This window comes from Alterotamlana spongicola, assembly GCF_035818475.1.
In the GTDB taxonomy this organism is placed as follows: Bacteria; Bacteroidota; Bacteroidia; order Flavobacteriales; family Flavobacteriaceae; genus Cognatitamlana.
In genome coordinates this window covers 115,344-216,930 of record NZ_JAYMGV010000004.1, presented here as the reverse complement: position 1 = coordinate 216,930, position 101,587 = coordinate 115,344, and the positions used below count along the sequence as shown (strand labels likewise).

Annotated in this window: 66 protein-coding genes, 2 tRNA genes and 1 pseudogene (1 of these 69 running past the window's edge); 19 read left to right on the top strand and 50 right to left on the bottom strand. The window is 33.8% G+C overall.

Annotated elements, in window-relative coordinates; all coding sequences use genetic code 11:
* Both VOI54_RS16700 and VOI54_RS16695 read right to left on the bottom strand, forming a co-directional pair.
* Nucleotides 1-215: pseudogene (locus VOI54_RS16700) on the bottom strand (transposase); the annotation flags it as partial.
* 447 nt (nt 216-662) lie between these two features.
* Nucleotides 663-2,687, bottom strand: a complete 2,025-nt coding sequence (locus VOI54_RS16695; protein WP_326284297.1) for a glycoside hydrolase family 97 protein — start codon at nt 2,685-2,687, stop codon at nt 663-665.
* Nucleotides 2,688-3,035: 348 nt separating this feature from the next.
* On the opposite strand from VOI54_RS16695, the gene VOI54_RS16690 reads away from it, so the two are divergent.
* From VOI54_RS16690 to VOI54_RS16665, 6 genes are all read left to right on the top strand, one after another.
* Nucleotides 3,036-3,638 carry an RNA polymerase sigma factor gene (locus VOI54_RS16690; protein ID WP_326284296.1) on the top strand — a complete coding sequence of 201 codons (603 nt, stop codon included), beginning with the start codon at nt 3,036-3,038 and terminating at the stop codon, nt 3,636-3,638.
* Nucleotides 3,639-3,762: 124 nt separating this feature from the next.
* Nucleotides 3,763-4,884: a FecR family protein gene (locus VOI54_RS16685; RefSeq protein WP_326284294.1), complete on the top strand. Its 1,122-nt coding sequence runs from the start codon at nt 3,763-3,765 to the stop codon at nt 4,882-4,884.
* 172 nt (nt 4,885-5,056) lie between these two features.
* Nucleotides 5,057-8,413 (top strand): SusC/RagA family TonB-linked outer membrane protein, encoded by a 3,357-nt coding sequence (locus tag VOI54_RS16680; protein ID WP_326284293.1) that lies wholly within the window; start codon nt 5,057-5,059, stop codon nt 8,411-8,413.
* Nucleotides 8,414-8,431: 18 nt separating this feature from the next.
* Nucleotides 8,432-9,910: a RagB/SusD family nutrient uptake outer membrane protein gene (locus tag VOI54_RS16675; RefSeq protein WP_326284292.1), complete on the top strand. Its 1,479-nt coding sequence runs from the start codon at nt 8,432-8,434 to the stop codon at nt 9,908-9,910.
* Nucleotides 9,911-10,163: 253 nt separating this feature from the next.
* Complete coding sequence (locus VOI54_RS16670) at nt 10,164-14,321, top strand: ATP-binding protein (RefSeq protein WP_326284290.1); 4,158 nt, start codon at nt 10,164-10,166, stop codon at nt 14,319-14,321.
* A gap of 208 nt (nt 14,322-14,529) precedes the next feature.
* Nucleotides 14,530-16,182 carry a sulfatase family protein gene (locus VOI54_RS16665; RefSeq protein ID WP_326284289.1) on the top strand — a complete coding sequence of 551 codons (1,653 nt, stop codon included), beginning with the start codon at nt 14,530-14,532 and terminating at the stop codon, nt 16,180-16,182.
* A gap of 305 nt (nt 16,183-16,487) precedes the next feature.
* On the opposite strand, the gene VOI54_RS16660 is transcribed toward VOI54_RS16665, so the two are convergent.
* From VOI54_RS16660 to VOI54_RS16575, 20 genes are all read right to left on the bottom strand, one after another.
* A complete protein-coding gene (locus tag VOI54_RS16660) occupies nt 16,488-17,933 on the bottom strand; it encodes a sulfatase-like hydrolase/transferase (protein ID WP_326284288.1) in 1,446 nt (481 codons plus the stop codon).
* 13 nt (nt 17,934-17,946) lie between these two features.
* The gene (locus tag VOI54_RS16655; protein WP_326284286.1) at nt 17,947-19,047 is read right to left on the bottom strand and encodes a Gfo/Idh/MocA family protein; all 1,101 of its coding nucleotides are present in this window, start codon (nt 19,045-19,047) and stop codon (nt 17,947-17,949) included.
* A 49-nt stretch (nt 19,048-19,096) separates the two neighbouring features.
* On the bottom strand, nt 19,097-20,518 hold the full coding sequence (locus VOI54_RS16650) for an alpha-L-fucosidase (protein WP_326284285.1): 1,422 nt from the start codon (nt 20,516-20,518) through the stop codon (nt 19,097-19,099).
* A gap of 23 nt (nt 20,519-20,541) precedes the next feature.
* Nucleotides 20,542-22,254, bottom strand: coding sequence for an arylsulfatase (locus VOI54_RS16645; RefSeq protein WP_326284283.1), 1,713 nt, complete (start codon nt 22,252-22,254; stop codon nt 20,542-20,544).
* 180 nt (nt 22,255-22,434) lie between these two features.
* The gene (locus VOI54_RS16640) at nt 22,435-24,753 is read right to left on the bottom strand and encodes a T9SS type A sorting domain-containing protein (RefSeq protein ID WP_326284281.1); all 2,319 of its coding nucleotides are present in this window, start codon (nt 24,751-24,753) and stop codon (nt 22,435-22,437) included.
* Nucleotides 24,754-24,771: 18 nt separating this feature from the next.
* Nucleotides 24,772-27,426: a sulfatase-like hydrolase/transferase gene (locus VOI54_RS16635; RefSeq protein WP_326284280.1), complete on the bottom strand. Its 2,655-nt coding sequence runs from the start codon at nt 27,424-27,426 to the stop codon at nt 24,772-24,774.
* A gap of 58 nt (nt 27,427-27,484) precedes the next feature.
* A complete protein-coding gene (locus VOI54_RS18035) occupies nt 27,485-27,598 on the bottom strand; it encodes a T9SS type A sorting domain-containing protein (RefSeq protein WP_503619840.1) in 114 nt (37 codons plus the stop codon).
* A 126-nt stretch (nt 27,599-27,724) separates the two neighbouring features.
* On the bottom strand, nt 27,725-28,774 hold the full coding sequence (locus VOI54_RS16630; RefSeq protein WP_326284278.1) for a T9SS type A sorting domain-containing protein: 1,050 nt from the start codon (nt 28,772-28,774) through the stop codon (nt 27,725-27,727).
* A 37-nt stretch (nt 28,775-28,811) separates the two neighbouring features.
* On the bottom strand, nt 28,812-29,180 hold the full coding sequence (locus VOI54_RS16625) for a hypothetical protein (protein ID WP_326284277.1): 369 nt from the start codon (nt 29,178-29,180) through the stop codon (nt 28,812-28,814).
* A gap of 27 nt (nt 29,181-29,207) precedes the next feature.
* On the bottom strand, nt 29,208-30,707 hold the full coding sequence (locus VOI54_RS16620; protein ID WP_326284275.1) for a sulfatase family protein: 1,500 nt from the start codon (nt 30,705-30,707) through the stop codon (nt 29,208-29,210).
* A 15-nt stretch (nt 30,708-30,722) separates the two neighbouring features.
* A complete protein-coding gene (locus VOI54_RS16615; RefSeq protein WP_326284274.1) occupies nt 30,723-32,777 on the bottom strand; it encodes a glycoside hydrolase family 97 protein in 2,055 nt (684 codons plus the stop codon).
* 435 nt (nt 32,778-33,212) lie between these two features.
* On the bottom strand, nt 33,213-34,910 hold the full coding sequence (locus tag VOI54_RS16610) for a sulfatase family protein (protein WP_326284272.1): 1,698 nt from the start codon (nt 34,908-34,910) through the stop codon (nt 33,213-33,215).
* 102 nt (nt 34,911-35,012) lie between these two features.
* Nucleotides 35,013-36,560 (bottom strand): sulfatase, encoded by a 1,548-nt coding sequence (locus VOI54_RS16605; RefSeq protein ID WP_326284271.1) that lies wholly within the window; start codon nt 36,558-36,560, stop codon nt 35,013-35,015.
* Between the two features lie 185 nt (nt 36,561-36,745).
* Nucleotides 36,746-38,344: a sulfatase family protein gene (locus VOI54_RS16600; protein ID WP_326284269.1), complete on the bottom strand. Its 1,599-nt coding sequence runs from the start codon at nt 38,342-38,344 to the stop codon at nt 36,746-36,748.
* Nucleotides 38,341-38,565, bottom strand: coding sequence for a T9SS type A sorting domain-containing protein (locus VOI54_RS18015; RefSeq protein WP_503619841.1), 225 nt, complete (start codon nt 38,563-38,565; stop codon nt 38,341-38,343). The genes VOI54_RS16600 and VOI54_RS18015 overlap by 4 nt, the downstream gene beginning before the upstream one ends.
* The gene (locus VOI54_RS16595; protein WP_326284268.1) at nt 38,562-40,346 is read right to left on the bottom strand and encodes a hypothetical protein; all 1,785 of its coding nucleotides are present in this window, start codon (nt 40,344-40,346) and stop codon (nt 38,562-38,564) included. The genes VOI54_RS18015 and VOI54_RS16595 overlap by 4 nt, the downstream gene beginning before the upstream one ends.
* Before the next feature lie 272 nt (nt 40,347-40,618).
* Complete coding sequence (locus VOI54_RS16590; protein ID WP_326284266.1) at nt 40,619-44,752, bottom strand: ATP-binding protein; 4,134 nt, start codon at nt 44,750-44,752, stop codon at nt 40,619-40,621.
* A 107-nt stretch (nt 44,753-44,859) separates the two neighbouring features.
* A complete protein-coding gene (locus tag VOI54_RS16585) occupies nt 44,860-46,491 on the bottom strand; it encodes a RagB/SusD family nutrient uptake outer membrane protein (RefSeq protein ID WP_326284264.1) in 1,632 nt (543 codons plus the stop codon).
* Nucleotides 46,492-46,508: 17 nt separating this feature from the next.
* A complete protein-coding gene (locus tag VOI54_RS16580) occupies nt 46,509-49,700 on the bottom strand; it encodes a SusC/RagA family TonB-linked outer membrane protein (protein WP_326284263.1) in 3,192 nt (1,063 codons plus the stop codon).
* A 964-nt stretch (nt 49,701-50,664) separates the two neighbouring features.
* Complete coding sequence (locus tag VOI54_RS16575; RefSeq protein WP_326284262.1) at nt 50,665-50,868, bottom strand: hypothetical protein; 204 nt, start codon at nt 50,866-50,868, stop codon at nt 50,665-50,667.
* A gap of 272 nt (nt 50,869-51,140) precedes the next feature.
* Between VOI54_RS16575 and VOI54_RS16570 the strand changes: the two genes are divergently transcribed.
* The 5 genes from VOI54_RS16570 to VOI54_RS16550 all read left to right on the top strand — a co-directional run bounded on the left by VOI54_RS16570 (nt 51,141) and on the right by VOI54_RS16550 (nt 54,962).
* Complete coding sequence (locus tag VOI54_RS16570; RefSeq protein ID WP_326284260.1) at nt 51,141-51,815, top strand: hypothetical protein; 675 nt, start codon at nt 51,141-51,143, stop codon at nt 51,813-51,815.
* An 18-nt stretch (nt 51,816-51,833) separates the two neighbouring features.
* Complete coding sequence (locus VOI54_RS16565) at nt 51,834-52,559, top strand: DUF3575 domain-containing protein (RefSeq protein WP_326284258.1); 726 nt, start codon at nt 51,834-51,836, stop codon at nt 52,557-52,559.
* 134 nt (nt 52,560-52,693) lie between these two features.
* Nucleotides 52,694-53,335, top strand: a complete 642-nt coding sequence (locus VOI54_RS16560; protein ID WP_326284256.1) for a hypothetical protein — start codon at nt 52,694-52,696, stop codon at nt 53,333-53,335.
* Nucleotides 53,336-53,450: 115 nt separating this feature from the next.
* Nucleotides 53,451-53,927 carry a hypothetical protein gene (locus VOI54_RS16555; protein ID WP_326284254.1) on the top strand — a complete coding sequence of 159 codons (477 nt, stop codon included), beginning with the start codon at nt 53,451-53,453 and terminating at the stop codon, nt 53,925-53,927.
* A 69-nt stretch (nt 53,928-53,996) separates the two neighbouring features.
* Nucleotides 53,997-54,962: a D-2-hydroxyacid dehydrogenase gene (locus VOI54_RS16550; RefSeq protein WP_326284253.1), complete on the top strand. Its 966-nt coding sequence runs from the start codon at nt 53,997-53,999 to the stop codon at nt 54,960-54,962.
* A 577-nt stretch (nt 54,963-55,539) separates the two neighbouring features.
* Here VOI54_RS16550 and VOI54_RS16545 read toward each other — a convergent pair.
* The 5 genes from VOI54_RS16545 to VOI54_RS16525 all read right to left on the bottom strand — a co-directional run bounded on the left by VOI54_RS16545 (nt 55,540) and on the right by VOI54_RS16525 (nt 64,914).
* Complete coding sequence (locus tag VOI54_RS16545; RefSeq protein ID WP_326284251.1) at nt 55,540-56,085, bottom strand: hypothetical protein; 546 nt, start codon at nt 56,083-56,085, stop codon at nt 55,540-55,542.
* 208 nt (nt 56,086-56,293) lie between these two features.
* Nucleotides 56,294-58,003 carry a helix-turn-helix transcriptional regulator gene (locus tag VOI54_RS16540; protein ID WP_326284250.1) on the bottom strand — a complete coding sequence of 570 codons (1,710 nt, stop codon included), beginning with the start codon at nt 58,001-58,003 and terminating at the stop codon, nt 56,294-56,296.
* Nucleotides 58,004-58,200: 197 nt separating this feature from the next.
* Nucleotides 58,201-59,679: an alpha-L-fucosidase gene (locus VOI54_RS16535; RefSeq protein WP_326284248.1), complete on the bottom strand. Its 1,479-nt coding sequence runs from the start codon at nt 59,677-59,679 to the stop codon at nt 58,201-58,203.
* A 115-nt stretch (nt 59,680-59,794) separates the two neighbouring features.
* Nucleotides 59,795-62,101, bottom strand: coding sequence for a beta-N-acetylhexosaminidase (locus tag VOI54_RS16530; protein ID WP_326284247.1), 2,307 nt, complete (start codon nt 62,099-62,101; stop codon nt 59,795-59,797).
* A gap of 41 nt (nt 62,102-62,142) precedes the next feature.
* The gene (locus VOI54_RS16525) at nt 62,143-64,914 is read right to left on the bottom strand and encodes an NPCBM/NEW2 domain-containing protein (protein ID WP_326284245.1); all 2,772 of its coding nucleotides are present in this window, start codon (nt 64,912-64,914) and stop codon (nt 62,143-62,145) included.
* A 227-nt stretch (nt 64,915-65,141) separates the two neighbouring features.
* On the opposite strand from VOI54_RS16525, the gene VOI54_RS16520 reads away from it, so the two are divergent.
* Nucleotides 65,142-67,538, top strand: coding sequence for a glycoside hydrolase family 95 protein (locus VOI54_RS16520; RefSeq protein ID WP_326284244.1), 2,397 nt, complete (start codon nt 65,142-65,144; stop codon nt 67,536-67,538).
* 470 nt (nt 67,539-68,008) lie between these two features.
* Here VOI54_RS16520 and allE read toward each other — a convergent pair whose 3' ends face one another.
* The 21 genes from allE to VOI54_RS16415 form a co-directional block, all read right to left on the bottom strand.
* Nucleotides 68,009-68,770, bottom strand: coding sequence for a (S)-ureidoglycine aminohydrolase (gene allE, locus VOI54_RS16515; RefSeq protein WP_326284242.1), 762 nt, complete (start codon nt 68,768-68,770; stop codon nt 68,009-68,011).
* Between the two features lie 2 nt (nt 68,771-68,772).
* The gene (locus tag VOI54_RS16510; protein WP_326284240.1) at nt 68,773-70,023 is read right to left on the bottom strand and encodes a M20 family metallo-hydrolase; all 1,251 of its coding nucleotides are present in this window, start codon (nt 70,021-70,023) and stop codon (nt 68,773-68,775) included.
* 22 nt (nt 70,024-70,045) lie between these two features.
* Nucleotides 70,046-71,158 (bottom strand): pyridoxal-phosphate-dependent aminotransferase family protein, encoded by a 1,113-nt coding sequence (locus VOI54_RS16505; protein ID WP_326284239.1) that lies wholly within the window; start codon nt 71,156-71,158, stop codon nt 70,046-70,048.
* 25 nt (nt 71,159-71,183) lie between these two features.
* Nucleotides 71,184-71,906, bottom strand: coding sequence for a xanthine dehydrogenase accessory protein XdhC (gene xdhC / locus VOI54_RS16500; protein WP_326284237.1), 723 nt, complete (start codon nt 71,904-71,906; stop codon nt 71,184-71,186).
* Nucleotides 71,907-71,982: 76 nt separating this feature from the next.
* A complete protein-coding gene (locus VOI54_RS16495) occupies nt 71,983-73,416 on the bottom strand; it encodes a DUF6986 family protein (protein WP_326284236.1) in 1,434 nt (477 codons plus the stop codon).
* Between the two features lie 23 nt (nt 73,417-73,439).
* The gene (gene uraD, locus VOI54_RS16490) at nt 73,440-74,309 is read right to left on the bottom strand and encodes a 2-oxo-4-hydroxy-4-carboxy-5-ureidoimidazoline decarboxylase (RefSeq protein ID WP_326284234.1); all 870 of its coding nucleotides are present in this window, start codon (nt 74,307-74,309) and stop codon (nt 73,440-73,442) included.
* 5 nt (nt 74,310-74,314) lie between these two features.
* Nucleotides 74,315-75,727, bottom strand: a complete 1,413-nt coding sequence (locus VOI54_RS16485) for a urate hydroxylase PuuD (RefSeq protein WP_326284232.1) — start codon at nt 75,725-75,727, stop codon at nt 74,315-74,317.
* 29 nt (nt 75,728-75,756) lie between these two features.
* Nucleotides 75,757-77,094 (bottom strand): allantoinase AllB, encoded by a 1,338-nt coding sequence (allB, locus tag VOI54_RS16480; protein WP_326284231.1) that lies wholly within the window; start codon nt 77,092-77,094, stop codon nt 75,757-75,759.
* 4 nt (nt 77,095-77,098) lie between these two features.
* Nucleotides 77,099-79,423 carry a xanthine dehydrogenase molybdopterin binding subunit gene (locus tag VOI54_RS16475; RefSeq protein WP_326284229.1) on the bottom strand — a complete coding sequence of 775 codons (2,325 nt, stop codon included), beginning with the start codon at nt 79,421-79,423 and terminating at the stop codon, nt 77,099-77,101.
* Complete coding sequence (locus VOI54_RS16470) at nt 79,416-80,831, bottom strand: FAD binding domain-containing protein (protein ID WP_326284227.1); 1,416 nt, start codon at nt 80,829-80,831, stop codon at nt 79,416-79,418. The genes VOI54_RS16475 and VOI54_RS16470 overlap by 8 nt, the downstream gene beginning before the upstream one ends.
* Nucleotides 80,832-81,026: 195 nt before the next feature.
* A complete protein-coding gene (locus tag VOI54_RS16465) occupies nt 81,027-81,893 on the bottom strand; it encodes a 5'-nucleotidase, lipoprotein e(P4) family (RefSeq protein ID WP_326284226.1) in 867 nt (288 codons plus the stop codon).
* 28 nt (nt 81,894-81,921) lie between these two features.
* Nucleotides 81,922-82,227 carry a hypothetical protein gene (locus VOI54_RS16460; RefSeq protein WP_326284225.1) on the bottom strand — a complete coding sequence of 102 codons (306 nt, stop codon included), beginning with the start codon at nt 82,225-82,227 and terminating at the stop codon, nt 81,922-81,924.
* 10 nt (nt 82,228-82,237) lie between these two features.
* On the bottom strand, nt 82,238-82,894 hold the full coding sequence (gene fsa / locus VOI54_RS16455; protein WP_326284224.1) for a fructose-6-phosphate aldolase: 657 nt from the start codon (nt 82,892-82,894) through the stop codon (nt 82,238-82,240).
* Nucleotides 82,895-82,902: 8 nt separating this feature from the next.
* On the bottom strand, nt 82,903-83,148 hold the full coding sequence (locus VOI54_RS16450) for a uroporphyrinogen decarboxylase (RefSeq protein ID WP_326284222.1): 246 nt from the start codon (nt 83,146-83,148) through the stop codon (nt 82,903-82,905).
* A gap of 226 nt (nt 83,149-83,374) precedes the next feature.
* Nucleotides 83,375-83,980, bottom strand: coding sequence for a purine-nucleoside phosphorylase (gene deoD / locus VOI54_RS16445; RefSeq protein ID WP_442809397.1), 606 nt, complete (start codon nt 83,978-83,980; stop codon nt 83,375-83,377).
* A 62-nt stretch (nt 83,981-84,042) separates the two neighbouring features.
* The gene (locus VOI54_RS16440) at nt 84,043-84,663 is read right to left on the bottom strand and encodes a hypothetical protein (protein WP_326284221.1); all 621 of its coding nucleotides are present in this window, start codon (nt 84,661-84,663) and stop codon (nt 84,043-84,045) included.
* A 31-nt stretch (nt 84,664-84,694) separates the two neighbouring features.
* On the bottom strand, nt 84,695-86,743 hold the full coding sequence (locus VOI54_RS16435) for a transketolase family protein (RefSeq protein WP_326284220.1): 2,049 nt from the start codon (nt 86,741-86,743) through the stop codon (nt 84,695-84,697).
* Nucleotides 86,744-86,813: 70 nt separating this feature from the next.
* The gene (locus VOI54_RS16430; protein WP_442809399.1) at nt 86,814-87,326 is read right to left on the bottom strand and encodes an MFS transporter; all 513 of its coding nucleotides are present in this window, start codon (nt 87,324-87,326) and stop codon (nt 86,814-86,816) included.
* Nucleotides 87,327-87,753: 427 nt separating this feature from the next.
* Nucleotides 87,754-87,828: transfer RNA gene (locus VOI54_RS16425), tRNA-Pro, on the bottom strand.
* Between the two features lie 19 nt (nt 87,829-87,847).
* Nucleotides 87,848-87,931 (bottom strand) — tRNA-Ser (locus VOI54_RS16420).
* Nucleotides 87,932-88,027: 96 nt separating this feature from the next.
* Nucleotides 88,028-90,082, bottom strand: a complete 2,055-nt coding sequence (locus VOI54_RS16415; protein ID WP_326284304.1) for an HD family phosphohydrolase — start codon at nt 90,080-90,082, stop codon at nt 88,028-88,030.
* A gap of 118 nt (nt 90,083-90,200) precedes the next feature.
* Between VOI54_RS16415 and VOI54_RS16410 the strand changes: the two genes are divergently transcribed.
* Together VOI54_RS16410 and VOI54_RS16405 are read left to right on the top strand one after the other, a co-directional pair.
* Nucleotides 90,201-91,379, top strand: coding sequence for an acetyl-CoA C-acyltransferase (locus VOI54_RS16410; protein WP_326284219.1), 1,179 nt, complete (start codon nt 90,201-90,203; stop codon nt 91,377-91,379).
* Between the two features lie 9 nt (nt 91,380-91,388).
* Nucleotides 91,389-92,138 (top strand): C40 family peptidase, encoded by a 750-nt coding sequence (locus VOI54_RS16405; RefSeq protein ID WP_326284218.1) that lies wholly within the window; start codon nt 91,389-91,391, stop codon nt 92,136-92,138.
* A gap of 50 nt (nt 92,139-92,188) precedes the next feature.
* Here VOI54_RS16405 and VOI54_RS16400 read toward each other — a convergent pair whose 3' ends face one another.
* Together VOI54_RS16400 and gyrA are read right to left on the bottom strand one after the other, a co-directional pair.
* Nucleotides 92,189-93,442 carry a tetratricopeptide repeat protein gene (locus VOI54_RS16400; protein ID WP_326284217.1) on the bottom strand — a complete coding sequence of 418 codons (1,254 nt, stop codon included), beginning with the start codon at nt 93,440-93,442 and terminating at the stop codon, nt 92,189-92,191.
* A gap of 16 nt (nt 93,443-93,458) precedes the next feature.
* On the bottom strand, nt 93,459-96,011 hold the full coding sequence (gene gyrA / locus VOI54_RS16395; RefSeq protein WP_326284216.1) for a DNA gyrase subunit A: 2,553 nt from the start codon (nt 96,009-96,011) through the stop codon (nt 93,459-93,461).
* A gap of 260 nt (nt 96,012-96,271) precedes the next feature.
* Between gyrA and VOI54_RS16390 the strand changes: the two genes are divergently transcribed.
* The 5 genes from VOI54_RS16390 to VOI54_RS16370 form a co-directional block, all read left to right on the top strand.
* Complete coding sequence (locus VOI54_RS16390) at nt 96,272-98,818, top strand: ATP-dependent Clp protease ATP-binding subunit (protein ID WP_326284215.1); 2,547 nt, start codon at nt 96,272-96,274, stop codon at nt 98,816-98,818.
* A gap of 118 nt (nt 98,819-98,936) precedes the next feature.
* Complete coding sequence (locus VOI54_RS16385) at nt 98,937-99,497, top strand: RNA polymerase sigma factor (RefSeq protein ID WP_326284213.1); 561 nt, start codon at nt 98,937-98,939, stop codon at nt 99,495-99,497.
* An 11-nt stretch (nt 99,498-99,508) separates the two neighbouring features.
* On the top strand, nt 99,509-100,075 hold the full coding sequence (locus tag VOI54_RS16380) for a hypothetical protein (RefSeq protein WP_326284211.1): 567 nt from the start codon (nt 99,509-99,511) through the stop codon (nt 100,073-100,075).
* A 58-nt stretch (nt 100,076-100,133) separates the two neighbouring features.
* Complete coding sequence (locus VOI54_RS16375; protein WP_326284210.1) at nt 100,134-101,222, top strand: DUF4097 family beta strand repeat-containing protein; 1,089 nt, start codon at nt 100,134-100,136, stop codon at nt 101,220-101,222.
* A gap of 23 nt (nt 101,223-101,245) precedes the next feature.
* Nucleotides 101,246-101,587, top strand: the beginning of a protein-coding gene (locus tag VOI54_RS16370) for a head GIN domain-containing protein (RefSeq protein WP_326284208.1). The gene runs 384 nt beyond the window's last position; the window shows 342 of its 726 coding nt (coding positions 1-342); the start codon lies at nt 101,246-101,248; its stop codon lies beyond the right edge, outside the window.

Below are 101,587 nucleotides of genomic sequence, written 5' to 3'. Positions count from 1 at the left end.
AAGGCTATTTCTTTTTGTTCATCTGTCCATTTCGGCTTTCCTCGACCTGGAAAACTATTCTTACCATAATCTTGTGATTCTTTTCGCCAACGATGTAATACCGAATACGGAATGTCTAATTCCTCACACACTTATTTTGTGTTCCCTCGGGCATAACTTAATTCTACAGCCTTTTTCTTAAATGAAGGACTGTAATTTCTGTACTGTTCTTTCATGATTCAAAGTTAATTTATGCAACTCTAAATCTCGCATCTTTATGTCCAGTCTAATATAGTAAGTCCACAAAGAATACTAGCAGAAATAGAAATGACAAATATGATTACATATAGACTCAAATTGCGTTAAACAGCATGAAAATGTTAAACTTTTCATAAAAAGGGGCAAATTCGGGGTCACTAAATTTTGAGGCCTCTTTTAGGTCTTATAAAACCTGGAAAAAATAAATTATGGATAGTTCCTCTTTCTCTGCTGAAAATTTATCAAATTCTACTAAAAGCCGATAAACATAATGTTTATCGGCTTTTTAATTCTCTTAAATATCAAATAATGGCATATAATGCCAAATAAAAAGGGGTTCATTCGGGAGCACTTACATTTTGCTTCAATTGACTCCTATCAGACTGTAATTTATTATAAATAAATCACAGTCTCACACCCTATTATCATATCGCTTTAAAACTAACGGCCAACCCTCCTCCTGAGATTAGGTGAATTGGTAGTTTGTCTGTACTTTTAACCTTTATCTTTTCTATTATAAATGCTGTTGGGTTGGTTTTTAGATCAGTATCTTCAGCATCTTTATATAGAGTGGCTTCATACATTTTTTCTGGTGTTAAAAAGTCTAATGCAATAGTTTTTTTATATATCGATTCTGATGTAGCCGCCCCCAAAAACCAATTATCAGTATCTCTGTCCTTTCTTACTATAACTAAATTTTCGGCTATAGAACCATCTAATACTTTAGTCGTTTCCCAATCTGTTGGTACATCTTTTATAAATTGGAAAGCCGGATTATTTTCATAATTCTCAGGTAAATCTGCCGCCATGTGTAATGGACTATATATTAAAACATAGGCTGATAATTGCTTTGCTAAAGTCATGTTTGATCTATTATTGGGTTTGCCTGCTATCATAACATCAAATATACCCGGAGTAAAATCAAAAGGACCTGCCAACCCTCTTGTAAATGGAATCGTTAAAATGTGTGAAACCGGGTTACCTCCATTTTTATCCCATGCATCAAATTCCATACCTCTTGCGCCTTCTCGAGACATCATATTAGGATATGTTCTGCGAATTCCTGTTGGCTTAATAGGTTCATGCACATCCATCATAATACCGTACTTAGCCGCTGTCTCTACTACTTTTCTATAATGATTTACACCATACTGACCATGATGCCATTCTACTTTATTTAAAGTAGCTCCTACATAACCTGACTTTACATATTTAATGCCGTATTTCTTATAATATGCAAATGCATCTTCTAGCTGGTTTTCATAACTTTCAGAATTCCCTGCTGTTTCATGATGTCCAATAATTCCAACTTTTTTTCGCTTTGCATATTTACTAAGCTTTTTCATATCAAAGTCCGGATAGGTTTTTGTATAATTAAAATCATTATAACTTTTTGGCCAATTATCCCAACCTATATTCCAACCTTCTACCAAGACACCGTCAAATCCATGTTTAGAAGCAAAATCAATGTATCTTTTTGTGTTCTCTGTAGTAGCCCCATGCTTTAAACCTGAGCCCCAGGAGTATTTTTTTACATGCATTGCCCACCAAATCCCTATGTATTTTGCTGGTTTCACCCATGAAACATCTCCCAATTTATTGGGCTCATTCAGGTTTAATATTAAATATGATGTAATTAAATCTGTGGCTTTATCTGCCAATTGAATGGTTCTCCATGGTGTTTTAAATGCATCTTTAAGCTTTACTTTAATACCATCAGACCAGGGTACCAAATTAGCCTTTAACCGGCCTTTGCCTCTGGACTCTAATGTCATACTTGCAAAATTGGTCAAAGCAGCTTCATGTATACTAATGGCAAGGCCTTTTTTGCTTTCCATTGTAAATGGCGTATGTATGGTATCTAGCTCACTTATCTTTGTTTTTCTATGTAAATTTTCATACCTCACTTTACTATCATAAGCAGGGATCCACCATCCTTCATAATCTTCAACAAAATTAAACTCTGTCATTTCATTTGTAATATCTATTGCTGAGACATTTGCTTGTTTGGGTAAGGCATACCTAAATGCAACTCCATCATCATACGCTCTGAAAATAATATCTATTTGAATATTAGAAAATGCTTCTTTAGCTGATATTACCAGCTCGGTATAGTTGTTTTTTATAAACCGCTCTTCTCCCCATGGTTGCTCCCATGTTGTATTACTCTCACTTTTTTTATTCTCTATTACTTTTAAATTGCTGCCCAATGAAGGGTATTGTTTAAATTCTATGCCCAAACGGCTCCATTTGATAATAGAATTTCCTTTATGGTTAACCGCATAATATGGAATTCCGTGCTCTAACTTAAAATGGATTGAATTCTTCTTCTTTGGTGATTGGATGCTTATTATATTGTTTATATTATTAATATTTTCAGCTAGTGAAACCGTAGAAATAAGTACTACTGAAATTAATAAATAAGCACGTAGGCTTTTAAGAGTTTTCAAAATGCGGTTATTTTTATGATTAATAAATAAATTCTAAAACCTTTTACAGTCTTTTTAATTATGTTCCCATAACTTTTACAAATCTATTTAGGTCTTAAAAAAAATCCGTGTCATAGTGTAACAACTTATTGCTCAAAATAACTTATTCATGTGTTCTTTAATCTAAATATGGAGTAACTATAAAATCTTCATATAAATAGGCTAAAGATTATTTCCATTCTTAATCAATATTATATAACAATTAGGCCCCTATAGCTTCCAATAATAAATTTTCTATATAACTAGCCTCTTTCTATAAATTAATACTTTTCATTACATTTATGAACTGGAATATTGATTAATCCCTATATGATATCCGAAAAAACCAACTCAGATAAACTACTCCTTCTTGAATTTAAAAAGGGGAATGAAAAAGTATTTCGAAAATTATTTGATTTATTTTGGGAGCCTATGTTTATCAATGCAAAGTCCATTGTAATGGACGAGAATGTTGCTAAGGATATTGTACAAAATGTATGGATAAACTTATGGAATCATAGGGAGTCTAAAGACATTAAAAATTTTAAAGGCTATGTTTTTAAAGCTGTAAATAATGGTTGTTATAAATATCTGAGAGATAATAAATTTAATAAGATTCAATTAGATAGCATAGAATCTTTAGCATTACCTTCAAAACCTCTAGTAGAAAAACATTATGACTTGGAAGACACTCAAATTGCTATTGAAAACTCTCTAAGTAATTTACCACCTCGCTGTCAACAAATCTTCAGGCTAAGCAGAATGGAAGAACTTAGCAACGAAGAGATTGCTTTACACCTGGGTATTTCAAAAAGGTCTGTAGAAAATCAGTTATCCAAAGCTTTAAAGTTGATTAGGCAACACCTAAGCGTCATTCAATCTTTTCTTATATCTGTTATGTTAATTTTAGTTTTAAATATCTTACCTGTTTAAACTTAATTTCATATTAATATTCTCACATATGAACGTTCTTAAATGTTAAATTAATGTTAAATTAATGTTTAGCAAGTGAGTTATTCTCCTTTCATGGTTCTTATTTAAAAGTAGCCATAGCTTTATGAAGGAAAAAAAATTCAGAAAATTATTAAAAAAGTCCATTGAAGGGTCTTTAAATGATGAGGAAAGTAAAATTCTGGAAAAATTTAATGCAGATTTAAAATCCAGAAATAAAGAGCCTTATTTTATAAATGAAGCTCATAAGCATCAATTAAAAGAATCTATTTGGAAGGGTGTAACAGCCAATAAAGTTTCTTCAAGAAAAACTCAGCTTTTTAAGCAAATTGCTTCTGTAGCTGCAGTATGTGTTGGTTTAATAGCCATTGGCTTTTTATTACTGAAAGACTTAGCCTTTTCAAATCAAAATACACTCCCGGCCAATGCCATTACATTACAATTGGAAGATGGCAGTATAAAAGTTATTGAAGAAAACAAAACAACCACAATTTTAGATAATGACGGAAATATTATAGGTAACCAAAATAACAATGAATTAGTTTATAGCCCTACAGGAGCTGTAAAAAAACTAAAATATAACACACTCACCATACCCCACGGAAAAACATTTGAGCTTCATTTATCTGACGGGACTATAGCACATCTTAATGCTGGATCATCCCTTAAATATCCTATCCAATTTTTAAAAGGACAGGACAGGAAAATCTTTGTTACCGGTGAAGTTTTTTTAGATGTTGCCAAAGACCAAAAACATCCTTTTATTGTAAATGCTGACAATTTAAACATACGAGTTTTAGGAACAAAATTTAATGTTAATGCTTATCCTGAAGACAATATTTCAGAAGTGGTACTTGTAGAAGGCTCGGTCAGTCTATATACTGATAAAGTAACATATAACCCGGATGACGCTTCTCTGTTAGAGCCTGGTTTTAAAGCCCGATTCAACAAGAAAAATGAAAGTCTGGTCAAAGAAGAGGTTATTACCGATATATATACCTCATGGATTAATGGTGAATTGGTTTTTAGAGATATGCCCTTTGAGAATATTCTAAAGAAATTAGAAAGACATTATGATGTAACCATCATAAATAAGAATGAAAAATTATCCAAGGAAAAGTTTAATGCCAATTTTGGCAAAATTACCGTAGAGCGAGTTTTTGAAAACTTACGTAAATATCATGGTATAAACTATAAGATAAAAGGTAATATAATAACCGTAGAATAAAAAACAATTTTAAACTTCCTATGCCTATGTAAAAACTAATTAAACTAACTAAAGATTACAATTTTTATCTCCTAAAAAACGGGATAAAAAAATCGGAAAATGCTGCAACACTTCCCGATTGAAAAAAGTGATCAAAATGAAAAAATTAATCACCAATTAACACTATAAAAGTATGAAAAAAATACTGAAAGGGCTTGACTTGCCTTATCAACTACCGAAATTTGATTTAAAGATGAAATTATTCACCCTGTGCATGTTTGCTGCTTTACTTACTGTACAAGCAAATAATTCGTATGCGCAACGCACAAAGATTTCTCTGGACCTAGAAAATGTCCCTGTTAAACAACTTATAGATGAAATAGAAAACAGCACTGATTTCCGATTTGTATATAGGGTAAAAGATGTAAATTTAAAACGACTGGTTTCAATAAAAGCTAAAAAGGAGTCTATTGTAAGCATATTAGACCATGTGTTTAAAAATACTAAAACAACCTATGCAATATCTTCCACCGATAATCAAATACACCTGACAGAACGTAAAAATAAACTTCCCGTCATAACCCCTGTTAAAGAACAAAAACCACAGGGCATTAAAATAAACGGGACGGTTTTTGATACCAATGGCACACCTTTGCCCGGAGCTAATATATTAGAAAAAGGGACTTCCAATGGTACTCAAACGGATTTTGATGGTTTATTTTCTCTTGAAGTAGCAGATGATAATGCTGTATTAGTGGTTTCCTACATAGGTTTTATTACCCAGGAAGTTTCTATAAAAAATCAAACATCTCTTTCTATTACTCTTATTGAAGATATAGCAAGTTTAGAGCAAGTGGTGGTGGTTGGATATGGAACACAATCCAAACGAGATTTAACAGGATCTATTGCTTCAGTAAAAACAGATGAGTTTGAAAATCAGCCGGTAACTAGGGTTGATCAAATTTTACAGGGAAGAGCCCCGGGAGTAAATGTTATTAATAATTCCGGAGCGCCCGGTGGGACCGTTTCTATTAGAATCAGGGGTGCAAATTCCATAAACGGAAGCAATGAGCCTTTATATGTGATAGATGGTTTTGTTGGGTCAAATTTTCAAGATATAAACCCAACAGATATTGAATCTATCCAGGTACTCAAGGATGCTTCGGCTACTGCCATCTACGGTAGTAGAGGCTCAAATGGTGTTGTACTTATCACTACCAAATCTGGAAAGACCGGAAAATCGCAAATATCACTTACAACCCGGTTTTCCGTATCAAGTGTACTTAACGAATGGGATGTTATGGATGCCGCAACATTTGCTGAAGTAGTAAACCAAAGAGCTTCAGATTTAGGGACACCGGACAGGTTTACACCTGAAGAGATTGCTGGTTTTAGAGCAAATGGAGGCACCGATTGGCAAGACGAACTATTTGATACCGCATATGGGGAAGAAGTGCAATTAGATTACTCTGGAGGTAGTGAAAACATCAATTATTTTATTTCCGGAAATTATTTATCACAAGAAGGGGTATTATTAAATTCAGAATTTGAAAAAATAGCACTGAGAGCTAATTTAGGCGCTAAAATATCCGATAAGTTAAAAACGACTCTAAAGCTAAACTTTAATAGTAGAGAATCTAACAATATAGCCGGATCCGGTAATATTAACTCTAGTGCTTCCGGACCATTATCCTGGGCACCAACCACACCGGCAAGGGATGAAAATGGTATTCTAACAACAAGAGACCCTATTTCATCTATTCAAAGTAACCCTATTGAGTTAGCTCAAAATGATAATATTGCTAAAGCTAACGTTTTTACGGCCAATGGATCTTTCAATTACGAAATTATAGAAGGGCTTACTTTAGATATAGGCTATGGCTTAAATTATATAAATACAAAAACTAAAGGCTATACCGCAAACACTCTTAACGGTTCTCCCAGTGCCTCACAAGGCGCCGTAGAAAATGTTTTTATGCAAAACAGTAATAACTTAACGTATAGAAAAACATTTAATGAAATACATGAAATTACGGCAACAGCAGTAGTTGAGCATCAATTCAGGAACGTAAATGGCTTTAACACGACTGCCAACGGACTCTTATTTCCTGAATTAAAATTTGACAACCTAACACTTGCTGATAATTTTTCTGTAGGCTCTTTTAAAAGAGAAGAAACACTACGCTCTTATATTGGAAGAATCAATTACGAATTATTAGACAGGTATCTTTTAACAGCCTCCGTTAGAACAGATGGTTCATCTAAATTCAGAAAAGAAAATCGTTACAGCACCTTCCCTTCTGTTGCATTTGGATGGCGAATTTCTGAGGAAGCATTTATGAAAGATAGCTTTTTTAATGATTTAAAATTTAGAGGGAGCTGGGGAAAAACAGGAAGTCAGGCTATTGATGTTTTTGGAACGGTTACAACCTTTAATACTTCTGAATTTAATGCAGGAGGTGCATTTACCAATGGATCGTTAGTTTCTGGAATTGCCGTTGGAAATCCTGGCAACGAAAATTTAAAATGGGAAACTACTGCTCAATGGAATGTTGGTTTAGATGCAACTGTGATTAATAACAGACTTGGTTTTTCACTTGATTATTATAAAAAAAACACAACCGATTTGTTGCTTAACGAACCTTTACCGGATTACTTAGGTGGAGGTAGAATAACAAAAAACTTAGGAGAAGTAGAAAATTACGGTTATGAATTTAGCATTAATGCTACTTTATTTGATAATGATAGCTTTAAATGGTATAGTACGCTTAACGCCTCTTACACAAAAAATGAAATTGTTGATATAGGAGATCAAGACATGATTTTCCTAGACGGTGGTGTTGGCGGTGGTATTACTAACATCTCTGAAAGTGTATTAAAACCGGGATATTCACTATCCAGCTATTGGGGTCTTAACTATTTAGGAACCTGGAAAAGTGATGAAGCTGCTGAAGCTGCCACATTTGGAAATGTTCCCGGAGATTCCAGATATGAAGATATAAGCGGAGACGGCACAATTGGCCCTGACGATTTTCAAATAATAGGTTCAGGATTACCTACCACAGTTTACGGTTGGAACAATACTTTAGAGATCAAAGATTTCACACTTAATTTTTTCTTCTTAGCCATGACTGGTTTTGATAAGTGGAACTTAGGATACGGAACTGGCATTATGTCAAATGGTGCAAGTAGAGAGCCCGTATTAGCTGATATACAAAACCGTTGGGATGCTGTAACTAATCCTAACAGTAATATCCCCCATTTTAGCGCAACAAATGTTAATGAATTACAATCTTCAAGGTTTATTGAAAAAGGAGATTTTTTAAGACTTAAGAATGTAAGTATAGCGTATAACTTACCAAAAGAAGTTCTTAAAGGTGTACAGGCTCAGTTTATGTTAAGCGGAACTAACCTATGGACTATAACAAACTATAAAGGTTTAGATCCGGAAGCTTATAACACTGTAGATAATAGTGATACTGGGGGTGCTGACGCCGGGTCATACCCAAACTCAAGAACTTTTACTGTAGGAGCTAATTTTAAATTTTAATCTTAAACATAGAAGAAAATGAAATCATATATATATAAAATAGTATTATTTACTACAATTTTGGCTTCTGTTGTTTCATGCAGCGATTTTTTAGAAGAAGACCTAAGTGGACAATTAACCTCTGATGGAGGTGCATTAAATACTGAAACAGGCTTAACAGCAGCCTTAGTGGGAACCTATGCTCAAATGACCAGAAACTGGATTCGGGGATATGGTAATGCATCGGTAAGAGCTGTTACAATGGGTAGCGATGATATAACAACCCATAAGGCAAGTAACAAAGCTGATTTTAGAGCATTTGATCAATTTGTTGTTGTATCGCAAAACGGACGTTTACCACAAATATGGAGAGGCGCATATAAATCTATTCAAGGTTCTAATAATATTATTGCTAATTACGAAACCGCAGAAGGGAGCCAAACTGTTATTAATCAAATAGCGGGAGAGGCATTTTTTCTAAGGGCCTATAATTACTTTTGGCTTACCAGAGTATGGGGGAAAGTTCCTTTAGTTTTACAAACTCACGTTTTTAATGAAGAAGATTTAGACATAGAAACAAGTCCAATAGCAGATATCTATGATCAAATTATATCAGATTTGAATCAAGCAATAACACTACTGGGAAATTCTAAACCGGAACCCGGGCGTGCCAATAAAGGAACGGCCAAAGCTGTACTGGCTAAAGTTTATATGCAAATGGCAGGTTGGCCGCTAAAAGATCAATCCAAATATGCTATGGCAGCTTCTCTTGCAAAAGAAGTAATTGATAACCAAAGCACCTATGGTTTTGGGTTAATGGATAATTTTATTGATCTATGGCCTAGCGCAACTATAAATAACGATGGGAACAAAGAAGAGGTCTTTGCGCTTAATTTTGTTGGAACACAAGGGTATAACTCAAATTCTTTATATGGTAACGCTGCACGCCCGTCGGATGAAGGTGGATGGGATGATTATTTTTCTGAGCTTACATTTTTTAACAACTTCCCTGATCAGGTAAGAAAAGATAATACGTTTTATACAGAATTAGCGGATGGAACACCTTGGCCGGATTTTAGTGTGGGCCGCCCTTACTACAAAAAATTTCAAGGAAATGCATTAACCTGGAGAAATGCTATATCTCATCCTCTGGAAAGATTTGCAGAACTATATTTTATTTTTGCTGAAGCTCAGATTGTCACTACAGGGAATGAAACTGATGCTGATGCTTTAGAAGCTGTCAATAAAATTGTTAGAAGAGCTAATGGGTTGCCTTTAAATACTCCTGATCCAACAGTTGATTACACCTCTTTAAGTGTAGCACAATTAATCCAGGAAAAGGCCTGGGAGTTTGCCGGCGAACCGGTACGATGGTTTGATTTAACCCGACTTGAATTGGTAGAAGAAGCCAATGCTGATAAACATCCTGACGACTTACAGCCTTTGGGCCCTGTTACAGAATACTTCATGCCTATTCCTGCGAATGAGATCTTAGCAAATCCAAATCTGGGGAATTAATAAAAAAAGGAATGCACAGAAAACGTATATAGGGCCTATAAACAATTATAGATTCTATATACGTTTTTCATTTACCAAATAACCATCCATTTTTATAAAGTCATTATAATTCAAGAAATGACTAGCCGCTACTTTGTAAAATAGTTTTAGCCAGTAGTTACTATAGTTAACATAAAAAACATAACTAAGGCTTTATTTACAACCAGCTTAATTATAAAAACCAGTCTATACCTTTAAACAAAAACATTGTATTTTGAAAGCGCTTTTTTTTAACCAACTACATAAATTAAAATACTGTTTTTTTTGCCTTTTTCTTTTTTTATTATGCAAAGATGTATGGGCTACTTCCAATGACCCAAACATTAAAAATATTGGTGTTGATGAAGGCTTATCTTATTACCATGTTACAGATATATTACAAGATTCCAGGGGGTATATTTGGATCGCCACGCTTAACGGTATCAATCGATTAAACGGAACTTCTATTACTAATTATTACGAACAATCAAATATTGAAGGAGGACTTAAAAATGATCGAATTACCTCTATATGCGAAGGCCCTTATGGAAATATCTGGGCAGGTAGTGAATTTGGGGGAATACAAATATTAAATATAGAAACCAATACATTTTTAAATGTTATTCTTGATAAGAATAATATTTTAAATAATGTTATACATTCTATTACTAAACTATCTAACGGAGATATTCTTTGTGGAACCAGAGCAGGCACATTATATCGTTTCTCCTTACATTCTATTAAAGCTATTTTAGAAGGAAAAACTCCAGAATTCCATAAATTAAATTTATTGTCTTCAGCAAAAGACTTTAATATAGACAGGATTACTCAAATTTTTGAAGGAAAAAATGAAATATGGTTGATAGATTGGAAGAGAAAACTTTTTAGGATAGATTATACTAATACTGCTTCTAAAGATTATTATGTTAATCAGGTTGTTTCAAACAATATACTATTTTCGAGTATTACTAAAAATGATAAAAATGATATATTAGTAAGTAGTACAAACGGTGTTTTTGTACTTAATCCAAACGACGATAACAGGCAGGCTATTGAAAACTGGCATCAATATCCACTTACAAATGGCTTAGATGTTACAGGTATGGCTATAAGCCGTTCTGGTGATATATGGATATCTGATTATAAGAAAGGGCTCTTTAAAATTAGTGATATTCATTCAGAAAATCAAAAAATCACACCTTTCACCACAAAAATTGGTACTTCTGGAAGAGTTAGAACAATTGATAACTCAAACGTATTATGGCTTTCATCATCTAACCTTGGTGTCTTTAATTTTGAATTATCATTTAAGAATTTCAACAAATTTGACAACCTTAATTCCATGTTCAGTACTGTAGTAGCTCCTAATGTGGTTACCTCATTACTTGACTCAAATAACAATTTATGGACAGGAGTTAATGAGACTGGACTTATCATTTATGATATAGAAAAAGAAACTATCGTATATGAAAATCATAATATAGGGCTTGTCAATTTATTTGAAGATCAGTACGGTTTTATCTGGATTTTAACACGAAATGGAGTATATGTTCACAATCCAAAAAAAAGTAATACCCCTTCTTTAAAACCAACTGATAAAATAGACTTTAAGGAATGGGGGTATGAACATATCACAAACATTCGTTTTAATACGGCAGATGAAGACCTTTATGGCAATATTTGGTTAGCTACAGATAGAGTGCTTATATATATAAAAAGAGAAAATAACGGGCATATAAAAACTATAAAAAGAATAGAGCGGGAAAGCTCTTATCAAATCTCAGGGTGTGATATTCAAATTATTAAAGCTTATCCAAAAAAAGCACAATTATGGATGCTTCAGAGATCATGTGGTTTAACTATAATGAATTATGACGAATCATTAAAAAACGTCACTTTTGATGTATTTAATATGGATACAAAAGGAGATGTTCTTTTATCATCTAATACCATAAACAATATTTATATTAATTCAGAAATTATATGGTTGTGTACAGACAATGGGTTAAATAAACTAATCCCTTCCAAAGATGAAAAAGCTTATACTTTAAGTGCTTCTTTTAATGAGGGAGATGGATTAGCCAGCAATTTAGTTAAATCTATAGAAAAAGATAATAATGGAAATGTTTGGATAGGAACTAATAACGGGCTCTCTTTTTTAGATATTGAGACAAACCAATTCAGAACATATACTACAGATGACGGACTAATAAGTAATGCTTTTACAAAGACATCTTTTAAAAAGGATTATAAAAATTTGATTTTTGGAACCATAAAAGGCTATGTATCTTTTTGCCCGGAAGAGATTGAATTAAACACTACATTTCCCAAAGCAGCTATTACATCGCTTTCTGTTTTTAATAAAAAAATAATGCCTGGAGAAGTGGTAAATGGCAATATTATATTAACTAAATCTATTTCAGAAACAGATGAAATTGTTATTAATTATAAGCAAAACGACTTTACTATAGGAGTCTCCTCTTTGCATTTTGCTGTTCCCGAAAAAAATCAGTTTATGTACAAATTGGAAGGATATCATGAAGAGTGGATTATTAAAAACTTAAATGACCCATTTGTTTCGTTTACAAACCTATCATCCGGAAATTACATATTAAATATAAAAGTATCTAATAATGATGGTATATGGTCTCCGGTTTCTAAATCTCTAAAAATACAGGTGCTTCCGCCACCATGGAAAACGACCTGGGCTTATATGCTGTATGTTTTATTAATTACAATATCTATTTATATCATAATGCAGGTTTGGAAATCTCGTATAAACCTTAAGAACGAAATACTTTTACAAACCTCTAAAAGAGAAAAGCAAACAGAACTAAATGAAATGAAGTTGCGTTATTTCACTAATATTTCACATGAATTCAGAACACCACTTACACTTATACACGGCCCTGTATTAGAGCTAATGGAAACATTCAAAAATGATGCTAAAACCCACTCCATATTACTTCCTCTTAACCTAAACATTAATAGAATGATTCGGTTGGTAAACCAATTACTCGATTTTAGAAAGGCCGAATCTAACAACTCAAAATTACATCTAACCAAAGGAAATATTTTAGGCTTATTGGAAAGCATAAAGAACTCCTATACAGAAATTGCAAACTCTAAACAGATTGCAATGCAGTTAAAAACCAAACGCCAAGAATTTATAACATGGTATGATGAGGATAAACTCGAAAAAATCATCCATAACCTTCTGTCAAACGCTTTAAAATACACCAATTTAAACGGCAATATTGTTATCTCATTTGTAGCTGAAAAAAGCAATGAAATCATAATTTCTGTATCTGATACCGGTAAAGGCATATCAGAAAAGAACAAGCAAAACATATTTAAACGGTTCTTTCAGGAAGGTGATATAGCAACAGAAGGTACAGGAATAGGCCTGGCTCTGGTAAAAAAGCTTGTTGAAATACACAAAGGCTCTATTAGCGTAGAAAGTACTTTAGGTAAAGGCAGTACTTTTATAGTTACTCTAGCCGTAGGAGAAGACTATTTCTTTGATCAAATTCAACATCAGATAGCCAAAGAAGGTACAGAAGGGACACCTGTCTGGATTAGTGGAGAACACGAGAAAGAAACATTTGAAGATATGCCTTCTACGAACGAAGAACTACCACTTATTTTAATTGTAGAAGACAATAAAGAGATACAACATTATTTAAAAAGACTACTTTCAGATTTTAGAACCATTATTGCTGAAAATGGAAAAAAAGGTGAAGAAAACGCTAAGAGGTTTTTACCTGAAATGATTATTTCAGATGTTTCAATGCCGGAAATGGATGGTATAGAAATGTGTCAAAACATAAAAAAAGATAATGATACTGCACATATACCCATTATTTTTTTAACGGCCAAAACCTCAGAAAATGAAAAAATTACGGGCCTTAACATTGGTGCTACAGATTATATCACAAAGCCTTTTGATCCAAAAGAATTGAAAATAAAAGTTGAAAACCTGTTAAACGACTTAAAGAAAAACAAGGACAGGTTAAAACGTAATTTTATACTAAACCCATCTCATGTAAAAGTGGAATCACCAGAAGAGATCTTTTTACAAAAAGCGGTTAAAATTGTTGAAGATAATATGAATGATGGTAATTTTAATTTATTATTCTTTTGTGAACAATTGGGAACCGGCAGAATGCAATTACATAGAAAATTAAAAATGTTCACCGGGCAAACAGCAACAGAATTCATACGCTCCATACGCTTAAAACGTGCTGCGCAACTATTAGAAACCGGACATTTAACAGCCATGGAAGTTATGTATGAAATAGGCTTGGAAAGCAGGTCTTATTTTTCTAAAGCCTTTAAAAAACAATATGGCCTGACACCTCATGAATACTCAAAAAAGAAAAAGAACAACTAATCCGTTTGAGTATCTACACGCCTATAAATTGCCATTTTGATACATTATGACATGTCGTTTTTAGCCTGGTATGGTAAATTTGGTTACATAAAATTTACATATGAAGGGCAAAATATATATATTGTTAAAATCTCTAAAAAAATTAAACCGCTATAAAGAGTGACTTTACAAAAGTAAATACAAGTAATCTAATCGTTCCTATAATAATATGTTTAAAAAAGTATTCAATTTCACCAAGCTGACAGCAGTAATTTTTGCCACAATATTTGTTTCATGCAAAAGCTCTACAGAAAACAAAAAAGAGCTAACAAAAAGGCCTAATATTCTTTTTATAATGTCTGATGACCATGCTTATCAAGCTATTAGTGCCTATTCTGACAAACTTATAAAAACCCCGAATATTGACAGGATTGCTAATGAAGGTATGCTTTTCACTAATGCTTGTGTTACTAATTCAATTTGTGCGCCTTCAAGAGCTACCATACTCACAGGGAAACACACACATATAAATGGTAAAATTGATAATCAAATGCCTTTTGATACAACCCAGACCACTTTTCCACAATTATTTCAAAAAGCAGGTTATCAAACAGCTATGTTTGGTAAATTACATTTTGGTAATAACCCGAAAGGTGTTGATGATTTTATGATTTTACCTGGTCAAGGGGACTACATAAACCCTACATTCATTACTAAAGAAGGAGATACTACCATAACGGGGTACGTTACAGATATTATAACTGACTTAACCATTAATTGGCTTGACAAAAAAAGAAATAAAGAAAAGCCTTTTTTAATGATGTATCTGCATAAAGCTCCCCATAGAGCCTGGTGGCCAAGTCCGGAAAAATTTAAAGAATTTACATCAAAAACGTTTCCTGAACCCGCTTCTCTTTTTGATGATTATTCAAACAGAGGTACCGCTGCTAAAACTGCCGAAATGAATTTATTAAACCACATGAAGTACGGACATGACTCTAAAATAAGACCAAAAACCATTGCAGAAATGGGAACTGTATTACCCGCTGTACCGGTAATGACTTTTAAAAACGGATTAGATGGTTTTACCAAACCTTATTCAAGAGCTAATAGTGAGCAAAAAGCAAAATATGACCCTGTTTTAGACTCTATTAACGCATCATTTAAAGCCCTTTGGCCTCAATTTAATGATAAGCAAAAAATGCAATGGAAATACCAGCGTTATATGCAAGACTATTTGGCTTGTATTTCTTCGGTAGATGACAACGTAGGGCGGGTATTAGATTATTTAGATGAGAACGAATTAAGTGATAACACTATTGTTGTCTACACTTCAGACCAAGGATTTTATTTAGGTGAGCATGGTTGGTTTGATAAACGGTTTATTTATGACGAATCCTTTAAGACGCCTCTACTTATTAGATGGCCAAATAAAATAACCCCCAATACCACCAATGAAGAAATGGTACAAAACCTGGATTTTGCTCAAACCTTTTTAGAAGCAGCACAAATTGAAGCGCCCAATGACATGCAGGGTGAAAGTTTAATCCCGCTTCTGGAAGGAAGAACAGAAACATGGGATAGAGAAGCTGTGTACTATCATTATTATGAATACCCTTCAGTACATATGGTTAAGCGCCATTATGGAATTGTTACCAAAGCCTATAAGCTAGCTCACTTCTACTATGATGTAGATGAATGGGAGTTATATGACCGCAAAAAGGATCCCCAGGAAATGAACAATGTTTATAATGATCCGGATTATGCTGAGGTAGTAGCAAAACTAAAGCAAGAGTTAAAAGTTCTGAGAGTTAAGTACAAAGATTCTCCGGAGCTGGATCAGAAATACATAAATATAAGCATGGGCTACAATAATAATTAAAGCATATGCTCCAGTTTTAAATATAATAAGCACATTAAAAAATAAAACGAGGCCGTCTAAAAAGTGATTCATTTTGTCACTCAGAGCATTGCCCTCTTGAAAGTATACTTTCAAGAGGGCACCCTGCGAAGCAGACAAGAATCTTATTGTTTTGAAAATTAGTGTGTATAATTTCCAGGAGATTCTTCATTTTCATTCAGAATGACACTTTTTAGACAGTCTCATTTTTATATGTGGCAATTGATAATTTTAATCAATAAAAATTTTAAAAACGCATACTATATATGTATTGTCTTTCTAAAAAATCATTCTAAATTATAAGAAGGAATCGCTTTTATATTTTTATTATACTCTTCCAGGTTTCTTCCGCATGGCCAGGGAATTTTTAAATCTTTCCCTAAAACTCTTTCTAATGGAAACCCAATAGCTGTCTCCTTATGCCAGTTTTTACTTTTTATAAGCATCTCATCAAGATCCTTTTTATAAGCTATGTTCTCTGATAAATCAACTAACTCTTTAGGGTCTTTAGATAAATCATAAAGCTCTACATCGCTGTTTTGAATAATCAGTTTTAAGTTTTTGGAACGCATTACCACACGCTCTTTATGCATCCAAAACAAATCTCTTTTCTTGATGTTCTTGCCTTTTTTTAAGCTACGCCACAAATTAACCCCGTCTGGCTTTAATGTTTTATCTTCTTTAATCCCTGCCAAATGCAATATGGTTGGAAAAATATCCATAGACAGCATAACGTCTTTATTTACTAAACCAGGCTTTAATGTCTCTTTCCAATAAAATAAAGCAGGTACTTTTATTCCGCCTTCGTACATGGTTCCTTTATAGCCTCTTAAACCTCCATTAACATTACCAGCCGTAACACCTCTTTCCTCTCCCCCATTATCTGAAATAAAGATTATCAACGTATTTTCTTCAATATTATATTTTTTAAGCGTTGCCATTATACGCCCTACACCTTTATCTACTGATGTCATCATATCTGAGTATCGCCTCATATAAACCTCATCGGTCATCTTCTTATCTACCCGATATTGCCAATATTCATTAGTTCTTAAAGCCGGATCATCAGGGCCTTGCATAGGCACGTGTACTGCAGCATGTGGTAAGTATAAAAAAAATGGTGCTTTATGATTATTTTCTATAAAGTTTACAGCGGCATTATTTAATAATGTAGTTACGTATCCTTCTTCATTTTTTAACTTATGATCAATCCACCAATCTTCTTTACTTCTGGTATTATGGTGTGAAATAAAATCTATATTACCGTCTAAAAATCCTGTAAACTCATCAAATCCATGGCTCTTAGGCCTGTACTTTTCTTCATCCCCTAAATGCCACTTTCCAAAAACTCCGGTATAATATCCGGCCTTTTTTAATTGAGACGCTAAAACTATATGCTTTTTTGGGTCTAATCCATCACCATCTATACAAGGGTAATAAAGATGATCTAAACCGACTCTTTGTTGATATCGTCCTGTTAATAAGGCTACCCGTGTTGGAGTGCATACGGGAGCATTACTATAAAAACTTGTACATTTTATACCATTTTCAACTAAATGGTCTAATTCCGGTGTTTTTATTCCAATACCTCCAAAACTACTAAGCCCTGCATAGCCTAAATCATCAGCCATGATTAAAATAATATTAGGCTTTTCTTGCTTAGGCCTTATTTGTGCAAAAAGATTAGCTCCTAAAATCCATAGTCCTAATACCATTACATGTTTTATCTTCATTGTATAGGCTCTTTTAAAAATTAATTTTTTCTCCTTTTTTAGCACTTTCTCGTGCAGCATCTAATATCTTCATTACTATAAGGTTGTTTTCTATGGAAACCGGTGAAAATGGTTCAATCTTTTTTGTGCCCTTGATAATATCGGCAAAAAAATTAAATGGTTCATTTATAGGATATCCAATTGAGGTATATGCTTCTTTTACTATCGCTCTTTTTGGTAAATAACATTGACTAAGGCTTTCAGAATTTTCAACCTTTATAAAACCTTTATTTCCATAAATCTCCACATCCTTCCTTGGTATGACCCAATTCCATGAGGCCATTAGTATACTTTGGTAGTTAGGATATTCTAATAGAATCAGGGCATCATCATCCACCTTTGGATATAATTCCGGTTTATATTGATTAGTTACTGCATAAACAGAAGAAGGCATAGTTCCCTTATTAAACCATGTTATAATATTAGCGCCATAACACCCAAAATCCATGATGGCTCCGCCTCCATTTTTAACAGGATCGGTTAGCCAATCTATAAACTCGTCATTTCCTTTTCCCCTAATGGTTCCATTATTTCCATGATGAAAAACTACTTTTTTTAAATCTCCAATCTTATGATCTTCAAAAGCTTTTTCCTGGGCTTCAATAAGCGCCGGATGCCATGTGGTTTCATAGTTTGTAATGACGTGTATTCCATATTGTTTTGACAGGTCATGCATGGTTAAAGCTTCTTTGTAATTTACTGCTAAAGGCTTTTCCACCATAACATGAATACCTTTTGGCGCACACATTTTCACCACTTCCAGATGCTGTTTGGTATTAGTAAAAACAGCAACACCCTCTGGCTTAGATTCTTTTAGCATATCCTCAATACTTGTAAAAAAAAGTGCATCTGCTAAATTGAATTGCTTTTTGTAACGCTCCTTCAATACTGTATTAGGTTCTGCTATGCCAACTATTTCTATTTCTTTGGTTTTCAAAAATTTAAAAACCAATTTGGCATGCCCGTGTGTTAATCCTGCTATTCCTATTTTAACCGGCTTGTTATTATCTTGGGCTTTACTAATAGTAACTATTAGCATTATTACTATGATTATTATGTTTTTATAAGGAGACATAACAGTAAAATGTTTTTTATTTATCTCTATCTTTTTGATACCTTATTTTTTATTTAGCTTTAAATTTTACTGCCTCTATTTTTTTCAACCGTTCTGCCCTTTCATGTATATTGTGGTTTAATACTATTTCTATTACACTAACATTTTTATCCACTACAAAGTGTGGCATCACAATATTCATCTTTTTATGTTGGGGATACCAGTATAGTGATTCTCCGGTTTCTAACATTTTTGGAGAGATTGATGTTGAAGGTGCATACGGTAATTTTAAATCTATCTCCATACCTGGTTTTGAATTTAGAACATGTAAAAACAATTTAGTATTACCATTTTTCAATGTTTTAGAGGTTATATAACCCCAATCAGGATCTTCAACTGGGCTTGGTTCAGCTCCGTAAATAGCCTCTCCGTTAACAGCAACCCATGCACTAAGTTCTTTTAACCTTTTTACATTTGGTTTTGGAAATGTGCCATCTCCTTTAGGGCCAATATTTAGTTGAAGGTTCCCGCCATGAGCCGCATTTTGGACCAATACTTTTATGATCTCACCTGAATCTTTCCATTTAAAATCCAGTTTGTGATACCCCCAGGAATTTTGTGACGTAAAGGAAGTTTCCCATACTTTTTTCTCCCCTTTATTTGGAACCTGATTATCTCCCATAGAGATATAGTCTACTTTATCTTTAATACCAGGAATGTGAGCTCCTATCCGACTATTCACCAAACAGGTTTCATCTATTTCTTTTACTGTTTTGATCAATTCATCAACCCGATGTTCTGTGATATGTGGAGAACGCATCCAAGTATCAAACCAAAAGAATTTCGGTTTGTAGTTTAACATAAGTTCTTTAACCTGTGGTAAACATTTTTCCTGCCAATAACTTTCAAAGTCCGCATCACTTACTATGGGGTGTAGTGTTTCAGACTTTACTGTTATATGGGGTGGCATAGCTCCTCCTTTATGTTCCCAATCCTGCCAATGTGAGTAGTAAAACCCTAATGCCAATCCATATTTTTCGCAAGCTTTTGCAAGCTCTCCCAAGATATCCCTTTTAAAAGGTGTAGCATCAACAACATTATATTTACATACTTTACTTGGCCATAATGCAAAGCCGTCATGATGTTTTGCTGTTATTAAAAAATATTTCATTCCAGCCTCTTTGGCTGATTTTATCCAGGCATCAGCGTTAAAATTTTTAGGATTGAATGTTTTTGCCAACTTCTGATACTCTTTTTTCTCAATACCATAGGGCCAGTTTCCCTGCATATGGAGCCATTCTGCATAATCTCCTCGGCCTGTGCGCTGCCCGTTCCATTCTCCTGCAGGCTCTGAATATAATCCGAAATGAATAAACATTCCCAACTTTGCATCTGAAAACCATTTTGTTATCGGTTCATTTTGAACTTGTCCAAACGCTTGTAAATAAACTAACGTGATAAATATGACTGTTTTGATGTTCTTTGTGATCATAAGTCTATTATTTAAAAAAGTAATCAGTCTTGCTTTTGAACTCTAACCATTCTATGTCCATAATCCCCTTTTGTAATATTTGCATACCTCATCCTTACCGGGTCATAGGCTTCTTTTTGTTTTTTATACCCTTCAAAAATTACTTTTAAATAATATTCTCCTTTTGGTAATTTCACATTATCTATTACCAGGTCTTTATCTTTTTTATTGGTATACCCATAAAACTCTTTCCCTTTTACAGATATTATGGCTTTAGTATGATTGGGTAAAACTTTATGTTGTATATCTTCTAAGGTTATCTTGTAATTCCCGGATTCCTCTACTTTCACAGGCCAGCCCTCTTCATTGGAAACTTTTTCAAAATAGAATAAGTTTGTAATAGGTTGTATGTCATTACCTATATGGTTTGGATAAGAGGGTAAATTATCTTGATCAATAACCTCATCTAACCAGTTTAGATAGTCTTTTTGTAGTTGCTTTACTTTTTCGGGCTTTTGTTTTGCCAAATCTACTTTCTCATAGGGGTCATTAGATAAATCAAAAAGTTCTTTGCCTTCAACCAGTTTATATGCGCCGTCATAAACCACTGATTTCTTCCAAAGTGTTTTCTGGAACGCATCATTTCCTTCTTTTGACCATGGCACTAAAAAATGATGGTAATACGTTCTCTCCCATTTAACTTTTTTATTTTCAATTAGTGGCAAAAGGCTTTTCCCATCTAATACTTTATTTCTCTTTAATGGAACATCACATATATCCATTATGGTTGGCAATAAATCAATATGGGCAGTAAATTCATCTACTTCTTGTTCATTGTTATATTTGCCTATCCAACGCATTAATAAGGGTACTCTTATACCGCCTTCATAACCTTCTCCTTTTACACCTCGATAATTATTATTATACCTTTTTTGCCCCCCTCGCCTTGGCCCATGTGAAGCCGGGCCGTTATCTGAAGTAAATATGATCAGCGTATTTTCATCTAATCCTAATTCTGTTACACGCTTCATTAAACGCCCTATGTTTTCATCTACTTTAGACACCATACCATAAACCTCTTTAGTATGCTGTATTAAATCTTTCTCGTCCTCAAACGGTTTTACATATTTATCAGGAACTTGTTTGCCGTCCGGATGTGTATGAGGTAAAAAAGTAGGAATAAATGCAAAAAACGGTTTGTTTGCTGTAGATTTTCGCTCTACAAAATCTATAGCTTTATCAAAAATCAAATCTGTAAGAAAGTGCCCGTAAAAATGTTGGCTTTCACCATTCACATCCATTATTGGATTAAATCGCCCATATTGCATTTCTTCCCATGTGACCACTTCATCAAATCCTTGATCGTTTGCCCGCATAGGGTAGTTATAGCCTAAGTGCCATTTTCCAAAAAGCCCTGTGTTATAACCAGCGTCTTTTAAATATTCTGCAATGGTATGCTCTTCAGGATGCATGTTTACCCGACTTTGATTAACACTTGTTACTCCTGTTCTGTAATTATACCTTCCTGTTAAAATAGCTGCTCGTGTAGGCGCACATACAGCAGACACATGAAAATTACTCATAAACAAACTTTCTGATTTTAGTTTGTCCATATTTGGCGTGTCTAAATAAGGATTTCCAAAACAGCTAAAGTCACCATATCCTTGATCGTCTGTTAATATAAAAATGATGTTTGGCTGTTTTTGCCCCTGGCTAATTGCACTAAAAAATAAGAGTATTACTACTATAAGACGCATAGCGATTACTGGTTTGGTTTGTTAAAAAATATTTCAAATTGTTTCTGAGTGCTAATGTCTTTAAATACCAGGTAAATCCCGTGCCCATATGTAACAAATTGTTGTTTAAAAAACATTGCTATCCTTTACTATTATTGAAACGCTCATCATTAGCAGGAAATGAAATGTTAGGTTAAGTTTTTAAACTTTAACAACTCGTTTCAACACTGATCCATTATAAGTACTAAATCTAAAGATATAGATTCCGCTTTGTAAATTAGAGATATTAATAGTTTTGGCATTAGAATTTATTGATTCCCGCTTTATTAACTTACCAAGCATAGAATACACTTTGTAGTCCAGAATATTATGCTCACTCTGTATGAGTACTTTTTCTTTAGCAGGGTTAGGTACTAAACGTATTATATCTTCTTTATTAAAATTATCAGTCCCTAATGTACCTGTCTTGTAAATAAACAAAGCATCTTTTGCTGGAACATCTACTGTATTCCCTAAAGCTTCTCCTGAGTTATGACCTGAATCTGTTATTCCATTTAGTTTTTTATAAGTAACTCCAGGAAACAAATCTGTAAGGGAGAATGTTTTTGAACTTAAAGAAGGATTTACTAAAACAGCACCATTCTCATATTGTCTAGCCAAAAGTTGAGCACTGGCATGTACTGTTATACTCTTCACCACAAAGTCTCCGTTGTTTTCTGCATTTAATATAAAGTCTAAATTTAACCCGCCTGCTTTTCTGTAATAAAAGGACAATAACCTCGTTTCTGAGGTATCCATATAGCCCCATAAATCATTATGCAAATTATTATCTGAATTCTTAATTTCTAAAGTAGGTAATCCAGTAGTATTAGCCCTTAATACCCGGGGTATAATATCCGGGAAATCAACTAAGCTTTCCAGAGCTTGCACTTCTACATAAATTACAATGTCATCATTAAGGTTTCCAACATTTAAATTATTATATGTAATTTGAATATCTTCTCTACTATTGCTACTATTACCGCTTACAACTAAATTCCCGTTAGAACTTGAAATGGTGGCATTTGATGCTGACCAATTAGAAAGATTTAATCCGGTACCATTTAAAAGGTCTGGTGTTTGTCTTGCCAAACGAATTAAATCGCCTGTTGGATTTCCTAACCATTGTTCTGTATTTAAATCTCCTCCCAAATCTTCATCTACTGCTACTTCTATATGAGGCCTTGTGTAAGCCGCATTTAAACAAGTGGCTGTTCCTTTGATCAACCGTTCTAAATTCACTTTCCCTGTTATACCCAATTCTGTACCATTGTCAACCTCATTAGGATCTGCAGCATCAAGTGGGTTATTAAATTTAGAAACTATAAAACTAAAGTTATAGGGTCTGGAAGTATTGGCTTCATTCCAATAACTAAATACATTGATTGTCTTAGAAAAACCTCTATAAGCATCTTTTACTGCTACCAATCCTTCTGATTCTATACCATCAAAAATTCCAATAGCTCTTTGATCATCATCTACATACCCATCACCTATCATTAACCTAGAGTCTGTAAGCATCGTTCTTATATCCTGCATAAGTGCATAGGCTCCCTGAGCATATCTATTTTCTAAACCATTATAACCATTATCAGAAATGCCATCATTATTAACATCTGCTTTAGGATCTCTAGGGCTCCATGGCAATAAATCAAAAGAAATCCCCTGTGCAAACTCTAAATCTCCACCATTTTGATGAAAAGTTGTTAATTCTTCTAAAATAATATCGGCTGCCGTTTTTCCATTTGCATCTGTTGGGCAATCCAAAGATAAATTATAATCAAATCCTGTCTTTTTTCCTAAACGTGCAGTCATTGGTACTATAGTTGCTCCATTAGGATGAGACTTTGCCGTAGACAAAGCACTCCCTCTGGTAACAGTAATTGTAGAATTAGAAGTATTCACATCAGAAATATCCTCAATAGTAACATATTCTGCTGTACCCCATAGTTTATTCCCAAAACCGTCCAACTGTACAATCATCAGTGTAGGATACCTGGTGACGCCTGTTGATATAGTCCCTGAAAATTTCGAAATATCTTGTACACCAATCACCGTATCTGCCGGTCCTATAGCTGTAGTAAGTGTAGATCCCGGAACAGAGAGCCAATGTCCTGGAAAAAACAAATCACTCGAACCTGGTTTATGATTTAAATGTGCACGCCCCAAATAATGATTTAAAACCAGCTCTTTGGGATTAGAATTAAGATAATTTGTAGCCCAATCTTGTGTGAATAACCTAACATTTTCAAGTTCATCTACATCAACAAATTTTTTAAAAATTCCTGCTGTAGGCGTTGCGGCATCTATCCATGTTGCTTCATCAACGTGTACAGAATTAATATATTCTCCTCTAAAGGATATAAGTTGAGGGTACCCTTTAGTAAAAACATCTTTTTGAGATAAGTCTTTATATACTTGAGCTTTTATCTGTAAAACACAACATAATATAGATATGATAGATACAATTGAGGTTTTCATAATTTTTAAACAATTTTTCTAATTCTTAATTATTCTTTTAATAAAACTACCCGAGGCCGCATTCAGCTTGATAAAATAAATACCATTGCTTAAAGCAGAAATATCAATACTGCTCTTTGATTTATTAAGAGCTCCTTCTTTAAAGACCTTTCCTTGAATTGAATATATTGAATAAGTGTCCAATATAATTTCACTGGTAATATTAATAATGGCTGTACTTGGGTTCGGGTATATGGAAATTTTGTTTTCTGTCTTAGGGGCTTTAATACTTAATGTAGCCGATGTAAAATTCCATTTAAAATCATCATTATCAACAAAAGTTGCTAAATTTAATTGATTAGCATTTGTACTATTTCTATAAGCATACAGACCAGTTTCTATATTTTTTAAATAAAATTGATCGGTCTCTCCTGTGGCAATTACTTCCCATTTAAAACGATCTTCAATGGTTAGTTTATTAGCAGTTACTATTTCACCTACTTTATCTGACAGAAATTGATGGGATGCTTTATTTTCTATGGTATAAATATTTTCTTCAACTTCTGTGAAAATCCAATAATAGATATCTATATTTTCATTACCATTTACAAAGGCTTCTCCATGATTATTTGGAGATACATAAAATTGATTAGCTTGATTTTGTATTGGGGTTTCAAAAGTATCAACAGCATTTAACTGAGACAATATCCACCTCCATTTGTTTCCCACTTTAGAAGCATCCTGAAATTGAAATTTAGTTGTAGTTGCCTTGTTTTCTAATCTTAATGTAAGCCCCGAAGCTAGGCTTCTTAAATAGAATTCATTGACTTTTGTTGCGGGTTCTAAATGAAATTTAAAATTATCCGTATTTTGTAAAGGACTTAGGTGTTCTAAAGCACTTCCCGAAGACGTATTTAGGTAGGTTCCTGTGTTTTTATTTTGTATATTATATACGTCAACAGTAATTGTTGCTGTTCCTCCAAATTCTATAATATCTTCGGTACCAACTTTTATAAAATTCCAAGAAACATCATCAGTATCATTCGTTGCTTCTGTATCAAAAGATGAATTTATACTTAAATTATTATTAGGGCTTGTTATAAGCATATTATTTCCAGGAACCAGAGGACTAGTCTCCGTAAGTTCCCACTCAAAATCTTCTCCAGAAATAACAAGATTCAAGTCGCTCTTAGCTGTCGCACCAGTTGCAGGGCTAGATGGTATATGTGAAGCCAATTCATTTTTAATAGTCGTATACGTTGGGTTTGACGCTAAGTTCACCCATTCATTTAAATCATTTACCCCATCGTACAATTCTTCATCTCCTGATGGTTGATGATTTACATATTTATATTGATTACTGGACACACTAAAACTTACGCCATCGGTCTCTACCGTTAAAACACGCCTATTGGTATCAATAGTACCTGGAGTTGCAAGTTGATTTGATATATCCTGTCCATCTAAATTAGCAACCGACGCGCCTAGCAAATCACATTGAGCTGCTAATGTTGGGTAAATATCTAAAGTACTTATAACACCATCATAATTAACGCCTTCAGCAAAACCTGGTCCAGCTACAATACACGGAATATTTGTTGTTCTATTCCATAAAGAGTGCTTTGCAAGAATTCCTTTCTCTCCAAGGTGATAGCCATTATCTGACCAAAAAACAACAATGGTGTTATCTACTTGCCCACTAGCATCTAATGCATCTAAAACTCGCCCTAGTTGTGCATCGGCATAAGATACCGCTGCGTAGTAACCTTGTAACATTTCTTTAAATAAAGTCTCGTCTGCAATAACAGGAGCAGCTCTATTTATCCTAGTGCTATATGCCGCTATAACACTTGCAGGTATATCGGCATGATCATTAGCCACTTTTTCTGTTAAGGTTGCTCCCGTTGCCAAAAAATCTGGAAAAGGAAGTGAAGCTAACGGGTACATATCAAAGTACTTTTGTGGTACATAGTTAGGTTTATGCGGTGCATACAAACCAACAGCCATAAAAAAAGGATCTTCTAAAACTTGTCCCCCCATGGCATTGAGCTTATTCACTGCCCAGGTTGCAACCTGAGTATCTGCCATATCATCTTCCAAGGCATTATCCAGTGGGGTCATGTCAAAATTCTCCCAATTAAGCGCTACTGAAACATCTGATATTGGGATGCCAGATGGTGTTGCCAGATTACTAGAATTCCAAGCATCCAATGGCCAGCCTTGAGATTTGAGTTGATTATTCCAATGAAATACTTCATCAAAACCTCGTAAATCCCAATAGCCTGCTGTATGATGATATACTTTTCCTCCGCCATAAACATTGTAGCCATTCTTTTTAAATAAGGCAGGCATTGCTTTATGATCCGGATTATTAAACATGTGTGGTTCATCCTCATATGCGCCGGAAACCCAAGGTGCTATCCCTGTCATTATTGAAGTTCTTGAAGGTGCACAGTAAGTTGCAGCAACATGTGTATTGACTAACCGTACACCTCTGTCTCCTAACTTATCCAAATTTGGAGTCAATGCTTTGGTATAACCAAAATCACCAATCATATTGTTCATATCATCTACTACCAGCATCAGCACATTAGGCTTATCCTGAGAGAATAAGTCTTTTGTATATGTTAGTGCTATAACAACACATATGTACTTTATTAATTTAATATAGTTCAATCTAAATAGAAACATCATTGGTAATATTTATTCGATTGGTTATTATTCTTCAATATTTTTTGTAGAAATAATCCCCTCATTTTTGATATATTTTTATAATATAAGCTCCATTTGACAATGTAGATATATCAAGTATTTTTTCATTTTCATTAGATAACACACGTTGTTCCAAAATGGTAAATACTTCCATTTTAAGACATCTTTTGGTGCATCTATGGTAAAGCTATCTTTAATAGAGTTTGGATGGATAATGCAAAAAAAGGATTTATCTTTTTTTTAACAGTCCTTATTACTTTTCATATATGAGAAGTCGGAACTATTTCACCGCTACTTTTACTGTAGCAACTTGATCGTTTTTTGATACTTTTACAATATAAATCCCAGAAGCTAATCCTTGGTTTGAAACTTGTTGTCCTGTAATATTATAAACGGCCTCTAAATTAGCTCCCAATACTGTAATAGTTCCATTTTCTCCATAAACTCTTGCTTGAAGTTTTGACACTACAGTTGTGGAAAGTGTTAATGGATCATAAGAAAATGTCCAATCTCCAAAAGAAATCACATCTCCTCCAAAAGAAAAGCCTGCATCACTTCCTGTTCCCTGAAGTCCATTATTACTTCCCAAAATTCTAATAGCAATATCTCCCGTAGCTGCTGCTCCAAAGTCTAATGTTATTGGGGCTATCGTTACTGTTGTTTCATCTGCACCCGCATTGTATGAAAAAGTTACAGTACCATGAGGGTCTATGCCATCGGCATCTATACGTGTTTGAGGCATATTACTATTTGCTACAGGTCTAATAAAAACATCTCCATTATTATCATTCCCCTTGCCTATTTCCCCTTTAATAACCATTACTAAATCAGGATTCCCCGTTAAATCAACATTTGTAGCTCCGTTTTCTGGAAATAATGAAATAACGTCTCCTGTTAACGGTACTGTTGTAAATGCCCAATTTGCCTTAGCAACTAAGGATCCAGTATCAGGAATATCTCCGCCATTAGTTCCTCCAAAGATTGCATTTTGTACATTTACTGAAATATTACCTGTAGGTAAATTGTTTGTAAGGTTTATAGTAACGGTTGTATTTTCTGAACCATCATAAACAAAATTTACTGTTCCATTTGCATTACCATTAGCTCCTATAAAGAATATTTGGCTATTATCTAAAAAAAAGGCAACTCCACCTGTACCTGAACTGGCATAATCTCCTTCTACTACTATAACAAGATCTGTATCTGCTGATACATTTACTGCTCCATTTGCAGGACTCAACGACTCAACATTACCAATTTGAGCGAAACTAAATGTTGTACAAAAAACTATTGCTACAACAGTTAAAACTTTAAGTATTTTTTTTCTCATAATTATTATTTTAATCTTTATATCAGGTTTATTTTAATTATTTCTTTACTCCTACCTTTTCTTTGCCTGCTACAAAAGCTAATCGTTGTTCTTTAGTTAAAATTTCATGTTTTATTTTTCTATTATGTTCCTTTACGATAGTTTGTATTTTTTCTTTTAGTTTAACCTTATCTGTTTCTGTTTTCTTAGCCTCTTTAATTTTTCTATACCATGCTTCCTGAACTTCTAAAGCTTCTTTCATTTGTTTGTCTGATAGCTTTAAAGTCGGATCTTCTGCTTTAATCAGATTGTTTATTCTTTCAACACTTTCCTTAGCCCTCTCTGCTATATTTTTTGATTGTTGTGCCTGACCTTGAATGGTAGCAAATAATGTGAAAATGGCCACTAATAATTTAATGCGTCTCATAGTTCTATCGTTTTTTAATGTTATTAATTAATTAATTACTCTCTTTGATTTAAAATTGCTTCCTGGTATGATTCCTCTAACTCCTTTGGTTGGCAGCTCTTCCATGGTTTCACGGTCATACCAATCAGGAGTTAATACTTCCGGTTGTATATCTTTTGTTTTCTTTCTCCAGTCATCAAGTTTATTTTTTAATGCTTTTTCGATGCCTGCATATGCCGCTTCCCCTAAAACACTATTAAACTGGTCAGGGTCTTTTTTATGGTCATACAGTTCTGCTTTGGGCTGAGGAACTTGAAATATCTTTCCCTGGAGTTCATTCAGGTTTCCTTGTTTGATGCCTTTTAATAAAGTTTGCCCTGCTCCCCCGCTTAATACATCTATGGCTCCAATATTAGAATTTTGTGGCAGGCCGTTTTCTATATAGGTATATTTTTCGGTTCTAATCATACGCTCAAAAGCTGCATAATCATGCCAGTTATGTTCTGCAAAGGCATATTCTCTAAAAGGCTGTTTAGGATTACTTAAAAGTTTTTCAAAACTTTTTCCCTGAAAGGTTTTTGAGGATTCTACCCCAGCCAATTCTATTACCGTTGGTGCAATATCTATAATACTTAATAAACTATGACTTACCTCTCCTCCTTTTTTAATTTTATTAGGATAATGCACTATAAATGGCGTAAGTATACCACTGTCATACAATCTTGTTTTATCTCTTGGAAAGGGTCTTCCGTTATCAGCCATCACTATTATTAGTGTATTTTCCAGCACGCCTTCAGATTTAAGCGCTTCAACAACTTTCCCCACATTCTGGTCAAAACGAGATACTTCTTGGTAATACGATGCTAAATCAGTTCTTGTTTCCAGGTCATCAACCATATATGGAGGTACTATAACTTCACTAGCGTCATAATTAATTTCTGTTTTATCATCCCACTTTCTATGAGCATCATGTGCAGCAAACCACATAAAGAAAGGCTTATCTTTTGGGCGTTCTTTTAAAACTTCCACCCATCTTTCGGAACCACTAGGCCCACCTTTATCTAAGGCACTTCCTCCCGACCTATCAAAAGCTTTAAAGGCTATTCCAGATGGCACAACTGGAGCGTCTCCAAAATGCCATTTTCCTGATTGTGCTGTATAATAACCTGCATCCTTTAATTTTTGAGGAAAAACAATCTGGTGTTCCGGAAGTGGCGCATGTAATTCACCAGCACCGGTGTTATGAGGGTAACGCCCTGTTATAATACTTACCCGACTAGGGCTACATGAACTTGTTGTTAATACAGCATTTGTAAACCTTATTCCGTTTTCTGATAATTTATCAATATTTGGGGTTTTTATCACCGGATGCCCATAACACCCAAAGTCATCTCGTGAAATATCATCTGCTATTAGGATAACAATGTTTGGCCTTTCTTCTTTAGATTCAGAAACATTTTTCTTGATATCTCCTTGATAACAAAAGAAAATTGTTACCAAAAGCATAAGCCCCAAAAATCCTATTACTGTGAAAGTGTTTTTGCTCATTTGATTCATTCTCATTTAATTTATTGGAGTTATACTAATGGCTTGTCCTCCCCCTGCAGCTAAAACAAGAGTTAAGTTAGTATTGCTTGTTACCTCCATCTCATCAATAGTATAAGAAGTAGGATTGTTATCCCAATGAGCATCTTCCCCGTCTTTGTAAATGGTTGCCTTATATTTTTTATTTTTATCTAAAAATGAAAGATCAATATTTAAGTTTCGGGCACCTTCATTAGTCATCGCGCCAATAAACCAATTAGGTGTATCTTTTTCTTTTCTGGCTACCGTAATATACTTTCCTATGTCTCCATTTAACACCCTGGTATCATCCCAATCTAAACCTACATCTTGAATGAATTTAAACGCAGGGTGGTTTTCATAGTTTTCTGGTAAATCTGGCGCCATTTGCATTGGACTAAACAATACCACATGCAAAGCCAATTGCTTAGCTAAAGTTGTTTTTACAGAAGGGCCCGGATTTCTTGGATAATTACTTTTTGGTTTCCTCCAATTAAACGGCTTATCATCTATACTGTTAAATTTTATATCAAAAATACCTGCATTGTAATCTACGGGGCCTGCCAGCATTCTTGTAAATGGGATAGTTACTGTATGTGACGGAGGATTTCCTGAAGTCCATGCTTCAAATTCCATTCCCCTAACACCTTCTACAGTCATTAAATTAGGGTAAGTTCTTCTCAATCCTGTTTGTTTAACAGGTTCATGTATATCTAACATAATACCATATTTAGCAGCTAACTCTAATTGTTTTCTATAGTGCCTTACCATATATTGGCCATGTTTATGTTGATTTACAGACTTTATGTTTTGTCCTGCATACCCTCCTTTTACGGAACTTAATCCCAAGTCCTTTATCATTTTAAAGGCATCTTCCATATACTTTTCATAATGAGGAATATTCCCAAAGGTTTCATGATGAATAATAAGTTCTATATTTTTTGATTTTGCATACTCCACTATAGCCTTTAGGTCATAATCATCAGTTGCATTTAAAAAATCTGGAATTTCCGTACTTTTATTACGTTTGTCCCAACCTTTATTCCAACCTTCAACGAGTAATCCTTTAATCCCTAATCTACTGGCTGCATCAATCATTTTGAATGCTTTTTCAGTTGTTGCTGCATGATGTGGGCCTTCTTCAAAAGTTTCAAACCCTAAATGTACAGTCCACCAAATCCCTGTATATTTCATAGGCTTTATCCATGAAGTATCTTCTATTTTGTTAGGATCGTTAAGATTTAAAATCAAATTAGATTCTATTAACTCACCTGCTTGCTCTGCAATTTGAATTGTTCTCCAAGGTGTTTTCAATGGTGTTTCACCTTTTACCTTAATACCGTCAGGCCAAGGCACTAAATTGCTTTCTAATAATGTAGTTCCTGCTTTATTCAGTAGGGTCATATCTGAATAATCAGTTAAATTGGCTTCATGAATACTTAAGTAAGTACCACTATTAGCTTTGAAAGTTACGGGTGTATTTGCTGTAGTAATTTCACTTGCTCTAGTTTCATTATAAATTTTCTCATAGCTATCAAAATCTCCTGGAATCCACCATGATTTAAAATCTTGAGCTAAATTAAATTGTGTTTCTTCTGATACAATTTCAATTTTTGATATATTAGGTTGCTTGGGAATATTATAACGAAACCCCAAACCGTCATTATAAACACGGAAACTTAATTCAAGTCTTTTTTCTACACCTTTTTTTTCTTTCAAAAAAACGGTCAATTCATTATAATTATTTCTAATACTCCTGAATTGACCAACTACCGGAGACCATACTTCATCTAGTACCGATGTTTCGTTTTTAACAATTTCAAAATTGGTTAACAAATCAAAATTGTTTTTTAAATTAAATCCTAATTTAGATTTGTCTAACAGTGCTTTTCCATCTTTAAATATTTTGTATTCCGGAGTTCCATCTTCATTTATTAAAAATTCAACTTGAATTCTTTTATCCGGTGATGAAACTATTAAAGGTTCATTATTTGCAGAATTTAGATTACAACTATTTAATAAAATCATAATCGTTAGCATACATAAGTATCTCATAGTGTTTGTAAAGTTTTTATACAATCCAAAATTCAAAAATTAATAAGCTTCTATAATGCTATAGAGTAACAAAATACCGCTACATCGTAACACCTAGTAACCGGTAGAAAAAATGACCTGTTAAAGGCCTTTAAATAATAAGATGCTTATAAAATTCTGCCTTACTTGGTATTTTTCATTATCTATATGAGGTAATAAAAAAGGGTTCAATTATTATAATTAAACCCTTGACAAACATCTACGCTATAGAAATAGCGTTGCTAGTAATCAAACTCTATTTTTTTATTGAATAGTTTATTATTTATTCTACATTTAAAAGTACTGCTTTGTCTTTTCCCATGAATTCATCAATAAGGTTTTAAGTTATTGTCTCTTCCTTATTATTAGGGATTTGTAGTTTCTATTTCATGTTATCAGATAGTCCTCTTGCCCTTTTTAACCTTTAAGCTTCTTTTTTAACTTAATATTATTTTGAGTGCTTTCCTTTTCCGGATACATAATAGCATTTGAAGCTGGAGCAAAAATGTCAGGATTATCTCCAAAAAACTCTCCAAAAGGCCTTGTATTCACTTCTTTTAAGTGTTTAGTTAACAGAGCTTTCATTTCTAAGGCCTTTTTAGGGGCTTTTAAAAAAAGATTAATTTCCTCCGGGTTTTCAAGCTCTGTATTAAATAACTGATTTCGCTCTAAATAATGCTTGTTTTTCATAAAAGATTTTTGTGCCAACTGCTTATGTAATATATAATAAGGTTGCGCAATTTTTTCTTTTTTAAACCCTATAAAATCTTTTCCTTGGGCTATATTCCTTTCTATTTCTGGAGAGTACCTAATTGCTATATAATTCCAATGATCTGTTCTTAAAGCATAGGCATAACCCATTTTAAGCACAAGAGCCTCTCTATGTGCTTCTTCTGCTCCTTTTAAAACAGAAAAAAAGCTTTTTCCGTCTATACGCATATTATCAGGTTTTTGTACCTGACAAGCTTCAAGAATTGTAGGTGTTATATCTATACTCCCTATAACATGGTTAAATGTTCTGTCTCCTTGTATTTTTTTCGGCCATTGTATTAATAATGGAATATGTGTTCCTCCTTGATATAAACTAGATTTCCCACCGTTTAACTTTCCGTGATCTGACATATAAACAATAATTGTATTTTCATATTGTCCTGTTGCTTTTAGTGTATTGATAATGTTTCCAACAGTACCGTCCCACCATGTTGCAGTTGGTGATTTTTTTGACAACTCTTTATTCTTTGGATCATTTTTAAGAGCTTGTCTATTAGCAATCACTTTACTGTAATCTTTATCATGATTATACCCTGCGCCTGTATATGCAGGGTCTGTATCTAAGGATACCACATAATTTCCTTTCACTACACGTTCTGGAGCTGGGCCATGAGGATAAGTAGTCCCTACATATAAAAAGAAAGGTTTCGTTTCTTTTGCCTGCTCTTCTATAAATTGTACAGCAGCATCGCCGGTCCACTCTACATTATGAAAATTAGACTTTTCATTATAGAGTTCTCTTGTATTTCCAGAATAGACACCATTAGCATAATCAAAACCATGCGCTTTTACAAGGTCTTTCCAAAACTCATGGTTTGCCTTCATTTTTTTATTGGTCGCTGCATCTGTTTTAGGATCTGCAGTAGACGGATAAGTTTGTAAGCCTCCTTTTTCCCATCCTTTATTACTTTTCATCAAGTGATGCCCCAAAACATGACTTTTACCCACAAACCCTGTTGTATAACCATTTTGCTTTAACACACCTACTAAATTTAAGCCGTCCTTTTCTAAAGTGACCGCGTTAGCTACGGTGGCTACCTTTCCTTCTGGAAAATCACTTAAATATTGGTCACTATATGAATTATCATAGTATCTACCCGTTAAAATAGCATAACGAGAAGGACTGCATATAGTATGTACTACATGTGCATTTGTGAATTTTATGCCATTTTTAGCAATTTTATCTATGTTAGGCGTATATACATCACTTCCATAAGCACCTACTGTATCTGTATTTTCATCATCCGTTAAAATAATAAGGACATTGGGTTGCTCTACTTTTTCTTGTGCCTGAACTAGTAGTGTCAAAAATAAAAATGGCATCAATAAAAATATTTTTTTCATAAGCTGTATTTTGTTGAATTCCGTTTTTTTTATAAAGTAAATATCAAAATGCTATTTTACGATTTGTGTTTTCTAAGTAAAACATCGATCATATCATTAAAATTATTTTTTCTTTTTGTTACCTTTCTTTCCTTTTTTAGACTTCATATCAGTCGTTTTTTTAACCCATTTGAAGTTTTCTCCTTCAAATTTTAATCTATAAGCTTTTATATCCAACGCCATTTTAGCAGGCGATTTTGGTAAGGCAGCTTTTAATGATTGCTTTATATCTCCATACTTAGAATCCATAGCCAAATTATCAAACTCATGAATATCTGAAATACTGTAAAGCTCTTCTCCTGCTCCATTTTGGTGACTCATATAATGATATTCGTTTGTAAACACGCTAAAAGATTTTCCATCTTTCTGTGCTGTAATAACAGCTCGATCAATAATCTTTTTCGGTTTTTTCAATTGATTTACAATACTTACTCCATCTAAAGGCGTTGCTCCTTTCAAGCCACAAACCTCAACCAATGTAGGGTATATATCTAACAAACTTATAACGCCTCTATAATCTTTATTTTCAGCAATTCCTGGTCCTGCAAAAAATACCGGTACATTAGTTGTTCTTTCCCATAGCGTGTGTTTTGCCCACATTTTTTTCTCTCCTAAATGATAGCCATTATCACTCCAAAATACAATGATTGTATTTCTATCTAATTTGTTTTCTTTGAGTGCTTTTAAAACCCTGCCAAATTGTGCATCGGCATACGATAAAGCGGCATAATAGCCTTGAATAGCTCTTTTCCATCCATCTTTAACACTAACCACTCCTTTATGTGTATGGTTGATTCTCCTTTTAATGATTTCTTGTACGTTCTTTGGTAAATCGTCAAAATCATCTTCCCTTAATTCTGGCAATTTTATTTTATCTAAAGGGTACAAATCATAATATTTTTGAGGAACAAAATTTGGTTTATGAGGTGCATATAATCCTACAGATAAGAAAAATGGTTTTTTAGTATCCATTTTCCCTTTCCCCTTTAAGGCTTCTACCGTCCAATCAACTAATTTAGTATCAGCCATTTCACCTTCCAGTTCATTATCTATAGTTGTCAAATCAAAACCTGCATAAGCGGCTTTAGCGATATCAGAATGTGGTTTTGGAAATTCTTTGGGGGCGGCTTTATTATCGCGCCAGGCAAATAAGCCCCAGCCTTTTTTCTTTTGTGCGGGATTCCAATGGAAATATTCATCATAACCTCTTAAATCAACAAAACCTGGCATATGGTGATACACTTTCCCGCCTCCATAAACCTGATAATTGTTTTCTTTAAAGAGCATTCCTATTGTTTTTTTATTTGGAAGTGCAGTATGGTGCGTTTGCCCAGCATAACAGCCCGAATTCCACGGTGCTACTCCCGTCATTAACGCTACCCTTGAAGGTGTACAATATGTTGCAGATGTTTGAGCATTAGTAAAAGACACACCCAATTCAGCTAATTTGTCTATATTAGGAGTTATAGCTTGATCGTCCCCAAAGTGGGCTATTCTATCATTAAAATCATCTACAACAAACATCAGTACATTTGGCTTATTATTTTGAGCAAATACATTACAATTAATAGCTATAATTACTAACACTAAAAGGGATTGAAATTGTTTCATAACTTATCTTACTTATTTTAAAATCCAAAAATGTATTAAATAATTAAATATTAATTGTTATAATGTAACTACTCTATGCTCTACAGTAACATCCTATATTTTAGAAATTGTTCCAAATAATACCAAAAGAATAAGTTGTTCTTATTTATAATTACAAATAAATTAAGGTTTAATCTTTTCATCACTTAACCCTTACTACTTTTTAAATCCTGAGTTTGTATTTTAAAATTATTATCATCTGAATCTTTATACTTGGTTCTTAAGTCTTTTAGTTTAATTTTCAATTCTTTTATTATTGCTTTATAATTAGGGTTGGCATATTGATTTTTCATCTCGTTGGGGTCTTTTTCCAAGTCATAGAATTCCCATTCATCAACATCATAATAGAAATGAATTAGTTTATATCTGGATGTACGAATACCAAAATGCCTTTTAACGGCATGGGGCCCTGGGTATTCAAAATATTGATAAAAAATAGCATCTCTTATTTCATCTTTTTTCCCTTCTAACAGTGGGCGTATTGATTCGCCTTGAATACCTGAAGGCGTATCTATGCCTGCATAATCCAAAAAGGTAGGTGCATAATCTATATTTTGTACCATTCCGTTAACAACAGTTTTTGGTTTAATTTTAGCTGGATAACGTATTAAGAGAGGTGTTCTTAATGATTCTTCATACATAAAACGTTTGTCAAACCAACCATGCTCACCCATGTAAAATCCTTGATCTGATGTATACACTACAATCGTATTTTCGGCTAATCCATGTTCATCTAAATAATTAAGTACATCGCCTATATTATCATCTACAGATGATACCACTTTTAAATAATCCCTTAGGTAACGTTGGTATTTCCATATTGCCAAATCTTTCCCTTGTGGATTTTTAGATTTAAAGTCTTCATTAATTTTATTATAAAAAGCGTCCCATTGTTGGCGCTCTTCTGTTGTAAACCGACTGAGTTTCCTTTCAAATTTTTCTTTCTCAAACGCTGTTCCTGCGCCATTCATTTTAAGGTCCCACTCAAGTTCCATATCTTCATAGATAGACATCTCTTGTTCTTTTGAAGCTCGGCCTCGATTTTCATAATTATCGAAAAAATTAGACGGCAAATCAAATTCTTTATCCTCGTACATTTCTAATTTTGAAAGTGCCGGCATCCAATTTCTATGGGGGGCTTTAAAATGTAATAGCATAGCAAAAGGTTTTTCTTTGTCTCTATTTTCTAACCAGTTAATGCCATTTTCTTTAACAATATCTGGAGAATATCCTTTATACCTTTTTGTCTTACCCATTTCTTTAAAATCTGGATTATAGTAATCTCCCTGACCTATGTGAACGCTCCAAAAATCAAACCCTGTAGGATCACTTTTTAAATGCCATTTACCTATCAGTGCTGTTTGATAGCCATTAGCCTGAAGTATCTTAGGATATGTTTGCTGGCTTCCATCAAAACTTCTCAGGTTATCTGTTTGACCATTTAAATGGCTAAATTTTCCGGTAAGCATAACTGCTCTTGATGGTGCACAAATAGAATTACTGACAAAACTGTTTTTAAAAATAGCGCCCTCTTTTGCTATACGATCAATATTAGGTGTCTTATTTAAATCTGGACCATAGGCACTAATGGCTCTTTGTGCATGGTCATCAGACATGATATAAATAATATTTGGTTGTACTTTTTTGTTTTCCTGTTTTGAATTGGAAGAATTAATACATCCTAATTCTATACATAGAATTAATAATAAGAAGAATCGGTTTGGTTTAATATTTTTTATTGTCATAAATACACCTTTTGATTATAAACACCTTCTTTAGAAACAAACATTATAAGGTAAACACCTGAAGCAAAACCATTAGTATTAATTGTATAAGAAGGTGTCTTAATTTTTATTTGAAATGTTTTTCTGCCCAGCATGTCAAAAAAGCATACATCTGTGGCAGTTTTTATATTTTTAATTGAAAGAGCTCCGTTTGCATCTAAATAAACTTGTGGACGGTTTATCTTTTTTTTTTAACGGATGGCTCACTTAAAGTTCCTTCCCTAATTTCGAATGTTGAAGATTGTTCAAAAATATTTCCCGAAAAAGCACCAGTTATATTAATAGTATTGTTTTCAATCCAACCTACGCTATTATTGGAAACAAATATGCCGTGTCCAGCTCCAGCATTATCTTTAGCTGTTCCTGTTATATTAATATTTTTAAGGTAAACATCATGTAGTGCGTATATGCCTTTTGCTTTACTAATATGAACACCATCTACCTGTGAGTCAATGATGTCAATCTTATCAAAACGAATATTATTAACATCATAAAAGCGAACGTTTAAATCCAGAGCACCTAATTTATTGCCCCAAATATTATCTCTTGTTCCACAACGTTCAACCGTTATATCATGTATGTTTACATCAGAATCTGTAGCAAAAGGATGTGCTTCAAAAGTAGAGTTTACCCTGATACCTGGCCCGGCAAATGAATCACTAATAATGCAATGATGTGCTACGTGTTGCCGTCCACCAAATATTCCAAGTCCTGCTGCTCTACAGGTATTTTCTACAGTATTGAACCGGAAAATATTTCCCGTATTGGGTCCAACTGCGTCAACATTAGATGACCAGGATGCCATAGCATCATCTCCTGTGTTGCGTATGTTACTATGTTCCAGAATACAATTACTTGACCCTTTTGCAAAATTAAGCCCATCTGCATATGTATTTCTAATACGGCAGTTTCTCACAATCAACCCATCTGCAGTGTTATGCTGCTTAGTTTTATAATCTGCAACCCAAAATCCAACAGAGAAATGTGTTATCCAAATATCTTCAATAATTGAATTCTTCCCCCAATGCTGCCCGAATGCTCTATAAGCCCCTCTATAGTTAACCGCTGATGACATGGAAAAATTTGATATATGCATATTTGAACCACTGGAATAGATACCTCCATATCTATTATTTGTTGGTTTTTCAGTAAAATGAAGCTTTGTATACCAAATTCCTGCACCTAGTATTGATCTATTATCCTGATCTAATTGAATTTGATTACTAAGGTAAAACTCTCCTTCAGGTATATAAATGTTTACATTGTTTGCATTAGCATAACTTATAGCATCACTAAATGCCCGAAAATCATCAATATTATCATTTGGAATGGCATTAAAAGGTGCTTCTGTAACATCAATATACCCTATTGGTTTTTCTATTTTATCAGGTACCAATTCTGCTTCAATAAAATCAATACCATATTCAATACCATCATCAAGATTTTTTTGCAATTTAATGATATCTCCTGACTCTAATACTGATGGTAAAACCCAATTCATCTCATCAAATCGCATTCTGGGGTTTCCTACACTGGGGTCATTATGTGGTTCATTATCCGTCCCTCCATTTTTATAAAAATATTGCCAGGAGTAATACGAGCTTAAAGAAATATTTGAGATAAAAATATCATTAATATATAAAGCCAACATACCTTGTAACCCTGTTCCATCTGGCGAATCTGGCATAGTAAATCGAAGCGTTATTCCATTTACTTGATCTTGTATACGCCATTGCACATAAGCCCCTTGACCAGGCAATGCTATATACTTTCGTTCTGATGCTTCAGATTCTATTTTGGATTGATTGTAAGACGGTCCTCTAAATTGAGCGCCTCCTCCATATATTCCTGCATCTGCTTCATAACGCAAGTAGGGCATATTATACGCCCCTCTTTCTTCTATTTGAGCATGAATACTTAAAAGCGGAATGAGTATTATAAATAATATTTTATACTTTTTCATCACTATATTTTTATACATAAATTGAATATCTGTAAGCTATAATAACTTTTAAGCTAAGATATTCTGTAATAGAATAAGCTAACTGCTGTTATGTAACCAAGTAGTGCTCAAAAACTATTTTTTAGCTCTATATAGCTTTTAAATAAGTTATTTATGATTTATGATTTTTTAACTCACCTTTGAGGCATTATGGTTTGCCCTAAATCCAGATAAGAAAATATACCGCTTCATTAAAAATGAGTTCTAAAAGCATGATTTACATAATTACCTAATTACGTTGATGGCCTTTTTTTTATAGAGTATTCATGCGGTGTTGCTCCGTATTGTTTTTTAAAGGCTTTAGAGAAATAAGAACTACTTTCTATACCTACTTCATACATCACTTCTAAAGCTGATAAGTGCCCAACTTCCAATAATTGAGCGGCACGCTTTAGCCTTATGGACCTAATGAATTCTGTAGTACTTTGTCCTGTGAATTTTTTTAGTTTTCTGTGTAGCTGCATTCTGCTCATCCCTAATTCATTACAGAAAAACAAGAGGTTGAAATTTCCATCATTCATATTTCCCTCTACTATTTGTACTGCTCTTTGCAGGAAAACTTCTTCCGGAGATTCAATACTTACCTCAGAAGGGTTTAAAATAAAATCGCGTTTTAGTCTGTCCTGATTTTTCTTAAGATCATTTAAAATGTTTTCAACCTTTATCTTAAGTTCCTTTGGGTCAAAGGGCTTTAAAATATAGTCTGTTGCTCCAATATTCAAACCTTCTATTTTATCCTTATCTGACGATTTAGCAGTTAAAAAGATAATTGGAATGTATGTAGTATTTATGTCTGATTTAAGATTTCTACACATTTCTATACCGTCTTGCTCTGGCATTAAAATGTCTGAAATAATCATATCCGGTAAAAACTTTTTAGCACTTTCTTCTCCTTTCTTGCCATCTTCAGCTATAATAACTCTAAACTCTGAACTTAAAAGTCTTTCCAAATATTTTCTGATATCCTCATCATCTTCTACAACAAGAATTAACGGTACATCTTCATTTTGCGCAGCCGATTCCTCAAATATTTCTTCTTCATATTGCCCTCCAATCCAAACAGGCACTTTATCTAAACCTACTTTAGCTACCTGGTTTTGTATCTGATCAAAGAAATGGTTTTCGCCAACAGGAATACGGATTATAAAGTTACTTCCTTCATCTATTTCACTCTCCACTTCAATTTCTCCCTGGTGTATCTCAACCAACTTTTTTACTAAAGCCAAACCAATTCCTGTTCCTGACTGTATACCTTCTTGAAAAAACCTGTCAAAAATCTTTTTCTTATTCTTTTCTGAAATTCCTTTGCCTGTATCTTTAACTGAAATTATGACTTTATTATCTCCTTCTGATGTAAAATTAACAATGATGGTTCCACTCTGACCTGTATATTTTAATGCATTAGATAATAAATTGTGTATGATCTTTTCCAGTTTATCTTCATCAAACCAGGTTATAAACTCTTTGTGCTTTGACTTTAATTTTAAATTAACAGATTTGCTTTTTGCTGCTTCAAAATATGAATTGATAATGTTTTCCAATAAGCTTATAATATCGCCTTTAGTTAAGTGTAGCTTTAAATTATTAGTCTCTGCTTTTCTAAAATCCAGTAACTGATTCAGTAAGCGCAACATTCTATTGATATTCAAATTAAGCGGAAGTAAAATAGAATATACTTCTTTATTTTTTCTAAAAATCTCAATTAGCTCTAATACAGGACCGTGAATAAGTGTTAATGGCGTTCTAAATTCATGTGAGATATCTGTAAAATACCTCAATTTCATTTCATTTAATTCTTTTTCCTTTTCTCTTTTTGACCGCTCTAAAATCACTTCATTTCTGAGTCTTATCCTGGATCCCCAGGCTTTCATGATAAAATAAATTACCCCTCCAAATACTAATGCGTATAATAAAAAAGCCCATACTGTTTTCCATGGCGGTGGTAATACTTTAATTTTTAAAGCTTTAACATTATCCATCCATATACCATCATTATTAGAGGCCCGGAGTTTTAAGGTATAATTTCCTGTTGATAAGTTAGCAAATGACGCAAATGGCATATTGACATTGGTTGACACCCATTGGTTATGATAACCTTCAAGTAAATATTCAAACTTGTTTTTTTCCGGTATGGCATAATGAAAAGCCGAAAACCCAATTGTGAAATCATTTTGCTTATAATTTATCACTATCTCGTCCGTTTCCGAAATAGCTTTTTTTAAGATCACACTACCATTTACTAATTCTCCGGGTTCAATTAATTTATTAAAAACAGAAAGTGACGTAAAACCTGCAACAGGTAATGCCTTATTAAGTTCAACCTCTTCCGGTAAAAAAGAAACATAGCCGTTAACGGTTCCAAATACTAAAGCGCCTTCTTTATTCTTAAATGAAGTGTTGGTAAAAATATTACTTGATAAGCCGTCTTTGGTAGTAAATACCCTGAATGCATTTGTTTCTATATTAAAAAAAGCCAATCCCTTGTTGGTTCCAATCCAAATATTTCCCTGATTGTCTTTTTCTAATGACTTGGTTAGACTGTTAACTAATCCTTTATCTACATTATAAAACTGATCGAATACAAATTTTTTACCGGCATTGGAATAAACAAGTTTATTTAACCCGTTATCTGTGCTTAACCAAATGGCATCCGTATTAAAATAGATATTGTTAACAACATTTGATGAGATGTAATTATCATCTTTGTTTTCTGCACTGAATCGTTCAAAAACCACTGTTTCCAAGAATTGACTATAATTCATTACAGTCAGCCCACACCCCCTCTGTAATATCCACAATTCTGATTTTCCGGGAAAGGCTTTAATGGTTTGAATATCACAGGGTGATATTTGAGATTCATTTTCCCTCATAATAACTTTTACCTCCCTAATCTCACCTTTGGTATTTCTAATAATATAAAGAAGTTCTCTGTCTGAAGCCAGCCATACGTTTCCAAAAACATCTTCTTCAACAGAGTTAAACAACTTATTGGTAAAATCGTTCTTTCCCCATATAGAAAAATCAATTTTATTATTTGTTGAAATCGGATTTAAATAGTCCTTAGTCTTTTTTATACAAAAAACACCTTCACGGGTTGTAACCCAAATAAACCCCAGCCTATCCTCAAAAACTGATGTTGGATCTATTCTGTTATTTGTATAAACAAGGTGCTTCTTATCTGTATCATAGATCAATAGTTCTGATTCTCCTAATCCCGTCCATAAATAGTTATTAGAATCTAGGAACGAGGTTGATACATCCCTGTTATTTTCATCAAACATATCATTTAAATACCTGTACTTATTGAAATTTTTAAAAGAAAGTTCTGCGTTAAAAACGCCTGACTTAAGTGATGAAAACCAAAGAACATTTGATTCATCAATCATTTTCACCCTTATTGGAGTATTTAAATTTAAACTATAGTATTCTGATTCTGAATTTTCATTGTAAATGTCTTTTATTTTATAAATTTCATTTTTAAAACCTGATACCCAAAGACTATTCTTATTATCTAGTGCAATTCCTGTAACATTTAGTTTCTTTGTATTGGAAATACTTCTCCATAAATCAAATTTTAATCTTTGTTTTTGGTTTTCTTCTAAAAGATAAACTCCCATTGAAGTTCCTATAAAAATGTCATTATTATTTTTAACGATACTGGAAACATTAATACCCTTTTTGTTTATCATGTTTACATGATAATCTTGTGTGGTTTTATTGCTATAGTCTATTCTGAAAAGTTTTTTATTCCAATCTATAAGCCAAATTTCATTTGGTCCTTCTAAAATATCAATGATACGGTCTATACTAAACTCATCTTGTGATGAAAATAGATTTAACTTCTTAAACTCTATTTTTTCACCTTCTAACATGGCTTTAATAGCTTTGGCTGAAAAACGATACAACTCACCGCCTCTGGTTCCACAAATTATATCACCATTAGATAGTTTAATTATTGAATGTACTACATTGTTCAATACATTTTTTTCATCTAATAATATGTTTATAAACGTGTTCTTTTTTACGTCTAAAATCTGGATGCCCCCAAATCCTGTTCCTGCCCAGATATTACCATAAGGCCCTTCACATAGAGAAATTACGCGATCATTTTTTAAGCTACCTTCATTATTTGGTTGCTCATAATAATTTAGGATAGTATTTCCGTCTAAACGATTAATACCATTTAATGTAGATACCCAAACATAGCCTTTGGAATCTTGAATAATATCTGTTACATGATAATAGGAAAGGCCATCATCTACCCCTATATTTCTAATATGCAAATCATCAGAAACTGCATGATTTTCATTAAAAACAAGTACTAATAAAATAATAAGGCTCGATTTTATTTTAGTTAATAGGCGCATACTCCTTCTTTTTAATTAAAAATACTATAAAAAAGCAAAAAGCTCAAAAGGTATAGTTTATATACTACCCAATGAGCTTTTTGTTTTGAATCAAAATAAAACTATCATTATTCGCTTGGGTATCCTGGGTTTTGTATATACCCAGCAAGGTTAACTTGCTCTAAAGGTATTGGAAACCATACTGTATAAGCTTGATTAGCAAAATTTTCTTTCATTCCTCTTACTGTTTTACCTCCACCTTTCCATTCTGCACCTGTAGGATGTGTATCATTTAAAGCATTAATAGCAGTTGGCATCATTCCAGTACGCATTAAATCTATACGTCTATGCCCTTCTGCACATAATTCGCGTTTACGTTCATCCATCAATTCTTGCATAAAATTTGTATTGAAATATTCCGTAGTTAATTCCCCTAATACTACTGAATCTACTGCCTCAAATACTGATGATGCTCTTCCTCTTACTTCTGCTAATAGATCTCTAGCTCCTAATTCATCTCCATTTAAATATTTGGCTTCAGCATACATAAGTATTACATCGGCATATCTCAGCAATGGCATTCCTGATGTTACCCACCTACTGTGTAATCCTGCGGCTCTATCTCTTCTATATTTTGTATATACATAAGCTGCTCCTCCTCCAAACAGGTTTGGTTGTACATCTAAGACATGCTCAAAACTCCCAATAATTTCAGTAGCAGAACCGTTATTTGCGCGTTTTCCAACATTCCCTATCCTAGTGTCATTGGCATGATATAAGCCAAACATTTCGTAGCTAGGCACAAAATGCCATGCACTTTCTTCATGAAACCCAAAGGCCATGTTAAAAGCTTCTGGAACACTCTCTGCTACTGTTGCTGACGCCTCTATATGAAATAGCCATTCACTATTTCTGGCATCTTTTTCTCCGGATTTCCTAAAATTATCTCTATAATTATTCAATAAATTATATTGTCCGTACACCTGGCTTAAATAAGTTTCTGCCATAGTGTAATACTCTGCAGGGGTTCGAGGATCTTCCCAATTAGAAAAACTCACCAATTTTGCGCTTTCAGGTTTTGTTCCAACTGGTATTGCCCAACTGTCTATGTTATGCTCTTGGCACCCTCCCATATACAAATACAATTTAGCTAACATGGCTGCAGCCGTTAGCTTAGTTATTCTACCAGCCATTACAGGTATATCCGGTCCATTTTCAACTGCAAATTCCCAGTCTTCTTCAATAAAATGTAACACATCCTCAATTGACGATCGTTGTAAAAAAGGGTCATCTTCAAATGATTTTACTATTGGTACACCTCCATATAAGGTTGTTAGGGTCCAATAATAAAAACCTCTTATAAAACGGGCCTCTGCTTCTAATGCTATATTTTCATTATTTCTAGAAACTAAAATGGCATGATTAGATGCATTAACCCCTCCATATAAATCAACCCATACGTTTTTAACATCTGCATTGTCAACTCTATGGTCAAACGTTGCTAGGTTCCAAAGTCTACCAGATAAAGGGAGTCTAAATGAGCTTTTAATAACTTCATCATTGTTTAAATTAGTTAGTGTATTTGTCCATATTTTCCAACTATTGTTACTTGAACGTAAATGTTCAAAAGCACCTCGTACAAGCAATTCCGGGTCATCTACATTTTCTGGCACTACTAAACTTTCTACTTCTGGTTCAAGAAAATCATTACATCCCATAAATAGGATTGTAATAGCTATGATATAAATATACTTTTTCATGTGTATTGTTTTTTATATTAAAATATGATATCTATCCCACCAGTAATAGTTAATGGTTTTGGGTAATTAAATCGATCTAATCCTATTAACTGTCTTGGGCCACGAACCTCTGGAGTAAAACCTGTGTATTTAGTCCAGATATATATATCGTTCGCATTAAAATAAATACGCAATTTATTTAGTTTCAATTTTTGGGTTATGTCATTTGGTAAAGAATATCCTAAGGTTAAGGACTGAAATTTTAGATAAGACCCATCTTCTACATAATAAGATGATGCTTTATCTTTTCCTACTCCATCAAAACTAGGAAAAACATCAGAAGGCGCTGTTGGTTTCCAAGCATTATCGAAATAATCTTCACTAACATTTAAATTTGAACGTCCTCCTGCTCCTTCTGTCCAAACTCGTGTTTCATTATAAATCTCATTACCAATAGAATAAGTGAAATTCATATTTAAGTCAAAGTTTTTATACTTAAGGCCATTTGAAAACCCTCCAAAAACCTCTGGGTTACTTGATCCTAAACTGGTTCTGTCTTCAAGTTCATCTATTAACCCATCTGTTCCCTGATCTTTAAAATACATATCACCAGGCCTATAGCCTTGTGAAGCAAATACGGGCACAACAGTATTACCCTCTGCATCTGTTTTAACTGTATAGGTTTGATTTCTGTCAAAAATTTCTGCAGCCTCTTCTGTGGTTAACCCGTCAAACTCTTCAAAATGTTCATATTGAAAAATTCCTCCAAATTCAAACCCGTAAAACTCTCCTATTTCACCTCCTACTTGTATTCTTCCCTTTATACGATCTCCAGGTCCTGGAAAATCTAAGTCAATGTGACTCCCGTTTCCTAAAGATTTAATTTCAGTTTTTTGTAAAGTTGCATTTATACTAGCATTCCATTTAAAATCACTAGTTGTAATAATATTTGTACTTAAGGCTAATTCTAATCCTTTAGAGTCTATACGCCCTATATTTTGCCATTGAACCGCGAAACCTGTTGTTGCCGGAACCACAGCCTGAAGTAACATATCGTCTGTTCTTCTTTGGTAATAGTCTGCCGTTAAAGCTATCTTATTATTAAACAACCCTAAATCTATCCCTATATTCTCTTCGGTAGTCGTTTCCCAGGTTAAATCTAAATTTCCCAATATTGCAGGTTTATAAGTTGTGATTAACTCTTCATTGGACACTGAAATGTTAGACCCATAGCTTGGCAAAAACTGGAATGGCGTAAGCGGATCGTTCCCTGCTACACCATAGCCTAACCTTAATTTTAAGTTACTAATTGTTGAATTACTCTTTAAAAAACGTTCTCTAGAAACATTCCAGGCAAAAGACCCTGAAGGGAAATAACCCCATCTGTTGTTTGAAGGGAATTTACTCGATCCATCTGCTCTAAGACTTCCTGTAAAAATATAGGTCCCATTTTTTAAAAAATAATTGACACGCCCCAATAACCCAGTATTTGTATTGGTTATATTAGAAGATTGTGGTGGTGAGGGTTGTGCTCCAGCTCCTAAATCATCAACTCCCAATCCTTCAAAAGCAAAATCGGCATTAATTGCATCAACAGTCTCTCTTTTTAAACTTCTTGTTTCAAATACAACTGTAGCATTTATACGGTGGTTTTTATTAAATCTCTTGTTATAAGTTAACTGGTTTTGATTATACCAATTGTTAATACTTGTATTGTTTATACTACCTCTATTGAGTCCTCCTCCCTGATTAATTGAGCTAGGATAAAACTCTTTTAATTTTGAATTTGAAAGCCGTCCACCAAATGTGACTTTTAGATTTAAATTTTCAGTAAAATCATTTATTAAATAAACATTTCCTAAAATACTTGAGTTATTGATAATTCTTTCTGAGTCTAATATGTATTCTGCTGGTCTACTTAATCCTGCCCCGGCTTCAACATCTTCATCTTCTAAATTTCTTGAAACCTCCGGGTCTAAAGGATTAAATAAAACCAATGACTTAATGGCTCCAGCCCATCTACCTTGTGATCCTCCTTCTGAAATACCATTAGCTTCTGAGTTAGAAAAATTTAGATTCCCTCCTATTCTTACTTTTTCGCTATACTTTATTTCTCCTTTTAAACGGGCTGTTAATCTGGAAAAATCACTGTTTTTAATAGCTCCATCTTGATCTGTATAAGAAATTGACCCTGACATACTACTACCTTCACTTGAAGTAGAAAAACCTAAATTATAGTTATGTATAAATGAAGGGTCAGTTAACTCATTTTGCCAATCACGAAATGGTTCGTTACTTAAATCTTTAGCAATGGGCTCTGATCCCGTATAATCCCAAAAATAATTTTCACTTCCTTGTGCAGGGGGCTCTTTCCAAAATCGATACCAATCTCCATATTTACCAATACCAGCCATCTTTATTTTTCGCGATTCTGGAAATTGTGCCATTGATGTATATGCATTGAATGTAATTCTAGCCTTTTCGTTAGCTTTTCCGCCTTTAGTTGTAACTATTACAACACCATTGGCTCCACGATTACCGTAGATAGCTGTTGCTGATGTACTTTTTAAAACATCAATCGTTTCAATATCAGCAGGATTAATGAATGCCAATGGGCTATTAGAGTCGTCTCCAACCACAGCACTATTGGCTACAGTAGATTCGTTGGGGTCAATTTGAACACCATCAATTACATATAACGGTTTTGAACTTGAATTAATAGAGACAGCACCTCTAATTTGTATATCAATTTCTGATCCAGGTGCTCCCGATCCCGATACGACTTGAACTCCAGACATTCTTCCCTGAATACTTTCTACAAAGCTTGGTGCTCTTGTCTCAGAAAGTTTTTCAGATTTTATAGATGAAATTGTTCCTGTAACATCTGACTTTTTTGAAGTTCCATATCCAACTACCACAACTTCATCCAAGCTGGCTATATCTTCTTCAAGTAGCACATTAATAGTTGATTTATTACCAACAACGACTTCTTTTGTTGCAAATCCCAAATATGAAAAAACTAACACATCGTTGTTTCCTTGAACTTGAATTTGGTAGTTTCCATCAAAATCTGTCGTAGTTCCTTTTTTTGTCCCTTTTATTAAAATAGTTACTCCGGGCAACTCTCCTCCAGTTAAGCCAGCAACTTTACCAGTAATACTTTTTTGCGCTGAAACAAAGCTCGTGACAAAAAATAACACTACCAGTGAATAACATAGTTTAAAATTCATAAGTTTAGTTTTTTTATTAGTTTATTGTTTAAATGATTTAGCTAAAATTGATAGCAAAATCTGCAACCAAAATTCAACATAATTCCATTTAACTACACGCTACATTGTATCTTTTACATGCTACATTGTAACCTCTGCTTATTTAAAGAAATCATTACACATCATATTTGTATATAGAAGAAGTTTATTGTACGTTACCGGAATCACCTCACGGTTATTCAAAAAGCGTTGAACTTAATTTTCAGATTTTTTATTTTCCCTCCCTTAAATTCATATCAATTATTAGAACCAAACGATTATGTTAATCGATCTACACCTTTTATACAAGTCATTTTATTTTTATTAATTATATCTGCTCTATTTTTGAAAGTCGACTGGGTTTTTCTATAAGTTATGAACTTGAAAAAAGAATCAAAACAAACGCCATAATCTTGTCATATATGCTCTTAATTGATAAAGTTTTCCTATTCGGAGTCACTAAAATTTCAGGCGCCTGGTTGGTTCTATAAAACCTAGAGAAGATTATTTTTGGATAGTTTCTCAGTAAAAACCCTTGTAATTAGTTGAATTACAAGGGTTTTGTTTTTTGACGACAGTATCGTTGATAATTCTCTTACTTTTAAACCTCTTCATAGATTTCAATTTGATTTATAGAAAAATGTTTATATTTTGAGATTGTAAGTATGATTTACTATAATTCTTATTGCTACATTAATTGCTTTGAAATGAACGAGTATCAATAAAGCTAAACGTTTTCTTATTATGATGCTCATGTATTTCACCGATTAACTCTCCTATACTTTCCTTAACTAAGACTTTACAATTCTACATTTTTTGTCATCCGCCACAGTAAAAACAGCCTCCCTTCAATCAATTTATTTATTTATTTAAGTTTTGATATAATCCATTTTCTTTTGCCTGCAAATTACCGTTTATTAGGGTGCAATGATTTTTTAATCATATTCTAAAGTCTTTTCTCTTCTTTTAAAACATTTTCAGCATGCGGATCAAACCAACCCGGCTCTAAATTTTTAGAATCCCATGTTTTATAGGCTTGTTCCAACTCTGCAATTAATTTCGGGTGTTCATTGGCTATATCATAACGTTCTAAAGGGTCCATATCTAAATCAAAAAGTAAAGTTTTATTTTTATAAGCACTTTTATACAATAAATTAGTTTAATAACAGATATATCTCGGCCCCCTCATTAGCTAAACACCATTTGTTTTAATTATAACCTCATATGTCTTTTTTAACCATAAGCTCCTTAATTAAATATGGAAAATAACTATCTAGATTATTGAACTTGAAGTTAGTTTTATAACCAGTTTAATTTATCTTTGTTTATTAATTATTCAATACGCAAATTGCTTCACATTAATCCAAAAAATAAAAAATATTGCAAAAAATGCTAAACAAAGAATGCCCAATTATTCAAAAGATGAATACAACAATACTTAAACTAATATTACTCTGTTTAACCTTTTCCTTTTTTGGTTGTTCAAGTATAAAAGTTATTAATTCCTGGACTGCAGATCATGTTGAAACTTTAGAATCAAAGAATATCTTGGTTATAGGGAGAACTGCTAAACAAAATGTTAGAGAAACTTATGAATATCAAATTGCTAAACAGTTAAGGTCAAATAAACTGAATGCCATAGAAAGTTTTAAGCAATTCCCGGAACTAAAGCCAAATGATTCATTGAGTAAAAAAGAGATCAAGGAGATTATAGCCAAGTTTAAAAATGAAGGTTTCAACGCTATTGTGGTAAGCTCTGTAATTGGTGTTGAGAATCTTTCAAAAACTTTGGTTTCTGGTGGCCATGAATCCGGAGCCTCATTATCAGCATATTCAAATTCTAATCTTATTGGATTCTATGGTTTTTACTCAGGTCCAATTGCTACTCCAGAATTTAAAGGGGTTTATGAACCAAGTACTATGGAAACCCTAACAACAAAGGTTTATGTATTGGAAACTGTGGCCTACAATTTAGATTTACCGGAAAAAGAGCAATTGGTTGCCAGGATAACTTCAAAGATTGATAACGTGGAAACGGCACATAATTTGGCAAAGAATTATGCTAAAGCTATTTCTAAAAGCCTTAAAGAAAAATAACGTTTAAAACACCTGATTATGTTTAAATCAATAATTATAATCACACTGTTTCTTTTTTGTTTTAGCGTTTTTTCGCAAGAAAAAACGGAAAATCAAGTTTATAAGAATGAGATAGGAGTTGTTGTTACTGATTTGGCTAATGGTACGTCTTTGTTAAGATATGAACGATTTTTGGCTAAACACATGACTTTAGCATTGAGTGTTGGCTATAAATCAGAGAAAGGCTTAATTCGTTTTAGAGGACTCAATTCTGGTAGTATAAAAACTAATGATTTCACGTATTCCGGGCTTAAATTGATCCCTGAATTTCGTTATTACCTGAAAAAAACCATGATTAATAAAATGGATGGGTTTTACCTTGGGGCTTATGTAAAATATTCAGACTTTAAATCAGATTTAGACGGTACCTTTATTAATGAAAATAAAACAGACTATGATGTAGAATATGATGCTAAATTCAATATCACCTCTATAGGCCTTATGGTAGGTTACAAACTAAGGATAGCCAATCGTTTTACTATAGATTTCTTAATAGCAGGTCCGGGAGGAGGTCGATATAACTTTAAACTTACTCAAAAAAAATCGCTGCCACCGGAATTTTATGAAGACTTAAATGAAGCGCTAAGCAATTATAGCATTTTTGATTTCATTGATGGCGATTTTGAATTTAAAGAAGTTAATTTAAAATCAAATTTCTCTGCTATTTCATTCAGATATGGTATTACAGTAGGGTATTCATTTTAAAAGCTAAAATTCTAAGATGCATATGTAAAGTTGAAATTTGCTATATTTAACCATAAGGTGATAAATCACTTTTTACAAACCTAATTATTAAAATATTATACTTTCCATTACATTTTAACCAAAAAAAAACAGCTATGAGACCAGTTAAATTTTTTGTTTTCTTTTTAGTATTCATGCCATTGCTTTCTACATGGGCCCAAACCATAGAAATTACGCCATCATACGGGTTTCAGTTTGGTACAAAGTCTAATTACGGTAGAAATTATATTCAATTTGATGACAGCGATCAATTTGGCCTCACCATAGGTGTTGAATTACATTCCGGTTTGATTGGAGAATTAACATATTTTCATCACAGCTCACAACTGAATATAAGAGATATCAATTTAAGCCCAATAAAATCAAGGCTTTCAGACCTTAGTGCAGATTGGATCTTTATAGGAACATCTAAATATTTTAGTTATGATAAGGTAAGGCCATTTGCAGGTGGTGGATTAGGACTGGTATTCCTGACTCCAAAAAATGAAAACTTTGATTTAATTGACAGAGGCTTAGAAAATGAAACTAAATTTTCTTTTTCCGTCAAAGCTGGGGTTAACATTATGTTGAGTAAAGCCGTTGGATTAAATTTTCAAGGCAACTTATTATTGCCCATTGAGTGGGCCGGAGTATATATTGGCGGAGGCTCAGGTGAAGTTTCTTCAGGAATCAGTACAGGAACCACAACCTTAATAGCCGGTGTTAGTGCCGGTCTGGTATTTTCTTTAGGAGACTAATAAGGAATACATACTATATTTTAACCTTGGTTTCTATTCACATTCTAGAAGTCCGGAATAGTCATATTTTGTAATATTTTTTGTAAATTGTTGTAAATCAAAAAACTTACTGAATATGAAAACTAATTTATTCTTGCTGGCCCCCCTCCTTATAATTGTATTTTCCTGTAATGAAGCAAAAGAAGAAAAAAAGGAGATTGCAGTAAAAAACATAGATCCCCCCTCCCTTAGTATTATTGGGACCTGGGAACGTACAAGCTTTTATAATTATAGAGAAGAAGGTAAAGTTATTGATAGCTTTCAATCTTCTGCAGCCAATAAGCACATCAAAATTTTTACACCCACAAAAGTTATGTGGTGTAGAAATAATTCTGCTGATTTAACCGAATGGTTTGGATATGGAAATTATGTGCTATCAGACAGTCTACTAACAGAAACACTTGAGTATGGTTCAAAAAGCATGAATGTTGCTGATGATGGTACTTCTATATATGAATTCAAATATAACCTAGAGAAGGACAAATTTAGTCAAATACGCTTTGATACAGAAGGGCATCCTATTTTTGCTGAAAACTATATAAGGGTAGAATAGTTTTAGAAAAGCCTATATCAATTATTCTTTTTATATACTATATTTAGCGTTTATCATTAAAATAAACATATGAAGATAGTAGTTTTAGATGGTTATACACTTAACCCGGGAGACCTAAACTGGAAAGGGATTAAAACCTTTGGAGAGCTTGTGGTTTATGAACGTACTAAATTTGATAACCATGAAATTTTAAAACATATTGCTGATGCAGAGGTTGTATTTACTAACAAAACTCCCTTACCCAAAGAAGTTATAGAAAAGGCTCCCAGTATAAAATATATAGGTGTTTTAGCTACGGGATATAATGTTGTTGACATTGAATCTGCAAAAAAGCACAATATAATAGTTACTAATATTCCTTCATACAGTACAACCGCTGTGGCTCAGTTTACAATGGCTTTATTATTGGAAATGTGTCATCATGTTGGGGATCATAATTTAGCAGTACAAAACGGAGAATGGTCTAAAAGTCCAGACTTTTGTTTTTGGAATTACCCTTTAATAGAGCTAGCCGGTAAAACTATGGGGATTATAGGTTTTGGTAGTATTGGACAGGCAACAGCCAAAATAGCCCAGGCCTTTGGATTACATATCATAACCCATAGCAGAACCGTAAAACCTGAATTGGAATCTGAGTCTTGTAAATATGTTTCTTTAGACGAACTATTTAAATCTTCTGATATTATTAGCCTGCATTGCCCATTATTTGAAGCAACTAAAGGCATTATTAATAAAAAAAATATTGATAAAATGAAAGATGGTGTAATGATAATTAATACTTCCAGAGGTCCTTTAGTTGTTGAAGAAGACCTAAAGAATGCTTTGAACTCCGGTAAGGTTTCTGGGGCAGCTATAGACGTGGCGTCTATTGAGCCCATAAATCCGGAAAACCCGTTATTAAATGCAAAGAACTGCATTATCACTCCACACATTGCCTGGGCTCCTAAAGAAGCCAGAATACGACTTATGGATATTGCAATTCAAAATTTAGATGCCTTTTTAAAAGGTAACCCCATAAACTCTGTAAGTTTATAAATTTTATCTTACTTAAAATCAATCTCTTACATATTTGGGTTTAGAAATATTTCTGCCTTTCCTTTTTAAACCTCATGATTAATGGATTTTGATTCAAAAATTGACGCCTTATCCATTTAAGATTGTAGCTAATAGTAAATGTGTTCCTTCATTGACCTTATACAAGTAAAGCATTTTAACTTAAGTATTTGTTTAAAGAAAAGAGATAATTAGGGCTTGTTAAGTTTTTGTCAAGTATTTAGGAAGTCTGATCATTTACACCTTAATAAAAAGTTATGGTCATGCAAAAATGTCTAGTTTCTGTAAGTTTTGTTTTTTGGTATTATCTACCGAAAAAGAAGCAAAATCAATTTGATGTATTAATTTACAGCGCATTCTTAAATGAAATATTCCTATGGATGATTCTACAACGGGTTTTATCTATGAATCCTAATAAGAGCTATCTACTTTTTGTAAATAAAGGAATTACAACCAATGCCTTTAAGCATGTTTTTTGATACTAATGATAAATGAATAGTTTTTCTTGATAGGATGATAAAACCAGTTTAGACCGTTGCAACAGAATCCGTATATTTAGTTATATGAGATTGCCTTTAGAATCAATTTTAAGATTTTTTAAAGTTTTACCATTCTTTAATTGAATCTTATATGAAATTTGTAAATCTGAGTTTTTAGAATAGTTTACTTTACAACTCGTTCTAGTATATGCCCATCCAGGGAATTTTTTGGACAGAGCTATACTTACTTGTCGAGGAATTGGCATATTATAAAACTCTTCCTGAGCATGTATAATTTGTCCTTTTTGATTATATGTTGCTATAATTTTATTGGCACCTTCCTTAAATACAACTTCATAAAGAAAAGAAACCTTAGAGGATGCTGATAGTGGCTTATAAATATCCAGCTCTTGAATATTAAAATTTGCTACTATTTCTTTTAGCTTAATGGCACGCTTTGCCATATTATAATTTTCTGAACTTCTCAGATACCCTAAATTATTTTTTATATCCTCCTTATAATTAACAGGGATTATATCACTCATCCTATATTCAATGCTATAATTTTGTGAGTACATTAGGTTGGTTAATCCTAAAATAAATAAACCAATGATAAACTTTTTCATGTTGAAATCTTTAAAGTTGCTTATTCAGGTAAAGTGCTATTAATTTTAGGAATGTTAATCCACAATACAATAATGATTTGTGATGATCAACTCATTATCTAAAGTAACAGTAAAACCCTGAAAAACCACAATTTCGACTATAGACAAATGATAGACAAAATGGTTTCAACGTTGTGTATAATTTAAAAAATAAGCATATAAAGCCTGCTTACAAATTTTGAATAAAATCGTCTAAATTTTGGTTTTTAGAAAGGTTTAATTTCTTTCTCAGGCGGTAACGACTTGTATTTAGAGAAGACAGCGATATGTTTTGAAGCGTTGCAATTTCATGACTATCTATCATCAACCGTATTAATGAACATAATCTAACCTCCGTTTTTGAAAGCTTTGGAAAATCTTGTTTCAATTGTTTATAAAATGAATGACTTAATTCATCCAAACGATTATAAAACTCTTGCGTGTTTTGGTCGAAAGAAATTTTATTATGTAATTCTTGCTCAAAATCGTCAAGCATTTTTTTTCTGGCACGTCCAGTAGTTTGCTTCAAATCACTTAACTTTTTTGATAGCGATTTAGCCCACTCTTGGCTCTGAGACAAATTAAGTGCAAAATCTGAGAGATCCCTTTTTTTGGATTCTATTTCAGAACTAAGCTTCTCATTTTTTAATGCAGAGAATTCAAGCGCTTGTTCTGCTAATAATTGTTTACTCTTTGCATTTATAATATGTTGTCGCCTCCATAACAATAAGGATGACATCAGAATTAGAACTGTAGAGAATACTAAAGTAATAATCCACGATTTTAGCTTTTGGTTCTTAATTTCGCTTTCTTTTTGAGCTTTCTCCAAATTATGATTCTTTCTAAAACGTTCCAAAACAAGATCATTAACAGCAGAATTCATTGTGTTTCTCATTAAAAAATCTGCCTCATTAATACTGTCTGAAAGCTGTTTTACCTTTTTTGAAACAGTATATGCTTGCTTGGTTTGGTTTTGAAATGACAGCAATAACTCTTTCGCCTGTAAGAATTTCAACTTAGATTCAGGATAAGAAGAAAAACGGAAGCCTTCGTTGTTCTCTAAATTTTCTAATTTCGTAAATATTTGTTTTGCTTCATTTAAAAAATTAAGTTCTAGATTCACTTTTATAAGCTTGACTCCTGTACTTATAAGTATTCGATAATCTATTCCCATATAGTTAGGTACTTTTTGGTAAAAAGTAAAATTATCTAAATACAAAACCTTTGCCTCATGCAACTTACCTTGTTCGATATATATGTTGGCAATATTATCTCTTATGCTACCAAATAAAAAATGCCTGGGAAAATCTCTCTCTGTAATTTTATAAGCCTTCTTAAAGCACAATAAAGCAGAGTCTCTATCTTTTAAACTACCATACAAAAATATACCATAATCGTTAATTGCTGATGGCTTCCAAATTGTTTTCATATGATCTGTAAACTTCAAATTCTTTTTATGCTCCATCACTGCACTATCCAAATGCCCTAGCTTCTCATATGCTAAAGCTAAACCACGATAATCAAAAGATCTTTTTCTTAAATATTCATACTTTATTTCGGGTGTTAAATAAGGGGCGCTTTTTTCATAATGATCAAAAAATGCTTTATACATATTTAAAGACTCTTGTGGGTGGTCTAACAACCTAAATTTATATCCTCTATGGTGGTAAAAGTCTAATATATAAGCCCGGTTATTTTCAATTAATGGAATTAGATCTAGTGCATTAAAATGCATTGAAAAATACTTCTGCGGTTCCTTCTCAGCGTCTATATTCTTAATTAATTTTTCAATGTATTTATGCCGTTCAAGTGCTTCTTCACTCGTTAGCACCTCTTGTGCATTACTATTGATAATAAAAGTTAAAACAATCCAAAAAAGAAAAAATTTAATTTTTTTCAAAGTCAGTAGCTATAAAGTGTCTAATCCAAATATACAAGATATTGGCAAGAAAGCATTTATATGCATCTAAAGGTTCAATAACATGAATAATACCTACCTCTGCTAAAAAGGGAATAGCTGCTTCAAATCATCTACTAACAATTAAATTTCACCCTTTTCTTGGTTTTGTACTTACCCTTTTATGGTCTTTAAATTTACTACTCCACATTTGATATTTTAAAGCTCCATGCGTGTTGGCAAGGCAATTCATCATACGTCAATGAAGGTATGCTGACTATGAGTTTACTGCCTTTGTATGTGTATGATAAATTGCCTTTACGCCCTAATAGGGTTACTTTAGTATTTTTTGATGGCTTTACATCTTTTATGATCAACTGCCCTTTAGGAAATTTGGGGGCAATCGCATATATATCATTTCTTTTTTTTGTAAAAAACAGTTCTTTAACAGCCTTACCTGGTTCCGGATTTACGGTTTGTTTTAAAATATAATCACTTCCCAAATAGTGCGTTGTTTTTTCAAACTTCTGATCGCCTTCAGACCATTGTACAGGCTGTTTCCATTTCCGGGTACCGTAGATGGCTTCTCCATTTACTTTAAGCCATGCTCCTAATTCTTTAAGACGTAATTGCATAATAGGTGGAATAGTTCCTCGGCTATCGGGCCCTATATCTAATAATAGGTTACCTCCATTACTTACAATATCTACAAGCATTAATACAAGTGTTCGAGGTTTAGCATAATCATAGGCATCTTCGTTTTGATTATAACCAAATGAGAAACCCATACCACGACATTCTTCCCAAGGTTTATTATAGACTTTATCTCCACCATATTCTGAAGTGTAATAGCCTCCGTGATTAAAACGGACGCCTTTACCCCAACGGTCGTTAATCACAACGTCATCTTTTACCTTGGATTCATTAAATAACCAAGCAAGTAATTCCTTTGATTTCCACTTTTCGGCTTCCATGTCCCATTCGCCATCACTCCAGATAAGGTGGGGCTCATATTTTTGTACAAGGTCTTTAAATTGTGGGTGCATATGTTCATCAACAAAACGTGCTTTATCCTTTTTCCACCAGGGATGGTACCATTCATAAAGGGAGTAATATAATCCCATTTTTACTGAGGTCTTTTTTACTGCTGTATTAAGTTCCCCTACTAAGTCTCTTTTGGAACCAACCTCAATACTATTCCAAGCAAAACCTCTATCGTTGGCCTGCTCGTTTGGCCAAAGTGTAAAACCATCATGGTGCTTCGAGGTAAGCACAATATACTTAGCTCCGGCCTCTTCAAATAATGCCGCCCATTCATCAGCATTAAATAAATCAGCCTTAAATAACTCACCAAAATTGTAATAGCTAAAGTGAGGCCCATACGTTTCTTTGTGGTATTGCCATACTTCATCGCCTTTAAAGTTTCCATTTCCGAAAAGACTTCTACTCTGCATCCAAAACTGGTACCACTCTGAGTAGGTACCTTTAGGTGACCATGCCGGTACAGAATATGGCCCCCAATGGATAAAAATTCCCAGTTTAGCATCTTCAAACCAATCTGCCACCGGACGTTTGTCCAATGACTTCCAATTGGCCTCATATTGTTGGGCACTCACGTGAATTCCTCCAACAAATATTATCAATAATATTATTGGCATTCTAATCTTTTTTCCTTTCATATAATTAATTATTGAATATTTTATCTGCTTCAACACTTCTTTTTGGGGTATCTCCATTGTCATTGGGTTCCTGTGAGAGGTATGCCAATCGATAATAACCACTTTTACCTGGCTATCAATTTACTACAATTTCATCAATCTTAATAACGGCATGTTTTCTGCCTCCCTGATGATGCCATTCAGGTATAGGACTTACTTCTTTAGCTTTTATACGAAGTACCTTTATCTCTGTTGGATTAAATGTTATAGTGTATTTTAGCTTATTGCGCCCTTGAATATGACTCTCCTCTGTTTGGTCATGTTCACCTAGTTTAGTAAAAGTCATACCATCTTTTGAGCCGAACACTTCCACTACCTCAGGGAAATACACACCGGAAATAGTCCACCGGAGCGCATTGAGTTTTACTTCTTTTACCTCTGTCAATTCATCAAATTCTATATCGACCTCTGCTCCAGCGTTAAACTGCATCCAATTAGAATCACCATTATTCATACTTGCATAATTAAGATCAGTAAGTCGTTCCACGCCGAGGCTTCCTTCAGTAACCCCTGCTGCCTTGTGTACCGGGTATTCCAGAGCGGACAAATACCCCACTTTCTCTCCATTTTTAAAGGCATGTGCTTTTACGGTTTTGGTTTCACTAACAGTGAAAGGCCCATCATACTTGGCTGAAGCCGTTGTAGGTTCTGAGCCATCTAATGTATAATGGATGTCAAGTCCGTTTACTTCTGTTTTTAAGGTAATTTCTATTGCTTCCCCCTTGCTTTTGTGGTCTATCCATGGGCTAAATGCACTCACAGCATAACGCACTTTCTGAGCATCAAGCTTTTTAAATTGACTTTCCAGCCGGTTTGTAAAATCATTCCAATCTTTATTTTCATGGGCCGTCCAACCACTTTCTGAAATAGCATAAAGCCTTGGGAAGGTCATATAGGTCAGTTTACTCCAATCGCTTATAGATTCTGTCCACATATTGGCTTGAATACCTTTAATGAGTTTGCCTTCTTCTTCGGAAAGGTCTTTTGGGATAACCTGATAGCTGTAGGATTTAGAGAGTAATAATCGTCCGTAACCGAGATTTGGTTCTAAATCGTCATGACCTTGCTTCAAGTCTATATAGCAATAACTGTTAGGTGTCATGATAACTTCATGGCCTGCCTTTGCTGATTTTATACCTCCCGATTCCCCTCTCCAACTCATTACGGTAGCATTAGGGGCTAGTCCGCCTTCCAAAATTTCGTCCCAGCCTATCATAGCACGTCCCCTGGCATTAATGATTTTTTCAATGCGCTTGATAAAATAGCTCTGTAACTCATATACATCCTTAAGCCCTTCTTCTTTGATTCTGCGTTGTGCATCAGGGTCAACCCCCCACTGACTTTTGTTACATTCGTCTCCTCCTATATGCACATATTTATAAGGGAATAAATCCATAACTTCATTGAGCATTTTTTCAGCAAATTCAAACGTCTCTTCTTTACCGGGATTATATGTATTGTTTTTCACTACACCTCCTGTAGCCACATACGGTTCCGCATTAACACAACCTATTTCAGGATAGGCCGCAATGGTGGCTTGTGCATGTCCGGGCATATCTATTTCGGGAATGATTTCTATAAAGCGCTCCCTGGCATAGGCTACAATGTCTTTTACCTCTTCCTGGGTATAGAAGCCTCCATAAGTGGGCTTTTCTCCTGGTTTTTGCTTAGGGCGTCCAAACCAAAATGATATATTCTCATCAGTAGTATTGTAATCCATGCGCCATGCACCTATTTCAGTTAGTTTAGGATAGCTTTTTATTTCCAACCTCCAACCCTGATCATCTGCCAAATGCCAATGAAAACGGTTGAGTTTTTGTGCTGCCATAAAGTCTATTACGTTTTTTACGCTTTCGGCATCAAAAAAGTGGCGGGATACATCCAGCATATAACCCCTCCATCCAAAGGCAGGCTTATCTTTAATGTTTACAGCAGGTACCCCCCACACCACATTTGCTTGTAACTCGCCACTGTAAAAGGATGGGGGTAACATTTGCTTAAGAGTTTGTAAAGCATAGAAAAAACCAGCTCCAGATGCTGCCTTAATTACAATATTTGTTGTAGTAACATCAAGTGTATAAGCTTCTTCTTCCATACTGGAATCTGTAGTAAAGGTGATATCTCCATGAGCTCCTACATTCACCTGTGGTGTCCAACCGGATACAGCTTCAAATTCTTTGAAAAATAAATTGACTGTTTTTGCCTGTACTCCGTCTTCTACCGAAACGGTAGTGTTCTTGTTGATTTCGAAGTAGCCTTGACCTCTGGTTAGTTCAGCTGGTTTGGGAATAATATTGGTAGTACCTTGTTTAATTTCTTTCTGTCCGCAGGACATAAATATTAAAAAGGCGCAGAGGTAAAGGTAATGTGAAGTTTTCATCATTTTTCTGATATTTATATTTAAGGTGTTAACATTTTTAAATTTTATTCTATAACTAACCAGGTATAGGAGTTTGCCGGAATAGTTACTTTAATATTAATTGTATAGTCTCTTGCCAAACTATATGTTTTTGGAGCCTCTTCTTTTATTCTAACAGATGCTGTATTAGTCAATCCGGTATAATACAACGGTAGCTTTACCTCCCTAACAATGTCTTTATCTGTTGGGTTAAAAAGCATAGCCAGGCCTTTTTCTTTTAAATTTGGGTTTGTGTGTAAAAATCCATCCCAGTCTTTTCCCGATGGCCTTTTTAAATGGATAATATCACTATTCAATATATTGCGATATTTTTTATACCACTTCACCACTTTTATAACTAGTTTTTTTGTTTCAGGGCTATCGTATAACCTAGGGCCTCTGTAACAAGCTTGTACCCCAAATCCATAATTTTGCATCATATGATTTTCATAATCCACCAGGTGATCTTTTAAAGGCTCCATAGTTGCTGCTGCTCCACCTCCATGATATTGTGTTAGAGGGACAAAGGTCCATGTCATACTTGGTATATGGTTCCATAACCCATCATACATATTTTGGCGCCCTAAAATTAATTGGCGATCTCTGGGCAAGGACCAATTAACTTCCCTATAGCCAATCCCTGTTTTGTTAGATCCTGAATTGATGTAAAAATCAGGAATATTCATATAAATCCCTTCTGAACGCATCCATTTATACAAGCCTTGAATTTGTGCATATTGTTTCCATTGAGAATCTTCCAAACCATTATGATGGGCGTGTGTTGTTGACGCACATACATTACCTGGATAAGAACCGTCATTTTCAAAAACCTGCATCCCGGTTTTGGCAAAAAATGTTTTAATTTTTCTAAAATAATCATACCCCCATTCACTACTCAAACAAGGTGATGAGCCAAAAATCATTCCTCCCCGTTTCCCTGTTTTAGGGTTAATGACATCTACTTCTTCACTAATCCAACGACTAGACAATAACGAATATCCCCCTAACTCAACTCCTTTTGCATTGGCATATTCTCTTAATTCTTTATATTTTTCATAGTAGGCTTCGTTTTCGTTTTCCATATTCAGGCCACTGCCAAAACTTAAAATAATCATTTCGTATCCTGTTTCGGCACACTGATCTACAGCGCTTTTGATAACTTTAGGGTCAGAAGACGTTAAATGTAAAAACATAGGGTTTTCTGTTGCCCAGGGTGATATGGTACGGTATAGTTTTCTTTTAAACAATCCCTTTCGCTCTTTATTAAAACTATCAAAAGGAGTTTCCCAAACTCTAAACGTGGTTAAGGATTTCCCAACGTCAATTGCAGTATCAGGCCCCAGCGGTAGTCTTACCTCCAACATACACTCTAAATTCAGGGGGTAGTTGGTTTGCGAGGTATAACGTTTGTCTTTTTCCCAATAAGTGGTTTTATCTGAGGTCTTTTGTTGCATGGACCCAAAAGCATAATCGGTCTCTATATGAATATTGGGTTTCTCCCAATGTTTTGGTGTATCTACTAAATTCTCCCCTTCTACCATTGCCAATTGCTCCAACTTAAATTTATTAAGTTGGATCATGACATCGGATGTGTTTATCACTTCTATCCATTTGCTTAACGTAGGAATGCCATCGTAAAGCGCATAGTGCACTTTTACTTTAATATTATCTTTACCCAAGGTAAACACAAGTTCTTTTCCTGTAGGCATGTTGTTGTTGGAAGCCCAACGCATGCGTTTCCATGAGAGTCTATCGGTCAATGCCTTCACTTCAAAATCTTCAATTAAAAAGGCATTGGGTGTAGCAGACAGCTCATCTACCCATTTCATCAGGGTATAGGCATATTCAGGCTGTTTGCTTAAACCTCCTAAGGTATAGTTTTTGCCATCTATCATCAATACACCTTCATTTGAAACTGCTCTCAGCAAACTTTCTCCAGTCATTTGATTTATGTAATCTATAGTTGCTAAATTGGGGTTCAAACGAAAAACTCTTGCTATTAAACCATTGGATATCACAATATCTTTACCATTACCTATTTGATAAACTCGAGCTTTAAATACTTTGTTATTAATTAACCAATCATTTTCCGGTTCTTTTAAAGGCAAACTAATTATTGGGAGGTTATTCATTAGTCCTGATAGCTTTTCTTTTATTTTAGGGTTTTGGACTACAGGCGCTCCTTCAAAATCTCCCTGAACTACTATTGGTTCTATTTCAAAATATTCAAACTTTGCATCTGCCCAAACAGCATGGTCTCCACTGGAACCATCACCGGCATCTTCAACTATTAGTTCTAATATGCCTCCGCTAAGCTTTAAATTTACTGTCTTGGCTTTATCTCCCTGGCGCATGATTCCACTATTAAAAACCTCTTCCCCTTTGTAAAGCACTTTAAATATCACACTACCTTTATCTATTTTTCCATGAGCTCCTTCAACACCTAAAAATTGCTTTTTAGTCTTAGTTATATTATAAAAAATACGTTTTCCATCTGTTAAAGGAATAGTCTTAATTGTTTTAGCACTATACTCTGTTTTTGAATCGTTAATCCCTACTTTGGCTGTAAAAACCCGGGCTCCGTTATTTTTAATTTTAATGACAGATTTGGAATGTACACCTACCCCGCTTTTATAAGATACTCCCGCAATGGATAATGGCTCTCCTGTAACCGATTTATTTGACATAGGAGCACTATAAGTTTGCTGCCCCAATGCTATATCCATTTCCGAAAAATTCTTGGCTGTTTGCGCATTAACACTTAAACCTACTCCTAATATGGAAAAAAGACATATCATTATTTTAAGCCCCTTATTATTCATTAGTGTTTTCAATAGTTTTTACCTGTTTAAGAAGTTAGCCTTAATTGAACAGAAAACTATGAAAAAAAGAAGACAATACCACCTATTGTAATCAATAAATTAATGACTAATGACAGAACAATCAACTTTGTGATAGTAATCTACTCCATATTTAACCTAAAAAGTCTAAATTAGACCATAAAGTATATACTAAATTGAATATTATGCATACTAAACAAGTTGGCTATCTCCTTTTGTTTGTTCTATACGTTTTTTCCTGCAAGCCGCAAAATAAAAATGTTTCTACACTTTCAAATGATGAAAGGCTTTGGTATAAAACGCCTGCCAAAGACTGGTTTGAAGCACTGCCCATTGGTAACGGTCGTTTGGGGGCCATGATTCATGGCCATATAAACAGAGAACATTTACAACTCAATGAAGAAAGCCTTTGGGCTGGTACTCCAGAAAACCCATATCCTGAAAATGTTCAAATACATTATGAACAGTTCCAAAGATTAAACCTGGAAGGTAAATTTGAAGAAGCTCTTAAATATGGTATGCAAAATTTAGTAGTTGAACCCACATCTATACGATCATACCAGCCATTGGGGGATTTATTTATAACATTTGATCATAATACTAAGGCCACTAATTATAAGCGAAGTTTAGATTTAAACCGTGGTATTTCAAGTGTAACCTATGAAATTAATGGTAATCGCTATCTGCGGGAGTCATTCATTTCCTCAAAATATGATGTTCTGTATTATCATTTTAAAAGCCTGGATAATGCTCCTGTAAATGCCGAAATCTCTTTTAAACGGGAAAAAGATATTGAACAGGTTCCAGAACACAATCAATTACATATTAAAGGACAGATTTTTGATGATATTAATGCCTATGACGACAATAAAGGAGGGTCGGGAAAAGGTGGAAAACACATGAAATTTGATGCCAGAATTGGACTTAGTAATGATCAAAATACTACGACTAAAGGCAAGAACATGTTGTTATCCAATACCAATGAATTTACAATTATATTAAGCGCTGCTACAGATTATAATATAAACCTTTTTAATTACGACCGTAGTATCTCCCCCGGTCAAATCACAAATTCAGCAATACAAGCTGCTAAAAAGGTTCCTTATAAACAAGCTAAAGAAGAACATATCCATCAGCATTCCAGTATGTATAAAAGGGTTCAATTTAAGATAAGTGATATAACGAAAGATACGATCCCGACAAACCTTCGTTTACAACAAGTAGCAAATGGTAACAACGATAATTACCTAACTCAGGTATTTTTTCAATATGGGCGCTATTTACTGATGAATAGCTCGGCATTCAGGGCTAAATTACCTGCAAACCTACAAGGTATATGGAACAAAGACATGTGGGCAGCATGGGAATCTGATTATCATTTAAACATTAATTTACAAATGAACTATTGGGCAGCTGATCTCTGCAATTTATCAGAAACCATTGATCCTTTATCTGATTTCATGACGATGCTAGCCGACAGGGGAAAAGAAACTGCCAAAAGATATATAGGTTCGGAAGGCTGGATGGCTCACCATTCAACGAATATCTTCGGAAGAACCAACCCCAGTGGTTCAACAAAATCCTCTCAGTTAAACAATGGCTACTCTTACCCTATTGCCGGATCCTGGATGACGCTTACCCTATGGAGGCACTATGAATTTACAAATGACAAAAACTATCTTGAGAAAACGGCCTACCCCCTGCTTAAAGGTGCTTCCCGTTTTGTGTTGGATTTTCTAAAAGAAAATGAAAAAGGAGAATTAGTAACAGCTCCATCTTATTCTCCTGAAAATTCATATATAGACCCAACAACAGGTAAAGCCATCAGAAATACTGTAGCGGCCACTATGGACATCCAAATAATTAGAGACTTATTCAAAGCCTCAATTGAAGCAGAAAACATATTAAAAATATCAGGGGGGCTTACAAAAGATTTAAACATCGCATTATCCAAATTACCAAAAACAAGGATCGGGGCAAATGGTACGATCATGGAATGGTACGAGGATTATGAAGAAGTTGAGCCCGGTCATCGTCATATCTCCCATCTTTATGGATTATATCCATCCAATCAAATTACTAACGATACGCCTGAGTTAAAAGAAGCAGCTGTAAAAACAATAGAAAGACGTTTAGCTTCCGGCGGAGGGCAAACAGGATGGAGCCGCGCATGGTTTGTTAATTTTTTTGCCAGATTGCAGGAAGGAGACAAAAGTTTAGAAAGTATAAATGGCTTGCTGTCAAAGCAAGTGGCTCTTAATTTATTAGATTTACACCCTCCTAAAATATTTCAAATAGACGGTAACCTTGGAGCCACCGCAGGTATTGCTGAAATGCTACTTCAATCACATAATAATGGTATTGAAATTTTACCTGCATTACCCCATGACTGGCCAACTGGCCATATCACCGGATTAAAAGCCAGAGGTGGTTTTATAGTTGATATATTCTGGGAAAATGGTAAAGCGACCACTATAAAAATTCTATCACAGAGTGGTGGAAAAACAAGTGTTCATTATAAAGGCCAAATATTTCATTTAGAAATGAAATCCGGTGAAGAAAAATTATTGGACATACTCTAATTTAATATGAAACGTGCACAAATATAGCCCTTAGTAGTTTTAAGGTAGCAGTCATAAAACCTTTAATTTTGTAATCAATAAAAATCGAAATAATTCATTCTGAAATCATTAGGAAGATATATACAAGCGTGATTTCTTTTTTTTATGCTTTGATCTTTTAAATACATTGGAAAGCCTATTAAGCCGTTAGGACAATTAGATATAAGTAATATGTTGACTTCTTTTAATGGATTTTTAGGTTCAAAAAAATACCTGTTTTAATTTCCACGAGTTGTTAAGTGTCTATCTATACTGCTTTCTGTAATATTTAATTGGGCCCCCTCTTCTGATTTACTAAAATCTCAGCTAATTATAGAAGAAACTCTTTTTTTAACAGCAGCTTCCATTTATCTAAGAACTTTTCGGAACTTGATTTTTAGATTATTTTAAATGATTTGATTTAATTCTTATCAATATTAAAGAATCATTATTTAAATGACTGTTGGAAACCTGTTTACATTTTTATAATATATATACACTGCAGGCTCTTTGCCTAATGCACCGAACCACTGTGGACAATAAGGTGCCATCCATATACTATCCCCTTTTTTAATAGGATACCATTTATCAGCTAAACGATATATACCCTGACCTTCTAAATAAATCAATCCATGCTCCATAATATGTGTTTCTACAAAAGGAAGGTTAGCTCCTGGGCTATAAGTGAAAATATTTACTGCCATATCAAATGATAAATCGTTTTCATCAGGTAAAAGATTTTGCATCAATAAATCCGGATCTTCACAATAGATAGTTTGTTCTATATTAGATTCATGATTAACAAGCACTTCAGGAGATGTATGACCTTCTAATGGTTCATATTTTTTATGAAAAGTTAAAACTCTAGTACCTTCTGCTGCTTTATCAAATGTATAACTCTGATCAATAGAAACGTAAGCATAGGATCCCTTTTTTAATTTTGATTTATTTTGATTTAAATATAAATCACATGACCCCTCTAATATGTAAAAGAAAATCTGTGAATGTTGGGTCTTTCCTTTCAACTGACTCTGACTATTTAGCGTAATAAGGAGTTGGCAAAAATTAGCTCCCATAGCTTCATTGATAACGACATTAACCTCACAATTTGTCCATCCGGGTACTACACTATTCACAAATCCATCTCCAGTAATAACTGCATGGTCTCTTTCTACTATTGTATTTGATAATGCGGTAAGGTTTATTTTATTCATAACTATTTATTTTTTGTATTTGATATTTCAATTATTTCCTCTATAAAATTATTACATACATTCAAAGCTTCGTTTATATCCTCAGGTGCTGTATATTCTAATGGGTTATGACTTATTCCGTCTTTACAGCGTACAAAAAGCATAGAAACGGGTGCTACTTTAGAAATCATAACAGCATCATGTCCTGCACCACTAGGAATTTCTAGGAGGCTATTTATATTTGCTTTTTTAATACTTTTACTTAGAGCTGCTTTTAATTGAGCATCACATGAAACTGATGGATTAGTCTGCATTATTTCCCAATGGTAATTAAGCCCTCTTTTTTTAGCAATAGTTTCAGCTTTATATTTTAATTCTTTTGTAATCTCTGCTAATAATAAATCATCTGGACTACGCACATCTAGACTATGGGTTACAACACCTGGAATAACGTTAGATATATTAGGTTCTACATTTAGCTTTCCAATTGTAGCAACCAATTTATCATTATACGCTTTTCCTATCTTTTCAACTTCTAAGGTAAACTCAGCTGCTGCACATAGTGCATCACTTCTTAAATGCATTGGATAGGTTCCTGCATGTCCACATACCCCATCCCAAGCAATATTAACTCTAGTTTGAGTAGCTATACTACTTACTAAACATAATGGTAAATCTTTTTCGCATAAAACAGGGCCTTGTTCAATATGCACCTCAAAATATCCTAACCAATCTTCTTTCGGAATGTATTCCTTAAAAATATGAGTAACATTGCCTTCATTTTTTTCAACAACTTCTTTCAATGTATGAACATTATCATCCTTCCGATTTAGCCATATCTCATCAAATTCACCTACTAATGCAGAACTTCCTAAATATGCAGTATTAAAACGAGAGCCTTCCTCATCTGCAAAAGCTACTATGTTTAAATGAAAAGGCAATTCAATAGCATTTTCAGAAATTCTTTGGGCGACTTCTATACCTAACAATATTCCTAAAGGCCCATCATATTTCCCCGCTTTAAAAACTGTATCGTAATGAGAGCCTATAACAAAATGCTTTGCTTTTGCCCTAGGACTTTTCAATACGCCTCTAATATTCCCTATACTGTCTTTAAATACTTCCATTCCTGCATTTTCCATCCATTGTATTAACAAATCACCGGCCCTTTTATGTGCTGGTGTTCCATAAAACCTAGATAAACAATGGCTTTCATCACTAATACCTCCAAGGTTTTCTATACGCTCAACTATTCTTTTTACTTCTACTTTCATTAACTATTTCAATACACCCCTATTATAATAACTCTTTCAATGCTCCAATAAGCATGTTTACATGGTTTTTAGTACAGCTTTCTCCCATAATACCTATACGCCATATCTTCCCTGCAAAATCTCCTAGACCTCCTCCAATTTCAATGTTATAATCTTTTAATAATTTACTTCTTAAAACACCTTCATCCGTTATCCCTTCAGGTAAGTAAACAGCATTCAAGTTTGGTAATCTATTTTCTTCATTGACTAAATAATTAAATCCTAATTTCTCTAATTCACTCTTTAATACTCTATAAACCTCTTGATGTCTAGACCACCTATTTTCTAAACCTTCTTCAATAACAAGGTTTAATGCTTCATGGAGAGCAAACACTGAAGATACCGGAGCTGTATGGTGATAGGCTCTTTTTGCTCCTACCCAATAGTTCTTCACTAAATTTAAGTCTAAGAACCAACTTTGTACTTTTGTTTTTCTTTGCTCTAACACTTTTACTGCTCTGGGTGAAAAGCTAACCGGTGATAACCCCGGGGGTGCACTTAAGTTCTTTTGTGTTCCTGAATAAATAGCATCAATACCCCATTCGTCTACCTTAAGTGGCACTCCACACCATGAGGTTACTGCATCTACTACTAGCAGAGAATTTGCTTCATGTACTAATTCACTTATTTCTTTCAAGGGTTGTAAAGCTCCTGTTGAAGTTTCTGCATGCACTAAGGCTACCAATTTTGGTTTTGGACAATTTTTTAAGGCTTCTTTAATTTGATCTGTTGTAGTTACATTTCCCCATGCCGTGTTAATTTTATGAACTTTTACACCACAACGTTCCGCGATATTAACCATACGTCCTCCAAACACCCCATTAATACAAATTATGCATTCATCTCCTGGCTCTAAAAGATTCACCAAACAGGTTTCCATTCCTGCACTACCTGGAGCAGACACTACAAAGGTCAGTTCATTTTTAGTTATAAACGTTCTTTGCACCATATCTTTTACTTCATCCATCATGCTTACAAACTGAGGATCTAGATGTCCTATTAAAGGCGTAGCCATTGCTTTTAAAACTCTGGGGTGGGCATCTGAGGGCCCTGGCCCCATTAAATATCTTTTCTGAGGATTAAATGAATATGTCATATGTTATTTTATTTAATGTTTTAATTTATCTGCTTTTATAATACTCTTTCAATAGTTGGGCAACAACATCTATAGCAATTTCTTTAGGAGTATTTCCTCCAATACCTAAACCTACCGGACACACAACATGCTCCATACCTTCCTTGATATTCAAATCTTCAACAAGCATTTTGTGGAATCTTGAACATTTGGTCTTACTTCCTATCAAACCCAGATATTTGGTTTTTTTTGGAATAGCCATGGCTATTATATCCAAATCAATACCATGATCGTGGGTCATAACCAATACATAACAATTGTCTCCCCACTTAACTGCATCTCTGAATGTTTTAAAGTCTGTTATATTTACTGAAGAAGTTAATGTTTCTTTGCTTACTTCAATTAAATCAAACCAGCCTTCTCTGGAATCGATTAAATTAACTTGAAAAGGCGTTTTCTCTAAAAGTTTGGAAATCTCAACCCCTATATGCCCTGCTCCAAATAAAAATAATTCTGGTGACTGATTCATTGGTTCTATTAATAAGTCTACTTTTCCTCCACAACATTGTTCAAATTTAGGCCCTAGTGTAAATGATACTTCTATAACGTTATTTTCATTAATTGCTTGGATTGCTTTTTCAATAATTTCGTGCTCCAATTTGCCTCCTCCAATAGTGCCATATATGCTTTTATTTTTATCGACTACCATTCTAGAGGCAACATTACATGGTGCAGACCCAAGAACCTTCGTCACAGTTACAAGTGCCACTGATTCCTTTTTAAGTTGGAACGTATTTAATATTTCGACCCAATTGAACATGCTAATTGATGTATTCTGACTCTTTTTATTGTTTTATTTTTCTGTTTTTTAAAATTTTAGAAAAAGAACGCATCCTAATTTCCTCTAACGTTAAACCAGTTGCTAATACTTCATCGGTTGTAATAGCACCACTATTGAGTGCTTTTAAAAAATAATTTAATAAGCCTTGACCTGTTGCTGCGTCGTCAAAAGTATCGCCTATTAAAGTTGCCTGAGCTGCTTTTTCCATAAAAGCTCTTAATCGTAATACAGCGTCATCATAGCTTTCTAAAAAGAAGGCATAAACCGCAGCATATCGCATTGGTAATTGTGCAGGGTTTAAATCCCAACCTTGATACATGCCTTTATATAATGAATGCCTGATATGCTTATAGCCTTTTAACCAAGCTCTATGTACAACTTGCTTGTTCTCTTCCTCTTGGCCTGGAGTTATGTTTTCATTTCTATGCGGGCCAATTGGCATTGTATTGGTAGCGCCGTCTGATAACCAAATACCTGTATGCGCTAAAGCTACCTTGGTTGTATAATGGGCATAATCACAAACTGCATGATCCATATCCTGATAACTAGCTGTAATATTATTTGAAGCTGTATAATCATAAGTTCCAAAGTGAGTAGCAATGCACCTTCCTTTACTAGCTTGAATAAATCGATATAAAGGATTTGTCCCTTTATAATCCATTACAGCTTGTGTAGTTTCAACCATCATTTCCATTTTTAAAACTCCTGGTTTAAGATTAAAAGCTTCTTCTATAACTTCAAAAAAAGCAATCAATGCTTCTATTTGTTCTGGTATAGTAACTTTAGGTAACATTACCACAAAATTCTCTGGTAATCTTCCATTTGTTTCTGATAGCAGTGTAGTTAAAAAAAGATCCAAAGTACGTAAGCCTCGTTCTTTTAATTCTTCTGTAAAAGGTTTAATTCTAATCCCCATAAAAGAAGGCAATGTTTTTTCAGCCATCCCTTTTGCTACTTCTCTTGCTGCAAAAACAGCGGTGTCATCTTCTTCTTTATCAGTACGATTTCCAAAGCCATCTTCAAAATCAATTCGAAAATCTTCTATAGCTTCCTTTTTTAGTTTTGCAATTACCTTTTGATAAATGATATAAGAGAATCCCCCCGGATGTTTCTTTAAATCTTCTTCAGAAAACGAATTCAGCTCTTTAACCTGCATTAATTGTATTGACTCATCAGAGGATAGGTTTTCACTGCCTTTTAACTGAAATGCCTTTCCGAATTGAACAAAATTAGGAGCATATTTCAAAAAAGTGGTTAATGCTTTTTGCCCTAATTGCTGAGTTAAATCATATCTAAACAAATTAGCTCCGCCATATACAGTGTGTATGGGTTGTCTTTCTTTTCTATCCCCTTTGTATATTTTATTAAATGCAAGGTTAGCTTCTTTTAAATCGTTAAAAATGCTTTCTTTTTTATATTCTGATACACTTATATTCATATTCTTCTTATTATTATTAAATTCTAACTTCCTCTATAAGTTGAATAACCGAACGGATTTATTACTAATGGAACATGATAATGATTCTTATCAGTCACTTCAAATTGCACGGTTACCTCAGGATAAAATCCCTTTTGATTATTTTTTTTATAATACTCTAACGTATTAAATACCATAGTATAAATACCCGGAATTAAAAATCTTGCAGGTGGTAAAACATCTAAAATTCGCCCGTCATTATTCGTTATACCTACACTTATTGGTTTCCATTGGTTATCCTGTAATCCCTTCAATGTAATTACCATATGCTTTGCTGGAATACCTAAAGACGTATCTAAAGCATGTGTTGTAATATGACTGCTTAAATTGGTTTTTTCTGGTAGTTCGTCAATAAGTTTTGCCAACCTAATTACTGTAATTTTATGTTGCTCATTCATGGCCACAAAAATTTCATCTTCTACTTGATGGTGTAATCTTGAATTTACAATGGCAAGCATTTCTTCGGCTGATTTACCACTTGCACTAACAATAAAAATATAGCCGAACTTATCTTCGTATTGTTGATTAGCTTTAGCTAAAGCTTCAATAGTTTTTATATTGGCCTCTTCAACCTTAGCTTGCTCATTTCCAGCCCAGGTTGCTGTATGAGCATATTTTTCTTTTAAACTTTCTACATTACCAATTTTTGGATGCCCGGTAAAGGCTTCTTTAAAATCTTTAACATCGCAGTCATTAAACCAGATTGAAGCCGCTTTATCAACAAGGTCTTGTTCTGAAGAAAAAGGTCTGGATTTAACCATTCCTGTCACCCATTTTATTGAAACACAGCATTGTTCCAATTGTTTGAAAGCTTCTTTTTCTGATAATGAATTAAGTTGATTTAATGTTATCATAATTCTTATTTTGATGCGCCTTGATTAATCCAGCAATTGATCATATCGCGTTCTTCTGGTGTCATTTGAGTCTGATTATTATTAAAGGGCATATTTTTACTAACTACCACACGTTGAAATATTTTATCTCTTAAATTATAAATCTGCTCGGGGGTATCATATTTCACTCCATTAGGAGCCACCTTCCATATAACATCGGTTGGGTTTGATGAGTGGCAAACTGTGCATCTATTACTTATTATTGTTTGAATTTCTGCAAACGAAACGGTTTCGCTGCAATTTTCATATTTGGGCTTTTTTGGAGCTGTTATAAATGCCATTCCAAATAAGACCACTATTGAAACTGGCATTACCCATACTGAGAGCTGCCCTTTTTCCCGAACATTTAAATAATGCTTTATTCCTGCTGTTCCTAAAGTAATCCCTAAAAGCACAAGCCATTGGTATGTATTCCCAAATGTGCTTGGGAAATGATTACTAATCATTACGAACAATACTGGAAGTGTGAAATAGTTATTGGTGTACGACCTTAAAAAAGCTGCTTTACCATCTGCCGGATTTGGAGGGTTTCCTTTTTTTGCAGCAGCAACCATTCGTTTTTGTCCAGGTATAATTACAAAAAATACATTTCCTGCCATTAGAGTTCCTAAAAATGCTCCAAAATGAATATAAGCTGCTCTACCACTAAATACTTGCGCATAAAACCAAGCAAATAAAAACACTAGAGCTGTAATTGCTAATGTAAATACAACTTTATTTTTACTAAGTCTTCTACAAATTTGGTCATAAATCACCCAACCTATTAGTAATGATGCTATACTTATAGCAATAGCTTCCAATGGTTTTAAGTCTAAAACTTCTGGATCAATTAAATAAGAACTGGCATTAAAATAATAGACAATAGCCAATAGGCAAAACCCAGACAACCAAGTGAAATAAGCCTCATATTTAAACCAATGCAAGTGTTTTGGGATTTCCTTTGGTGCTAATTTATACTTCTCTAAATAATAAAACCCGCCGCCATGAACTGCCCATAAGTTCCCTGCCAGCTCATCTCTTACACCTTCTGTCCTATTGAGAGCATTTTCTAAAAACACAAAATAAAAAGATGCTCCAATCCATGCTATACCAAAGGTTATATGCATTAACCGAACCACTAAATTTAACCATTCAAAGAAATGGCTCTCATAAATTGTTCCTTTTAAAAACAAATACAATATACTTACCCCCCCAACCGAAGCGATTATAATTAAAGCATAAAACCAATTTTGAGCCGTTTGCAACGAATCAGCTTTTTCTTCATCACCTTCAACTTTAAAGCCTTTAATTAAATGATGTATTTTATAAGTAGCTCCTACAATCACAACAAAAATAACAAGCCATGCAATTAGCAACATAATTTCAATTTTCTGATTCATCTTTTAAACCTATACTTCTTTTTATATTTTTAATTTCTAAATAACATCATGCCTTTACCCTCATTAACTATTTTGGAGTCTTTTATCACCTGAAATCCATTTACAAAAACATGCTCTATCTTACCCTTTAACTTTTTCCCTAAATATGGTGTTTGTTTATGCCTATGTTGTATGGAAGACTCTGTAATAGTAATATCTTGGGTATCATTCAAAACTGTTATATCTGCATCGAACCCTTTTTTTAACAGCCCTTTTTTATGGTCTAACCCTAAAAAACTTGCAGGATTTTTTGTTAATAAGGGTATTAATTTTTCAAGGGGTAATCCTCTTTTTTGTCCTTCAGTATATAAAATGGGCAATGTAAATTGTAGTCCAGAAATACCTCCCCATGCTTTAAAAAAGTCGCCTGATTCTAACTGTTTTTGATTTGGTGGCGCGGGAGAATGATCGGATGCTAAAAAATTAAATCCGTCATTTAAAAAATAATCCCATAATAAATCATTGTTTTGCTTTTCGCGTATGGGTGGAGCACATTTATAAATAGGTGCTGCATCCGGAATTTCTTCGGCATTAAAAAACAGATAATGCGGACAAGTTTCAACAGTTAATTTAGTGGTCTCTTTTTTTCGTTGACTAATTTGTTGAATTCCATTTGAAGCTGACAAATGCACTATATGAACTCTTATATCAAACTTTTGTTGAATACCTATGGCTAGCTCAATAGCATTGGTTTCCCAACGTTGCGGTCTAGAACATAAATATTCTTTGTAACTTTTAGGATTGTTAACCTCTGGAATATTTGCATCACTTAACTCGCAATGCAAGAGCAATGGCACGTCATACTTTTTTAAAATTGGTGCAATCGTTTCTAAATGCTCTCTGGTTACATTTGGAAATTCATCTATTCCTGAGTGTGTCAAAAACCCTTTGATACCAAAAACACCTTCATTTATCAAATACTCGATGCTGTTTATATTTGATGGAATTACGCCTCCATAAAATCCGCAATTAACATGTAGCTTATTAAACGCTACTTTTTGTTTTAATTTAAAAGCATCAACAGTAGTTGTTACAGGGCTTGCATTTAAAGGCATCTCTATAAGTGTTGTAACACCTCCTAGAGCTGCCGCTTTAGTTGCTGTATCAAACCCTTCCCAATGCTCCCGACCTGGTTCGTTAATATGCACATGGGCATCTATTATACCGGGTATGACAATTAGATTATTATAATCTAAAAAAGAAACATCAGCTAATGGGTAACGCCCTTTAAAAATATCATGAATTTTTTCATTTTTAATATACAGTGTTGCCTCAATGAACTTGCCATCGATAAAACATAACTTACTATATATTAAAAATTCAGTCATTCAATTATTTGCTGTACAAACTCATTAAAACTTTTTCTGGGGTCATTGGTGCATGAAACTTCAATTCATAATTAGAGTTAAAGGATTTTATAGCATTTTGAATGGCAAAGTAAGCGCCAATGCCATACATTAACGGCGGCTCACCAACGGCCTTCGATTTTAAGACAGCCATGTCGTTCCCTTTAGTTTCAAGTGGAATAATGTCTACATGCCTTGGTACTGAAAAAACATCTGGCACTTTATAAGTAGAAAGCGCATTTGATAGTAAGCGACCTTCTTTATTATAGGCAATCTCTTCCATAGTCATCCAACCTATACCTTGAACTAAAGCGCCTTCGACTTGACCTAAGTCAATACCTTTACTCATACTTTTTCCGTAGTCATGTACAATTTTAACATCATCAAAAACATAAGTCCCACGAAGGCAATCAACCGTTGTTGAAATAATAGCAGTACCATATACATGATAAGCAAATGGGTGTCCTTTTTCTTTTGTTTTATCAAAATGGATTACTGGTGTGGCGTAATGTGCATTCTCGGTTAATGCCACACGCTTAAACATGGCTTTATTTATTAATTCTTTCCAACTTAACTCCGTTTTATTGTTATTTATGTAAACAAATTCATCCTTTAAAGCTATATCATCCTTTGACTCATTAAATTCTTCAGACACAATATCTTTAAGCCTGCTTAACAATGCATTGCATGCTTTTAAAAGTGCCTTTCCATTAAGGTCTGCTGTAGAACTAGCTGCCGAAGGAGATGTATTGGCAACCCGGGTTGTATTTGTTGTTTCTATTTTTATTTTTTTCACATCAATTGAAAACACTTTCGCTGCTATTTGAAGCATTTTTGTATTCACACCTTGCCCCATTTCAACAGCAGCCGTGCTTATACCTACACTGCCATCTTGATATATGTGAACCAAGGCTCGTGAATGGTTCATCATGGTATTTGTAAATGAAATACCAAAGGTTATTGGCATTAATGCCATACCTTTTTTAAAATTTTTATTTGATGCATTAAAATGGTTTATCTCTTCTTCTATACTATTTATGTCAAAAAGTGATTTTGCTGATTCCCAGGTATTTTTAGCTTCGACCTGAGTTGCTATTTGTCCATAAGAAAACGTGTCGTTTTCTTTAAACAAATTGGCCTCTTGAATTTTTCTAGCAGGCACTCCTATTTCCGAGGCAGCTTTAACTATAGCGGATTCTATGACATACATACCTTGTGGTCCACCAAAACCCCGAAAAGCAGTATTGGGAGGCAAATTTGTTTTACAGCTATGCACCGTTGATAAAACATTTGGAATAAAATAACTATTTGTGGCATGAAATAGAGTACGTTCAGCAATTGCAGGTGATAAATCTGCTGCAGCTCCTGAATTTTGTAAAAACTCAACCTTATAGGCCAATATTTTTAAATCTTTAGATAAGCCTATTTTAAATGTACTCTCATAGGGATGCCTTTTCCCTGTCATTCTTAAATCATCATGACGGTTTAATATCAATTTAACCGATTGATTGAGGTGGAATGTTGCCAAAGCTGCCATGGTAGCCCAAGGGCTTGCTTGGTCTTCTTTTCCTCCGAAACCACCTCCTAAACGTGTCACATCAATCTCTATTTTATGCATAGGTAACCCTAAAACATTTGCTACTGTTTTTTGTACCGCTGTTGGCCCTTGGGTTGAAGAATTAATTTTTATGTTTCCATTTTCCAAGGGTTCAGCATAGGCTCCCTGGGCTTCTATATATAAATGCTCTTGTCCGTTTGAATATGTTTCTCCTTCAAAAACATAATCACAATATTTCATAGCTTCGGCTGTATTCCCTAAGCTAAATGACCTAGGTGCATTAATGAAGCTTTTTTTCTCCTTAGCTTCTTTGGCCGTTGTAATGACAGGGAGTTCTTCAATGTCTATTTCAATTAAACAACGTGCTTGTCGTGCAATAAATTCAGATTCCGCAACAATTAGTGCAATTGGCATACCCCAGAAATGAATTTCTTGTTCGGCAAACAAAGGTTCATCTGGAAAAATACCTCCTATTTGATTTTCTCCGGGTATATCTTTATATGTAAAAATTCTTTCAACGCCTTCTAAAGCTTCTGCCTTTGAATAATTAATACTTTTTATTTTTCCATGGGCTTTTGGTGCATCAAAAACTACTGCATAAAATGTACCTTCTTTTATATTAATATCATCTACATATAGTGACTCACCACGAACGTGTGTATATGAATCAATGTTCTTTACGCTTTTCTTAAGAGCTTTTTTTACAGAATTTTTCTTTAATTCTAACTCATTATGTGATTTGTTTTTAGACATATTGAATAAAATTATTTAGTGTGAAAAGATCTGGAAACAACTCAATAAAATGTGCATAAAATAATTGGCGAGCTAACAAGCGTTTGTAATCATTAGATCCGCGAACATCGCTTATTGGAGCTATCTCTTTTTGCATCACTTCATTGGCCTCTATAATTAATTTGGTATTTAAGTTTTTACCTTTTAAAAATGCAGATGTTTTATGTAAGTATTTTGGAATTGCTGCAACACCTCCAAGTGATACATGAGCTTCTATTATTTTACCATCTTCTATAATTATATGTATCGCAGAATTAACACTTGCAATATCTAAATGTGTGCGTTTGCATACTTTCTCGAAATTGAAAAATGAATTTTTAGCAGGCAACTTAAAACGAATGTTTTTTATTAGCTCTCCACCTTTTAAATCATAAGTTTTATAGCTTTTATAAAATTCTTTAAGCGGTAGAACTCTTTCTTTCTCCTTTTTATCAATAATGGTGATCTCACTATTTAGGGCTAAAAAGAAAATAGTCATATCTCCAATAGGTGACGCATTTACTATATTCCCTCCAAAAGAAGCCATATTGCGTATTTGCTCTGATGAAACTAGTTTAAGGTGTTGTTTTAAATTAGGGAAATATAAATTTAACTTTTGATGATTCCATAAATCGGAAACTGTTGTATTGGATCCAATTGTGCAAGTTTCGTTATTGATAGTTATCCCTTTTAAAGGGTTACTACCTGAAATAAGATGTACTTTACCATCTATTAAATTATCTGCTTGCTGTACATATAAATCTGTACCTCCAGATATGAATGTTGTCCCTTTTTGTACTAATGCCTTCTTTTTTAAATCTAATAACTTATTAGGGATGTCTTTAAAGTATTCTGGAATAAAATTATTTTCAATAAGCCAGTTTATAGACATAGAACCCTTATTGAAATTTAATTTTTGACATATATTTGTTGTTGCTTTTTCAATAGATTTATAACCTGTACATCTGCAAATATTTCCGCTAATAGCATTTAAGGCATTGTTCTGATTTTTTTCGATATCGGAAAGTGAAAATCCTGTTAGTGATACTACAAAACCAGGTGTACAAAATCCACATTGTGTAGCATAATTGTCCTTCATAGCTTGCTGAGCAATTGTTAGACTTTGGGTTAAATTAGTACCTTCAACCGTTACAATATGCTTTCCATGAGCATTGCCTAAAGGGGAAATACAAGAGGTTATACTTTTATATGCAACCGTTCTATCTTTCTTTAAGGTGCCTACTAAAACAGTACAGGCACCACAATCTCCTTCCCTACAACCAATCTTGGTTCCTGTTAGCCGTTGCTTATATCTTACAAAATCCAACAAAGTCATCCCATTATTCAAATGGGTTTTTATAACTTTATTATTGAGTATGAATTCAATCATTGATTATTTTTTACTAGTCCTTTCTTTATCAAACATTCTTTAATGGAAATTCACTTTATATTAATCTTTACTTAATTGAATTCATTTTCATATAAAATGCTAAATTTATATTTATATCCTATGCAAGTACATATTTCAGCACAACATTCACTGTTTTAGCAAAAAACACGTAATAAATTCATTTCACCATAAAGCTTAATATGAAATTAGTTTAGACCGTCTAATAGAGTCTTTCTGTTTAGAAGTCCAATTATAAGTTCCCTTGTATACACCACGCCCCTCCCAATCACCATACATGGGATTGGGCAACACAATAAACTTCTTCCCAAATTGAGTTTTTAAACTATCGGTGTGTTGATTTCTTGTAGAAGTTGAATTTACCTCGAAGACTTCTAAAAAGTCAGATAAATTATCCCCTAACAGCATAATTACATTATGCGTTTCTTGAACTTTTTTACGACGAGACCCTTTTTCACCAGAGTCGGTTTTTAACAGTACATGTTCTCTATCTGCATTTGGAAAACCTACCTTTTCAAGGTTTTTAATTGTCTCTCCTAACTGACTTTCATATCTATTTGAAATGTAAAACACTTCTACGCCTCTACTATGTGCATAAGTAAAAAATTCACAGGCTCCCGGTATAGATTTAGCCTCAATTAATTTGCCCCACTCTGCCCACCTTTCTTTACTAAACTCTTCCTTTAATTCAATTAATTTCCCCAAAAAAGGACTGTTATTTAAAACTGTCTCATCAATATCTGTTATAATTGCTAATGGTTTTTGAAAACCATCACCCTTTTTAGAGGTAAAATCATCTAACTGTAATTTAGCCAGATTATATGCTTGATAGGTAAGTGCCCTATATTCACTGGAAATTTGTTGCCATAAAACAGATTGAACTGTATGTTCTTGAATTGGAATATTTATATTATCAATTGTACTACTTAAAACACTATTCCCTTTTGATTGGGTTACACTACAATTAAAAAACATTAAAAAACATATAGCAATTAGTATTAAGAATTTGTACTTAGTATTTCTTTTTAAGAACTTATATCTCATGCTTTTTCTTTTAAGATTCTTTTCATTTTTAATTTTTTGTTTCTAAATACCAACCTTCTAAGGCCGTCCCCAAAGTTCTTTGAAAACTAGATTTGTTTACAACATACTTTCCTGAGGTCAATTTTTGAGGTATAACTCCAAATTCAGCTTTATTTGTCTTTTCATCTAATTTCCTAATTAACATCATATAGGGCCCTTCCCAATTGGCCCAAACCAGTTTATATTCCATATAGATATTTATACCATCGTATTTACTTTTTTTAAACAATTTTGTCCCTATTGGAAATTCCATTTCATTATCAACAACAGCCAATGGTTTCAAAATAGTTCTCATTCTATTTTTTTTAGTTATTTCCTTTATTATAATCGGCTAAAAACTGCGCTAAACCATTATCTGTTAGTGGGTGTTTTAACAAACCCTTTATTGATGATAATGGTCCGGTCATTACATCCGACCCTATTTTTGCACAGTTTACCACATGCATAGTATGTCTTACGGAAGCAGATAGAATTTGTGTTTCAAAACTGTAATTATCAAAAACCTGTTTTATTTCTGAAATAAGGTGTAAACCATCGGTTGAAACATCATCCAGTCTTCCTAAAAAAGGAGATACATACGCTGCTCCTGCCTTTGCAGCTAACAATGCCTGACCTGAAGAAAACACAAGTGTAACATTTGTTTTAATGCCTTTGCCTGAAAAATATTTGCATGCCTTTATACCTTCGGCAATCATGGGTAGTTTAACTACAATTTGAGGGTGTAAAGCTGCTAAAGCTTCTCCTTCCATAATCATTCCATCAAAATCTGTGGCAATTACTTCTGCTGAAACATCACCATCAACAATCTCACAAATTGCTTTGTAATGATTGATAATGTTCTTTTCTCCTGTAATGCCTTCTTTTGCCATTAAGGATGGATTTGTAGTAACACCATCTAAAACCCCTAATTCCTGGGCTTCTTTAATTTCACCTAAATTTGCTGTATCTATAAAAAATTTCATCTTTTTGTTTATATTCCTTTAACTGTTTTAATTAGTTTTTCTGTTTTTAAAAAGCTTCCATAATTAATAGATATGGTAACTACTATAAAATAATTCACTAAGATTATAGGCACGAACTTTATAAAAACACCATAAGTACCAAGCAATGCTGCTCTAATAAAATTTACAATTCTTAGCTTTACTATAGACTCCATGGTAATACTTATCACAATCAATATTGAAGCGATATACCCTAATATTTCAACCCAATTCAATTCTTTCGCTCTCTTTATATTTTAATAATTAAATGTAATACCAGATTAATAATAGCAATTACTGCAGAAGCGATATAGCCCAATATTTCAATCCAGTTTAATTCTTTCATCTCTTTATATTTTTATAGTTAAGCCAACTGCAATGCTAGATTAATCATCTCTTTAAATGAGTTTTGCCTATCACTGGCAGAAATGGCTTGCTTCTTCAATAAATGATCTGAAACCGTTAATATGGCCAATGCTTTTTTTTGTATTTAGCCGCAATGGAGTATAATGCAGCGGCTTCCATATCCACACCTAATACATTATAGGTCTTCCAGCTTAAAAATGGATCTGCTATATGACTCTCTCCATAGAAAAAATCGGATGTTAAAATAGATCCTGTATGGGCACTTAGCTTATTCTTTTCGGCTACTTCATAGGCTTTTTTTAATAATTCAAAATTTGCTGTCGGTGCAAAATCTTTTCCATTAAATCGAAATTTATTCATCCCCGAATCTGTACAAGCACTCATTGCCAGCACTATATCCATGATGTTTACATGTTCCTGAATTGAACCACATGAGCCTATTCTTACCAATTTCTCCACGCCATACTCCTCTATTAGCTCTGTAGCATAAATTGATATTGATGGCATCCCCATTCCTGTTCCTTGTACACTAATTCTCTTTCCATTGAAAAAACCCGTATACCCCAACATCCCTCTAACCTCATTGTAACATTTTGCATCCGTTAAAAATGTTTCTGCAATTAATTTTGCGCGTCGCGGATCTCCGGGTAACAAAATAAAGTCTGCTATACCTCCTTTCCTGGCATTATTATGTACACTCATACTCTTGTTTTATATTATTTTTAAAATAATCTAATATTTCCTCCACATCATTCTTTCTTACTTTATAGTTCCTTTACAAATAGATTATCACTTTTTTCCTCGAAGCCTATTTTTTTTAAATATTTAATATGCTTTGATGCACTACTTTTTGAAACTACTTTTTTGTATCCTTCTTTTATAAAACGTTCCTTTAACCGATGGTACACATATTTACCATTTTTATGATCACGATATTCTGGTATAACATAATCAAGCCCAACATTTAAGGTGTTTTCATTTTCTCGGTGCGCCAAAAACAATCCCGTTACAGCCATATTTCTCAATACAAAAAAACTTACCGTATTCATTTTCGGCTTATAAACAAAGTCTGGGAAAAATTTTTGAATCTCATCTTGATGATAATTAATAAACTTCAATAGATATTTATTATCTCCTCTTATTTCAAGTGTGTCAAAAAGATGGCTTTTAGTATATATTCTAAAAAGAAAGTAAATATCTACAGAAACAATAAACCCATTTAAAACAAAAACAGGCAAAGCGTTAATCAGTAATCCATAAATAGCAAAGGTTCCTGCTCCTATTAGATTAATCCATCTAAATTTCACAATAGAATTCATCATCATAGATACTGCTATAACCCCTGAGGCTATGTATCCAATCCAACCTAATATGTCTATTTCCATAATATTGTTCTTTTACAGTCGTGTTTTAATCTTATCTTTTGTTATTATATGCTGACATGTACTTTAGAATTTCTTTAGATACCTTTTCTCCAGTAAAACCAAACTTTTCATCAAGAATAGGTGCAGGCGCAGAATACCCAAAATGTTCTAACCCGAACACCTTCCCTTTATCTCCAACTAAACCTTCAAGGTTAACGGGTAGCCCAGCGGTAAGCCCAAAACAAGGTAGATGTAAAGGGAGGATACTAGCTTGATATTCTCCAGACTGATTTCTAAACAAACCTTCAGAAATGATTGAAGCCACATTAACTTGTATCTCTTCTGAGGTTTCTAATAGTGTTGCTGCTTCCAAAAGCGTACTTACTTCTGATCCATTTGCAACTAAAGTTATATCTGGTTTTTCTGCCTTTTTAACTAAATACCCTCCTTTTTGTGCTGCTAAAGCTTCTTGATATCTCGGTTTGCATTGTACTGGTATATCTTTAATACCTTGTCTTGATAATATTAACCCTGTTGGTGTTTTTTTGTTTTCTAAAGCTATTTTCCATGCAATACTTGTTTCTACAGAATCTGCTGGACGTAAGGCTAAGAAACTATTCCCTCCTTTGTGATTTTTCAATTTTTCTAATAACCGAATTTGTGCTTCTTGTTCAATAGGTTGATGCGTTGGACCATCTTCACCTACCCTAAAAGCATCGTGTGTCCAAACATACTTAACCGGTAATTCCTGAATAGCACTTAAACGAATAGCTGGTTTCATATAATCTGAAAACACAAAAAAGGTAGCTACTACTGGTATAACACCTCCATGAAGAGCTATACCATTGGCAATACATGCCATAGTTAACTCCGCCACACCTGCTTGTAAAAAAGAACCACTAAAATCACCTTTTTTAAGTGCATGGGTTTTCTTTAAGAATCCGTCAGTTTTATCGCTATTTGATAAATCGGCTGAAGACACAATTATATTTTCAACATGTTCTGCTAAATAGCCTAGTACTCCTGATGAAGCGACTCTTGTTGCTAATCCAACTTTGTGTTCAATAGATTCAAAATCTAATTCTGGAAGTTCTCCCGATAAAAAGAAATTTAATTTATTTGAAAGCACTTTGTTGTTACTTCTCCAAGCTTGAATTTCTGCTTTCTTTTTTACTGCTTGTGCTACTTTCCTCTTAAGTATATCTTTATAAAATATATTGACATCTTCATAAATATCAAACGGACTATCAGGGTTAGCTCCTAAATTCAATAAGGTTTTTTCATAATCTGCTCCTGTTGCGCCTATGGGTTGTCCGTGTAATTCACAATAGCCTTCAAATATATTTCCATTAGCTGTAACACAACCTTTACCCATAATGGTTTTTCCTATGATTAATGTTGGCTTCTCTTTTTCATTATTAGCATCGGTTAATGCCTTTCTTATTTCATCATGATTATGCCCATCAATAGTCAATACTTTCCACCCCCATGATTCATATTTCATAGCTGTATCTTCGGTAGTTACTTCGTCCGTTGAAGTTGATAATTGAATATCATTTGAATCGAAAAACATAATAAAGTTATTCAATCCTAAATGGCCTGCAATTCTTCCTGCACCTTGTGATATTTCTTCCTGAACACCTCCATCTGATATAAATCCATAAATTTTATGATTCATCCAATCTCCAAAACGAGCTTGCAAAAACTTGGCCGCAATAGCTGCTCCTACTCCCATAGTATGTCCTTGACCTAATGGTCCAGATGTATTTTCTATACCTCTTTTAACATCTACTTCTGGGTGTCCCGGTGTAACTGACCCCCACTTTCTAAAGTTTTCTAAATCTTCTTTAGTATAATTTCCTAAAAGGTAGTATTGTGCATACATCAGTGTTGATAAATGGCCTGCATCCATAAAGAATCTATCTCTAAACGGCCACTCCATATCAGTTGGGTCATAATTAAAGAACTCTGAGTATAATATGTGCATAAAATCTGCACCGCCCATGGGGCCTCCAGGATGGCCTGAATTTGCCTTTTCTACCATAGCTACTGCTAATGTTCTTATATTATCTGCCGCAATCTGGTCTATTTCTTTACCCATTGTTTTCATGTGTATATATATTGATTGAAATATTTTTAACTACTCATCAAAAGCAGTTTTATTTAAGCGATTAAGTTTCTTTAGAACTATGTCTATACTTAAAAAACACTATAAAGACCAAGGCTATAACCAGTACATATCCAGCAAAAACAAACCAGATTGTAGGCCAATTTTTCACACTATTCTCTGTAAAAAAGTCCACGACACATCCACTGGCATAAGCTCCAATAATGGGTCCTAACCCTCCAGTGGTTAAAGCAAACAAACCTTGCACACTTGACCGCACACTTTCTGGGGTTTCTTCTTCAACATACAACGACCCTGAAATATTAAAGAAATCAAATGCCATTCCATAGATTATCATAGAAGCTATCAAGAATCCTAACCCAATACCTTCTGGATTCCCTACACCAAAGAAACCAAACCTGAAGACCCAAGCAATCATACTAATTAAAGCCACTATTTTAATTCCGAATTTTTTATAGAAAAAAGGAATAGCCAATATAAATACAGTCTCTGAAATTTGAGACAAGGACAATAAGAATACCGAATGTCTTACTGCAAAAGAATCTGGATAATTTATAGCAAAGTCATTTAAAAAAGTGATGATGTTTTAGTAATCATTTAATTTATTCTCCTAATGGATCACCAAAATAGCTCTCTTTAAACAGATCTCTGAACGTTTCTTTTTACGATGTTTCAAACATAAACTGAAGTTTCGTCTGATTTGCTTCTTGATTTTCTGGTAAATAAAATCACAGTGAAGGTGCTTTTTGTTTTCATTTTAAATGACTTTTTGTTAAACAATAATTTGTAAAGACGAAAGTCAAATCATGTCTTAAAAGCTCTTTAAAGTTAGTACATTTTTAGCGAACAATTGCACACCGATTTGCACACCTTTTTAATGAGAATAGATGTTTTTATTTGGAATCAAATAAAATGCATAAAAACAAAAAACACTGATAATCACACAATTAACAGTGTTTTGCTTTAACCTATTACTAGGTTCGTCGGGGTGGCAGGATTCGAACCTGCGACCTCCGCGTCCCAAACGCGGCGCGATAACCGGGCTACGCTACACCCCGAAATGGTTATCTAAAATTGCGGAGAGACCGGGATTCGAACCCGGGCAACACTTACGCGTTGACAGATTAGCAATCTGCTCCATTACCACTCTGGCACCTCTCCTAAATTATATTAAGAACTTGTGCAATAAAATTGCGGTTGCAAATGTAACTCAAACACAACAAGAACGCAACTATTTTAATTGTTTTTTTATAATTTTTATTCAGGATATTCTATTCTCAAATGATAAATATTTGCAAGCTTGTGCTTTAGCACTTTTTTAATAGATTGAATTTCCTTAAAAGTAATATTAGCATTTAAAAATTGTCCCTCTTCTATCTGTTTATTTATAATATTTTCAACAAATGCCTCAATTTTTGAAGATGTAGGCTCCTTTAAACTTTTTGAAGCTGCTTCAATACTATCACACATCATCAAAATAGCTGTTTCTTTACTAAATGGTTTAGGTCCCGGGTAACTAAAATCATGCTTATCAATGTCTAATTCAGGGTAAGCCTTTTGCTCTTTCATATAAAAATAATAAACCACACTTGTTCCATGATGTGTCCGTATAAAATCAATGACTCTATCCGGTAAATTATTTTTCCGGGCTATCTCAATACCGTTAATAACGTGAGCTGTTATAATTTGTGCACTTTCCTTTGAAGATAGTTCATCATGAGGGTTTATACCTGTAGATTGATTTTCAGTATAATATGTTGGATTTTTCATCTTACCAATATCATGATATAATGCTCCTACTCTAACCAGCATAGAATTAGCTCCTATTTCATTTGCAGAAGCTTCGGCCAGATTAGCAACATTAAGAGAATGGTGAAAAGTACCCGGTGCTTTGTTAGCCAACTCCTTAAGCAGTTTTGTATTGGTATCTGATAGCTCTAAAAGCGAAACATCTGAAACTAACCCAAAAAGTTTTTCATAAATGTAAATTAAAGGTTGTACAAATAATGTGGCAAGTCCGCATAAAATAAACCAGATAAACGTTTCCCACTTTAATGTTTCTACACTTCCTTCATGAATTACAAAAAAGGCAAAATATGCTATAATATAAATAAGTGTAATCTGCCCTACCGAAATAAACAAATTAGCTCGTTTATACAACTCTGAAACCGTAAGAATAGTTACAATACCAGCTATAATTTGTAAAAACATATATTCATAGCTATTGGGAACTATAAAACCCAGTAATAACACGGTGAGAACATGAGAAAAAAGCCCTAGTCTGGCATCAAAAAAGGCCTTAAACACCAAGGGCAAAACACATATTGGTATAATATAAATGTACTTAGAATTATAGTTAACCACTAAAGTTGTAATAAAAATAAAAAGTGAAATATTAAAAAAGATAAAAGTCACTTTGGTATTATCTTCAAATACTTTCACTCTATATTTTCTTAAAAACAGAAGCAACATTAAAAGCGCTAATGCCACTAATAAGGTGTAAGCAAATAATACCCAATTATAGTTTGCCTTGTTCCAGACCTGAGATTCATATTCTGACTGTAAAGATTTAAGAATTTGATATTTATCCCCTTCTACAACCTCGCCTTTTGAAACTATTAATGTTTCTCTGGCAACACTTCCCCGCGTATATGAAATCTTATCCAGATCATCCTGTAAAACCTTATCTGTAAACTGTTTATTGAATGCTATATTAGGCTCAATCAAGTCAAAAAACAAGGCTACAAACTCAGTTTTATACTCAGTAATATTGTAGATTTTTAAAACCCTATCAATTAGGGTGGTTATATGGTCTTGGGGTATTAAATTTGAAAAAACACCATCTAATTTCTTTTCCCTCCCATCAAGTATGACTATGCTTCTATCATCATTAAAGTCATAACTTTCACTTAAAACACCGTAAGTATAAAGTTCTCTAATAATATCTGTTCCAGATCTGTGCAACGTATTTAAAGTGGCTCTTGGAAGTGAGTCTGAAAATTGAACTTGAAACTGTGATTCAAAATCTGTGACCACTTTATCCTGTACAGTGTTATCGAGATCAAAATACAAGATAGCTCCATTTGTAAGCACTTCTTCCTCTTTTGCAATTTCAGATTCGGTTTTCTTTATTGCAAAATCAAAAGGGGCATATAAGTTTTCAGATTGCCAGGGCTTTCCTTTTTCAAAATTGTACTTAAACTTTCCGCTTTTAGGAAACAAGTATACAATCAAAAAAGTTGTAAATACAAATAGCAAACCTTTATAAATCAAGGAATGATTTCTATATAATTTGTTTATGAAGTCTTTCATATTGGAATCAAATGTAATAAAATTATAAGCTTTTACCATTTTTTATAATGGTAGAATCAATCAAATTTTTATTAAAAAATCGTTATTTTCGCAAGTACTAAACTTAAACATTAGATTGATGAGTAAAGAAGTGGTTATTGTTTCAGCAGCAAGAACCCCAATAGGTAGTTTTTTGGGAGCCTTATCAACAATTCCAGCGCCACAATTAGGAGCTATTGCTATAAAAGGTGCTTTAAATAAAATAAATTTAAAACCGGAATTAGTTGAAGAAGTTTTAATGGGCAACGTTGTACAAGCCGGTACAGGCCAGGCACCTGCCAGACAAGCTGCTATTTATGCCGGTATACCTAATACGGTACCTTGCACAACAGTGAACAAAGTTTGTGCTTCAGGTATGAAAGCGGTTATGCAGGCTGCTCAATCTATTGCTTTGGGAGATGCTAGTATCATTGTTGCCGGTGGTATGGAAAACATGAGTTTAATTCCACATTATTATCACGCGCGCTCTACCACTAAATTTGGACCTGCCAAAATGGAAGATGGTATGCAAAAAGATGGCCTGGTAGATGCTTATGATCAAAATGCAATGGGGGTTTGTGCTGATGCTTGTGCCAATAAATATGAGTTTTCAAGAGAAGATCAAGATGCTTATGCCATCCAGTCTTATAGTCGATCAGCCACTGCATGGGAAGCTGGGAAATTCAATACGGAAGTCGTTTCTGTTGAAGTACCACAACGCCGTGGTGAACCCATCGTTGTATCTAAAGATGAAGAGTACACTAATGTAAAAATGGAAAAGATTCCATCGTTAAGGCCTGCATTTACAAAAGATGGCACCGTAACTGCTGCTAACGCTTCAACCATTAATGACGGCGCCGGCGCTATGGTCTTAATGAGTAAGGAAAAAGCTAACGAATTAGGATTGCAACCTTTAGCAACTATTAAAAGTTATGCTGATGCTGCTCATGAGCCAGAATGGTTTACTACAGCTCCGGCTAAAGCACTGCCTAAAGCTTTGGACAAAGCCGGAATTTCAATTAATGATGTTGATTTTTTTGAACTTAACGAAGCCTTTTCAATTGTTGGATTGGCCAATATAAAACTATTGGGATTGAAAGACTCCAATGTAAATGTAAATGGTGGGGCCGTATCTTTAGGTCATCCATTAGGGTGTTCCGGTGTAAGGATTATCATTACATTGCTTAATGTTTTAGAACAAAATAATGCAAAAATTGGTGCAGCAGCCATATGCAATGGTGGCGGTGGAGCATCAGCAATTATTATAGAACGTACATAAGCTTATTTAATGCAATACGGTATTTGTAACTTAAGCATTGTTCCTCTAAGAAATGAACCTTCTGACACAAGTGAATTGGTTTCTCAAGTGCTATATGGCGAAATTTTTAAAATTTTAGAACAGCGCAAAAACTGGAGTAGGATCAGACTTGCTTTTGATAAATATGAAGGTTGGGTAGACAATAAACAATACGTTGAAATTACAGAAGAACAGTACAAATCACTTAACGGAAAAGCACCTAAACTTTCTACAGATCTGGTGGAGTTTATTGAAGATGAAAACAAACAACTTTTTCCTATTTCAATGGGGGTTACTTTAAATGGACTTTCTCTTTTAAATCATACCTATGACGGTCATTCTATTAGTAATAAAAATGACAAATCAAATATTATCCAAACAGCATTTTTGTACCTAAATACACCGTATTTATGGGGCGGTAAAACACCTTTTGGAATAGATTGTTCCGGTTTTACACAAATGGTATATAAACTTAACGGATATAAGCTGTTAAGGGATGCTTCACAGCAAGCTACCCAAGGTGAAGCTCTTAGTTTTATTGAAGAGAGCGAACCTGGGGACCTGGCATTTTTTGATAACAGCGAAGGCCTGATTGTTCATGTGGGAATCATTATGAAAGATAATTATATTATACATGCTCATGGCAAGGTAAGAATTGACAGGTTAGATCATTCAGGCATCTATAATGTGGATAAAAAAACGCATACACACAAGCTCCGCGTAATTAAAAAAGTAATATAAAAAAACCGCTTAAAAGCGGTTTTTTTATATTACTTATGTGGATTATAATATTATTGAGCGCCTTCTATAGCTTCAACTTTATCCTTTAAACTCTTATATTTATCCGTTTCGCCGAGTATACTGTAAATATTCATTAGCGTTTTAGCTGCATTAATATTTTCAGCATCCATATCTAATGCCTGAGACAAATAAGGTACTGCATCCTTATATAAGCTTTGTTTTTTTTCTTTTAATTCATCATAACGTTTATTATCAGCCTCTGATGTTCCTAAACCATTCATTTCTTCAAGAATAGGTTTCTCTTCTGATAAAATTAATGCTGCAATATTTATGTAGGCATTAATATATTTAGGGTCTAATTCAATGGCCTTTTGATAGTGCTGCTTGGCCTCCTCAGGGTGATCTGAATCTGTAGCTATAACTCCTAAATTGTATTGTAATTCAGGGTTGGTAGGATCCATTTCCGTTGCCTTTTGTAATAATGCTTTAAATTCTTCTGTATTGCCCATTTCATAATGAACATTGGCCTCTGATAAAACTAAGTTAACATCATTAGGGCTCTCTGCTCTTGCATCTTTCATTGCTGCTAAAGCCTTTTCATTATCCCCATTACTAACATAAATTAGTGCTACGTTTTTTACTATTTCAGGCTTTTTAGATTCAGTTAATTTCTCCGTTGGTTTTACGTGAGTTTTTGTTTTTATTGATATATCGCGTAATTCTTTGCTTTGAAACGGCTCTACTTCTTTAGTTTCCTTATTAACAGCAAAATATTGTTTTTCAATACCTGTATAGCCTAAAGTTTTAAGTTCTTCATATAACGCTAATGCTCTGTCATATTCCTTAACATTTACAGCTGTTGCAGCAGCATAGTATAAGAATATGGTATCTTTTTCATGAACTCTATATGCCTTTTCAAAGTACTTAGAAGATTGGGAATAATCACTTTTTTCATAAGCCTCATTACCGATCTTCAGCAATCCGTTTGAAATATCCTGTTTTAAGCTAGAAATTTCAGCCTTATAAGCGCCTTTTATATTTGATAAACTTTCTAGTGCTGCTTCAATATTTTCTAAAGAACCTTTGCCATTTGAATACAGTGCCTGAGCATTTAAATAATAGTATTTTGCTTTAAGCTTATCATCCATAGCTGACATCAAAGACTCTGCCTGACCTAATGCAGTCTTGGCTTCAGCAAAATTATTTGCCTTAATAGCTTTCTCTGCTGTTTTTAATTGCTTTTTTTGCGCAAATGAAAATGAACTCATTCCCATAGCCAAAGCAATAATAAATAGTTTCTTCATTGTAATAATATTTAATTTAATTTTCTGTGTTTTCGTTTTCTAAATTGTTATCAAGAGTTGTGCCACCTTCTGAGCCTTCAGTGGTTTCAATATCATCAACCTCATCTTCATCGTGCATAACCTTAGCCACAGCAGCAATAGAATCATTGCCTTTTAAGTTAATTAATTTAACACCCTGCGTTGCTCTCCCCATAACTCTTAAATCAGCGATAACCATTCTTATGGCAATACCTGATTTATTAATAATCATCAGATCATCATTATCTGTAACACTTTTAATGGCAACTAAATTACCTGTCTTATCAGTGATAGAAATTGTTTTAACACCTTTCCCTCCTCTGTTTGTAACTCTGTAAACTGGTTCTCCATCTTCCGGATCGTCAATATAAGTACGTTTACCATAACCGTTTTCAGATACTACAAGTACAGATTCTTCCTGAGGGTTTTCAATGGTAACCATGCCTATTACTTCGTCTTTATCATGCGCCAAAGTAATACCCCTAACACCGGAAGCTCCACGTCCCATTGGTCTTGTTTTTGCCTCTTCAAAACGAATAGCTTTACCAGACTTAAGTGCTAACATAACCTGGCTGTTACCAGTAGTTAATTTAGCCTCCAGCAATTCATCATTATCTTTAATAGTAATAGCGTTGATACCATTTGTACGAGGACGTGAATATTGCTCTAAACTGGTCTTTTTAACCTGACCATTTTTAGTTGCCATAATCACATAGTGACTATTTATATAATCTTCATCTTTTAAGTCCTGAGTACAAATAAAGGCCATCACCTTATCATCCTGCTCAATATTTATTAGGTTTTGAATAGCTCTTCCTTTTGAGGTCTTACTACCTTCAGGTATTTCATAAACACGCATCCAGAAACATTTTCCTTTTTGTGTAAAGAACAGCATATATTGATGGTTTGTTCCAACAAATAAATGTTCCAGGAAATCCTCATTTCTTGTTGTTGATGCTTTTTGACCAACACCTCCTCTATTCTGTGTTTTGTATTCTGAAAGAGAGGTGCGCTTAATATATCCTGCGTGAGAAATTGTAATAACTACCTTTTCATCAGGAATCATATCCTCAATACTTAAATCGCCTCCTGCATACTCAATAGTAGACCGGCGCTCATCACCATATTTATCTTTAATGGTTTCCAATTCTTCTTTAATGATATCCATTCTACGCTCTTTCTTATCAAGGATATCTTTTAAGTCTTCAATGGTTTTCATTAATTCTTCATACTCTACACGAAGTTTGTCCTGCTCTAAGCCTGTTAATTGACGCAAACGCATTTCAACGATGGCCTTTGCCTGAATTTCTGTAAGCTTAAAGCGTTCTATTAACTTAGTACGTGCTTCATCTGCATTTGCTGATGCTCTGATTAGAGCAATAACTTCATCAATATTATCTGAAGCAATTATTAAACCTTCTAAAATATGAGCTCTTTCTTCAGCTTTTCGTAATTCATATTTTGTTCGTCTAACAACAACTTCATGCCTATGCTCAACAAAATGATGTATTAAATCTTTTAAGTTTAGTAATTGAGGGCGACCATTTACAAGTGCAATATTATTCACACTAAAAGAAGATTGCAGTGCCGTATATTTAAATAACTTATTTAATACGATATTTGGAATGGCATCACGCTTTAAAACGTAAACAATACGCATACCATTTCTATCTGATTCATCTCTAATGGTAGAAATCCCATCTAGTTTTTTGTCGTTAACCAAGTCAGCAGTCTTCTTAATCATGTCTGCCTTATTTACTTGATATGGAATCTCTGTCACTACAATACACTCTCGCCCAGACACTTCTTCAATATTGGCATTTCCACGCATAACAATTCTGCCACGCCCGGTTTGAAAAGCCTCTTTAACACCATCATAACCATATATAGTACCTCCAGTAGGGAAATCTGGAGCTTTAACATGTTTGATCAATTCATCAACTTCAATGTCATTATTTTCAATATATGCTATAGTGCCGTTAACAACTTCAGTTAAATTATGAGGTGGCATATTGGTTGCCATACCTACAGCAATACCTGACGCCCCGTTAACTAAAAGTCCTGGAATTCTGGTTGGTAAAACTGTTGGTTCTTGAAGTGTGTCATCAAAATTCAATTTATGATCAACAGTTTCCTTTTCAATATCTGCCAACATGTCTTCAGATATTTTACGCATACGTGCTTCTGTATAACGCATTGCTGCAGGACTATCACCGTCAATTGAACCAAAATTTCCTTGTCCGTCTACAAGCATATAACGCAAGCTCCATTCTTGAGCCATACGTACCATGGCGTCATAAACAGAGGTATCACCATGTGGGTGATATTTACCTAAAACTTCTCCAACTATTCTTGCGGATTTTTTATGTGCTGAATTTGCTCTAACACCTAATTCATGCATCCCATAAAGTACACGTCTATGAACTGGTTTTAAACCATCTCTTACATCTGGTAAAGCACGTGACACAATGACTGACATTGAATAATCAATGTAAGCCGATTTCATCTCATCCTCAATATTAATAGGGATCAATTTTTCTCCTTCTGCCATAAATAATTTAATTTAATTTTATGTGTTTTTCAAAACATGCTAATATAATTATTTCATCAATCATAGTAAGATTATCAACGGTAAAATTTCGTGTAATTTATTAACAATTTTCACGACTTCTATAGTTAATAAGTATGGCATCAAAAATTTTGATTTTATAAAGTTTTTTTCGTCAATTAGCAATTTACAGACAATATTAAGGTACGGTTTTTGCCTTTAGTAAAATGTTTTATTATTTTTAATGCAGAAAGGATATAAAAATGGATGATAATTTTTCCCCAAGAGTAAAAGATGTTATTGCTTATAGTAAAGAAGAAGCATTACGTTTAGGCCATGATTTTATTGGCACTGAACATTTAATGCTTGGACTTTTGCGTGATGGTAACGGAAAGGCTATAAATATATTAAATGCCTTAGATATTGATTTGAATCACTTAAGGCGTAAAGTAGAAATACTAAGTCCCGCTAACCCTAATATTCAAGTCGCTTCTAACCAAAAAAAGAACCTGCACCTTACTAGACAAGCTGAGCGTGCTTTAAAAACTACATTTTTAGAAGCGAAACTATTTCAAAGTTCTTCTATAAATACTGCACATTTATTGTTATGTATTTTAAGAAATGAGAACGACCCCACTACCAAGCTTTTAAATAAGCTTAAAGTTGACTATGATAATGTTAAAGAACAATTTAAACTTATGATTACAAACGATAACGATTATATAGAACCAAAATCTGAATTTCAAGATGATGAGTCAACTCCCGAAGATGACTCATCAAAAGACAATATTTTTAACGCTCCTACTGGTAAAACCAATAAGAAGTCCAAAACGCCTGTTTTAGATAATTTTGGACGTGATTTAACCGCTTTAGCAGAAGAAGGCAAGTTAGACCCTGTTGTTGGCAGAGAAAAAGAAATACAGCGTGTTTCTCAGGTTTTAAGTAGAAGAAAGAAAAACAATCCGCTTTTAATAGGTGAACCAGGTGTAGGCAAATCGGCTATTGCTGAAGGTTTAGCGTTAAGGATTGTAAAACGAAAAGTATCCAGAATTCTTTTTAACAAGCGCGTTGTAACGCTTGATCTGGCGAGCTTAGTAGCTGGCACTAAATACCGCGGACAGTTTGAAGAACGCATGAAAGCCGTTATGAACGAACTGGAAAAAAACGATGACGTGATTTTATTTATTGATGAAATCCACACCATTGTTGGGGCAGGCGGCGCAACAGGGAGTTTAGACGCTTCTAACATGTTTAAACCAGCTTTGGCACGTGGTGAAATTCAATGCATTGGTGCTACTACTTTAGATGAATACAGGCAATATATTGAAAAAGATGGTGCATTGGAACGTCGTTTCCAAAAAGTCATTGTAGAGCCTACTTCTGTTGAAGAAACCATTGAAATTTTAAATAACATAAAAGGAAAATACGAAGAGCATCACAATGTTGATTATACTTCCGAAGCTATTGAAGCTTGTGTAAAATTAACTAATAGATATATGACCGAACGTTTTTTACCGGATAAAGCCATTGACGCTTTAGACGAAGCTGGGTCTCGTGTTCATATCACTAATATTGATGTTCCTAAACAAATCATAGAACTTGAAAAGCAATTAGAAGCCATTAAGGAAACTAAAAATGCTGTGGTTAGAAAACAAAAATACGAGGAAGCTGCTAAACTTAGAGATGACGAAAAACGTATTGAAAAAGAACTGGCTGTTGCTCAAGAAAAGTGGGAAGAAGATACTAAACAGCATCGCGAGATAGTGACTGAAGATAATGTTGCTGATGTAGTTTCTATGATGACTGGAGTTCCTGTTAATCGAATAGCACAAACCGAGATTAATAAATTGGCCGAATTACCCAACCTAATTAAAGGAAAAGTTATTGGCCAGGATGAGGCAGTTGCTAAAGTTGTTAAAGCCATTCAACGTAACAGAGCCGGCCTTAAAGACCCCAATAAACCCATTGGATCATTTATATTTTTAGGTCAAACAGGAGTTGGAAAAACACAATTAGCTAAAGTCTTATCCAGAGAGCTATTTGATAGTGAAGATTCACTGGTTAGAATAGACATGAGTGAATACATGGAGAAATTCGCCATATCCAGACTAATTGGTGCTCCTCCGGGATATGTTGGTTATGAAGAAGGTGGTCAGTTAACAGAAAAAGTAAGACGTAAACCTTATGCTGTAATCTTGTTAGATGAAATTGAAAAAGCACATCCGGATGTATTTAACATGTTGTTGCAAGTACTTGATGATGGTTATTTAACAGATAGTTTAGGTAGAAAGATTGATTTTAGAAATACCATTATCATTATGACATCAAATATTGGTGCCCGTAAGTTAAAAGATTTTGGTACCGGAATTGGTTTTGGAACAGCATCTCAAAAAGCTCAGGAAGATGCCAATGCAAGAAGTGTTATTGAAAATGCGCTTAAAAAATCATTTGCTCCTGAATTTTTAAATAGAATTGATGATGTTGTTGTATTTAATTCATTAGAAAAAGAAGATATCAATAAGATTATTGATATTGAATTGGAAAAGCTTTTGGCAAGAATAAAAACTTTAGGCTACAATCTTACATTAACAAAAGACGCTAAAGACTATATAGCTGAAAAAGGGTTTGATAAACAATACGGTGCCAGGCCCCTTAAAAGAGCTATTCAAAAGTATGTTGAAGATGCATTAGCTGAAGAAATTGTAGCATCACAACTACATGAAGGAGACAATATTACAATTGATATAGACAAAAAAACGGATGAATTAAAAATATCAATTGATAAAGCTGAAAAGCCCACTGAATCATAGAAAATCACAATTTTAAATATGTTAAAATCCTACAATCTAAATGAATGTAGGATTTTTTTTTTGAAAAACTGTAACAATAAAAAACTAATCCAATCTATACTATAAACAATTTGTTTTTTTGACGCTAGCCAATTTAAATACTGAGCAACTCATTACGCTTTGTAAATCTGAAAATCAATCTGCACAATTGGAGGTTTATAACAGATACTATAAAGCTATGTATAATACCGCTTTTAGGGTTGTAAAAAACAATTTTGAAGCTGAAGACATTATGCAAGATGCTTTTTTACAAGCCTTTACCAAGCTTGAAACATTAAAAGACATAAGCATCTTTGGGTCTTGGTTGAAACGAATTGTTATTAATAAAAGTATACATCATTACAACAAAAAAACTAAGAAAAATGAGGTTCCAATAGATGATATGCTTTATAAGATAGATGACAATTCAGAAAACATAAATAGTGATGATCATTTGAATCTAAAAGTAAAACAAGTACTAAGTTCAATGAAAATGCTAAAAGACAACTATAGAATAGTATTAACCTTAAATCTGGTTGAAGGTTATGACTATGAAGAGGTTAGTGAAATAATGGGCATTTCATATGCTAATAGCCGAACCATGATTTCCAGAGCTAAAGAAAGTTTAAGGCAAAAACTTCAAAGTGTTCTTGAATATTAAAAAAATACATGATGAGTAAGAGTAACATAGATGACATATTTAGAAATTTAGAAGACAAATTTGATGTTGAGACTCCTGATAATGGACATGAATTGCGTTTTTTAGAGAAACTTAACGCTCAGAATAATCCACCTCAGAAAATTATAAATTCTAAAACAAAATTCTGGAAACCATTTCTGGGTATTGCGGCTTCAATCACGCTTCTTATTTCAGTATTTATTGTTGGTCAACAGGAAGAAGATGCTTTAGATTTAGCCAGTGTATCTCCAAAAATGGCACAAACGCAAGATTTTTTTACCACTACAATTAATGACGAATTAAAAAAACTTCAGAAAGAATCAGCCCCGGAAGTACAAGCTTTAATTCAAGATGCACTAAAGCGTATTAAATATCTTGAAGATAATTATCAGAATTTAAAAATAGATTTGAGGGAAAGTGGTGAAGACAATAGAGTTATTTACGCCATGATTTCAAATTTCCAAAACAGAATAGACATCTTACAGAACACTCTAGAGCAAATCAATATAGTAAAACAGTTAAAAAATTCATCAAATATAATATCTGAAACAAATATTTAACCCGGCGTCAACAAACAAGATATTTGTAAAAATTAAAAACAATCAAAAACACAATCATATGAAACGAGCAATACATTTTAATATAATCATTGCATTTTTAATACTTCCGATTCTTATCTCTGCGTCAACCAAAACAGATTTCAAACACACTAAAACAAAGACTATTAATAAGGAATTCAATGTTAATAAAAATGCAACACTAAAAGTTAATAATAGCTATGGAAATATTGATATTATTACCTGGAATGAGAACCGCATTGTCTTTGAAATAACCGTTACAACTTCAGGGAACAATGAAGAAAAAACCATTGATAAACTACGAGAAATAGATGTAGCCTTTTCAGCTTCACCGGATCTGGTTTCGGCCGAGACTAAGTTTGGAAAAAATAAATCCGGGTCATGGTGGAATTGGGGCAGTAAGAATAAAATTAAAATGAAGGTCAATTATCTGATCAAAATCCCGGTTACCAATGCCGTAAACCTAAACAATAATTATGGGAACATCAATGTAGACAAATTGGAGGGCATGGCAAAAATAAACTGTGACTACGGGAAAATTGTTACAGGGGAATTATTGGCAGATAATAATGATCTGAATTTTGATTATGCTAAAGGTTGTTACTTTGAATATATAAAAAGCGGAAAAATAAATGCAGATTATAGTGATTTTACCATTTCAAAAACAAATAGTATAAATATAAATGCAGATTACACAAATTCTCATATAGAAACAGCTGAAAATGTAGCCTATAATTGTGACTATGGAACAGTTAAAATTGATAGAGTCAATACTATAAGCGGTAATGGGGATTATTTAACCCTAGTTATAGGAGATGTATATAAAAATGTTATGCTTAAAGCAGATTACGGTTCCATTAAGATAAAGAGAATGACTGAAAATGCTAAAAACCTCTCCATAAAATCAGACTATGTTGGAATAAAAATTGGGTTAGCGCCTAAGTATCATTTTAACTTTGATATAAAACTGGATTATGCTTCATTAAATAATGATACGGAACTCCATTTTACAAAAAAAATAGTTGATGGTTCTGATAAATATTATACAGGCTATTACGGAGATCAATCAGCGTCAAATAAAATTGAAATTTCTTCTGACTATGGAAATGTAACATTCTATAAAAATTAATCAATCTTTAAATAAAAACGAACATGAAAACATCAAAACAAATTACAGTTCTAATTTTAAGCCTAATGTTTGTATCAACCATACAAGCTCAATGGAAGAGTATAAAAGGCAATGGTAATATTGTAAAAATTGAACGAACCACTTCTGACTATGACGGCATTAAATGCGCAGGATTTATGGATTTCATCCTTGTTAAAGGTGAAGAAGGTAAAATATCTATTGAAGGTGATGAAAATCTGCTTGAATATATTGTTACGGAAGTAAAGAACAATAAACTAGTTGTAAAAACGAAAAACGGAAAAACCCTTAAACCCAGTAAAAGAAATGGTATAGTTATTACAATTCCTTTCCAGGACATTAACAGT

Coding starts and splice junctions, on each gene's coding strand:
- gyrA (WP_326284216.1), bottom strand. CDS start 96,011: ATGGCAGAAGGAGAAAAATTGATCCCTATTAATATTGAGGATGAGATG.
- VOI54_RS16535 (WP_326284248.1), bottom strand. CDS start 59,679: ATGAAAGGAAAAAAGATTAGAATGCCAATAATATTATTGATAATATTT.
- VOI54_RS16655 (WP_326284286.1), bottom strand. CDS start 19,047: ATGTCTCCTTATAAAAACATAATAATCATAGTAATAATGCTAATAGTT.
- VOI54_RS18035 (WP_503619840.1), bottom strand. CDS start 27,598: ATGGAAGTATTTACCATTTTGGAACAACGTGTGTTATCTAATGAAAAT.
- VOI54_RS16555 (WP_326284254.1), top strand. CDS start 53,451: ATGAAAACTAATTTATTCTTGCTGGCCCCCCTCCTTATAATTGTATTT.
- VOI54_RS16375 (WP_326284210.1), top strand. CDS start 100,134: ATGAAACGAGCAATACATTTTAATATAATCATTGCATTTTTAATACTT.
- VOI54_RS16590 (WP_326284266.1), bottom strand. CDS start 44,752: ATGCGCCTATTAACTAAAATAAAATCGAGCCTTATTATTTTATTAGTA.
- VOI54_RS16485 (WP_326284232.1), bottom strand. CDS start 75,727: ATGAATCAGAAAATTGAAATTATGTTGCTAATTGCATGGCTTGTTATT.
- VOI54_RS16635 (WP_326284280.1), bottom strand. CDS start 27,426: ATGATGTTTCTATTTAGATTGAACTATATTAAATTAATAAAGTACATA.
- VOI54_RS16495 (WP_326284236.1), bottom strand. CDS start 73,416: ATGAATATAAGTGTATCAGAATATAAAAAAGAAAGCATTTTTAACGAT.
- VOI54_RS16415 (WP_326284304.1), bottom strand. CDS start 90,082: ATGAAAGACTTCATAAACAAATTATATAGAAATCATTCCTTGATTTAT.
- fsa (WP_326284224.1), bottom strand. CDS start 82,894: ATGAAATTTTTTATAGATACAGCAAATTTAGGTGAAATTAAAGAAGCC.
- VOI54_RS16410 (WP_326284219.1), top strand. CDS start 90,201: ATGAGTAAAGAAGTGGTTATTGTTTCAGCAGCAAGAACCCCAATAGGT.
- VOI54_RS16400 (WP_326284217.1), bottom strand. CDS start 93,442: ATGAAGAAACTATTTATTATTGCTTTGGCTATGGGAATGAGTTCATTT.
- uraD (WP_326284234.1), bottom strand. CDS start 74,309: ATGATAACATTAAATCAACTTAATTCATTATCAGAAAAAGAAGCTTTC.
- VOI54_RS16530 (WP_326284247.1), bottom strand. CDS start 62,101: ATGATGAAAACTTCACATTACCTTTACCTCTGCGCCTTTTTAATATTT.
- VOI54_RS16525 (WP_326284245.1), bottom strand. CDS start 64,914: ATGATATGTCTTTTTTCCATATTAGGAGTAGGTTTAAGTGTTAATGCG.
- VOI54_RS16460 (WP_326284225.1), bottom strand. CDS start 82,227: ATGAGAACTATTTTGAAACCATTGGCTGTTGTTGATAATGAAATGGAA.
- VOI54_RS16570 (WP_326284260.1), top strand. CDS start 51,141: ATGAATACAACAATACTTAAACTAATATTACTCTGTTTAACCTTTTCC.
- VOI54_RS16390 (WP_326284215.1), top strand. CDS start 96,272: ATGGATGATAATTTTTCCCCAAGAGTAAAAGATGTTATTGCTTATAGT.
- VOI54_RS16660 (WP_326284288.1), bottom strand. CDS start 17,933: ATGAAGATAAAACATGTAATGGTATTAGGACTATGGATTTTAGGAGCT.
- VOI54_RS16645 (WP_326284283.1), bottom strand. CDS start 22,254: ATGCGTCTTATAGTAGTAATACTCTTATTTTTTAGTGCAATTAGCCAG.
- VOI54_RS16585 (WP_326284264.1), bottom strand. CDS start 46,491: ATGAAAAAGTATATTTATATCATAGCTATTACAATCCTATTTATGGGA.
- VOI54_RS16505 (WP_326284239.1), bottom strand. CDS start 71,158: ATGACATATTCATTTAATCCTCAGAAAAGATATTTAATGGGGCCAGGG.
- VOI54_RS16685 (WP_326284294.1), top strand. CDS start 3,763: ATGAAGGAAAAAAAATTCAGAAAATTATTAAAAAAGTCCATTGAAGGG.
- VOI54_RS16470 (WP_326284227.1), bottom strand. CDS start 80,831: ATGATTGAATTCATACTCAATAATAAAGTTATAAAAACCCATTTGAAT.
- VOI54_RS16560 (WP_326284256.1), top strand. CDS start 52,694: ATGAGACCAGTTAAATTTTTTGTTTTCTTTTTAGTATTCATGCCATTG.
- deoD (WP_442809397.1), bottom strand. CDS start 83,980: ATGAGTGTACATAATAATGCCAGGAAAGGAGGTATAGCAGACTTTATT.
- allE (WP_326284242.1), bottom strand. CDS start 68,770: ATGAATAAAATAAACCTTACCGCATTATCAAATACAATAGTAGAAAGA.
- VOI54_RS16665 (WP_326284289.1), top strand. CDS start 14,530: ATGTTTAAAAAAGTATTCAATTTCACCAAGCTGACAGCAGTAATTTTT.
- allB (WP_326284231.1), bottom strand. CDS start 77,094: ATGACTGAATTTTTAATATATAGTAAGTTATGTTTTATCGATGGCAAG.
- VOI54_RS16610 (WP_326284272.1), bottom strand. CDS start 34,910: ATGAAAAAAATATTTTTATTGATGCCATTTTTATTTTTGACACTACTA.
- VOI54_RS16630 (WP_326284278.1), bottom strand. CDS start 28,774: ATGAGAAAAAAAATACTTAAAGTTTTAACTGTTGTAGCAATAGTTTTT.
- VOI54_RS16595 (WP_326284268.1), bottom strand. CDS start 40,346: ATGAAAAAGTATAAAATATTATTTATAATACTCATTCCGCTTTTAAGT.
- VOI54_RS16580 (WP_326284263.1), bottom strand. CDS start 49,700: ATGAATTTTAAACTATGTTATTCACTGGTAGTGTTATTTTTTGTCACG.
- VOI54_RS16510 (WP_326284240.1), bottom strand. CDS start 70,023: ATGAAAGTAGAAGTAAAAAGAATAGTTGAGCGTATAGAAAACCTTGGA.
- VOI54_RS16565 (WP_326284258.1), top strand. CDS start 51,834: ATGTTTAAATCAATAATTATAATCACACTGTTTCTTTTTTGTTTTAGC.
- VOI54_RS16690 (WP_326284296.1), top strand. CDS start 3,036: ATGATATCCGAAAAAACCAACTCAGATAAACTACTCCTTCTTGAATTT.
- VOI54_RS16520 (WP_326284244.1), top strand. CDS start 65,142: ATGCATACTAAACAAGTTGGCTATCTCCTTTTGTTTGTTCTATACGTT.
- VOI54_RS16405 (WP_326284218.1), top strand. CDS start 91,389: ATGCAATACGGTATTTGTAACTTAAGCATTGTTCCTCTAAGAAATGAA.
- VOI54_RS16625 (WP_326284277.1), bottom strand. CDS start 29,180: ATGAGACGCATTAAATTATTAGTGGCCATTTTCACATTATTTGCTACC.
- VOI54_RS16435 (WP_326284220.1), bottom strand. CDS start 86,743: ATGGGTAAAGAAATAGACCAGATTGCGGCAGATAATATAAGAACATTA.
- VOI54_RS16605 (WP_326284271.1), bottom strand. CDS start 36,560: ATGAAACAATTTCAATCCCTTTTAGTGTTAGTAATTATAGCTATTAAT.
- VOI54_RS16650 (WP_326284285.1), bottom strand. CDS start 20,518: ATGATCACAAAGAACATCAAAACAGTCATATTTATCACGTTAGTTTAT.
- VOI54_RS16440 (WP_326284221.1), bottom strand. CDS start 84,663: ATGGAAATAGACATATTAGGTTGGATTGGATACATAGCCTCAGGGGTT.
- VOI54_RS16620 (WP_326284275.1), bottom strand. CDS start 30,707: ATGAGCAAAAACACTTTCACAGTAATAGGATTTTTGGGGCTTATGCTT.
- VOI54_RS16615 (WP_326284274.1), bottom strand. CDS start 32,777: ATGAGATACTTATGTATGCTAACGATTATGATTTTATTAAATAGTTGT.
- VOI54_RS16465 (WP_326284226.1), bottom strand. CDS start 81,893: ATGAGATATAAGTTCTTAAAAAGAAATACTAAGTACAAATTCTTAATA.
- VOI54_RS16475 (WP_326284229.1), bottom strand. CDS start 79,423: ATGTCTAAAAACAAATCACATAATGAGTTAGAATTAAAGAAAAATTCT.
- VOI54_RS16380 (WP_326284211.1), top strand. CDS start 99,509: ATGAGTAAGAGTAACATAGATGACATATTTAGAAATTTAGAAGACAAA.
- VOI54_RS16545 (WP_326284251.1), bottom strand. CDS start 56,085: ATGAAAAAGTTTATCATTGGTTTATTTATTTTAGGATTAACCAACCTA.
- VOI54_RS16680 (WP_326284293.1), top strand. CDS start 5,057: ATGAAAAAAATACTGAAAGGGCTTGACTTGCCTTATCAACTACCGAAA.
- VOI54_RS16550 (WP_326284253.1), top strand. CDS start 53,997: ATGAAGATAGTAGTTTTAGATGGTTATACACTTAACCCGGGAGACCTA.
- VOI54_RS16600 (WP_326284269.1), bottom strand. CDS start 38,344: ATGACAATAAAAAATATTAAACCAAACCGATTCTTCTTATTATTAATT.
- VOI54_RS16640 (WP_326284281.1), bottom strand. CDS start 24,753: ATGAAAACCTCAATTGTATCTATCATATCTATATTATGTTGTGTTTTA.
- VOI54_RS16675 (WP_326284292.1), top strand. CDS start 8,432: ATGAAATCATATATATATAAAATAGTATTATTTACTACAATTTTGGCT.